The 115,343-nt window shown below is 41.5% G+C and carries 100 protein-coding genes, 4 tRNA genes, 1 rRNA gene and 1 pseudogene (1 of these 106 running past the window's edge); 75 read left to right on the forward strand and 31 right to left on the reverse strand.

Features of this window, described 5'->3' with window-relative positions; all coding sequences use genetic code 11:
* The 9 genes from ACIQYG_RS03405 to dnaA form a co-directional block, all read right to left on the reverse strand.
* A 16S ribosomal RNA gene (locus ACIQYG_RS03405) occupies nucleotides 1–170 on the reverse strand; the annotation flags it as partial.
* A gap of 488 nt (nucleotides 171–658) precedes the next feature.
* Nucleotides 659–1,468 (reverse strand): HD-GYP domain-containing protein, encoded by an 810-nt coding sequence (locus tag ACIQYG_RS03410; RefSeq protein WP_402836336.1) that lies wholly within the window; start codon nucleotides 1,466–1,468, stop codon nucleotides 659–661.
* 438 nt (nucleotides 1,469–1,906) lie between these two features.
* Nucleotides 1,907–4,459, reverse strand: coding sequence for a DNA gyrase subunit A (gene gyrA, locus ACIQYG_RS03415; RefSeq protein WP_402835497.1), 2,553 nt, complete (start codon nucleotides 4,457–4,459; stop codon nucleotides 1,907–1,909).
* 96 nt (nucleotides 4,460–4,555) lie between these two features.
* On the reverse strand, nucleotides 4,556–6,481 hold the full coding sequence (gyrB, locus tag ACIQYG_RS03420; protein ID WP_402836338.1) for a DNA topoisomerase (ATP-hydrolyzing) subunit B: 1,926 nt from the start codon (nucleotides 6,479–6,481) through the stop codon (nucleotides 4,556–4,558).
* Between the two features lie 75 nt (nucleotides 6,482–6,556).
* Nucleotides 6,557–6,820: an extracellular matrix regulator RemB gene (remB, locus tag ACIQYG_RS03425; RefSeq protein WP_101223983.1), complete on the reverse strand. Its 264-nt coding sequence runs from the start codon at nucleotides 6,818–6,820 to the stop codon at nucleotides 6,557–6,559.
* A gap of 12 nt (nucleotides 6,821–6,832) precedes the next feature.
* On the reverse strand, nucleotides 6,833–7,951 hold the full coding sequence (gene recF / locus ACIQYG_RS03430; RefSeq protein WP_048687943.1) for a DNA replication/repair protein RecF: 1,119 nt from the start codon (nucleotides 7,949–7,951) through the stop codon (nucleotides 6,833–6,835).
* A 21-nt stretch (nucleotides 7,952–7,972) separates the two neighbouring features.
* Nucleotides 7,973–8,185, reverse strand: coding sequence for a S4 domain-containing protein YaaA (gene yaaA, locus ACIQYG_RS03435; protein ID WP_402835498.1), 213 nt, complete (start codon nucleotides 8,183–8,185; stop codon nucleotides 7,973–7,975).
* Between the two features lie 219 nt (nucleotides 8,186–8,404).
* A complete protein-coding gene (dnaN, locus tag ACIQYG_RS03440) occupies nucleotides 8,405–9,541 on the reverse strand; it encodes a DNA polymerase III subunit beta (RefSeq protein ID WP_101223982.1) in 1,137 nt (378 codons plus the stop codon).
* A gap of 192 nt (nucleotides 9,542–9,733) precedes the next feature.
* Nucleotides 9,734–11,083, reverse strand: coding sequence for a chromosomal replication initiator protein DnaA (gene dnaA, locus ACIQYG_RS03445; RefSeq protein WP_034316187.1), 1,350 nt, complete (start codon nucleotides 11,081–11,083; stop codon nucleotides 9,734–9,736).
* 933 nt (nucleotides 11,084–12,016) lie between these two features.
* Here dnaA and rpmH point away from each other — a divergent pair.
* The 11 genes from rpmH to ACIQYG_RS03500 all read left to right on the forward strand — a co-directional run bounded on the left by rpmH (nucleotide 12,017) and on the right by ACIQYG_RS03500 (nucleotide 22,415).
* Nucleotides 12,017–12,151 carry a 50S ribosomal protein L34 gene (gene rpmH, locus ACIQYG_RS03450; RefSeq protein WP_034316183.1) on the forward strand — a complete coding sequence of 45 codons (135 nt, stop codon included), beginning with the start codon at nucleotides 12,017–12,019 and terminating at the stop codon, nucleotides 12,149–12,151.
* Nucleotides 12,152–12,231: 80 nt separating this feature from the next.
* Nucleotides 12,232–12,588, forward strand: coding sequence for a ribonuclease P protein component (gene rnpA, locus ACIQYG_RS03455; protein ID WP_063234313.1), 357 nt, complete (start codon nucleotides 12,232–12,234; stop codon nucleotides 12,586–12,588).
* 174 nt (nucleotides 12,589–12,762) lie between these two features.
* Entirely contained in the window at nucleotides 12,763–13,551 is a 789-nt protein-coding gene (gene spoIIIJ, locus ACIQYG_RS03460; RefSeq protein ID WP_133350693.1) for a YidC family membrane integrase SpoIIIJ, read from the forward strand.
* Complete coding sequence (gene jag, locus ACIQYG_RS03465; protein ID WP_402835499.1) at nucleotides 13,548–14,168, forward strand: RNA-binding cell elongation regulator Jag/EloR; 621 nt, start codon at nucleotides 13,548–13,550, stop codon at nucleotides 14,166–14,168. Before spoIIIJ ends, jag begins: the two co-directional genes overlap by 4 nt.
* A gap of 347 nt (nucleotides 14,169–14,515) precedes the next feature.
* A complete protein-coding gene (gene mnmE / locus ACIQYG_RS03470; RefSeq protein ID WP_402835500.1) occupies nucleotides 14,516–15,901 on the forward strand; it encodes a tRNA uridine-5-carboxymethylaminomethyl(34) synthesis GTPase MnmE in 1,386 nt (461 codons plus the stop codon).
* Between the two features lie 21 nt (nucleotides 15,902–15,922).
* The gene (gene mnmG / locus ACIQYG_RS03475) at nucleotides 15,923–17,809 is read left to right on the forward strand and encodes a tRNA uridine-5-carboxymethylaminomethyl(34) synthesis enzyme MnmG (protein ID WP_402835501.1); all 1,887 of its coding nucleotides are present in this window, start codon (nucleotides 15,923–15,925) and stop codon (nucleotides 17,807–17,809) included.
* Between the two features lie 29 nt (nucleotides 17,810–17,838).
* The gene (gene rsmG, locus ACIQYG_RS03480; RefSeq protein WP_402835502.1) at nucleotides 17,839–18,555 is read left to right on the forward strand and encodes a 16S rRNA (guanine(527)-N(7))-methyltransferase RsmG; all 717 of its coding nucleotides are present in this window, start codon (nucleotides 17,839–17,841) and stop codon (nucleotides 18,553–18,555) included.
* Between the two features lie 380 nt (nucleotides 18,556–18,935).
* Nucleotides 18,936–19,796, forward strand: a complete 861-nt coding sequence (gene noc / locus ACIQYG_RS03485) for a nucleoid occlusion protein (RefSeq protein ID WP_034316169.1) — start codon at nucleotides 18,936–18,938, stop codon at nucleotides 19,794–19,796.
* A gap of 250 nt (nucleotides 19,797–20,046) precedes the next feature.
* Nucleotides 20,047–20,808, forward strand: a complete 762-nt coding sequence (locus tag ACIQYG_RS03490; RefSeq protein ID WP_402835503.1) for a ParA family protein — start codon at nucleotides 20,047–20,049, stop codon at nucleotides 20,806–20,808.
* Entirely contained in the window at nucleotides 20,801–21,661 is an 861-nt protein-coding gene (locus ACIQYG_RS03495) for a ParB/RepB/Spo0J family partition protein (protein ID WP_402835504.1), read from the forward strand. Before ACIQYG_RS03490 ends, ACIQYG_RS03495 begins: the two co-directional genes overlap by 8 nt.
* Before the next feature lie 52 nt (nucleotides 21,662–21,713).
* On the forward strand, nucleotides 21,714–22,415 hold the full coding sequence (locus ACIQYG_RS03500) for a DUF554 domain-containing protein (protein WP_402835505.1): 702 nt from the start codon (nucleotides 21,714–21,716) through the stop codon (nucleotides 22,413–22,415).
* 55 nt (nucleotides 22,416–22,470) lie between these two features.
* Here the strand turns inward: ACIQYG_RS03500 and yyaC are convergent, their stop codons facing one another.
* Nucleotides 22,471–23,106 carry a spore protease YyaC gene (yyaC, locus tag ACIQYG_RS03505; RefSeq protein ID WP_402835506.1) on the reverse strand — a complete coding sequence of 212 codons (636 nt, stop codon included), beginning with the start codon at nucleotides 23,104–23,106 and terminating at the stop codon, nucleotides 22,471–22,473.
* A 367-nt stretch (nucleotides 23,107–23,473) separates the two neighbouring features.
* Between yyaC and ACIQYG_RS03510 the strand changes: the two genes are divergently transcribed.
* From ACIQYG_RS03510 to rlmN, 25 genes are all read left to right on the forward strand, one after another.
* Nucleotides 23,474–24,310, forward strand: a complete 837-nt coding sequence (locus ACIQYG_RS03510; RefSeq protein WP_402835507.1) for a mechanosensitive ion channel family protein — start codon at nucleotides 23,474–23,476, stop codon at nucleotides 24,308–24,310.
* A gap of 19 nt (nucleotides 24,311–24,329) precedes the next feature.
* Nucleotides 24,330–24,527 carry a DUF951 domain-containing protein gene (locus tag ACIQYG_RS03515; protein WP_402835508.1) on the forward strand — a complete coding sequence of 66 codons (198 nt, stop codon included), beginning with the start codon at nucleotides 24,330–24,332 and terminating at the stop codon, nucleotides 24,525–24,527.
* A 166-nt stretch (nucleotides 24,528–24,693) separates the two neighbouring features.
* Nucleotides 24,694–25,794 carry a redox-regulated ATPase YchF gene (gene ychF / locus ACIQYG_RS03520; RefSeq protein ID WP_076368500.1) on the forward strand — a complete coding sequence of 367 codons (1,101 nt, stop codon included), beginning with the start codon at nucleotides 24,694–24,696 and terminating at the stop codon, nucleotides 25,792–25,794.
* 262 nt (nucleotides 25,795–26,056) lie between these two features.
* Nucleotides 26,057–26,341 (forward strand): 30S ribosomal protein S6, encoded by a 285-nt coding sequence (gene rpsF / locus ACIQYG_RS03525; protein WP_034316153.1) that lies wholly within the window; start codon nucleotides 26,057–26,059, stop codon nucleotides 26,339–26,341.
* Nucleotides 26,342–26,409: 68 nt separating this feature from the next.
* Nucleotides 26,410–26,934, forward strand: a complete 525-nt coding sequence (gene ssb, locus ACIQYG_RS03530) for a single-stranded DNA-binding protein (RefSeq protein WP_057278276.1) — start codon at nucleotides 26,410–26,412, stop codon at nucleotides 26,932–26,934.
* A gap of 47 nt (nucleotides 26,935–26,981) precedes the next feature.
* Complete coding sequence (gene rpsR / locus ACIQYG_RS03535) at nucleotides 26,982–27,221, forward strand: 30S ribosomal protein S18 (RefSeq protein WP_034316147.1); 240 nt, start codon at nucleotides 26,982–26,984, stop codon at nucleotides 27,219–27,221.
* A 237-nt stretch (nucleotides 27,222–27,458) separates the two neighbouring features.
* A complete protein-coding gene (locus ACIQYG_RS03540; protein WP_402835509.1) occupies nucleotides 27,459–28,406 on the forward strand; it encodes a YybS family protein in 948 nt (315 codons plus the stop codon).
* 40 nt (nucleotides 28,407–28,446) lie between these two features.
* Nucleotides 28,447–30,417, forward strand: a complete 1,971-nt coding sequence (locus tag ACIQYG_RS03545) for a DHH family phosphoesterase (RefSeq protein ID WP_402835510.1) — start codon at nucleotides 28,447–28,449, stop codon at nucleotides 30,415–30,417.
* Nucleotides 30,414–30,863, forward strand: coding sequence for a 50S ribosomal protein L9 (gene rplI, locus ACIQYG_RS03550; RefSeq protein ID WP_034316140.1), 450 nt, complete (start codon nucleotides 30,414–30,416; stop codon nucleotides 30,861–30,863). The genes ACIQYG_RS03545 and rplI overlap by 4 nt, the downstream gene beginning before the upstream one ends.
* A gap of 140 nt (nucleotides 30,864–31,003) precedes the next feature.
* Nucleotides 31,004–32,368, forward strand: coding sequence for a replicative DNA helicase (dnaB, locus tag ACIQYG_RS03555; protein ID WP_098370315.1), 1,365 nt, complete (start codon nucleotides 31,004–31,006; stop codon nucleotides 32,366–32,368).
* Nucleotides 32,369–32,648: 280 nt separating this feature from the next.
* Nucleotides 32,649–33,941, forward strand: a complete 1,293-nt coding sequence (locus ACIQYG_RS03560; protein ID WP_034316136.1) for an adenylosuccinate synthase — start codon at nucleotides 32,649–32,651, stop codon at nucleotides 33,939–33,941.
* Nucleotides 33,942–34,201: 260 nt separating this feature from the next.
* A tRNA-Lys gene (locus ACIQYG_RS03565) sits at nucleotides 34,202–34,277 on the forward strand.
* Between the two features lie 8 nt (nucleotides 34,278–34,285).
* Nucleotides 34,286–34,357 (forward strand) — tRNA-Glu (locus tag ACIQYG_RS03570).
* 23 nt (nucleotides 34,358–34,380) lie between these two features.
* Nucleotides 34,381–34,456, forward strand: a tRNA-Asp gene (locus ACIQYG_RS03575).
* 29 nt (nucleotides 34,457–34,485) lie between these two features.
* A tRNA-Phe gene (locus ACIQYG_RS03580) sits at nucleotides 34,486–34,558 on the forward strand.
* 410 nt (nucleotides 34,559–34,968) lie between these two features.
* The gene (locus tag ACIQYG_RS03585; RefSeq protein WP_402835511.1) at nucleotides 34,969–36,387 is read left to right on the forward strand and encodes a peptidoglycan DD-metalloendopeptidase family protein; all 1,419 of its coding nucleotides are present in this window, start codon (nucleotides 34,969–34,971) and stop codon (nucleotides 36,385–36,387) included.
* A 279-nt stretch (nucleotides 36,388–36,666) separates the two neighbouring features.
* Complete coding sequence (gene yycF / locus ACIQYG_RS03590) at nucleotides 36,667–37,374, forward strand: response regulator YycF (RefSeq protein ID WP_034316131.1); 708 nt, start codon at nucleotides 36,667–36,669, stop codon at nucleotides 37,372–37,374.
* A gap of 5 nt (nucleotides 37,375–37,379) precedes the next feature.
* Nucleotides 37,380–39,212: a cell wall metabolism sensor histidine kinase WalK gene (gene walK / locus ACIQYG_RS03595; RefSeq protein WP_402835512.1), complete on the forward strand. Its 1,833-nt coding sequence runs from the start codon at nucleotides 37,380–37,382 to the stop codon at nucleotides 39,210–39,212.
* On the forward strand, nucleotides 39,209–40,546 hold the full coding sequence (locus ACIQYG_RS03600; protein WP_402835513.1) for a YycH family regulatory protein: 1,338 nt from the start codon (nucleotides 39,209–39,211) through the stop codon (nucleotides 40,544–40,546). The genes walK and ACIQYG_RS03600 overlap by 4 nt, the downstream gene beginning before the upstream one ends.
* Nucleotides 40,533–41,327 carry a two-component system regulatory protein YycI gene (locus ACIQYG_RS03605; RefSeq protein ID WP_402835514.1) on the forward strand — a complete coding sequence of 265 codons (795 nt, stop codon included), beginning with the start codon at nucleotides 40,533–40,535 and terminating at the stop codon, nucleotides 41,325–41,327. The genes ACIQYG_RS03600 and ACIQYG_RS03605 overlap by 14 nt, the downstream gene beginning before the upstream one ends.
* Nucleotides 41,328–41,333: 6 nt before the next feature.
* Complete coding sequence (locus ACIQYG_RS03610; RefSeq protein ID WP_402835515.1) at nucleotides 41,334–42,128, forward strand: MBL fold metallo-hydrolase; 795 nt, start codon at nucleotides 41,334–41,336, stop codon at nucleotides 42,126–42,128.
* Between the two features lie 270 nt (nucleotides 42,129–42,398).
* On the forward strand, nucleotides 42,399–43,619 hold the full coding sequence (locus ACIQYG_RS03615) for a S1C family serine protease (protein WP_402835516.1): 1,221 nt from the start codon (nucleotides 42,399–42,401) through the stop codon (nucleotides 43,617–43,619).
* 176 nt (nucleotides 43,620–43,795) lie between these two features.
* Complete coding sequence (locus ACIQYG_RS03620) at nucleotides 43,796–43,957, forward strand: CxxH/CxxC protein (RefSeq protein WP_065310847.1); 162 nt, start codon at nucleotides 43,796–43,798, stop codon at nucleotides 43,955–43,957.
* A 361-nt stretch (nucleotides 43,958–44,318) separates the two neighbouring features.
* A complete protein-coding gene (gene rlmH / locus ACIQYG_RS03625) occupies nucleotides 44,319–44,798 on the forward strand; it encodes a 23S rRNA (pseudouridine(1915)-N(3))-methyltransferase RlmH (RefSeq protein WP_034316119.1) in 480 nt (159 codons plus the stop codon).
* Between the two features lie 79 nt (nucleotides 44,799–44,877).
* Complete coding sequence (gene rlmN, locus ACIQYG_RS03630) at nucleotides 44,878–45,945, forward strand: dual-specificity RNA methyltransferase RlmN (RefSeq protein WP_402835517.1); 1,068 nt, start codon at nucleotides 44,878–44,880, stop codon at nucleotides 45,943–45,945.
* 60 nt (nucleotides 45,946–46,005) lie between these two features.
* Here rlmN and ACIQYG_RS03635 read toward each other — a convergent pair whose 3' ends face one another.
* Nucleotides 46,006–46,338 carry a heme oxygenase gene (locus ACIQYG_RS03635; RefSeq protein ID WP_402835518.1) on the reverse strand — a complete coding sequence of 111 codons (333 nt, stop codon included), beginning with the start codon at nucleotides 46,336–46,338 and terminating at the stop codon, nucleotides 46,006–46,008.
* Nucleotides 46,339–46,625: 287 nt separating this feature from the next.
* Between ACIQYG_RS03635 and ACIQYG_RS03640 the strand changes: the two genes are divergently transcribed.
* Nucleotides 46,626–48,074, forward strand: a complete 1,449-nt coding sequence (locus ACIQYG_RS03640) for a DEAD/DEAH box helicase (protein ID WP_402835519.1) — start codon at nucleotides 46,626–46,628, stop codon at nucleotides 48,072–48,074.
* 470 nt (nucleotides 48,075–48,544) lie between these two features.
* Nucleotides 48,545–50,617 (forward strand): catalase, encoded by a 2,073-nt coding sequence (locus ACIQYG_RS03645; protein ID WP_402835520.1) that lies wholly within the window; start codon nucleotides 48,545–48,547, stop codon nucleotides 50,615–50,617.
* A gap of 63 nt (nucleotides 50,618–50,680) precedes the next feature.
* On the opposite strand, the gene pepT is transcribed toward ACIQYG_RS03645, so the two are convergent.
* The 5 genes from pepT to ACIQYG_RS03670 form a co-directional block, all read right to left on the reverse strand.
* Nucleotides 50,681–51,916 (reverse strand): peptidase T, encoded by a 1,236-nt coding sequence (gene pepT / locus ACIQYG_RS03650; protein ID WP_402835521.1) that lies wholly within the window; start codon nucleotides 51,914–51,916, stop codon nucleotides 50,681–50,683.
* Nucleotides 51,917–52,057: 141 nt separating this feature from the next.
* Nucleotides 52,058–53,521 (reverse strand): alpha-amylase, encoded by a 1,464-nt coding sequence (locus ACIQYG_RS03655; protein WP_402835522.1) that lies wholly within the window; start codon nucleotides 53,519–53,521, stop codon nucleotides 52,058–52,060.
* A gap of 274 nt (nucleotides 53,522–53,795) precedes the next feature.
* Nucleotides 53,796–53,999 (reverse strand): hypothetical protein, encoded by a 204-nt coding sequence (locus ACIQYG_RS03660; RefSeq protein WP_402835523.1) that lies wholly within the window; start codon nucleotides 53,997–53,999, stop codon nucleotides 53,796–53,798.
* Nucleotides 54,000–54,218 carry a VTC domain-containing protein gene (locus tag ACIQYG_RS03665; protein WP_402835524.1) on the reverse strand — a complete coding sequence of 73 codons (219 nt, stop codon included), beginning with the start codon at nucleotides 54,216–54,218 and terminating at the stop codon, nucleotides 54,000–54,002.
* Nucleotides 54,191–54,595, reverse strand: coding sequence for a VTC domain-containing protein (locus ACIQYG_RS03670; RefSeq protein WP_402835525.1), 405 nt, complete (start codon nucleotides 54,593–54,595; stop codon nucleotides 54,191–54,193). The genes ACIQYG_RS03665 and ACIQYG_RS03670 overlap by 28 nt, the downstream gene beginning before the upstream one ends.
* Before the next feature lie 256 nt (nucleotides 54,596–54,851).
* Between ACIQYG_RS03670 and ACIQYG_RS03675 the strand changes: the two genes are divergently transcribed.
* From ACIQYG_RS03675 to rbsB, 12 genes are all read left to right on the forward strand, one after another.
* Nucleotides 54,852–56,204, forward strand: coding sequence for an aspartate aminotransferase family protein (locus tag ACIQYG_RS03675; RefSeq protein WP_402835526.1), 1,353 nt, complete (start codon nucleotides 54,852–54,854; stop codon nucleotides 56,202–56,204).
* Between the two features lie 7 nt (nucleotides 56,205–56,211).
* Complete coding sequence (locus ACIQYG_RS03680) at nucleotides 56,212–57,720, forward strand: pyridoxal phosphate-dependent decarboxylase family protein (RefSeq protein ID WP_402835527.1); 1,509 nt, start codon at nucleotides 56,212–56,214, stop codon at nucleotides 57,718–57,720.
* Nucleotides 57,721–57,722: 2 nt separating this feature from the next.
* Nucleotides 57,723–59,525: an IucA/IucC family protein gene (locus tag ACIQYG_RS03685; RefSeq protein WP_402835528.1), complete on the forward strand. Its 1,803-nt coding sequence runs from the start codon at nucleotides 57,723–57,725 to the stop codon at nucleotides 59,523–59,525.
* The gene (locus ACIQYG_RS03690; RefSeq protein ID WP_402835529.1) at nucleotides 59,515–60,099 is read left to right on the forward strand and encodes a GNAT family N-acetyltransferase; all 585 of its coding nucleotides are present in this window, start codon (nucleotides 59,515–59,517) and stop codon (nucleotides 60,097–60,099) included. Before ACIQYG_RS03685 ends, ACIQYG_RS03690 begins: the two co-directional genes overlap by 11 nt.
* Nucleotides 60,074–61,402 carry a lysine N(6)-hydroxylase/L-ornithine N(5)-oxygenase family protein gene (locus ACIQYG_RS03695; RefSeq protein WP_402835530.1) on the forward strand — a complete coding sequence of 443 codons (1,329 nt, stop codon included), beginning with the start codon at nucleotides 60,074–60,076 and terminating at the stop codon, nucleotides 61,400–61,402. The genes ACIQYG_RS03690 and ACIQYG_RS03695 overlap by 26 nt, the downstream gene beginning before the upstream one ends.
* A gap of 22 nt (nucleotides 61,403–61,424) precedes the next feature.
* Nucleotides 61,425–63,236: an IucA/IucC family protein gene (locus ACIQYG_RS03700; RefSeq protein WP_402835531.1), complete on the forward strand. Its 1,812-nt coding sequence runs from the start codon at nucleotides 61,425–61,427 to the stop codon at nucleotides 63,234–63,236.
* Nucleotides 63,237–63,650: 414 nt separating this feature from the next.
* Nucleotides 63,651–64,637: a LacI family DNA-binding transcriptional regulator gene (locus ACIQYG_RS03705; protein ID WP_402835532.1), complete on the forward strand. Its 987-nt coding sequence runs from the start codon at nucleotides 63,651–63,653 to the stop codon at nucleotides 64,635–64,637.
* Nucleotides 64,634–65,518: a ribokinase gene (rbsK, locus tag ACIQYG_RS03710; protein WP_402835533.1), complete on the forward strand. Its 885-nt coding sequence runs from the start codon at nucleotides 64,634–64,636 to the stop codon at nucleotides 65,516–65,518. Before ACIQYG_RS03705 ends, rbsK begins: the two co-directional genes overlap by 4 nt.
* Nucleotides 65,515–65,907: a D-ribose pyranase gene (rbsD, locus tag ACIQYG_RS03715; RefSeq protein WP_402835534.1), complete on the forward strand. Its 393-nt coding sequence runs from the start codon at nucleotides 65,515–65,517 to the stop codon at nucleotides 65,905–65,907. The genes rbsK and rbsD overlap by 4 nt, the downstream gene beginning before the upstream one ends.
* Before the next feature lie 18 nt (nucleotides 65,908–65,925).
* The gene (locus ACIQYG_RS03720; RefSeq protein WP_402835535.1) at nucleotides 65,926–67,407 is read left to right on the forward strand and encodes a sugar ABC transporter ATP-binding protein; all 1,482 of its coding nucleotides are present in this window, start codon (nucleotides 65,926–65,928) and stop codon (nucleotides 67,405–67,407) included.
* Between the two features lies 1 nt (nucleotide 67,408).
* Nucleotides 67,409–68,353, forward strand: a complete 945-nt coding sequence (locus ACIQYG_RS03725; RefSeq protein WP_402835536.1) for an ABC transporter permease — start codon at nucleotides 67,409–67,411, stop codon at nucleotides 68,351–68,353.
* A 15-nt stretch (nucleotides 68,354–68,368) separates the two neighbouring features.
* On the forward strand, nucleotides 68,369–69,289 hold the full coding sequence (rbsB, locus tag ACIQYG_RS03730) for a ribose ABC transporter substrate-binding protein RbsB (RefSeq protein ID WP_402835537.1): 921 nt from the start codon (nucleotides 68,369–68,371) through the stop codon (nucleotides 69,287–69,289).
* A 196-nt stretch (nucleotides 69,290–69,485) separates the two neighbouring features.
* On the opposite strand, the gene gdhA is transcribed toward rbsB, so the two are convergent.
* Nucleotides 69,486–70,868: an NADP-specific glutamate dehydrogenase gene (gdhA, locus tag ACIQYG_RS03735; protein WP_402835538.1), complete on the reverse strand. Its 1,383-nt coding sequence runs from the start codon at nucleotides 70,866–70,868 to the stop codon at nucleotides 69,486–69,488.
* Between the two features lie 155 nt (nucleotides 70,869–71,023).
* Between gdhA and gltC the strand changes: the two genes are divergently transcribed.
* The 3 genes from gltC (at nucleotide 71,024) to ACIQYG_RS03750 (ending at nucleotide 74,641) form a co-directional block, all read left to right on the forward strand.
* A complete protein-coding gene (gene gltC / locus ACIQYG_RS03740) occupies nucleotides 71,024–71,929 on the forward strand; it encodes a glutamate biosynthesis transcriptional regulator GltC (RefSeq protein ID WP_402835539.1) in 906 nt (301 codons plus the stop codon).
* A gap of 409 nt (nucleotides 71,930–72,338) precedes the next feature.
* Nucleotides 72,339–73,331, forward strand: a complete 993-nt coding sequence (locus ACIQYG_RS03745) for a PTS sugar transporter subunit IIC (RefSeq protein WP_402836340.1) — start codon at nucleotides 72,339–72,341, stop codon at nucleotides 73,329–73,331.
* A gap of 110 nt (nucleotides 73,332–73,441) precedes the next feature.
* On the forward strand, nucleotides 73,442–74,641 hold the full coding sequence (locus ACIQYG_RS03750; protein WP_402835540.1) for a class I SAM-dependent rRNA methyltransferase: 1,200 nt from the start codon (nucleotides 73,442–73,444) through the stop codon (nucleotides 74,639–74,641).
* A 1,144-nt stretch (nucleotides 74,642–75,785) separates the two neighbouring features.
* Here ACIQYG_RS03750 and ACIQYG_RS03755 read toward each other — a convergent pair.
* A complete protein-coding gene (locus ACIQYG_RS03755) occupies nucleotides 75,786–76,121 on the reverse strand; it encodes a hypothetical protein (protein ID WP_402835541.1) in 336 nt (111 codons plus the stop codon).
* A 448-nt stretch (nucleotides 76,122–76,569) separates the two neighbouring features.
* On the opposite strand from ACIQYG_RS03755, the gene ACIQYG_RS03760 reads away from it, so the two are divergent.
* Both ACIQYG_RS03760 and ACIQYG_RS03765 read left to right on the forward strand, forming a co-directional pair.
* Entirely contained in the window at nucleotides 76,570–78,636 is a 2,067-nt protein-coding gene (locus tag ACIQYG_RS03760; RefSeq protein WP_402835542.1) for an MFS transporter, read from the forward strand.
* A 10-nt stretch (nucleotides 78,637–78,646) separates the two neighbouring features.
* Nucleotides 78,647–79,501 carry an ABC transporter ATP-binding protein gene (locus ACIQYG_RS03765; RefSeq protein ID WP_318565062.1) on the forward strand — a complete coding sequence of 285 codons (855 nt, stop codon included), beginning with the start codon at nucleotides 78,647–78,649 and terminating at the stop codon, nucleotides 79,499–79,501.
* Between the two features lie 1,051 nt (nucleotides 79,502–80,552).
* Here ACIQYG_RS03765 and ACIQYG_RS03770 read toward each other — a convergent pair.
* A pseudogene (locus ACIQYG_RS03770) lies at nucleotides 80,553–80,719 on the reverse strand (IS3 family transposase); the annotation flags it as partial.
* 384 nt (nucleotides 80,720–81,103) lie between these two features.
* Complete coding sequence (locus ACIQYG_RS03775) at nucleotides 81,104–82,372, reverse strand: dicarboxylate/amino acid:cation symporter (protein ID WP_402835543.1); 1,269 nt, start codon at nucleotides 82,370–82,372, stop codon at nucleotides 81,104–81,106.
* 165 nt (nucleotides 82,373–82,537) lie between these two features.
* Here ACIQYG_RS03775 and ACIQYG_RS03780 point away from each other — a divergent pair, with 165 nt between their 5' ends.
* The 3 genes from ACIQYG_RS03780 (at nucleotide 82,538) to ACIQYG_RS03790 (ending at nucleotide 84,848) form a co-directional block, all read left to right on the forward strand.
* Nucleotides 82,538–83,344: an alpha/beta fold hydrolase gene (locus tag ACIQYG_RS03780; RefSeq protein ID WP_402835544.1), complete on the forward strand. Its 807-nt coding sequence runs from the start codon at nucleotides 82,538–82,540 to the stop codon at nucleotides 83,342–83,344.
* A 282-nt stretch (nucleotides 83,345–83,626) separates the two neighbouring features.
* Nucleotides 83,627–84,382, forward strand: coding sequence for a threonine/serine exporter family protein (locus ACIQYG_RS03785; protein ID WP_402835545.1), 756 nt, complete (start codon nucleotides 83,627–83,629; stop codon nucleotides 84,380–84,382).
* Nucleotides 84,383–84,398: 16 nt separating this feature from the next.
* On the forward strand, nucleotides 84,399–84,848 hold the full coding sequence (locus tag ACIQYG_RS03790) for a threonine/serine exporter family protein (RefSeq protein ID WP_402835546.1): 450 nt from the start codon (nucleotides 84,399–84,401) through the stop codon (nucleotides 84,846–84,848).
* Nucleotides 84,849–84,953: 105 nt separating this feature from the next.
* Here ACIQYG_RS03790 and ACIQYG_RS03795 read toward each other — a convergent pair whose 3' ends face one another.
* On the reverse strand, nucleotides 84,954–86,492 hold the full coding sequence (locus tag ACIQYG_RS03795; protein ID WP_402835547.1) for a solute symporter family protein: 1,539 nt from the start codon (nucleotides 86,490–86,492) through the stop codon (nucleotides 84,954–84,956).
* A gap of 13 nt (nucleotides 86,493–86,505) precedes the next feature.
* On the reverse strand, nucleotides 86,506–86,844 hold the full coding sequence (locus ACIQYG_RS03800; RefSeq protein ID WP_402835548.1) for a DUF485 domain-containing protein: 339 nt from the start codon (nucleotides 86,842–86,844) through the stop codon (nucleotides 86,506–86,508).
* 157 nt (nucleotides 86,845–87,001) lie between these two features.
* Between ACIQYG_RS03800 and ACIQYG_RS03805 the strand changes: the two genes are divergently transcribed.
* The 10 genes from ACIQYG_RS03805 (at nucleotide 87,002) to ACIQYG_RS03850 (ending at nucleotide 95,969) form a co-directional block, all read left to right on the forward strand.
* Entirely contained in the window at nucleotides 87,002–87,130 is a 129-nt protein-coding gene (locus ACIQYG_RS03805) for a hypothetical protein (protein ID WP_402835550.1), read from the forward strand.
* Nucleotides 87,130–88,104: an efflux RND transporter periplasmic adaptor subunit gene (locus tag ACIQYG_RS03810; protein ID WP_402835551.1), complete on the forward strand. Its 975-nt coding sequence runs from the start codon at nucleotides 87,130–87,132 to the stop codon at nucleotides 88,102–88,104. Before ACIQYG_RS03805 ends, ACIQYG_RS03810 begins: the two co-directional genes overlap by 1 nt.
* 1 nt (nucleotide 88,105) lies before the next feature.
* On the forward strand, nucleotides 88,106–88,846 hold the full coding sequence (locus ACIQYG_RS03815; protein WP_402835552.1) for an ABC transporter ATP-binding protein: 741 nt from the start codon (nucleotides 88,106–88,108) through the stop codon (nucleotides 88,844–88,846).
* Nucleotides 88,773–89,963 carry an ABC transporter permease gene (locus ACIQYG_RS03820; protein ID WP_402835553.1) on the forward strand — a complete coding sequence of 397 codons (1,191 nt, stop codon included), beginning with the start codon at nucleotides 88,773–88,775 and terminating at the stop codon, nucleotides 89,961–89,963. The genes ACIQYG_RS03815 and ACIQYG_RS03820 overlap by 74 nt, the downstream gene beginning before the upstream one ends.
* 110 nt (nucleotides 89,964–90,073) lie before the next feature.
* Nucleotides 90,074–90,745: a response regulator transcription factor gene (locus ACIQYG_RS03825; protein ID WP_402835554.1), complete on the forward strand. Its 672-nt coding sequence runs from the start codon at nucleotides 90,074–90,076 to the stop codon at nucleotides 90,743–90,745.
* 10 nt (nucleotides 90,746–90,755) lie between these two features.
* A complete protein-coding gene (locus ACIQYG_RS03830) occupies nucleotides 90,756–91,994 on the forward strand; it encodes a sensor histidine kinase (RefSeq protein ID WP_402835555.1) in 1,239 nt (412 codons plus the stop codon).
* A gap of 109 nt (nucleotides 91,995–92,103) precedes the next feature.
* Nucleotides 92,104–92,538: a hypothetical protein gene (locus ACIQYG_RS03835; RefSeq protein ID WP_402835556.1), complete on the forward strand. Its 435-nt coding sequence runs from the start codon at nucleotides 92,104–92,106 to the stop codon at nucleotides 92,536–92,538.
* Between the two features lie 256 nt (nucleotides 92,539–92,794).
* Nucleotides 92,795–93,979, forward strand: a complete 1,185-nt coding sequence (locus ACIQYG_RS03840; RefSeq protein ID WP_402835557.1) for a NupC/NupG family nucleoside CNT transporter — start codon at nucleotides 92,795–92,797, stop codon at nucleotides 93,977–93,979.
* A gap of 150 nt (nucleotides 93,980–94,129) precedes the next feature.
* Nucleotides 94,130–95,089 (forward strand): peptide-methionine (R)-S-oxide reductase MsrB, encoded by a 960-nt coding sequence (gene msrB / locus ACIQYG_RS03845; RefSeq protein WP_402835558.1) that lies wholly within the window; start codon nucleotides 94,130–94,132, stop codon nucleotides 95,087–95,089.
* 22 nt (nucleotides 95,090–95,111) lie between these two features.
* Nucleotides 95,112–95,969 carry an STAS domain-containing protein gene (locus tag ACIQYG_RS03850; protein WP_402835560.1) on the forward strand — a complete coding sequence of 286 codons (858 nt, stop codon included), beginning with the start codon at nucleotides 95,112–95,114 and terminating at the stop codon, nucleotides 95,967–95,969.
* A gap of 58 nt (nucleotides 95,970–96,027) precedes the next feature.
* Here the strand turns inward: ACIQYG_RS03850 and ACIQYG_RS03855 are convergent, their stop codons facing one another.
* The 4 genes from ACIQYG_RS03855 to ACIQYG_RS03870 form a co-directional block, all read right to left on the reverse strand.
* Nucleotides 96,028–97,680, reverse strand: coding sequence for a glutamine--tRNA ligase/YqeY domain fusion protein (locus tag ACIQYG_RS03855; protein ID WP_402835562.1), 1,653 nt, complete (start codon nucleotides 97,678–97,680; stop codon nucleotides 96,028–96,030).
* Nucleotides 97,681–97,980: 300 nt separating this feature from the next.
* Entirely contained in the window at nucleotides 97,981–98,706 is a 726-nt protein-coding gene (locus ACIQYG_RS03860; protein WP_402836341.1) for an amino acid ABC transporter ATP-binding protein, read from the reverse strand.
* Nucleotides 98,707–98,732: 26 nt separating this feature from the next.
* Entirely contained in the window at nucleotides 98,733–99,398 is a 666-nt protein-coding gene (locus ACIQYG_RS03865; protein ID WP_402835564.1) for an amino acid ABC transporter permease, read from the reverse strand.
* A 26-nt stretch (nucleotides 99,399–99,424) separates the two neighbouring features.
* The gene (locus ACIQYG_RS03870; protein ID WP_402835566.1) at nucleotides 99,425–100,204 is read right to left on the reverse strand and encodes a transporter substrate-binding domain-containing protein; all 780 of its coding nucleotides are present in this window, start codon (nucleotides 100,202–100,204) and stop codon (nucleotides 99,425–99,427) included.
* Between the two features lie 492 nt (nucleotides 100,205–100,696).
* On the opposite strand from ACIQYG_RS03870, the gene purU reads away from it, so the two are divergent.
* On the forward strand, nucleotides 100,697–101,599 hold the full coding sequence (purU, locus tag ACIQYG_RS03875; RefSeq protein WP_402835568.1) for a formyltetrahydrofolate deformylase: 903 nt from the start codon (nucleotides 100,697–100,699) through the stop codon (nucleotides 101,597–101,599).
* Nucleotides 101,600–101,658: 59 nt separating this feature from the next.
* Here the strand turns inward: purU and ACIQYG_RS03880 are convergent, their stop codons facing one another.
* The 3 genes from ACIQYG_RS03880 to ACIQYG_RS03890 all read right to left on the reverse strand — a co-directional run bounded on the left by ACIQYG_RS03880 (nucleotide 101,659) and on the right by ACIQYG_RS03890 (nucleotide 104,284).
* Nucleotides 101,659–102,318, reverse strand: coding sequence for an SIMPL domain-containing protein (locus ACIQYG_RS03880; RefSeq protein ID WP_402835570.1), 660 nt, complete (start codon nucleotides 102,316–102,318; stop codon nucleotides 101,659–101,661).
* A 140-nt stretch (nucleotides 102,319–102,458) separates the two neighbouring features.
* Complete coding sequence (locus ACIQYG_RS03885) at nucleotides 102,459–102,653, reverse strand: YwbE family protein (protein ID WP_063234246.1); 195 nt, start codon at nucleotides 102,651–102,653, stop codon at nucleotides 102,459–102,461.
* Between the two features lie 110 nt (nucleotides 102,654–102,763).
* Nucleotides 102,764–104,284 carry an FAD-dependent oxidoreductase gene (locus ACIQYG_RS03890; protein ID WP_402835574.1) on the reverse strand — a complete coding sequence of 507 codons (1,521 nt, stop codon included), beginning with the start codon at nucleotides 104,282–104,284 and terminating at the stop codon, nucleotides 102,764–102,766.
* Nucleotides 104,285–104,649: 365 nt separating this feature from the next.
* Here ACIQYG_RS03890 and ACIQYG_RS03895 point away from each other — a divergent pair, with 365 nt between their 5' ends.
* Together ACIQYG_RS03895 and ACIQYG_RS03900 are read left to right on the forward strand one after the other, a co-directional pair.
* Nucleotides 104,650–105,843, forward strand: a complete 1,194-nt coding sequence (locus ACIQYG_RS03895; protein ID WP_402835576.1) for an Alp7A family actin-like protein — start codon at nucleotides 104,650–104,652, stop codon at nucleotides 105,841–105,843.
* Nucleotides 105,844–105,851: 8 nt separating this feature from the next.
* On the forward strand, nucleotides 105,852–106,394 hold the full coding sequence (locus ACIQYG_RS03900) for a hypothetical protein (protein ID WP_402835578.1): 543 nt from the start codon (nucleotides 105,852–105,854) through the stop codon (nucleotides 106,392–106,394).
* A 689-nt stretch (nucleotides 106,395–107,083) separates the two neighbouring features.
* On the opposite strand, the gene ACIQYG_RS03905 is transcribed toward ACIQYG_RS03900, so the two are convergent.
* On the reverse strand, nucleotides 107,084–108,376 hold the full coding sequence (locus ACIQYG_RS03905; protein ID WP_402835579.1) for an NCS2 family permease: 1,293 nt from the start codon (nucleotides 108,374–108,376) through the stop codon (nucleotides 107,084–107,086).
* A gap of 295 nt (nucleotides 108,377–108,671) precedes the next feature.
* Here ACIQYG_RS03905 and ACIQYG_RS03910 point away from each other — a divergent pair, with 295 nt between their 5' ends.
* The 3 genes from ACIQYG_RS03910 to ACIQYG_RS03920 are packed head-to-tail and all read left to right on the forward strand — an operon-like array spanning nucleotide 108,672 to nucleotide 112,466.
* Nucleotides 108,672–110,321 carry a DEAD/DEAH box helicase gene (locus ACIQYG_RS03910; RefSeq protein WP_402835580.1) on the forward strand — a complete coding sequence of 550 codons (1,650 nt, stop codon included), beginning with the start codon at nucleotides 108,672–108,674 and terminating at the stop codon, nucleotides 110,319–110,321.
* 15 nt (nucleotides 110,322–110,336) lie between these two features.
* The gene (locus ACIQYG_RS03915; RefSeq protein WP_402835582.1) at nucleotides 110,337–111,245 is read left to right on the forward strand and encodes a phosphotransferase; all 909 of its coding nucleotides are present in this window, start codon (nucleotides 110,337–110,339) and stop codon (nucleotides 111,243–111,245) included.
* Between the two features lie 33 nt (nucleotides 111,246–111,278).
* Nucleotides 111,279–112,466, forward strand: a complete 1,188-nt coding sequence (locus tag ACIQYG_RS03920; protein ID WP_402835584.1) for a class I SAM-dependent methyltransferase — start codon at nucleotides 111,279–111,281, stop codon at nucleotides 112,464–112,466.
* Between the two features lie 104 nt (nucleotides 112,467–112,570).
* Here ACIQYG_RS03920 and ACIQYG_RS03925 read toward each other — a convergent pair whose 3' ends face one another.
* A complete protein-coding gene (locus ACIQYG_RS03925; protein ID WP_402835586.1) occupies nucleotides 112,571–114,121 on the reverse strand; it encodes an ABC-F family ATP-binding cassette domain-containing protein in 1,551 nt (516 codons plus the stop codon).
* Between the two features lie 211 nt (nucleotides 114,122–114,332).
* On the opposite strand from ACIQYG_RS03925, the gene ACIQYG_RS03930 reads away from it, so the two are divergent.
* Nucleotides 114,333–115,343, forward strand: the 5' end (the start) of a protein-coding gene (locus tag ACIQYG_RS03930) for a DNA topoisomerase III (protein WP_402835588.1). 1,182 nt of this gene lie beyond the right edge of the window; only the first 1,011 of its 2,193 coding nucleotides appear in the window; its start codon is at nucleotides 114,333–114,335; its stop codon lies beyond the right edge, outside the window.

Raw genomic sequence — 115,343 nt, forward strand, 5'->3', positions numbered from 1 at the left:
ATTAGCTCCGGTTTCCCGAAGTTATCCCAGTCTTATAGGCAGGTTGCCCACGTGTTACTCACCCGTCCGCCGCTAATCTCAGGGAGCAAGCTCCCGTCGATTCGCTCGACTTGCATGTATTAGGCACGCCGCCAGCGTTCGTCCTGAGCCAGGATCAAACTCTCCGAAGAAATGTTTGACTTGCTCATTTGCTTTTTTGATAGTGTGTGCTCACTTAAAATTTAACGTTGGCGCTTTGTTTTGTTCAGTTTTCAAAGAGCGATTTTTGTCGTCCGTTTGGAAACGACTTTAATAATATATCATCTATATTATTTTTCGTCAACAACTTTATTCTTTCGCTGTCGACTTAGTTATTATATCTAGTATCAGGAATAAAAGCAATAGTTATTTTAAAATAAATAATATACATCAATTCATAGATTTCAAATACTATGATTTTACCCCTGATCAAGAAGAAAAAGCTTACATTTCAAGAGTAAACTTTTTCTTTAAACATTATAGTATTTCTTCTATATATAATTCACGATTAATCCCCAAATTGATAATTTGCTCACTATCCATCACCTTTATGACCGGTCTTGTTTGCGAGCCGGTATCAATAAAAATGATTTCAGCGATGAATCCATTGTTCAGTTTGACCCTGCTTCCTATGGAAAAATCAGCGAAGCTTGATAACCAAGGTTTTAACTACCGCAATATCAAATTTACCAAAGTCGTCATGTAAGATCATTTCTAATACCTTAAACGGTGACTGTTTCTTTCTATATGTCCTTTCGGAAGTCATGGCGTGAAATACATCTGCAACAGCAATGATTTTTGAGAATAAGTTCATGGGCTTTGATTTCAATCTTTTCGGATAACCCGTTCCATCTAACCTTCCATGATGCTCTAGAACGGCTATCTTCACACTATCCTTAATGATGGAACTGTCCTTGATCATCTTGTAGCTGAAAATGGGATGAGCATGTATCTCCTCATAATCATCTGCCCTATTGCATTTCATTTTATATGCAATATATCCTCCTATCAATCCAATGGAAATAGCATGATGATATACATAGTCTTCCTTATTGCAATAGTTGTGCAGCATCAAAATGTTTCCTGGTTCCTCTAAAGCCTTGTCCATAAGGGGAATCATGATGAAACGAATCATGGTCACCTCGACTTTACTGCCTGCCTGCCAATTTTTAAATAATCGTTTATATTTTTGTACTGACTTAAGATACAAATCCGTAAAATCCGATGACTCTCCCATTTCACGCAATTCTGGATCTATTACTTCTTTCGGCAGAAATGTCTTTCCATCGATCAAAGTTTTTTCAACGCTCACCTCTGTTATTAAGAAAGCTTGCAATGCCTCAATTAACTGCGTGGTCAATATTGTTTTTTCATACATTATGGGGCGGTTCGAAAGACCTCTAATCTCTTTAGAGAGGATGCAGTCTTCGATTAAATAGCGAGTTTTCACTAGCAAAACGTTTCACCTCGGTAGTATTAATGAGTATCAATTCACTTGAAAAAGATGGTAAAAATCATCTTAATTATGATTAAATACCTAAAAAAATCAATTCATTAGCAAAGTTTCCTAAAATACGCGAGTCTTTTTACCTACATCCAACCATTCTTGAGATCATTTTGAAATCCAGCTAATGCAAAAAAAAGACCCAGCTTAATTGCTGGATCTACAGTTTTTTACGGTTTATACAATTTGAGCGTTGCCTAAAGGTACTCGCTTTCCGCACACCCGCTCCAATCACCTTTGTTTTAACCTTTTATAGAACCCTTTGCCTAAAGTCTCATTGTTTTAAAAATAGAATTAATAAAACTTTAACTTCAGACTAAAATTCAAAGGGAATTTCAAAAGGAGTTCGGAATTTTAATACCGAACTCCTTTTTTATGAAAAGATTATTCTTCCGTATCTTTTTCAGTATCTTCATTTTCTTCAATTACAGTAGGTTCGGGATCAGAATCCGGATCTAGAGTTGTTACCGTCTCTATATCCATGTCTTTTTCTTCTTCTTCTTCCCTTCCTACGATGGCCACCGTAGAAACATATTCATTATCTGCGGATTCGAGTCGGATGAGCTTAACACCCTGTGTATTACGGCCCGTTTTAGAAATGCCTTCGACTTCCATTCGGATCAATACACCAGCTGCTGTAATCAGCATCAAATCTTCATCTTCACCCGTAACTGTTTTCACGGCTATAAGTTCACCATTTTTCTCAGTGACATTACATGTTTTTATTCCTTTGCCTCCACGGCTTTGAATGCGGTACTCTTCCGCAGAGGTCCTTTTTCCATAACCGTTTTTCGTAACGATCAGGACTTCTTCATCATCTTCAAGAATTTCCATTCCGACAACTTCATCATTCGTCCCTAAGGAAATCCCTTTCACTCCCGCTGCAGTACGTCCCATTGTCCGTACATCCGTCTCAGGGAAACGAATCATCATTCCGGACTTCGTTCCAATTATGATCTGTTTCTCCCCATTCGTAAGTCGGACAGAGATCAATTCATCATCTTCACGTAAACCTAAGGCAATTAAACCGTTATTACGGATATTTGCAAAAGACGACAAAGGTGTACGCTTTGATATCCCATGTCTGGTCGTGAAGAATAAATACCAATCGTCCGCAAATTCCTTCACCGGTATGATTGCGTTGACCCACTCGCCTTTATCGACTTCCAACAAGTTGATAAGCGGCAATCCTTTTGCCGTCCTTCCAAATTCAGGTATTTCATATCCTTTTGAACGATAGACTTTACCTTTGTTGGTGAAGAATAATAGAGTGTCATGAGTCGAAGTGGTTAACAAGTGACCGACAAAGTCATCTGTATTCGTTCCCATACCCTGTATTCCGCGTCCCCCGCGTTTTTGACTGCGGTATGTGGTTGCAGGCAAGCGTTTAATATAACCGTTATGCGTAAGTGTCACGATTATATTTTCCTCTGGGATTAAATCTTCATCTTCCAGGCTTTCAAAGCCGGCTAATGTGATTTCAGTTCTCCGTTTATCATCAAAACGTTCTTTAATTTCAAGAAGCTCTTCACGGATAATTTCAAGAACTTTTTCCTCATCAGCAAGAATCGCTTTATATTCTGCAATTATAGCCATTAATGCCTGATATTCATCTTCGATTTTTTCACGTTCCAGACCTGTCAAGCGCTGTAATCGCATATCCAGGATAGCTTGCGCCTGTTTTTCGGAAAGTGAGAATTGTGTCATTAAGCCTTCACGGGCAATATCTGTCGTTTGGGAATTACGGATCAACGAAATGACTGCATCCAAATTATCAAGGGCAATGCGCAAACCTTCTAAAATATGGGCACGGGCCTCCGCTTTCCGCAGTTCGAATTCAGTCCTGCGCCGTATGACTACCTGCTGATGCTCCAAGTAGTAGCGCAGGCATTGTTTTAAATTCAGCACCTTTGGCTGACCGTCCACCAAAGCAAGCAGATTGATTCCGAAGGTGGTCTGCATCGCGGTATGCTTATACAGGTTGTTTAAAAGGACATTCGCATTAACATCCTTTCGAAGCTCCATGACAATACGCATACCATTGCGATCCGATTCATCCCGTAAGTCGGTGATGCCTTCGATTTTCTTATCTCGGGCAAGTTCTGCGATTTTTTCAATCAATCTTGCTTTATTCACTTGATAAGGGATTTCCTTAACAAGGATTACCTGTTTACCATTCGGTTTCTCTTCAATCTCGACTTTCGCCCGTTGAATGATTGACCCTTTACCGGTTTCATAGGCCTTTCTGATTCCGCTTCTCCCTAAAATCAAACCGGCTGTCGGAAAGTCCGGACCAGGAATATATTCCATCAACTCTGGAATTGTAATCTCAGGATTCTTGCTTAAAGCCAATACGCCGTCAATTACCTCACCTAATTGATGGGGCGGAATATTGGTTGCCATTCCTACCGCTATTCCTGATGAACCATTCACCAACAAGTTCGGGAAACGGGCAGGCATGACGGCTGGTTCTCTTTCTGAACCATCGTAGTTATCCTGGAAATTGACCGTATCTTTATTTAAGTCACGGAGTAACTCCATCGAGATTTTCGACATTCTCGCTTCGGTGTACCTCATTGCGGCAGCTTGGTCACCATCGACCGAACCGAAATTCCCATGACCATCTACAAGCATATAGCGATAGTTAAAAGGTTGCGCCATCCGTACCATCGTTTCATATACTGCCGAATCACCATGCGGGTGATATTTACCGATTACTTCCCCGACAATACGGGCTGATTTCTTAAATGGTTTATCCGAAGTCATTCCAAGATCGTTCATTGCATAAAGAATTCTTCGGTGTACCGGTTTCAAACCGTCCCTTACATCAGGCAAAGCCCGCGACACGATAACGCTCATCGCATAATCCAAAAACGATGTCCGCATCTCGGTACTTATATTTATTTCTTTAACACCTGATCTTTCATTTTCTGACATGGAGCCAACCTCCTATTAAAAGCTTATACTCTCATTTAAGTTTATCTGTTCGTGAACTATTTAAAGAACAGGATGTAAAAAGCATCCTGTCAAAAATCAGATATCAAGATTTTTTACATAAATTGCATTTTCTTCAATGAAGTTACGTCGCGGTTCCACCTTATCGCCCATCAGCATCTCGAAAGTTTCATCAGCCTCGGCAGCATCTTTCAAACTGACTTGAAGCAGCGTTCTCGTTTCAGGGTTCATCGTCGTCTCCCACAATTGCTCCGGATTCATTTCCCCCAGCCCTTTATAACGCTGCAGGTTAGGCTTTGGAGTACTTGGCAAACTTGCCATGATTTCTTCAAGCTCGCGGTCATTATAAGCATAATCCACTTTTTTTCCTTGCTGGATCTTGAAAAGTGGCGGCTGAGCAATATATATATAACCATACTCGATGATTTTTCGCATGTACCGGTAGAAGAATGTCAACATCAGTGTTCTGATATGGGCACCATCCACATCCGCATCGGTCATGATAACAATTTTATGGTATCTAGCCTTTTCAATATTGAATTCATCACCAATGCCTGTTCCAAGCGCTGTGATGATCGTACCTATTTCCTCATTGTGCAGGATTCTATCCAATCGCGCCTTTTCAACATTCAGGATTTTACCCCTTAGCGGCAATATGGCTTGGAAATGGCGGTCCCGTCCTTGTTTTGCCGAGCCTCCCGCAGAGTTTCCTTCAACGATGTACAATTCGCTGATACCCGGGTCCTTAGAAGAGCAATCCGCCAATTTCCCCGGTAGATTGGATACTTCCAAAGCACTTTTCCTCCGGGTCAATTCACGTGCTTTCTTCGCTGCCAAACGGGCTCTCGCTGCCATTTGCCCTTTATCTACAATTTTTCGGGCCACTGCAGGATTTTCATATAAGAAGGCATCAAGCCTTTCCGAAAGAATGGAATCAGTAACCGTCCTCACTTCAGAGTTTCCGAGTTTGGTTTTCGTCTGACCTTCAAATTGCGGATCGGGATGCTTAATCGAAATGATTGCCGTTAAACCTTCCCGGACATCTTCACCCGAGAAATTGGAATCCGCTTCTTTTAAAAGACTATTTTTCCGTGCATAATCATTGATGACACGGGTTAAAGCAGTCTTGAATCCTGATTCATGTGTACCGCCTTCATAGGTATGGATATTATTAGCAAAAGAAAAGACATTACTGATATAGCTGTCATTATATTGCAGAGCCAATTCAACAGAGATGCCATCTTTTTCGCCTTCCATGAAAATCGGTTCCTCATGCAAAACCTCTTTTGAACGGTTCAAATGCTCGACATAGGATTTGATGCCGCCCTCATAGTGAAACTCCCTGATTTTCTCTTCTTCTTCACGTTTATCTTCAATGATCAGTTTCAAGCCTTTATTCAGGAATGCAAGCTCACGGATTCGTGTGGCTAATGTATCGAAATCATATTCCAAGGTTTCCGTGAAGATTTCACCATCAGGAATGAAGTGTACAGTCGTTCCGGTATGATCGGTTTCCCCGATGATTTTCAAATCCTCTTTTGGGATACCGCGGTTAAATTGCTGATAATGGATTTTCCCTTCACGATGAACGTACACTTCCAATACCGTGGATAAGGCATTAACCACTGATGCCCCCACACCATGCAGACCGCCGGAGACCTTATAACCCCCGCCGCCAAATTTACCGCCCGCATGAAGGACCGTCATGATTACTTCCACAGCCGGGCGTCCCATTTTTTCATGGATGCCCACTGGAATTCCCCGACCATTATCGACTACGGTTATGCTATTGTCTTCTTCGATCGTCACTTTGATTTCCGTACAGAAACCAGCTAGTGCCTCATCAATACTGTTATCGACAATTTCCCAAACAAGATGGTGAAGTCCTTTTGCAGCGGTGGAGCCGATATACATCCCCGGACGTTTACGAACTGCTTCTAAGCCTTCTAAAACCTGTATCTGATTCTCATCGTATGCCTGAGCTTGTACTTCTTTTTGTTCCATTGTCATACGTATCACCTACACTTTTCTTTTGGCATTTATCAATTTTCAGGAGTAATTATAACGTTTAGCTACAATTCAAAGAATATCTATATCATCGATTAAGAGCGATGGCTGCAGTGAACGCTTTTTCAAAGTGGACGACGCAAGCGGTGAATAATATACCTGTTTGTCCGTCACTACAATCGATTTAACCGAGTTTTTTGCTAAATGGTAAGTTACATCGGACTTTTTCTCCAAAAATTCACTCATGATCGGAGAGGCCTGAAGCAGCTTCTTATCTAAAATGGCTATGACATCGTCCGTTTTCACAAGAATGTCTTCACCAATGTGGAGATACATACATTCACCTCATCATTTAACCTTTTTTATACTTCCTTGACTAACATAAAAGGTGGACGCTTCTCTTAGGGTTTGATGATCGATTCCATCAACGGAGGGTGTCGTCACAAATGTTTGCACTTTCCCTTGTATCGTATTCAGTAAATGGGATTGACGGAAATCGTCGAGTTCCGATAACACATCATCCAATAATAAAATGGGATACTCGCCGATTTCTTCATGGATCAGCTCAATTTCGGCAAGTTTCAAAGACAGGGCAGTCGTACGCTGTTGTCCTTGTGAACCATATGTCTGGACATCACGGTCATTCACAAAAAAAACCAGGTCGTCACGATGAGGACCTACCAGTGTAACACCCCGTTCAATTTCCCTTGTTTTTATTTTATCAAATTTTTCTGTGTATACTTCTATCATTTTCGTCAAATCCATAGATTCTGATACATCAAGCGACGGTTTATATTGGATTTTCAATACTTCTAGATTTCTGGAGATCCCCGAATGAATCGGCTCTGCCCATTGCTGGAGCTTTAAAAGAAACTCGTACCTTCTTTCGACAATTTTCGCTGCATACTGAATAAATTGATCTGTCAGCACGTCAAGCATCGTCGTATCCGTTTGTTTCCGGGTCTGCAGAAGCTTTAAGTAATGATTTCTTTGTTGAAGTATTTTATGATATTGGCTCATATCATGAAGGTATACGGGAGAAACCTGGCCAATTTCCATATCTATAAAACGGCGTCTGACTAGAGGACTTCCCTTTACAAGGTTAAGATCCTCAGGCGCAAACATGACCACATTCATATTTCCGACATATTGACTCAACTTTCTTTGTTCAATATGGTTGCACTTCGCCTTTTTCCCTTTTTTTGAAATGGTCAGCTCAAGTGGTATTGAGGTATTTCTCTTTCTAACTCTTCCTTCTATTTTAGCATACTCTTCATCCCAGCGAATAAGTTCTTTATCATTTGAGGTCCGATGGGATTTTGCCATTGCTAAAACGAAAATGGATTCCATGACATTTGTTTTCCCTTGAGCATTTTCGCCAAGGATTACATTGACTTTATTCTCAAAAGTCAGATTCAATTCGGTATAGTTGCGGTAATTTTTCAAACTTATATTTTCAATATACATATTCCGCTCTTCCCTTATGTTTTAGCTTGTAATTGTGTAGGTGCCAAATCCAGGAATCTCTATTTTATCACCTGATCTTAATTTTCTGCCTCTTCTCACGTCTAATTCGCCATTAATGTAAACCTCGTATTCACTTAAGAACCATTTCGCCATTCCGCCGCTTTGGATCAAATCGGCCACTTTCAGGAATTGTCCAAGGGTAATATATTCAGTATTGATTTTTATGGAGTCCATTCATGCCTCACTCATTTCTAAGTAGTCTTTAATATTTCATTTTACTAAATTAATCCCATTAAGACAAAGTATAGCTTTTTGAGTTCCTGTTTTTAGCGATTCAGAGTCCCGTACAGAATTGAAAAAGCGCCAAAAAGCCTTTGGAAACCTATGTTTAAAAACAAAAAAATTAAAGACTTGCTATACAAGCCTTTAATTTTTTTGAAATATTATTTTAGCTTAATAAGTCCTTACCGGGAGAATTAATTGCAGCATGGAATCATCATGTAGCGGACGAATGACAAACGGACGCATTGCACCTGTGAAATTAATTTTTATATCGGAACCTTCCAATGCCTTTAGAGCATCCATTACAAATTTGGCACTGAATGAGATCTTCAGGTCTTCACCTTCAATGGCTTCTGCCTGAACCTCCTCAATTACTTTACCAATTTCAGGAGTATTGGAAGAGACTTCGATTATACGGCCTTCCAAGGTTGTCAATTTGACGACATTATTTCTTCCTTCTCTCGCCAATAAAGAAGCCCTGTCGATCGCTTGAAGGAAATCCTTGGTGTGAACAGTCACATCGGTTTTGCTATCCGATGGAATCAAGCGTGATGTATCAGGATAATTCCCTTCAAGCAGTCTTGAGAAGAATAATAAATTTTCAGCTTTGAAAAGTACTTGGTTTTCGGTAATGACGATTTCAATGAGTTCGTTCGTATCATCTAGGATTTTACTTAACTCATTCAGACTTTTACCTGGGATTACAACGCTATAGGTCCCGTTAATTTTATTTTCTATTTTGGCTGTTCTCATTGCAAGCCTATGACTATCTGTTGCAATACAGGTCAATTCGTCATCTTGAACCTTTAAGTTTACACCTGTTAAGATGGGGCGTGTTTCTGACGTGGACACTGCAAACCCAGTTTGGCGGATAAGGGTCTTTAAAAGGTCCGTTGGAAGCTTGAAAATATTTTCTTCTTCAATGATCGGAAGATGTGGATATTCCTCAGGATCCAGTCCATTTAGATTAAATTCAGCTTTTCCCGAGCGAATAATCGTTTGAAAGTTATTCTCCACTTCAATTTCTACAGTATCCATCGGCAGCTTTTTGACAATTTCACTGAAAAAACGGGCATTCAGGACAATACCGCCGCTGCTTTTAACTTCAACAATCTCATCTCCATCAACCTCAGCGGGAATGAATGATTGGATGGAGATATCAGAATCACTACCTGTTAGGGTGACCCCCTCACTAGTAACGCTTATCTTTATCCCCGTTAGAATCGGAATCGTCGTCCTTGATGTGACTGCTTTCATTACTTCTTGGACACTATGAACTAATCGATCTCTTTGGATTATAAATCTCATGTTTCATCCTCCAATTTTTTATTGCCGAATAGGCATATTTATTAATAATTTTTATTAAAAAAGATAGTAGTAATAGTAGTAGGTCCTGTTGATATGTGGATAAGTCCACTCAACCTAAGGAAAAACAGTCTATCCACATGTGGACAGACTGTGTGTAAGTAGTCGTCAGTTATTCACATTATCCAGAATCTATTATACCCTCAGCTGGTCCTGGATTTCTTTAACCTGACGTTGAAGCTGGGTGTCCGTTTGCATGAGTTTGGAGATTTTTTCATGCGCATGGATAACGGTCGTATGATCACGGCCCCCAAATTCATCACCTATCTTGGGCAGGGATGAGTCCGTTAACTCCCTGGAAAGATACATGGCAATCTGTCTTGGAAAGGCAACTGATTTAGTCCGTTTTTTCGCCTTGAAATCCTCAAGTTTGACACTATAATGTTCACCGACCGTCTTCTGGATTTCCAAGATGGTGATTATTTTAGGTTTTGAGCTAGGGATGATGTCTTTTAATGCTTCAGCTGCCAAATCCGCATTTATATCTTTATTAATCAATGAAGAATAAGCGACGACACGAATAAGTGCACCTTCAAGCTCACGAATATTGGAATCGATTTGGTTGGCAATATAGAGCATGACTTCATTCGGGATATCAAGACCCTCAGCTTTTGCTTTTTTACGCAATATGGCAATCCGCGTTTCCAGATCAGGAGGTGTGATATCCGTGATCAAGCCCCACTCAAACCTTGAACGGAGGCGATCCTCGAGTGTAGGTATCTCTTTTGGCGGGCGGTCACTCGAGATGACGATCTGTTTGCTTTCTTCATGCAGCGCATTGAATGTATGGAAAAACTCTTCTTGAGTTTGTTCTTTTCCCGCAAGAAATTGAATATCATCAATTAATAAAACATCAACACTTCGGTATCTATCACGGAATTCCCCAGCTTTATTGTCCCGGATTGAGTTGATGAATTCATTCGTGAACTTTTCAGACGATAAATAAACGACCTTTGCATTCGGATTATGCTCAAGAACATAATGCCCGATGGCATGCATTAAATGAGTTTTTCCAAGACCTACGCCCCCGTAAATGAATAAGGGATTATAGGCTTTGGCCGGAGCTTCTGCGACAGCGAGAGACGCGGCATGGGCAAAACGATTGCCGGAGCCGATGACAAATGTATCGAAGGTATTTTTCGCATTCAGCATATGCTGTGGAAATGCAGCATGCTCTTTATCCTGTTTTTTTATCTTTTTAGGCTGAACAGGAACGGCAAAATCATCATCTTCTTGATTGGGGGGAATGATGAATTTCGCTTCCAATTCCTCACCGGTAAGTTCAAACAATACATCGGAAATAAGATGGGAATAGCGTTCTTCAAGCCAATCCCTGGCAAATTCATTGGGAGCGGTGACTGTTAATGTATCACCTTGCAGTAAATAAGCCTTGGTTGATTTAAGCCAAGTTTCAAAGCTTGGTTTACTGATTTTCTTTTCGATTTTTCCGAGCGCCTGGTTCCAGAGGCTATCGATGTTATCCAAACTTATCCCTCCTTTGCAAAAAATTTTTAATAATTGTATCTAAATGTATAGGCACAAATAAACTCATCGATTGCCGTCTTTATATTAATTTTGACAGCAAAGGTTCGGTGAGCTGTATAAGGGATTTTTGTGTTGTGTAATATGGAGTGCCCAAAACTATATCTTGCGCTGTACAACCTTTGTACAGACTACATCTGGTGAGCCAGTGTAGATTTGAATGTTTATTCATCAACAGGTATTTTAAGAAATATATAATAATAAAGAAGAAAAAAGGGTTTTCGACAATATCCACCATCTGTGGACAGATTGATATACACAGGTCGGATAAACTATCCACAAGTTATACACAGTCTGTGGATAAACGTTACCTGTTGATAAAGTTATTCAGAGTGAAAACACAAATATAATATCAGAAATTCAGGCGTCTTGCAATGGGTTAGAAAACTTTATCCACAACTTACCGAGCTTGTGGGAAAAACTTTTCCACAGGCTATTGTTATGTGCAAAAGTCTATAAAATGGGATGTGGATAGAAAAAAACATGTCGAATTTTATCCACAGACCGTGATTATAGGCTCGAATTAATTCGATTTGAACCAAGTTGTTCAAGCTGATGACCTGCATGGAGAAAGATCGAAAATGATTCAGGTTCATTCTTATTATTTGTCGAATGGTGTGTCGCAAGGGAGGATTCCTTGCGATTTCTATTTGTGCTCATGGATAAAATGATGGAAATTTTCCTTTCCCCAAAAATTTCTATATCAGTTCGGAGCAAAATCATTTACAATAGGCTAGGTAGTAAAAAAAGGCCTACTGGACATTGAGCATTAAAAAAAGAAATATTTTTTATGGATGAGGTTGACAAGTAGAAACCTCCATCTATATAATTGTAAAGACTGTCTTTAACTGTTATTCCTCAGGGAGGTGTCATATAATGAAAAGAACTTATCAACCGAATAACCGCAAACATAGTAAAGTTCACGGTTTCCGTGCACGTATGAGCACGAAAAACGGACGTAGAGTAATCGCTGCACGTCGCCGTAAGGGCAGAAAAGTATTATCTGCATAGACCACTGAAAAGTCTCAGTGGTCTTTTTTCGCAAAATAAGGGATTTACTGAGACTCAATTCATGTAATGAAGGTGTAAAAATGAAAAAAAAGTTAAGGATTAAGAAAGAGGATGAATTTCAGCTTGTGTTTAAAAAAGGTGAATCTTCTGCTAATCGGCAATTCGTTGTCTATGTCCTTGAAAAGCCTGGTCAGGATTATTTCAGGATCGGCCTTTCTGTCAGTAAAAAAATCGGGAACGCCGTTGTAAGGAACCAAATCAAAAGATACATACGGCAAGCGTTTTTGGAATTGAAAGAAGATATAGAAGAGGGTAAGGATTATATTGTGATTGCTCGAAAACCAGCGGCGGAGATGGACTTTTTCCAGGTGAAAAGCAGCTTGATACATGTCCTGAAACGTTCTAAATCACTAAACTTTAAAATGAAAAAACAATAAAGTCCCCTCAATATCGAATAAGCACTCCTCGGATCATGTGGTTACTTTGTAAGATGACATAGAAAATTCCGATTGTAACTGTGGAAAAAGTGGATTACTTTTCCTTGAAATCTGCTAATAAACAGTTCACAATTGTTTCAAAAAAGATTGATTGCAGTTAGGAGGAAATTACGGTTGAAAAAACGAATATTACTCATTATTGGACTAGCCTCGATAATGATGCTGTTGGCAGGGTGTACGGAAATTAAAGAACCTATTACTGCGGATAGTGAAGGTTTTTGGAATTCATACATTGTCTATCCATTATCAGCCCTGATCATCTGGCTTTCCGAAGCATTTGGCGAAAACTATGGTTTGGGAATCATCGGCGTTACACTAATCATTCGCTTGGCATTACTTCCATTAATGATCAAACAGGTGAAAAGCTCGAAAGCAATGCAGGCCATTCAGCCTGAAATGAAAGAACTTCAAGCTAAATACAGCTCAAAAGATGCTGCCACACAACAAAAACTACAGCAAGAAACAATGGCTCTATTTTCGAAATATAATGTGAATCCATTGGCGGGATGTTTGCCGATATTGGTGCAAATGCCGATTTTGATCGGATTTTACCATGCAATCAGCCGTACGGAAGAAATTGCTTTACATAGTTTTCTTTGGTTTGATTTAGGTTCCCCGGATCCGGTTTATGTTTTACCGGTCGTTGCCGGTATCACCACTTTTATCCAGCAAAAGATGTCCATGGTTGGAATGAACTCCAATCCACAAATGGCTGCACAAATGACGATGATGCTTTACATCATGCCAATCATGATTGTTGTATTTGCTATTAATTTCCCCGCTGCTCTTTCTCTTTACTGGGTAGTTGGTAACCTTTTTGGTATCGTTCAAACATATTTCATCAAAGGTCCGGATCTTAGAAAAGCAGCTGCGGAAAACGCGGGAGGGGCAAAGAAAAAGTGAAAAAAGTGACTGCTACAGGACAATCTGTCGAAGAAGCAGTAAATTTAGCTTTAGCTCAACTGAACAGCACTAAGGATCGCGTAGAGATTGAAATAGAAGATGAAGGCAAAAAAGGATTTTTTGGTTTATTTGGTGCAAGGAAGGCTATCGTCCATGTGACATTGCCTCCAGATCCCATTGAAGAGACACTTGGATTTTTGAAGAATGTCTGCGTGGAAATGGGAGTCAATGCACAAATTGATGTCACCCGTAAAGGTAAGAACGTAACATTTCATTTATCAGGTGATAAAATTGCATTATTGATTGGAAAAAGGGGTCAAACGCTAAATTCACTTCAGTATTTAGCACAGCTGGTAGCAAATCGATATTCGAAGCAGTTTTTGAATATTACCGTAGATGCAGAAGATTATCGAAATCGCCGCAATGACACTTTAATCCAATTGGCTGAAAGAATGGCAAATAAAGCCATGAAAACAGGTAAAGCTGTTTCACTCGAGCCGATGCCATCCTATGAACGGAAGGTCATCCATAATGCCCTCTTGGATTATCCAAAAATAAAAACAACCTCAAGTGGGACTGAGCCGTATCGTCACTTGGTCATTACTCCACTTAAATGAACCTTCTGCTTTTAAGCAGGGGTTCTTTTTTTAGGCCGTGATATCGTTGTATGTCGAATATTTTTTTTACAAAGTTTCAATTCAACAATAAGTGACATATTTCTTTTTATATTCTCTTGAGTCGAAAAGGGAATGGAAGAAAGTGAAGCGGGGGATATTTGTTATTCACATGTGGATAAGTTAAAATAGGTGGTACAGAATATGGATTAACTGCATGTGGATAACTCTTGGAAGGAAGGAGTATCTACTTTTTTTCATGATTATACTGTGGTATTGTAGTAATTTAGGGATTCGACGATTTTATTATCAGAAAAAAATAGAACCATCAATATATAAGAGGTGAAAGCATGGAATTCGATACAATCACCGCTATCTCAACTCCCTTAGGGGAAGGGGCAATCGCCATCGTTAGAATCAGCGGTGATGAGGCCATAGAAATAGCCGACAGGATCTTTAAAGGACCAGGTGGAAAAGGATTGCTTGAAGTGAAATCACATACGATTCATTATGGCCACCTTATCCAGCCTAAAACAGGTGAAATCATAGAGGAAGTCATGGTTTCGGTCATGATGGGTCCAAAGACATTTACAAGGGAAGATGTAGTTGAAATAAATTGTCACGGTGGAATCGTTTCGGTCAATCGGGTACTGCAGCTTATTCTCTCACAAGGTGCTCGTTTAGCGGAACCTGGTGAATTTACGAAACGGGCTTTTTTGAACGGCAGGATCGATCTTTCTCAAGCTGAGGCCGTTATGGATTTAATCCGTGCTAAAACGGATAAAGCCATGAATGTTGCATTAGGTCAAATGGAAGGCCGGCTTTCGAAATTAATCCAAAATCTGCGTCAAGAAATTTTACAGACCCTCGCTCAAGTCGAGGTAAATATAGATTATCCGGAATATGATGATGTCGAAGAAATGACGCATCGTTTATTTTTGGAAAAGGGCAGGTTTGTGAAGAATGAAATCGAGAAACTGCTTCACACGGCCCAACAGGGGAAAATACTTCGGGATGGGCTTGCGACCGTAATCATAGGTCGCCCTAATGTCGGAAAATCTTCTTTGCTTAACAGCTTAGTTCATGAAAATAAAGCGATCGTCACTGATATTCCAGGTACAACACGTGACGTTATTGAAGAGTATGTCAATGTTCGCGGTGTACCGCTTAAACTTGTCGATACAGCAGGAATTCGTGAAACGGAAGACATAGTTGAACGAATTGGAGTTGAACGGTCTCGTGCAGTATTAAAAGAAGCTGATTTAATATTGCTTGTTTTGAACTATTCCGATGATTTCACTACTGAAGATGAGAAACTATTTCAAGCGGTTGAGGGAATGGATGTTATCGTCATCATCAATAAAACAGACCTTCCGCAAAAAATCGATATGGAAAAGGTTAAGGAAAAGGCGGCATCCCATAAAATTGTTACGACTTCATTACTGGAAGATCGAGGGGTCGATGAATTGGAAGAAGCCATCGCTTCTTTATTTTTCGAAGGTTCTTTAGAAACGGGAGACCTGACCTATGTTTCAAATGCAAGGCATATAGCTTTGCTGGGACAGGCATTACAGTCTATCGAAGATGCAATCGATGCTATTGAAATGGGTACGCCGGTTGATTTGGTTCAAATCGATTTCACAAAAGCCTGGGAGCTGCTTGGAGAAATCATTGGCGAAAGCGTTCAGGATAATTTGATCAACCAATTGTTCTCTCAATTTTGTTTAGGAAAATAAGCGTAAAAGGAGGAAAAGGATATGCAATACGAAGCAGGTAGCTATGATGTCATTGTTATTGGTGCCGGTCATGCTGGCAGTGAAGCAGGTCTTGCAGCTGCAAGAGTCGGAGCTAAAACATTGATGATCACCATTAACTTGGATATGGTCGCCTTTATGCCATGCAATCCCTCCGTTGGCGGGCCGGCAAAAGGGATAGTCGTTAGGGAAATTGACGCTTTAGGCGGAGAAATGGGAAGGAATATCGACAAGACCCATATTCAAATGAGGATGCTCAATACGGCAAAAGGTCCGGCTGTTCGTGCGCTGCGGGCACAGGCAGATAAATTTCTCTATCAGCAAGAAATGAAAAAGACGATAGAAGACCAAGAAAATTTGACATTGATTCAAGGAATGGTAGAGGAATTAATTGTTGAAAACGACGTATGTACGGGTGTCATCACTAAAACAGGCGCGGTATACCGTGCGAAAACTGTCGTAATCACGACGGGAACATATTTACGCGGTGAAATCATTTTAGGGGAACTGAAATATTCAAGCGGCCCTAATAATCAGCAGCCTTCCATCAGGCTTTCTGAACACTTGGAGCAGTTAGGATTTGATTTGGTCCGTTTTAAAACAGGAACGCCGCCACGTGTGAATAGTTCTTCCATAGATTACAGCAAAACGGAAATTCAGCCTGGCGATGAAGTGCCGCGTGCATTTTCTTATGAAACAACAAAGTTCATAACGGATCAATTGCCATGCTGGTTAACCTATACGAATGAGGGTACACATCAGCTCATTGATGAGAATCTACACCGTTCACCAATGTATTCCGGAATGATTAAAGGGACCGGACCGCGTTATTGTCCATCGATAGAAGATAAAGTCGTTCGTTTTAATGATAAACCACGGCATCAAATCTTCCTGGAACCTGAAGGTCGCAATACAAAGGAAGTTTATGTGCAAGGTTTATCCACCAGTCTGCCTGAAGATGTACAAGTGAAAATCCTGCAAACAATTCCGGGACTTGAAAAGGCGGAAATGATGCGTGCTGGATATGCAATTGAATATGATGCTATCGTTCCTACGCAGCTATGGCCTACACTTGAAACGAAGAAAATCAAAAATCTTTATACTGCTGGCCAAATTAATGGGACATCCGGCTACGAGGAAGCAGCAGGACAAGGTTTGATGGCGGGTATTAATGCAGGATTGAATGCAATGGGGAAAGAAGAACTGATTTTAAGCCGTTCGGATGCCTATATTGGTGTTCTCATAGATGACCTTGTAACGAAAGGCACGAATGAACCATACCGATTGCTGACTTCACGTGCAGAATATCGTTTATTATTGCGTCATGATAATGCCGATCTACGCTTAACGGAAATTGGATTCAATATCGGAATGATCAAAGAAGAACGCTACAATCGTTTCCTTATGAAAAAAGAAGCGGTTGAAATCGAAAAGGAACGACTGAAATCAAACTTCATCAAACCGACCAAAGAGGTACAAGAAGTCATTACTGCAAGTGGCGGCAGTGAGTTAAAGGATGGAATCCGTGCCTCCGATTTATTGAAAAGGCCTGAAATGGATTATTCCCATATTCAGAAGTTGGCGCCAAGTGATGTCGAACTGAGTGAAGAAGTGACGGAACAGGTCGAAATCCAGATCAAGTATGAAGGATACATCGAAAAATCCTTGCAGCAGGTCGATCGCCTGAAAAAAATGGAGAATAAAAAGATTCCAGAGAATATCGATTATGATGCAATTTCTGGTCTTGCAACGGAAGCACGTCAAAAATTAAAGCAGGTCCACCCGCTATCAGTAGCTCAGGCTTCAAGAATTTCCGGTGTGAATCCCGCTGATGTTTCCATTTTGCTTGTTTATTTGGAACAAGGTAAAATTGCCAGAGTATCTCAGTAACGGAAATACCCGAAAAGGATTGAAAAAACATGAATATTGAACAGTTCCAACAAGCACTGCTGGAGAAAGGAATCGAGCTTTCTCCTCAACAGCTTGATCAGTTTGACACGTATTATCGATTATTGGTGGAATGGAACGAAAAGATGAACTTAACAGCCATCACTGATAAAGAAGAAGTTTATCTTAAGCATTTTTATGATTCAATCAGTGCAGCCTTCTATTTTGACTTTAACGAATCATATCGAATTTGCGATGTCGGGGCTGGAGCTGGATTTCCGAGTATTCCATTGAAGATTTGTTTCCCTGATATCCACGTCTCGATTGTGGATTCCTTGAACAAGCGAATTTCCTTTTTGAATCACCTTGCGGATTCCTTACAATTAAAGGGAGTTTCCTTTTATCATGACCGGGCGGAAACCTTCGCCCAAAAACAGGAGCATCGCGAATCCTATGATATTGTCATGGCGAGGGCTGTAGCCAGGATGTCGGTTTTAAGTGAACTATGTTTGCCGCTTGTTAAACTGGATGGGACGTTCATTGCCATGAAAGCGGCTAGTGCACAAGATGAAATGGACAATGGGAAGAAGGCCATTTTTACGTTAGGCGGAGAAATCGAAGAAATTCATCCTTTCACATTGCCAGAGGAAAATAGTGAAAGAAACATCATTACTGTGAAAAAAGTGAAGAAGACTCCTAAAAAATACCCAAGAAAACCAGGGACACCGAATAAGCAGCCTATTGAATAACCTCTGTACGATGCGCATGTTTTCATAGTAAGCGCAGAAGATTCAGATATATATGGCTGGTACTTGCCCTTATTTTCTTTTACTATAAAAGTATGACCTTATTATTTTCACTTAATACTGCATTGGCCAACGAGGGGCATTTTCGGTACAGGTTAAAACGTGTGCCCTTAGCTTGCTGATTCAGGGAAATAATTTTGGGAAAGCCAGCCGATATTTATAATAACTGGCCGTCCATTCCTCATAATTGCCTTGATGGCGCCAGTCGACATGTTTTTTACAGCGAAGGGCCATATGTATAACCATGTCGGGAAATGTATGCAGGACTTGTCCTTTAAATAGAGAATATGTTATTTGGGAGTTTTAAAAGGTGGTGTAGGAAGATGAAGCATCCTTTTTCGCGGTTCTTTGGGTTTGGCGAAAAAGAAGAAGAGCAACTAGAGATGGAGACACCTAGCAATAATAATGAAGAGATAAGAAAAATTTCCATTTCTGATATTGTGCCTAATCGATTTCAACCAAGGACCGTTTTTAATGACGATAAAATTGCCGAATTGGCTCAAACGATCCATACACATGGGATCATTCAACCAATTGTAGTAAGGGCTTATGGTCAGGGGAAATATGAAATCATTGCAGGTGAGCGTCGTTTCCGGGCCATGCAAAAGCTTGGCTGGGAATTGGCACCTGCCATAATCAAAGATTTCACCGATACAGAAACGGCTTCCGTTGCGCTGATAGAAAACCTTCAGCGTGAAGAACTGACACCGATTGAAGAAGCTTTGGCTTACGGAAAACTATTGGAGCTGCATAGTTTAACCCAAGAAGCTCTGGCACAAAGACTGGGAATAGGTCAATCTACCGTGGCAAATAAGCTTCGGCTGCTTAAGCTGCCACAAGAGGTTCAGGATGCACTTCTTCAAAAGCAAATTACGGAACGCCATGCCCGCTCGTTGATACCGTTAAAGAGTCCTGAAAAGCAGTTGAAACTGCTTTTGGAAATCATCGAAAAAGGGTTAAACGTCAAGCAGACCGAAGAGCAGGTCGTCAAGCTCTTAACGGGTACTGTGCAGAAGCCGAAACCTAAGCGAAAAGCGTTTAGCAAAGACATGAGGATTGCCGTTAATACCATACGCCAATCACTCAGTATGGTTACAGACAATGGAATAAATTTGGATGCAGAGGAAGAAGAATTCGAGGAGTATTATCAGTTCACGATTAAAATACCCAAGAAAAAAACTTGATTCCCTATCCTTAGCCCGCTTGGTAGTCTCCGATTACCAAGCTTTTTTTATTTTCTCTCCAAAACTGGCTTTTTCCACTTATAAAAACCCCGGAATTTTAATGTTTTTAGATATATTTCAAATTTTAAGAGGAATTTCAGAAAACGATTTCTTCCAGTAACATTCATGATAAAATAGAAAGAAATAAATGGATTTACGGTAAAAATCAATAGATATAGCGTCAGGAAGATAGTCGAAAGCAGGTGAATTCGTGGGTAAGATTCTCGCCATTGCCAATCAAAAGGGCGGTGTTGGAAAAACGACAACTTCTGTCAGTCTAAGTGCTTGTCTTGCATACATAGGACAGAAAGTCTTATTGGTCGATATTGATCCGCAGGGAAATGCGACAAGCGGTGCAGGTATTGACAAAGCGGATGTGGAACAATGTATTTATGATGTATTGGTTGATGATGTTGAGGCCAGTACCGTTATCATGGAAACAAAGGTAGAAAACCTATATGCTATACCTGCGACAATTCAACTTGCAGGTGCAGAAATTGAACTTGTGCCAACCATATCAAGGGAAGTCCGATTAAAAAGGGCGTTAGAAGAGGTGCAAAGCCAATACGATTACATTGTGATTGACTGCCCTCCATCATTGGGTTTGCTTACGCTTAATGCCCTAACGGCTGCCGATGCTGTTTTGATTCCGGTACAATGTGAATATTATGCATTGGAGGGTTTGAGTCAACTATTGAATACAGTCCGACTCGTCCAAAAGCATTTGAACCATGATTTAAAAATCGAGGGTGTGCTATTGACGATGTTGGATGCAAGAACAAATTTAGGTCTCCAGGTCATAGAAGAAGTCAAAAAATACTTTCAGGATAAAGTCTATCAAACCATCATTCCCCGCAATGTCCGGTTGAGTGAGGCACCGAGCCATGGAGAACCTATAATTATATATGATCCAAAGTCACGAGGAGCGGAGGTCTATCTAGAATTGGCAAAGGAAGTGGTATCAAATGGCTAAAGGGCTTGGCAAAGGACTTAACGCACTTTTCAACAGTGGGGAGATCAGTAAAGATGAAATCGTGCGCGAAATCAAATTAAGGGAATTAAGGCCAAATCCTTATCAGCCCCGAAAGAGCTTTCGGCTTGAAGCTATAGAGGAATTAAAGCAATCCATCATGGAGCATGGGATATTACAGCCGATTATTGCCCGGAAAAGTATTAAGGGATATGAAATCGTGGCTGGTGAAAGGCGTTATCGTGCTGCCAAGGAGGCTGGTTTAAAGACAGTTCCGGTCGTTGTGAGGGAATTGAGTGAACAGCAGATGATGGAACTGGCCATTTTGGAAAACCTGCAACGGGAGGATTTGAATCCGATCGAGGAGGCTGCAGCTTATCAAACGCTCCTTGAAAAATTGGAATTTACCCAGGAGCAGCTGGCCAACCGGCTGGGTAAAAGCCGACCCCATATAGCAAACCATGTTAGATTACTATCTTTGCCTGAAGGGATTAGGAGATATATCTCCGACGGGGAAATTTCCATGGGGCATGGCCGGGCATTGCTAGGTTTAAAGAAAAAAGAGATGCTTAAGCCGGTAGTGGATAAAATCCTCAAGGAAGGTATGAATGTCAGACAGCTAGAGCAATATATACATCAATTGAATGATACCGTTTCACGTGAAACCAAACCTAAGAAACAAGAGAAAAAAGATATCTTCATAAAGCAACGGGAGACAAGTCTGCGTGAAAGACTAGGAACGAGCGTAACGATCAAACAAAGCAAGAAAAAAGGTAAGATAGAAATAGAATTCTTTTCAAAAGAAGATTTAGAGAGAATTTTGAACTTGATCGATCAAGAGAACCTTTCCTCTTAGATCCCCTTATGAAAAGATCATGAAGACATATGCAGAAAATTAGGTGGATGAGATGGTATTATTAGGGGCTTTGGTGAATGGTGCCTGCATTTTAATCGGTTCGATTTTAGGAAGGTTTTTACAACATATACCTGAAAAGATAAAAGAAACGGTCATGAGCGGTATCGGTTTGGCCGTGATGGTCTTAGGGTTACAGATGGGGTTTAAAAGCGATAATTTCCTTGTTGTCATTTTAAGTATTGTCGGCGGGGCTGTCCTGGGTGAATGGATGAATCTTGAGGGCAGGCTCAATTCTTTAGGCAATTGGATTGAACGCAGGATGAAAGCAAAGGAAGGAACCTCGATATCTCAGGGGTTTGTAACGGCTACTCTCATATTTGGGATTGGGGCGATGGCCATTATCGGTGCCCTGGATAGCGGTATCAGGAATGATCATGACGTCTTGATAACAAAAGCGATAATCGATGGATTCACAGCACTGGTCCTCGCCAGCACGCTAGGCATAGGTGTACTTTTTTCAGCATTTCCGATCATTATTTATGAGGGATTCCTGGCGGTTTTTTCAAGGCAGATCAATACGATGATCCCAACTGCTTTAATGGATTCCTTCATATTGGAAATGACGGCAACTGGGGGAGTCATGATTTTGGCAATTGGTTTGAATATTATCGGTGTCACCAAAATCAGGGTCGCGAATCTGCTTCCGGGCATAATGATCACTGCCATTTTGGTTACTTTCATGTATTATGTATAAAAAAAAGAAGGAAGGGGATGGCCCCTTCCTTCTTTTTTATGATAGCAAACACCGATCAAAGGGTTTTTTCTTGCTTGAATGCCCATGTGAAAGGAGTGATGGAAGGTTTTATTGGATAATGTTTTTGTGCTTCATAAATCCCCTCGGCAATGGTTTTGGCCATTTTTAGCACAAGATTAAGACGCGTGTTCTGCAAGACCATGAACTCCATGAATCCACTTACATTCACAATTCCTGTAATATGGGCATTTCCGACGGAAGGAAGATCTTTATTGACCCCGGCACCTGGCTTAACTGGTCCCTGGCCGATCTGAACGATGCCGACGCTTTTCATTTTTCCCAAGCAAGCATCGATTCCGACTATAAAGGCATTGGCATGAATCTTTTTAATTTCATTTAATTTTTCCTGTAAATTCATCGCATGTATAGGGTCATCCAGAGTACCATAAACATGGAATGAAGAAGAACTGTTTTCAGCCTTTTCACTAAGCAGAGTGCCGACAAGTGGTCCGAGTGAATCGCCTGTGGAACGGTCTGTGCCTATGCAGACGATGACGATTGGTTGAAGCTTTCCTGTTGGTAGGAGGTTGATTAATTCCTGGGAAATTTGTTTGGATGCATCCGTATCTTCATGCAGGATGCGACTCAATCTATTTTTATTATTATTAAATAGACTAGAATTCAGATTCATCGGCTCAACTCCTTTACTTTATTTGGTATTACAGTATACGGATAAAAAGGGGAAAATATACGGTATTTAACATGATGGATGAGGGAATTTTTTGTATAACATTCAAACAGGTGAAGGGGATATGAATTGACGTTATCCTCTACCAATTGCTTTCATCTATACTTTCTAGTAAATAATCTTTAATATTTGGTAAAAAATTTCTAATTGTATTAACTATATACCCATAATTTTTTTGTCCAGAAACCATTATTTATTGATAAAATAGAGAAAATCTCTCTAATTCATGGTTACCTCCACGCACGGGGGGAGAGGAATACGTCGAAGAAATAAAAGTTTTGCTGTTATTTACATTAGGCAGGAGGAAAATATGGACCGCATTTATGATAACGTTACAAAAGAGATATTGGATGAAAGGATATGGCTGCTGATGGGCGAGGGCATTATTAAAATCTTCCTTGTTCTGCTGTTATCGCGTATTATTATTAGAATAGGAAAGACTATTCTGAATAAATTTTTCAAAGCACGTTTAAGAAGTCCCATTCGGGTATCGGAACGCAGGGAAGCGACACTCATTAAATTGCTGGAAAATATCATTACCTATGTCATCAATTTCATTGCCTTGTTGATGATCCTGGAGATTCTTGGACTTCATGTAATGCCATTACTAGCTGGTGCTGGTGTTCTCGGTTTGGCCATTGGGTTTGGTGCACAAAGTTTGGTCAAGGATATAATTACCGGGTTTTTCGTTATTTTTGAAGATCATTTCTCGGTTGGGGATTATATTAAAATCAATAATTTTGAAGGGGAAGTCATTGAAATCGGGCTTCGTACGACGAAAATTAAAAGCGGTGCAGGTGAATTGCACTTCATACCCAACGGCAGCATCATCCAGGTTACGAATTATTCGATTTTAAATAGTATGGCTATTATTGATGTGACTATACCTAACGATGGATCGACCGAGCGCGCTGAGAAGGTGCTGATTGATCTTTTAAACAGTATGGAAGGCAAATACGATGCCTTGATCAAAGCACCTGAATTTTTGGGAATTGAAAAAATCAGTCCTGAAGAAATCGTCTTTCGGATTAAAGCGGAAACAAAGCCGATGCATCACATTGAAATCAGTAGGATATTAAGAAAAGAAATAAGTGCTGCGCTTGATTCAAGTGGGATTAAATCTACGTACAATGGCAGCGAGTCATAGAATTGGGGGGCTCATGGTTATGGAAGAAAAGGAATTTGCACTTAAGGATATTGTGGAAATGAAGAAACCACATCCCTGTGGAGTGAATAAGTGGAGAATTATACGGATCGGAATGGATATCCGGATAAAATGTGAAGGATGCGGTCATAGCGTGATGCTGCCTCGACGTGAATTCGCGAAGAAAATGAAAAAAATTCTGCAAAAGCATGAGGAGTGATCATGCTTTTTTTTTGAGTGAAAGTAGTCTGGCGTTTCTCATGATTTACTTGTCTTTTTAGGAAGCGAAATCTATAATTGGGAAAGGTTTAGGTAATTGGATGGTCTTTATAGAAGATCAGTTCTTTTCCCATATGTACGAATCATCTTGAAGGAGTGAAATATAAATGGCTTTAACAGCTGGTATAGTCGGTTTGCCTAACGTAGGTAAATCCACTTTATTTAATGCAATTACTCAGGCAGGTGCGGAATCTGCCAACTATCCTTTCTGTACGATCGATCCGAATGTCGGGATTGTGGAAGTGCCAGATCACCGTCTGCAAAAATTGACTGAATTGGTAAAACCGAAAAAAACGGTTCCGACAGCATTTGAATTCACGGATATCGCCGGGATTGTAAAAGGAGCAAGTAAAGGAGAAGGATTAGGTAATAAATTCCTTTCCCATATCCGTCAAGTGGATGCAATTTGTCAAGTCGTCCGTTGTTTTGCAGACGATAACATTACCCATGTTTCCGGAAAAGTAAATCCAATCGATGATATCGAAGTCATTAACCTTGAATTGATCCTTGCCGATTTGGAATCTGTTGTCAAACGCATCGACCGTGTCGGAAAAATGGCCAAGCAAAAAGATAAAGCCGCTGTGGCAGAACATGAAATCCTTGTGGCTTTAAAAGAAGCATTGGAAGATGAAAAGCCTGCACGTACCGTCGAGTTTACTGAAGAGCAGCAAAAAATCGTGAAGGGCATGCATTTACTTACAGCGAAGCCGACGCTTTACGTGGCGAACGTGAGCGAAGATGAAGTGGCGAATGCAGACGATAATGAATATGTACAGCAAGTTCGTGAATATGCCGCTAAGGAAAATGCCGAAGTAATCGTGATTTGTGCCAAAATCGAAGAAGAGATTGCAGAGCTTGAAGGTGAAGAAAAGGAAATGTTCCTATCTGAACTTGGTATCGAGGAGTCAGGTCTTGATCAGTTGATCCGTGCTTCTTATAATCTGCTTGGATTGGCAACATACTTTACAGCTGGTGTACAGGAAGTGCGTGCTTGGACATTCCGAAAAGGAATGAAAGCCCCTCAATGTGCCGGCGTCATTCACACGGACTTCGAACGCGGTTTCATCCGTGCCGAAACGGTTTCTTATACCGATTTACTTGAAGCGGGCAGTCATGGTGCCGCAAAAGAGGCGGGTAAAGTTCGTTTGGAAGGAAAAGAATACATCGTTAACGATGGCGATGTCATCCATTTCCGTTTTAACGTTTAAGAACCAAAGACCCTACCATTCCATATGTAGGGTCTTTCAGTTTGTCGACAAAAGAAGTTGATTGGAACGGAAGGTAAGAGTCTCCGGAAAAAGCGGGTGCCTGAAGTGGAAATCAACGGTCATTAGATTACAATTAATTGTAATAAGTCGAACCGTTCGTTGCAAAGCCTCTTTAACTATGCTATAATTTTATCTTGTGAGTAATTATAAATAATTGCTCCTTGCCCAATTGGGCCGCTTAGACCAAAAGGAGGTGACAGTGATGAGAAAATACGAAATTATGTATATCATCCGTCCAAACATTGAGGAAGAAGCTAAAAAAGCTTTAGTTGAACGTTTCAACACAATCCTTTCTGATAATGGTGCGGAAGTAGAAGCAAAAGAATGGGGTAAACGCCGTCTTGCATATGAAATCAATGATTTCCGTGATGGTTACTACATGCTTCTTAAAGTTAACGCTGAAAGTGCTGCGATTCAAGAATTCGATCGTCTTGCTAAAATCAGTGAAGACATTATTCGCCACATGGCTACTAGAGAAGAAGTTTAATTCGATATTAATATAAATTCTAATCTTGTTTCACATGAAACAAGCTTGAAACCTAGGGGTTGATTCTGATGATGAATCGCGTAGTTTTGGTAGGACGCTTAACTAAAGATCCTGAATTACGATATACACCTAATGGAGTTCCTGTAGCTACCTTTACTTTAGCTGTGAACCGTAGTTTTACGAATCAGCAGGGTGAACGTGAAGCGGATTTCATTAACTGTGTAGTTTGGCGTAAACCGGCAGAAAATGTAGCTAACTTCTTGAAAAAGGGCAGTTTAGCTGGCGTGGATGGACGTGTCCAAACACGTAATTATGAAGGACAAGACGGCAAACGCGTATATGTGACGGAGATTCTGGCTGAGAGCGTTCAATTCCTTGAACCACGAAGCAGTTCAGCGGGTGAAAGAAATGAAGGCGGTTCTTACGGTGGAGGTCAAAGAAGTTATGGAAATAACGGAAATGACAACAATTCGTATGGACAAAATCCAAATCAGAATCAACGGAGCAATAACAACTACACTCGTGTAGATGATGATCCGTTTGCAAATGACGGTAAGACAATCGACATTTCAGATGACGATCTTCCGTTTTAAACATCCGTTTAAAATGAAAATTCAAAAAGCAGGGAGGGAAATTTATTATGGCAATGGGTGGACGTAAAGGACGCGGTAAGCGTAAAAAGGTTTGTTATTTCACATCTAACGGAATCACTAAAATTGATTACAAAGATGTAGATCTTCTTAAAAAATTCGTCTCAGAACGCGGTAAAATTTTACCACGTCGTGTAACTGGCACAAGCGCTAAATATCAACGTAAATTAACGATTGCTATTAAACGCTCACGTACTATGGCATTACTACCATATGTATCTGGTGAATAATAAATTGGCACATTGAGGAGTTATCCTTAATGTGCCTTTTTCATAAGTTGTCACTTATGCCTGAAAACCGCTGAATTGCGGTTTTTTTTATTTCAGAAGGAAGTTATCCGGTTGTTTTCCTCAGAAAAAATATTCATATCCTAAAAAAGACTGTGATGTTTGAAATATCCTGGCCGTAACGGATACAATATAAAGATGGAGATAAGACATCAATAATAACAGGGGGGTGAAATAAAGATGAATAGCGGGAGACGAATTGCCGAGGGCGGAGCACTTCTGGCACTATATTGCATTTTATTGTTCATCACCATTCAAATCCCACTATTGGGTATTTTCACTACTTTCTTTTTACCCATTCCATTCATACTGGTCACAATCAAACAAAAGTTATCATGGAGCCTTGGTTACTTATTTGTAGCCTCGTTATTGTCGATCCTCATCGGGACGATATTGTCTGTTCCGCTGACCTTGCTCATGGGGGCAACGGGAATCGCTATCGGCTATTTTTTGAAAAAGGACAAACCGATGGCACCTATGTTCATAAGCGCAGTCCTTGTCTTCCTGGGAGGCATTTTATTAATATATGCAGCTTCAGTGTTGATAACGGATGTTAATTACATAGAAGAATCGATGAACATGGCTGAGGGGTCCATTGAAAATACAATCGGCATCATGGATTCTTTTGGACAGGCACCGACGGAGCAAGTCAAAAAGCGGATGTATGAATCGATCGATATGATGAACACGCTGATGCCAAGTTTGTTCGTCTTGATGTCCGTCATCATGGTTTTATTGATTTTCTTTGCGGCGCATCCCGTTGTGAAGAGATTCAGTGATAAGGCGTTAAAATGGCCCCATTTTCGAGATCTGCGACTCCCGAAAAGTCTTTTATGGTATTATTTAATTACGATGCTTCTTGCTCTTTTTGTGAATACGGACAAGAACAGTTTTGTATATATGGCCATAACGAACCTATTTTTCATACTGCAGTTCTTCATTTTATTACAAGGATATTCCCTGATATTCTATATCGCTCATGTTAAGTCATGGGTTAAGGCGATACCTGTTTTAATCGTGGTTTTTTCTTTGCTTCTGCCGATCCCGATTATAACGACGGCCGTCCGATTTTTAGGTATAATAGATTTAGGCTTTCCTTTTAGGGAGACAATCAAGAAAAAGGAATAGAGACTTTTTTGTAAAACAGATGCTTTTAGGAGCTGAAACTATGCCATCTTATTTGAAAGAATACTCGATTAAGTCCCCATTATATGGGGTGCTGGCCGCAGTCGTTTTACTTTTGGGCGTACTGGCTTATTATAATTGGGTTATTGCACTTGTTGGACTATTGATTCTTGCTGGTTTATTTTATTTAACATTAAGAATGGTAGAAAAAAAGCAACGGAAGACAGAAGAGTATATAACGACTTTATCCTACCGTTTAAAGAAGGTGGGCGAGGAAGCGTTATTGGAAATGCCGATTGGGATCATGCTCTTTAATGAGGATTATTATATTGAATGGACCAATCCATTCCTGGCTTCTTGTTTTAGTGAAGACTCCTTGGCAGGAAGATCGCTATACGATGTTGCGGACTCGATAGTACCGTTAATCAAGCAAGAGATCGAGACAGAGACACTTACGCTCCACGATCGGAAATTCAAGGTGGTCCATAAGCGTGATGAACGGCTTCTTTACTTTTTTGATGTAACGGAGCAAGTGGAAATTGAGAAATTATATGAAGATGAGCGAACGGCAATTGCGATCATTCTTCTTGATAACTATGATGACTTGACACAGGGTATGGATGATCAGCGTAAAAGCAGCATTAATAGCTTGGTTACCTCACTTCTTGATAAGTGGGCAAGGGATAATGGCGTTTTCTTTAAACGGGTTTCCTCGGAACGATTCATCGCTGTATTTAATGAGCATATCCTTCAGCAGCTTGAAAAGGGGAAATTCTCGATTTTGGATGAAATCAGGGAAACGACGGCCAAGCAAAATGTACCATTGACCTTGAGCATCGGGGTCGGCTCGGCCGTTTCATCCCTGCCGGAACTAGGTACGCTTGCACAGTCCAGCTTGGATCTCGCTTTAGGGCGGGGCGGTGACCAGGTAGCCATAAAGCAAGCGAATGGAAAAGTGAAATTCTATGGCGGCAAAACCAATCCGATGGAAAAACGCACGAGGGTCCGTGCCCGTGTGATTTCCCATGCATTGAAGGATATAGTCCTTGATAGCGATAAAGTCATTGTCATGGGCCATAAAAACCCGGATATGGACGCAATCGGTTCAGCGATCGGGATCTTGAAAGTTGCCCAAATGAATGAACGTGAAGGCTATATTGTCATAAACACCCAGCAGCTCGATAGCAGTGTCCTTCGTTTAATGGAAGAGATCAAAAATAAAGAAGAGCTGTATTCCCGGTTCATAACACCTGATGATGCATTTGAAATGATTACGGATGAGACCTTGCTGGTTGTGGTCGATACACATAAACCTTCCATGGTGATTGAAGAGCGGTTATTGAATAGGATCGATAAGGTTGTGGTCATCGACCATCATCGCCGGGGTGAGGAGTTCATCAAGAACTCATTGCTCGTCTATATGGAGCCATATGCATCTTCAACAGCAGAACTTGTGACCGAACTGCTTGAATATCAGCCAAAACGCTCAAAGATTGATATGTTGGAGTCTACGGCACTTCTTGCAGGTATCATCGTCGATACGAAAAGCTTCACCTTAAGAACGGGATCACGTACTTTCGATGCAGCCTCCTATCTAAGGGCGCATGGAGCTGATACGGTACTTGTCCAGAAATTCTTAAAAGAAGACGTGGACACCTATATCAAACGTTCGAAGCTCATTGAAGAAGTCATTTTTTATAAAAAGGGGATTGCCATTGCCGCGGCAAAAACCGACCAGGTTCATAATCAGGTGCTCATTGCTCAGGCTGCGGACACCCTATTGACCATGGATGGCGTTGTCGCTTCCTTTGTAATGGCTAAGCGATCTGATGATACAGTTGGCATAAGTGCGCGTTCTCTTGGTGATATCAATGTACAGGTGATCATGGAAATGTTGAATGGAGGCGGACATTTAACGAATGCCGCCACCCAACAGGTATGCTCCATTGATGAAGCCGAAAGCCGATTGAAAGCAGCAATTGATGAATATTTAGAAGGGGGACAAAAAGAATGAAAGTAATATTTCTTAAAGACGTTAAAGGTAAAGGGAAAAAAGGGGAAGTTAAAAATGTTGCAGATGGTTATGCACATAATTTCCTGCTTAAACAAGGATTGGCCGTTGAAGCAAATAATTCAAATGTAAAAACTTTGGAAGCCCAGAAAAATAAAGAAGAATCACTTGCAGCGGAAGAGCTGCAGCAAGCTGAGGAATTGAAAGTCCAGCTGGAGAAATTAACGGTTGAACTTTCTGCCAAAGCTGGTGAGGGCGGGCGTTTATTCGGTTCCATCACGACTAAACAAATTGCATCGGAGCTTCAGAAAAAACACGGTATCAAGGTTGATAAACGTAAAATGGAGCTTGCTGAAGGCATCCGCACTTTAGGGCATACAAAGCTTCCAGTCAAGCTTCATCCTGAAGTCACTGCGACACTCACTGTGCATGTGAAAGAAATTAACTAATTTTAGCTGTTTCATATCTGTGAAAAATTGATAAAATAGAGATAGACGAAAAATGTGATTGGGCACGTTGTCCTTTCACTTTTTTCTTTTTTACTAGAAACATATAAAAGGTATCCTCTTAGAATGGGAGGTTTTAAGATATGATAGAACAATTTCAGGATAGGATTCCCCCACAAAATATAGAAGCCGAACAGGCTGTGCTAGGAGCCATTTTTCTTGAGCCCTCTTCATTGACCGTTACATCGGAAGTTTTGATTCCGGAGGATTTTTACAGAAGCTCTCATCAAAAGATCTTTAATGTGATGCTTAAATTGAATGACGAAGGAAAAGCTGTCGATTTGATTACGGTGACAGAGGAATTGGCTGCGACAAAAAACCTTGAGGAAGTTGGCGGGGTTTCTTATTTAAGTGAATTGGCCGGATCGGTGCCTACCGCGGCCAATATTGAATATTATGCCCGCATCGTCGAGGAGAAGTCATTGCTGCGCCGTTTGATCAGGACAGCGACTAACATCGCTCAGGAAGGCTACAGTCGCGAGGACGAGGTCGAGGAGCTGCTCGGGGAAGCAGAAAAAACGATCATGGAAGTGGCCCAGCGTAAAAATTCCGGGTCTTTTCAAAATATTAAGGATGTATTGGTTGCGACGTACGATAACATAGAAGTTTTGACTAACCGTAAAGGGGATGTCACGGGAATACCGACAGGGTTTGCTGAACTGGATCGAATGACAGCAGGGTTCCAACGTAATGACCTAATCATAGTTGGTGCCCGTCCTTCGGTTGGTAAAACCGCTTTTGCATTGAATATCGCTCAAAACGTTGCGACCAAAACGGAGGAGAATGTAGCGATTTTCAGTCTTGAGATGGGTGCAGAGCAGCTCGTTATGCGTATGCTCTGTGCTGAAGGAAATATCAACGCCCAGAATTTACGGACAGGTTCCTTAACTGATGAGGATTGGCGTAAACTGACGATGGCGATGGGAAGCTTGTCGAATGCCGGCATTTATATCGATGATACGCCAGGTGTGAGGATTGGTGAAATCCGTTCCAAATGCCGTCGTTTGAAGCAGGAACATGGTCTTGGCATGATATTGATCGATTACCTGCAGTTAATCCAAGGCGATGGTCGTTCAGGCGACAACCGTCAGCAAGAGGTATCCGAGATTTCACGTTCACTCAAAGCGCTCGCCCGTGAACTTAAAGTGCCCGTCATTGCCCTTTCCCAGCTATCGCGGGGAGTGGAGCAGCGTCAGGATAAGCGCCCGATGATGTCTGATATCCGGGAATCCGGGAGTATCGAGCAAGATGCCGATATCGTCGCATTCTTATACCGTGATGATTATTATGATAAAGAATCCGAGAATAAAAATATCATCGAAATCATTATAGCGAAACAGCGTAATGGTCCGGTAGGCACGGTTTCGCTTGCATTCGTAAAAGAATATAATAAATTCGTTAACCTCGAACGCCGCTTCGATGATGATTCGATGTCTCCCGGCGCATAGGGGACTGCCTGCCATTCATGTAATGGCGGGCTTTCTCTGTTTCGGGAAAAAGAAAGGCCCTTATGATAATAGAAAAAGAAATCAGAGGGTACAATAATGTATGACAATCCAAAAAGATCGGGAAGAAATTTCTCATATTTACGAACAAAGAATTTTTTAAAAAGTGTATTGTTCGGATTTTGTATTGACTTCCAGTTTGGATTATTGATAAAATAGGTTTGTTTGATAAGAACCGGTTAATGATCGGTATTACGTGAACCTTTGGAGGTGCTTTATTCAGATGTCATCAGTTGTAGTAGTCGGTACACAATGGGGAGACGAAGGTAAAGGTAAAATAACAGATTTTCTATCCCAGAATGCGGAAGCCATCGCTCGTTATCAAGGTGGGAATAATGCAGGGCATACAATTAAATTTAACGGCGTTACCTATAAACTGCATTTAATTCCGTCAGGGATTTTTTATAGTGATAAGATTTGTGTCATTGGAAATGGTATGGTAGTTGATCCAAAAGCTCTTGTAGAGGAGCTTGCTTATTTACATAGCCATGGGGTGAGTACGGATAATCTTCGTATCTCGAACCGTGCACATGTCATTCTTCCTTACCATATCAAATTGGATGAAGTCGAAGAAGACCGTAAAGGCGCCAACAAAATTGGAACGACTAAAAAGGGAATCGGCCCTGCATATATGGACAAAGCTGCTCGTAACGGAATCCGTATGGCAGACCTTTTGGACCGTGAAATTTTCGAGGAAAAATTGTCTCAAAATCTTGTCGAAAAAAACCGTATGTTCGAACGTTTCTATGAAACGGAAGGTTTCAAAATCGAAGATATCTTGGAAGAGTACTATGAGTACGGACAACAAGTGCAGAAATATGTTTGTGATACATCCGTTGTATTGAATGACGCACTTGATGAAGGAAAACGGGTATTATTCGAAGGTGCACAAGGTGTCATGCTTGATATCGATCAAGGAACATACCCATTCGTCACTTCATCTAACCCGGTTGCAGGTGGAGTTACGATCGGTTCTGGTGTAGGTCCTACGAAAATCAACCATGTGGTTGGAGTATGTAAAGCATACACAAGCCGTGTGGGCGATGGTCCTTTCCCTACAGAATTGCATGATGAAGTCGGCAACCAAATCCGGGAAATTGGCCGTGAATATGGTACAACTACAGGCAGACCGCGCCGTGTAGGCTGGTTTGACGCTGTTGTCGTTCGCCATGCTCGCCGTGTCAGCGGGATTACCGATTTATCATTGAACTCGATTGACGTATTATCAGGTCTTGATACGGTTAAAATTTGTGTGGCCTATGAATACAAAGGCGAAATCATTCATGAGGTTCCAGCGACTTTGAAAGCGATTGGCGAATGTAAACCAGTCTATGAAGAACTACCAGGCTGGTCAGAAGACATCACTGGTTGTAAATCATTGGATGAGCTTCCAGAGAACGCTCGCCACTATGTAGAGCGCGTATCTCAATTGGTAGGCATTCCTTTGACCACTTTCTCTGTCGGTCCTGACCGTAACCAAACAAATGTCGTGAGAAGCCCTTGGCGTCTAGCGTAATTCATGAAAAAGGAGCTGGCTTTTTTTGCCGGCTCTTCTTTCATTATTATTATCGATACTGGAGGTCCGGGATACCGAATGAAAGGAACAAAAATGTAGGGAAAATGAAAAAGATAAGAAAAAAATAATTTTATTTCAAAAAACTATTGCCTAAACTATATTATCCATGATATTATCAAAAGCGTCGTCACAATAGAACAAGCCATTAACAATCTGCAGATGTTAAGTTACCATCCTGCAAAGAAACATTTCAATAGAACGAGCCATTAGCTCAGTTGGTAGAGCATCTGACTTTTAATCAGAGGGTCGAAGGTTCGAATCCTTCATGGCTCACCATTTTTTCCGGCCCATTGGTCAAGCGGTTAAGACACCGCCCTTTCACGGCGGTAACACGGGTTCGAATCCCGTATGGGTCACTTCTTTATATAAATGCTTTACTGGTCCCGTGGTGTAGCGGTTAACATGCCTGCCTGTCACGCAGGAGATCGCGGGTTCGATTCCCGTCGGGACCGCCATTTTATTTTTATTCTAAAATAGAATATTTGGCTCAGTAGCTCAGTCGGTAGAGCAAAGGACTGAAAATCCTTGTGTCGGCGGTTCGATTCCGTCCTGAGCCATCCTTGTATAAACGCCTTTCCTTTAGGGCGTTTTTTTGTTTTGCGTCCAGAGTATTCTGAATGAAATCTTGTTAATAGATTGTTAACAATTTGTAACATACCATTTTCGGCCAATTCGGACTAAAACTCGCTTTTAACCTTACTGGGCTTAGGCCCATTCCTTTTTCCTCAGTTTATTGAACTTTCCCCATTACCATATCTATTGGTACAAGTTGTCACCATTTATACAGTTCTATTACATTATGAAGTCTGTTTCTTGTTTTTTTTCTTAATATGGTAGAGTTATGAGTGATAAAAATCATTATAGAAATCAGTCATAAGCATCTGGATATTTAAATTGGACTAATAAATCTCAAAATAAATTTGATTAGTTTCTTAATTGGTGACTGAGCCGTTAAGGAGGACAATATATGTTTAGCTCAAAAGGCAAGGGGATCATCCTGTTGATGGTTTCCGTCATTTTAGTGCTTGCAGGTAATCGGGTAACTGCTGCGGGGATATCGGAAACTACAACCATTCAGCATGTTTATCTTAACGATGAGTTCGTCGGCAGTGTGACGGATGAAACGGAAATCGAAAACATCGTAGCCGATAAGGTAGAAGAAGCACAGGAGGATTATCCTGACTTTACATTCGATAAGGAGACACAGCTGAAGTTCGTACCTGAAGAGGTATTCGATAAAGATATTAAAGAGGATCAGGCTGTTAAGGGAATTCAAGATCAGTGGCATGTGAAGGCAGAGGCGTATGAAATCGACATAGATAATCAGGCGGTCGCTTATGTTGCGTCAAAGGAAGATGCAGAGGACGTTCTGGAGAAAATCATTTTATTATATGTAAATGAAGAGGAATACGCTGAATACGAATCAGGTACAAAAGAAAGTGAAAAAGATGTGGATCCGTTAAAAGAGCCAGGAAGCAGAATTCTGGACATCGAATTTTCACTTCCCGTTACGTTTAAAGAGACAATGGTATATCCAGACGAAATCAAGAGTGTCGATAAAACCCTTTCCATGATAAAAGAAGGAAAGGAAGTAAAGACGATCTATGAGGCTAAGGAAAATGAGGACCTTGAAGCCATTGCCACTAGGCATGATATGGATCTGGATCAACTGCTGGAGCTGAATCCGGGACAGGATGAGGACAAAGGTATTAAAGAGGGCGAGCGTCTCTATGTGACCCAGCGTAACCCCTATGTGAACGTAATGGTAGAAAGAGAAGTATTTAAGGAAGAGAGGATTCCTTTTGAAAAGAAAGTGAAGGAGGATGACGAACTTCCAAAGGGCGAACTCATTACTGACCAAATAGGGAATGAGGGGATCCTTGGGTTCACCTATAATGTATCTGAAACAAATGGGAAGAAAATCAGTGAAACGATCGTAAAAAAAGAAGTCACGGAAAAAGCCAAAACAGAAATCACCAGAAAAGGCACCAAGGTCATTCCTTCACAGGGAAGCGGTACATATTCGTGGCCTGCAGATGGGGGCTATATTTCCAGTAAGCAGGGCCAGCGCTGGGGGAAGCTTCATAAAGGTATCGATATTGCACGGCCAACCACCAGGACCATAACGGCAGCGGATCATGGGATAATCGAAACTGCCGGGAACTCCGGAGGATATGGAAATAAGATAACGATCAATCATAATAATGGGTATAGGACTGTGTATGCCCATTTAGATTCAATTGATGTAAAAGCGGGACAAAAGATTGAAAAAGGCATGAAAATTGGCATGATGGGTTCAACAGGGCACTCGACCGGTGTCCACCTCCATTTTGAAATATATAAAAACGGGTCTCTCGTTAATCCGCTTAACTATATAAGTCAGTAATCGATGGAAGTCTTCGAAAAATATTCGAAGACTTCTTCTGTTTCATATAGATGAGAATAATAGGAAAAAGGTGATTTAATGCCTATAAAATGATAAAGTAGAATAGAGACAATTTGCTTTCATTCCGGTGTTCAGCCCCTTTATTGGGTATATATATGTAACTTTGCTAAAACCAGGTTGCTAAGCTTGGTGCAAGCAGAAGGAAAAGTGAATAAGGTCCCGGATAAGGACACGGTTTTTAATAGATTCAGTTCAGTTATTAAAAAAGGAGATAAGTACATGGATAAAAAGATTCTGGTAGTGGATGACGAAAAGCCAATTGCTGATATATTACAATTCAATCTAAAAAAAGAAGGTTACGAAGTTTTTTGTGCTTATGATGGCAATGAAGCCCTCAAAATGGTGGAAGAACGGCAACCTGATTTGATTTTACTTGATATCATGCTGCCGCAGCGCGATGGGATGGAAGTTTGCAGGGAAGTAAGGAAGAAGTATGAGACGCCGATCATCATGCTAACGGCAAAAGACTCAGAGATAGATAAGGTCTTAGGATTGGAGCTTGGTGCAGACGACTATGTGACAAAGCCATTTAGTACCCGGGAAATAATTGCCCGCGTTAAGGCGAACCTTAGACGTCAGCAAGCTGTTCCGGTTCCCGATCAAGAAAATGAACCGAAGGAAATCACGATAGGAACGCTCACCATCCATCCGGATGCGTATGTGGTATCCAAGCGGGGCGATACGATTGAATTGACGCATCGCGAATTTGAGTTGCTTCATTACTTAGCGAAGCACATCGGTCAGGTCATGACAAGGGAGCACTTATTACAAACCGTGTGGGGCTATGATTATTTCGGGGATGTGCGTACGGTCGATGTAACGGTCAGACGTCTTCGTGAGAAGATTGAAGACAATCCAAGCCATCCTGGCTGGATTGTAACTAGAAGAGGGGTCGGTTATTACCTGCGTAACCCTGAACAGGAGTAGTTTCTATGAAAAAGGTTGGTTTTTTTCGCTCAATTCATTTTAAATTTGTTCTGATTTATGTATTGCTCATTTTCGTGGCGATGCAAATAATCGGGGTATATTTTGTTGGGGAATTGGAAGAAAATCTTGTCGGGAACTTTACGAAATCAATAAAAGGTCACGTTAACCTGCTTACCTACAGTATAGGTGAAGAAATGGAAAAAGAGAGGGGAGAGGAAGATCCGACCCTCGAAGAAGCGATTGATGCGATATTGAAAGACCGGGATAATTCATCGAATGATATTTCGGAAGTACGTGTCATCGACACCCGCAGCAGACGCGTGATCGGAACTTCAGCCCGAGGTAACCAGGATATTGTAGGGAAGAAGACGACAGAGGTCCTCATTAAGAATACGCTCACTTTTGGAAAAGAAGATAGTGATATATTTCGGGATAAGAAAACAGGCATGCGGCTCTGGGTCCTGTCGACACCCGTTGAAGCAAATGGGGAGGTCATTGGTGCCGTCTATGTAATAGCTGAGATGGAAAATGTCTTTGAGCAGATGGATGAAATCAATAGCATCTTCATGACGGGTACGGCCATCGCCTTAGTCATTACGGCCATCTTGGGGATCCTGCTCGCACGAACGATCACTAGACCCATGTCTGATATGAGAAAACAGGCCCTTGTGATGGCAAAAGGGAATTTCTCCAGAAAAGTCAGGGTATATGGCGATGATGAAATTGGCCAGCTTGCCGTCACTTTCAATAATTTGACCAAAAAGCTTCAAGAGTCGCAATCAAGCACAGAGGGAGAGCGGCGTAAGCTATCATCTGTCCTTGCCAATATGACGGATGGCGTAATTTCAACGGACAGGCGCGGTCGGGTGAACTTGATTAATGAACCGGCGGCACAATTATTGAATGTCTCGAGTGAAACCGTCATGAACCAACCGATCATTGAGGTTTTGGGTCTTGAAGAAGAATATAAATTTGAGGATTTACTGGAAGAGCGAGAGTCCATCATCCTTGATTACAGCAAAAAAAATCATCCTTTCGTTTTGAGGGGGAACTTTTCGGTCATTCAAAAGGAAACGGGATTCGTTAATGGTTTGATCACTGTTTTGCATGATATAACAGAGCAGGAAAAAATCGAGAGTGAACGCAGGGAATTCGTTGCGAATGTATCACATGAACTGCGAACTCCGTTAACGACGATGAGAAGTTACCTGGAGGCATTGGCTGAAGGTGCATGGAAGGACGAGGAAATCGCTCCATCCTTTTTAAGTGTGACCCAAAATGAAACGGAGCGAATGATCAGGCTTGTTAATGATCTGTTGCAGCTTTCGAAAATGGACAGTAAAGATTACAGGCTTAAAACCGGCTGGGTGAATTTCAATAAATTCTATGACCACATCATCGATCGTTTTGAAATGACGAAAAATGATGACATCACGTTTAAGCGTGATTTGCCGAAGGAAGCTTATTTTGTGGATATTGATGAAGATAAAATCACCCAGGTTCTCTATAATGTAATCTCCAACTCATTAAAGTATTCACCTGAAGGGGGTCAAGTGACTTTCCGCGTCAGGGCATCTGATGGCTTTATCATTGTGAGCATTACAGATCAAGGAGTGGGTATCCCGAAAAACGTCATTGATAAAATATTCGACCGCTTCTACCGTGTGGATAAAGCAAGGGCCCGTAACTTAGGCGGGACAGGGCTTGGTTTAGCGATTGCAAAAGAAATGGTCGTGGCGCATGGCGGGAAAATATGGGCGGAAAGTGTGGATGGAAAAGGAACTACCGTGTTCTTTACACTTCCTTACGAACAGGAAGAAGAGGATGATTGGTCATGAATTTTGAACGTGCAAAAAGTATAATACTGATTATTTTGGTTGGGACAAGCATTTTTTTGACATGGAGCATTTGGACGTACGAGCCTGAATATGATCTATTTGAACAATCGTCGGAATTTATAAAGATTAAAAGCGATGTCCAGATTGTCAGTGATGTCATTAAACCAGTCAGTATTCTTTTCCATGGCAATGGACAGCATTTCCAGACTTCCAGCCCGGCAGAAATCAATGAAATGGAAAATGAATTTTTACAATGGCGTTTCAGCGGCATAAAAGAGGTATCCGTAAAAAGGCTGCAAAGGAAATTTGACGATTTTGTCCATGAAGATGGATCAATCGAAATCGAATTTTCCGATGAGATCCCCATCTCTCTTTATAAAACGGTATTGAATATAGCGGATACGGAAGTGCCTAAATTTTCGTTTGATCGAATCATCATTAAGCAAAAGGATATCAGTGGTAATGTATCTGCTGTTTATTTTGTTTCCTATGATCAAGGGGAGATTTATCAAGGCATGGTTGACTCTAAAAAACTAAGGAATTTCATGGATTCATTTTATCAGGGTTCTTACGATAAGCACCCTGAATACACGGCCGAAACGATAAACAGCAAAAGGACGCTGTTCGTCCCGGAAAACCCAGTGGAGATCAATAGACTTGAATATTATATAGACTATTTGGATATTGGAGACCTTAAAAGCGCTCTATTTATTAATCCGAAGTATGTACGACAGGAACCCGTTTCGGTCGGTGAGGAATACACGGATGGAACAAGACTTATGACGGTCAATAAAGACAATTACTTAATTTCTTATATCAATCCGGCACAAAAGAGAAAGTTATTTGGCAGTCCCAGTGCCCTTCTCCAAAAAGGCATTGAGTTCATCAATGATCATGCTGGTTGGGAAGATAACAATTACCGCTTTGCCTATATGTCGGAGAATGAGCAACGAGTGGTATTCCGCTTATTCGTAAATGGTTATCCGACCTTCAATGAATCCGGAATGACAGAAATCGAGCAAATTTGGGGGAAAGAAGAAATTTATAGCTATGACCGTCCATATTTTAAACTGGACTCAGTCCTCCCGTCAGTAGGATCGCCAGAGATTTTACAAAGCGGTAAAGAAGTAGTGAATCAGCTGAAATCGAAAGATAATATCGATTTCAAAAGTGTGGAGGACATCTCGATAGGCTATAAACTGGATAAATCCCTGGATTCCAAACTTGTAACTCTAGTTACACTTGAGCCCACTTGGTATTATCGTATCGGCGATAAATGGTTTATTGTGCCTTTTGATGAAGATACGGGAGGCGATCAAAGTGGATTGGAATAATACAAAGTCGATTTTCATCATGGTTTTCTTCGTTTTGAATATTTTTCTTCTTTATCAATTCCTGGAAAAGATTAATGACTCCCAATTAGAAAGCTTAACGGAGCCTCTTACGGATGAACTTTTGAAAGAAGAGGAGATTTCAATAGAAACCCCACTTCCGAAACAAAAGTCGGATCAATTCCTGACTGCCCAAAGCAAGACCTTTGAGAAGAAAGATATACAGCACCTAAAGAATCAAAAAGCAAAAATCATCGATGATAAGAAGCTTGTGGGTACATTTAAGATACCGGTTGGCATGAAAGAGGAAATTCAGGCTGCAGACGTTGATATATTCCTGAAGGAGTATATATTAAATGGAAGTGAGTATCATTTTTGGAGCTATGATGAAATCAGCCAGACCATCATCTGCTATCAAGTGGCAGATAAAAAGATGTTTTTTAATAATAGTAAAGGGAAGGTCACTCTATATCTGAACAAGAAGGGTGAAATCGTTTCCTATGAACAGATGTATTTAGAGGGGATCAAAAAATTCAATAAACCTAAAGAATTGAAGTCTGCTTTAACGGCTATTGGAGCATTGTATCAGAATGGTGATATTGATCCCAAAAGCAAAGTCACGAATGTAAAATTGGGTTTTTATAATTCGCTGCAGACGACATCTGTGTCACATTTACTTGTGCCAACTTGGTGGGTGGTCATTGATGGCGAAACGGATCTCTTCGTGAATGCTTTTGATGGAGAGGTCATTGAATTGAATACAGAAGAAAAAATATTGGAGTGAGTATAGATGACAATGCATTTTAGTGTTCTCGCAAGCGGGAGTACAGGAAATGCCTTTTTCGTGGAAACGGAGGATCAATCATTCCTTGTCGATGCCGGCTTAAGCGGTAAAGCCCTGGAAGCATTGTTTCAGGATATAGGCCGTGATATGTCGAAGCTGTCCGGTATCCTTGTTACCCATGAACACAGCGACCATATTAAAGGTCTTGGCGTGGTTGCCAGAAAACATAAACTCCCGATATATGCGAATGCAAAAACATGGGATGCCATGGAGCGATCGATCGGTGAAATTGCAACCGAGCAAAAATTCACATTTGAAATGGAACAGATCAAAACGTTCGGCAGTCTTGATATAGAATCTTTTGGCGTTTCACATGATGCGGCAGAGCCGATGTTTTACGTCTTTCATCATGAAGATAAGAAACTTGTGGTCATTACCGATACAGGGTACGTAAGTGATCGGATGAAAGGAATCATCTCGAATGCCGATGCTTATGTATTCGAAAGTAACCATGATGTGTCCATGCTGAGGATGGGAAAATATCCATGGAGCATCAAGCGCCGGATTTTAAGTGATGTCGGACATGTTTGTAATGAAGACGCTGCCCTTGCAATGAGTGAAGTGGCCGGTGATAAGACCAAGCGGATTTACTTGGCCCATTTAAGCCTCGATAACAATATGAAGGACCTAGCTAGAATGTCGGTGGAACAGACGTTAAAGACAAAGGGGATCATTGTTGGTGAACAATTTTCCTTATATGATACTGACCCGAAAAGACCAACTGAACTTGTTACATTATAAATGAAAGGAATGGATGAGGGATACCTTGTTCATTCCTTTTTATTTTTAAAAATTTCGATTCGTAAGTTACGAATCGGATTAAAAGGGGTATTGTTTGGTTAGAACTGTATAGGTAAAAGGAAAATGGCTGATACTAGTCAATTTTATGTTGCCCCTTAAATTAAGCATGCATTTTTTTAGAAAAATTTCGGTAATTGAGTATAATTGAGGGAGGATACCAAACAATAGAATTGCTATAATACATTCCTAAAATGAGAGGATGGGGCGGTCTTGGGTTATTATGATCAGAATGATGAAAACCAAAATAAACGGAAAAAAAGCCATACGAGCTATTTTCTAGCAGGCTTGGGGGGCGCCATCATCGGGGCTTTACTTATTTTATTAGCCTTTCCGGGAAGTGGACTGTTAAATGACGATGAAAACGAAATGACAACGGAAAAATCAACGGAGAGAGAGACCACGGAGCAGTCCCAGCAAAACCTTACTCTTGATGTAACAAGTGCCGTCACCAATGCCGTTGATAAAGCCAGCGACGCAGTGGTCGGCATCACTAACATTCAGGAAACGAACTTCTGGGGTCAAGGGAGCAACGCCGAGGACAGTTCGGCAGAAGCCGGCACTGGTTCTGGAGTCGTCTACAAGAAAGATGGCGGCAAGGCCTATATCGTCACGAATAATCACGTCATTGAAGGAGCTAATGAACTTGAAGTGACATTAAGTGATGGCACTAAATTGCCAGCTGAACTACAAGGCAGTGACCCATGGACAGATTTAGCCGTCATTGTCGTTAAGGGTGAAAAAATCAAAACCATTGCTGAATTCGGAAAATCGGGCAAATTGAAACCTGGTGAGCCCGTCATTGCCATTGGTAATCCATTAGGCCTTCAATTCTCTGGGTCGATCACACAGGGGATCATCTCCGGTTTGGAGCGCACGATAGAAGTGGATATCAATGAGGACGGACAAGTGGACTGGAATGCGGAGGTAATCCAGACCGATGCGGCGATTAATCCGGGTAACAGCGGAGGGGCACTCGTTAATATGTCAGGGCAGGTCATCGGAATAAATTCGATGAAGATTGCAGAAAATGCAGTGGAAGGAATCGGTCTTTCCATTCCAATCGATTCAGTTATCCCGATTATTAATGATATAGAGGAATTTGGTGAAGTGAAACGTGCTTTCTTAGGTGTGAACCTGGCATCTGTAGAAGAAATTTCCCAATATCATCAACAAAATACATTAAAGCTGCCAAGGAAAGTCACTTCTGGCGTTGCAATAACAGGCGTTCAAAGCAACTCTCCAGCATCCAAAGCAGGATTGAAGGAATTTGACGTCGTAGTTGGAATGGATAATGAAAAAATCCATGATGTCGTGGAATTAAGAAAATACCTTTACAATGAAAAACAAGTCGGTGATAAAGTTAAAATCATTTATTACCGTGAGGGAAAGAAAGAAACGACGGAAGTCACGCTTTCAAGCAGCGAAATTTAAAGCAAAAAAGGACAGGGGGCGGAAAATGCCTCCTGTCCTTTCTATTTCCTTGCGCTTTTCTTATTTTTTGTTACGATTACCTGTGGATATATACTGATATTAAAAATCTCAAGTAACTTGTGGATAATTGGGAATGGAAGTACTGGGAATAATGAATGGGAAAGGAGATATGAAAGATGAAATTATATTGCTGTCAGGAACACGTGGACATGGCGCTGGATGAAGTGGTATACGAATGTGAAACCTATCCTGTTTTAACGCTGGTTCCCGAGGAAAATCAGTTATCAACAACCTGTGAATATTGTCGAAACGTGGCAATATATCTAGTAGGGAACTAATATTCCCATACAAGATGTGGATAGATTTTGTGGATATGTGGATAACTTTTGTGGATAACATGTTTGTAACCTGTTCTTAACATTTTCCAAAGAGTAAAGCGGCGGGTGGAATGGTTTAGATTCAAGCGTTTGTTTGTACGAATAATCAAGATATTTGTTCGGATTGGATCTAAGTCCAGCCGAATTTCTTCAATAATGAAAGTTACCGTTGCCGCTTTCAGGGGCAGCGGTTTTTTTTTTAAAAGCATTAAAAATTGGAAAGGATATGCTTGTTTTGCTTATAGGTCACTGTAAGGTATGATAATAGGTAGGCAAATCCAACAATTGATAGTAAAAACATAATGAAAGCTAGAGGATGTATATGAAAATAACGATTATTACTGTTGGCAAGCTAAAGGAAAAATACTTAAAGCAAGGAATTGCTGAATATACAAAAAGGTTAAGCGCCTATGCTAATATAGAACTTGTCGAAGTACCGGATGAAAAGGCTCCGGAGAACCTGAGTACAGCGGACATGGACATTGTAAAGCAAAAGGAGGGTGAACGAATCCTGGCCAAAGTCAGCCCGGACACCTACGTAATAACGCTTGAAATCAATGGAAAACAGCTTACTTCAGAACAGCTGGCCACTCATATGGATCAGCTGGCCACCTATGGAAAGAGTAAAATTGCCTTTATTATTGGCGGGTCGCTTGGGCTAGGCACCGAGGTGTTATCAAGAAGCGATTATGCCCTTTCCTTCTCGAAAATGACCTTTCCGCATCAATTAATGAAATTGGTTCTAGTCGAGCAAATATATCGGGCTTTTCGAATAAATAGAAATGAACCATATCATAAATGATAGAACTGATTCCGGTGGAATTCCCGTAAGGTAATGGGTTAAAGTATTAAATCTTAATGTAATGAAAAGAGGGTAACGAATGAATAAAGAGTCCATTTATGGTTTAACATTCGAACAATTGACAGCGTGGCTTTCGGGCCATGGCCATAAAAAATTCAGAGCTTCCCAAGTTTGGGAGTGGCTTTATAGAACACGCGTGACGAGTTTCTCTGAAATGACGGATGTTAATAAAGAGTGCATAAAATTACTTGAAGAGCACTTTGTCATCCAGACTTTGACTGAGCATGTCAAGCAAGAAGCAGCGGATGGTACGATAAAGTTTCTGTTTAAATTACAGGATGGCAACCTTATCGAAACGGTTATGATGAGACATAAATACGGAATTTCGGTTTGTGTCACCACCCAAGTGGGCTGCAATATTGGCTGCAGTTTCTGTGCCAGTGGTTTATTGGCCAAAAGCCGTGATTTATCCAGCGGGGAAATAGTGGAACAAATCATGAACGTTCAACTGCATCTGGATAAATTGGAACAAGGTGATGTTGTAAGTCATGTTGTTGTAATGGGCATTGGCGAACCGTTCGATAACTTTGAAAATATGTTAGACTTTTTGAAGGTGCTCATGGACCATAAGGGTCTTGCCATCGCGGGCAGGCGCATTACTGTTTCGACAAGCGGTCTTGCCAATAAAATTTATGAATTCACCGATACTAAATTACAGGTGAATCTGGCCATCTCATTGCATGCACCGAATAATGAGCTCAGGACAAGAATCATGAAAATAAACCGAGGTATTCCGATAGAAAAATTGATGAAGTCTCTTGATTATTATTTAGAGAAAACGAATAGAAGAATTACGATCGAATATATCCTATTGAAAGATGTCAATGACCATCAAGAAGAAGCCGAGCAACTTGCCGATCTCCTTGATGACAAAAAACATCGCCTCTATGTCAACCTGATCCCATATAATCCTGTAGATGAGCATAGCCAATACCAAAGAAGTGAAAAAGAGTCCGTTCTCTCGTTTTATGATACGCTGAAAAAGAGAGGCATCAATTGTAAAATTCGCCAAGAACATGGAACGGATATTGATGCGGCTTGCGGTCAGCTTAGAAGTAAACAAATCAAGAAAGCTGAAGCTAAGTAAATTCATTAAGAAAGAACAAAAAGAGGACGTATATTTCGCGGCCTCTTTTTTATGATTTCATTATTTAGCTATTTCCTTTACCGAGGCGACTTCATACGTTGTAAGCTCGCTGCCTAGAATTGGAGATTCTTTTTTTGCTTCACCGGAACCTGGTTCAGGACGTTTATGTGCAGCTTTGAATGCATCGCTATTTCTCCAAGCAGTAAAGTTATCGAGGTTTTTCCAGTACATATTAACGCTCAGTCCATCGTGATCCGTCAAATTCTGCGTTAATAATACTTCAACTTTCACGAAGCCTTCCATAGTATCAAGTGGACCAGGTGCAGTAAATCCTGGGGCCATGACTGCACCCATCCCTTTTTTGACTCTGATTCTATTCGTTACGATTATCATAAATGAGTCCTCCTTTTGGCCATCGGTTTGGAATATACACCCTTTTTTTTCGCAATTTCATACATATTTTAGCATATTGAAAGAAGCAGGGTCCATTTTGATTAACTCGAATCATGGGAAGACACTGTTTCAATGAAGACGGACGTTTCATTATATTGAAATAGGACAATTGAATTTGGATATTACAAGGTTTATCGATGCATATCGCGTATAATAGAACTCTGTATAAGGAAATTACGATTATGGAAACAATAAAACAACATACTAAACAAAAAAGAGGCTGTTATATGAATGAATTGAGTTTTACTGATTATACATTAAGCGATGAAATTGTAAGGGCATTAGAAAGCTTGGGATATCAACGTCCAACCGAAGTGCAGCGTGAGGTTATTCCAGTGGCGCTGAAAAAGAGGGATCTTGTCGTTAAATCGCAAACGGGAAGCGGCAAGACCGCTTCATTCGGCATACCGATCTGCGAAATGGTCGAGTGGGAGGAGAATAAGCCTCAGGCGCTTATTTTAACACCGACACGTGAGCTTGCCGTGCAGGTAAAAGAGGATATTACGAATATAGGCAGGTTTAAAAGGATAAAGGCTACTGCAGTTTATGGAAAACATCCATTCGCACTGCAAAAAGCGGAATTGAAACAAAAAAGCCATGTAGTCGTCGGAACGCCGGGGCGTGTTCTTGATCATATCGAGAAAGGGACATTCGCCTTGGAACGCTTAACTCATTTAGTTATTGATGAAGCGGATGAAATGCTGAATATGGGCTTCATCGAACAAGTGGAAGCCATTATTAAGGAGCTTCCGAAAGAAAGAGTAACCATGCTGTTCTCTGCTACATTACCGGAGAGTATAAAAAAGCTATGCAAGCAATATATGAAGGATCCTTTGGATATTGAAATCAAAGCAAAGGGTTTAACGACGGAGAAAATTGACCATGCCCTTATTGAAGTGAAAGAAGATGATAAGTTTTCCCTGCTTAGAGACGTCACCATCACGGAAAACCCCGATAGCTGCATCATTTTCTGCCGGACAAAAGATAGGGTGGACCAAGTATGTGAACAGCTGCTGGAACTGGAATATCCGTGTGACATGATTCACGGCGGCATGCTTCAGGAAGATCGCCTTGCAGTGATGAATGAATTCAGAAGAGGCGAATTCCGCTATTTGGTTGCGACAGATGTTGCTGCCCGTGGAATTGACATCGACAATATAACCCATGTAATTAACTATGACCTGCCATTGGAAAAGGAAAGTTACGTACATCGAACTGGAAGAACGGGCCGTGCCGGTAAAAAAGGAAAAGCCATTACTTTTGTGACGCCGTACGAAGACAAATTCCTTACGGAGATTCAAGGATATATCGGTTTTGAAATCCCTAAGATGGCTGTTCCTTCAAAAGAGGAAGTTTCCAATAAAAAAATGGAATTCGAAGCCAAACTGGAAGCCCGTCCAAAGATCAAAAAAGATAAAAGTGAACAATTGAATAAACAAATCATGAAGCTGTATTTTAATGGCGGCAAGAAAAAGAAGCTCAGGGCTGTGGATTTTGTCGGGACCATCGCAAAGATTGATGGAGTGAATGCAGAGGACATCGGGATCATTACGATCCAGGACAATGTATCTTATGTGGAAATATTGAATGAAAAGGGACCGCTTGTCTTGAAAGTGATGAAAAATACGAAAGTAAAAGGCAAACTTTTGAAGGTTTCAGAGGCCTTTAAGAACTAAAAGGTGTTGAATGAAAAGAAGCGGGAAGACCGAAAATCGGTCTTCCCGCTTCTTTTTTATATGTTTTTCTTCCCATCCTCATTTTTTCAAAACTGGAACGGGAATTTTTCGACCCATACACAGATGATTCGACCTATCTGGAAAAAATTCGACCTCCCCGGAATAATCCGCCCTCACTGAAATAGTAGTTTTTTTGTTTATGAGGAGGTTAAGATTCTTTCTCTAAATTCTGTTTAACCGCCAAAACTGAGTGGTATATGAGGAAGGATAACGCAATTATTTCGAAACAATAAATACATCTGTTTGTAGAAAAAAGGAATTCTATCTAATTTTAAAACAAAGTTGATTGGAACGTAAGGCGCGAGACTCCTGCGGGAAAAGTGAGTGCCTGGAGTGGAAGTCAACGATCCTGTAGGCAATAAACAACATGAATTAATCTGAATTCTTAGAGAGGGAGGGGAATGAGTGGGATGACGAAAGCAAATGAAAGCGGCGAAAGAATTGATGAGCAAAGTAAGCAGCGGCAGTTGGATCAATATCGAGTGGATGATAATGGGAAAAAGATGACGACTAACCAAGGTTTGCGTGTTTCTGAGGATGAGCATTCTTTGAAAGTGGGAACCCGTGGTCCAACTTTGATGGAGGATTTTCATTTCCGGGAAAAAATGACTCATTTTGACCATGAGCGTATTCCTGAGAGGATTGTCCATGCGCGTGGATCAGGTGCTCATGGATATTTTCAGGTATATGAATCGATGGCCGAATATACAAAAGCCAAGTTCCTGCAAGACCCTTCAGTCAAGACACCAGTATTCGTTCGTTACTCCACGGTGGCAGGTTCCCGCGGATCGGCAGACTCGGTCCGTGATGTAAGGGGATTTTCTACAAAGTTTTATACGGAGGAAGGAAACTATGATTTGGTCGGAAATAATATTCCGGTGTTTTTTATCCAGGATGCCATTAAGTTCCCGGATTTAATCCATGCGGTTAAACCGGAGCCTCATAACGAAATTCCTCAGGCCGCATCTGCGCATGATACTTTTTGGGATTTCGTCGCCAACAATGAAGAAACCGCACATATGATCATGTGGCATCTATCTGATAGGGCCATACCGAGAAGTTTCCGGATGATGGAAGGGTTTGGTGTCCACACTTTCCGTTTTGTAAATGAACAAGGCGTGGCCCATTTCGTTAAATTCCATTGGAAGCCTGTACTGGGAGTTAAATCCCTGGTTTGGGATGAGGCACAGAAAATTGCAGGGAAGAATCCTGATTTTCACCGCCAAGATTTATGGGAAGCGATAGATACCGGAAACTATCCTGAATTTGAATTTGGCGTCCAAATGATTAAGGAAGAAGATGAATTTAAATTCGAGTTTGATATCCTTGATCCTACTAAACTATGGCCGGAAGAACAAATTCCGGTTAAAATAATCGGAAAAATGGTTTTGAACCAAAATACTGATAACTTTTTTGCAGAGACGGAACAGATAGCTTTCCATCCGGGGCATGTTGTACCGGGAATTGATTTTTCAAATGATCCGCTGCTCCAGGGACGTTTATTCTCATACACCGATACCCAGCTATCCAGATTGTTAGGACCGAACTTCCATGAGCTTCCGATTAATAGGACGCTTGCCCCTATTCATAATAATCAGCGCGACGGCATGCACCGAATGTCAATAAATCCAGGGCCGGTCAGCTACCACAAAAATTCCCTTGCAGGCAACTCTCCTGAACCTGCTTCCGAAGGGGAAGGCGGCTATGCTCATTACCAGGAAAAGGTCGATGGCAGGAAGGTCCGGCAGCGCAGTGAAAGCTTCAAGAATCATTACAGCCAGGCTAAACTATTTTGGAATAGCATGACGGAAGTGGAGAAGGAACATATTATTCAGGCTTTCCACTTTGAAGTGGGAAAAGTGAAAAGTAAGGACGTTCAGCAGCAAATTGTCGAGATGTTCAGCAATGTGGATGTTGAACTGGCCAAAACGATCGCCATTGGAGTGGGCGTGAATCCCCCAGCCAACAATAGTGAGGTTGAAATGGACTTGGCTTCTCCGGCTTTAAGCCAGGAGCAAATGAAAGTGAACACTGCCGCAACAAGAAAAGTGGCAATCTTGGCTGCGGATGGTTTCAACGGTTCAGAGGTTAATTCAGTCTTGGAGTCATTTAAATCAGCAGGTATAACGGCTGAATTCATCAGTCATAATCGTGGAGTGGTTACAAGTTCTGAAGGAGAGCAGGTCGAGGTGAATCAGACATTCCTGACAGCCGATTCGGTACTTTTCGATGCTGTATATGTGGCAGGAGGCCAGGAGAGTGTCGATGCTCTAAAGGCATCCAAGGAACCCATCTACTTTGTTGATGAAGCCTACAATCATTTCAAAACAATTAGTGCGGGAAAAGAAGGAGCCGAGATCTTATCGAGGGCAGGCATCGTTTCCGATGATCCAGCTTCAGGCATTGTAGCTGTTACGGATAAAAATAGCGGTTCTGCCTTTATCGAGGCAATTGCCAAGCACCGTCACTGGAAACGCGTTTAATATCTATTGAAAAACCCCCAGACTTGAAGTCAGGGGGTTTTTCAATAGATATTTCGTATCAAGCTACTTTGCCTTTTCTTCAAAAAGTGATGCAATGCCAACGATCACCTTAGTGGCCAGTATCATATTATCGACGGAAATAAATTCATATTTGCCGTGAAAGTTCTCCCCGCCCGTAAAGATGTTGGGTGTCGGCAGGCCCATATACGATAATTGAGAACCGTCCGTACCACCGCGTATTGGTGAGATTTGCGGTTTTATATCGAGTTTCTCCATTGCTTCATGGGCAATATCCACGATTTCCTTCACGGGCTCAATTTTTTCCTTCATGTTGAAGTATTGGTCGTGTAATTCGAGCTGGATACGGTTTTGCCCATATTTTTCTTTTAAATCTTCGATTACTTTTATTATATATTCCTTGCGTTCATTGAATTTTTGGCGGTCGAAATCCCTGATGATGTAAGAAAGCTTGGTCTCTTCCACATCACCGTGAAATGAAAGCAGATGATAAAATCCTTCGTAACCTTCCGTATATTCCGGTGCTTCTGCCACTGGGAGCTTATTATGGAATTCCATGGCGATTTTTGCCGAATTCACCATTTTTCCTTTAGCCGTACCAGGGTGAATGTTCGTCCCTTTGATCAGGATTTTGGCCGATGCTGCATTGAAGCTCTCATATTCAAGCTCTCCAAGCGGGCCACCGTCCACGGTGTAAGCAAATTGGGCATCAAAGGCATTTACATCAAACTTATGGGGTCCCCTGCCGATTTCCTCATCGGGAGTAAAAGCAACACGGATTTTTCCGTGCTTGATTTCCGGATGCTGGATCAAATAATCCATGGCAGTCATGATTTCGGCAATTCCTGCCTTATTATCTGCTCCTAACAGGGTTGTCCCATCCGTTGTAATCAAGGTATGCCCTTTATAGTTCTTAAGCGAAGGAAAATCATCAGGTGAAAGAATGACATCCAATTTTTCATGTAAAGTAAGATCTTTTCCATCATAGTTATCAACGATTTGCGGTTTTACATCTTTTCCGGTAAAATCCGTTGCTGTATCGACATGGGCCAAGAAACCGATTGTCGGGACATCCTTACTTGAATTGGCTGGCAAGGTTGCCATGACATAGCCGTTCGGATCAATAGTCACTTCCTTCATCCCAATGGATTGAAGTTCCTTGACCAATGCATTTGCCAAGGTCAGCTGTCCGGGTGTAGAGGGACATGAGGGATTTTCCTCATTCGATTGGGTATCCACTTTCACATAAGAAGTGAATCTTTCAATGATTTCATTTTTCATTTTTCCTTCAACTCCTTTTTCCCTAATCTTACCATGATTGACCGCAATGGAAAAATTATCTTTTTTAAATATCTCCTAGGGTGGTGTCATCGCAAAGAACGGCATATCTGCAAGCGACATGCCGTTCATTGCTACCCCTTTTTAGAGTGGATTGTTCAAGGCCCATACGGATACGCTTTTCCCATGAACGGGGAAGGTAGCGAAACCATCTTCTTCAATGGTAATGTGGTCATCTTTATGACAAGTTAAATCAATCCAGATTTCACCTGCACGATGTTCACCGACGAACATCCTTTTTTCACTGTTGTGATCTCCATTGGAGATAATGACGGCACACCCCGAGCCTTCTAGCTCTTCAACTCCGTGCCGGACCCAGCCTATCGTATTTGGATCATCAAAGTAGTCAGTCTGTTCTCCGTAAGCTTTTTCATACCTAGCATATAGTAGGCGATCCAGGATATCCTTTTTCCCAGGCACGGGAGAAGGTCCGCCGATTCCATAATAGTCCCCGTAAAAGACACACGGATAACCGCAAAGTCTAAGCAGGGTAAGTGCATATGCCGATGGTTTGAACCAGTCCTTTACCCAGGACTCCAGTGATTCATGAGGCTGGGAGTCATGGTTGTCGACAAAAGTGACGGCCTGTGCCGGATTGGTTTGGACGAGGGTATCATCAAAGATGGTTGAGAGGTCGAAGTCTGTTCCTGCTTTTGAGGCCTCATGAAATTTATAATGCAGGGAAACATCGAACAAGTTGAGGTCATGATTGGTTTGCTCTAAGTAAGTTTGACAAGCTTTAACATCCGCCTTCCAAAATTCGCCGACCATGAAGAAATGTTCCTTTGTATAAGGAATGAGTTCTTGAAGAAATTCATTGATGAATTCATAATCGATATGTTTAACGGCGTCCAAACGAAAACCATCACACTTTAACGTATCAACCATCCATTTTCCCCAGCTAATCATTTCCTGACGAACTTCCGGCAGGCTGTAATCGATGTTGGCAAACATTAAATAATCATAGTTTCCGAATTCATCGATGACATGCGGATTCCAGTGCTTATTTTCGCCTGTGATTCGAAATACACCCATTTTGTCGTGTTCGGCATCATAGTCTGTACCATTAAAATGAGTATGGTTCCACTTAAAGTCAGAGTATTTATTTTTACGGCCCGGAAAATCGAATTTTGTCCAGCCTTCCATTTCAAATGGTTCTGAGATATCTTCCATCCGGTTGTCTGGATTGACTTCAATCACTTCAAATTTTTCGGTTCCATCAGCTCCTGCTTTATGGTTCATGACTAAATCGATATAAACGCAAAGTCCGTAGTTATGGCAAGTGGCTATTGCTTGCAGCAATTCATCTTTGGTCCCGTATTTGGTACGAACAGTTCCTTTTTGGTCAAATTCCCCCAAATCGTAACCGTCATATATTCCATATCCATTATCCCCAACGGATTGCCCTTTGGTAACTGGCGGAAGCCAAACACAGTCAATTCCTATATCCTTCAACTTGGAGGCTGCATATTTCAATCTTTCCCAATGAGAACCATCTGCCTCAAGATGCCACTCAAAAAATTGCATCATCGTATGATTTCTTTTCATCCGTTTCCCCCCTGACACCGATCCGATTTTTACAAAAGTGAAACTAATGCAATCGGATAAAGTAATAATGGAAATCTTTACCCACTAAAATCAAATGATAAACAAGTTAACAACCCTCTTGATTGAGGTTCATTTACCTCTCTATTTTACTATTTTATACCAGATAAGGGTATTTTATATTGATTGGCAGCTAAAAATTAATCAAATGTGGAGGAATAACCCGGAAAAGGCTATACGCCAATTCAAAAAAAGCATCCCGGATTTTAGGGATACCTCAGTTTTTCGTAAGTCTATTATCGTTTTTTGATGCATCTGAATATTTAACGATTAATAAAAATGGATTTTCAACAGTGATCCGGTTGGCAAATATGAGCATTACAATACCTATTAAAATGGCACCGATGATAACCATTAAAAGTGGTGCTAGTTGTTGTCGTATCCATTTGCTATTCCTCCAAATATTATATGTTTGCTGCAATCAGCCGTATCTTCTGCTTAGTTGATATTTTGAAAAAGCTGTTTTTCTAATATCGATGATGGATAACAATTGTTTGATGATATCCGGAAGAAATTCGTCGAATTTTATTTCCAGGATTATACAATCTGGGTCTGAAGCATCAACCACGATTAATTCGGGATTCAGGAAGTCCGTATCCCGATAGCTCGTTTTCACATTACTGTCAAAGGTGACCCGCACATTTCCGTACTCATAGATGAATACCTCCCTTTCAAGTCAACGACGTTTGTCGGCTTGATTTGGAAAAGGGTCATTTGCACATATAAGTCCCTAAGGATATTCCTTGAATCACCGGACATCCAATCTATATCCCCTGAACGAATCCGTTCGTATTCTCTAGCAGAAAGCCTGCACTTATCCCTGTGATAAAATCCCGCTGTTTTTTGCCGCAGGATTTTATTGTCAAAGTTATCGAAATAGACACTTCGAATTAAATATTTCCCATCCAGCCCATGGGGATCAAGCCTCATGAAGTTTTTCAGGTTTTTTCTTAATAAATGACAATCCGCTTTGGTGATTGCATGTTTGAGTTCCCGCCTTCCCTTTAAACCATTCATTGTTGTTCCTCCTTTTCCTTGATTTTTGGATGCATTCACCTTATTAACAGAATCTTAATAAAATTTTAAGAACATTTTTATATTCAATAGATAAATAGAGATCAGGCCCCAGTTTTAACCTTTTCTTAATTTTATTGGAATTTAATAGAAGAAAAATGAGTTAATTTACTCATTGAGAATAATTATCATTATCATTAGAATAGGTTACACGATAATGATAATTATTCTCAATCAATTCAATACATGGAGGTTAACTATGATAACGAACATGCTTACAAAAAATGACCAACTACTGGAACAACAAAATACAAGGGAATCAAATGCCCGATCTTATCCTAGAAGATTACCCATGGCGATCGATCAAGCAGAGGGAATTTACCTGACAGACATGGATGGAAAACGATATATTGATTTTCTTGCCGGGGCTGGAACATTAGCGCTCGGACACAATCATCCGGCAGTGCTTGAAGCAATGGAAAAAGTTCTTAAGGATAAACGTCCTTTACATACATTGGACTTTACGACACCGATCAAAGAGCAGTTCGTCGATGAAATTTTTGAATGCCTGCCAGAGGAATTCAGGAAAAATGCAAAAATCCAATTCTGCGGTCCTACTGGCGGAGATGCCATCGAGGCAGCACTTAAACTGGTCAAAACAGCGACAGGCAACAGGAGCATTTTATCTTTCCAAGGAGCTTATCACGGGGCAACGCATGCAACCATGTCAATCAGCGGCAATACAAAACCAAAGGAAAAAATACAAGGGTTAATGCCAGATGTGCAATTCCTGCCGTATCCCTATCAATATCGCTGTCCCTTCGGAATAGGCGGAGAAGAAAGCCATAAAATCAGCAGCCAGTATATCGAAAATCTATTGAATGATCCCGAATCAGGATTATTGGCACCCGCAGGGATGATTTTGGAGGCAGTGCAAGGCGAGGGAGGTTCCATTCCAGCTCCAATTCCATGGCTTAAGGAAATCAGAAGAATAACGAAAGAGAAGGGCATTCCGCTAATTATCGACGAAGTTCAATCAGGTATCGGCCGTACAGGGAAGATGTTTGCCTTTGAACATGCAGGTATCGTTCCGGATGTTCTTGTACTATCCAAAGCAATAGGCGGAAGTCTTCCATTATCGGTGGTGATTTATAACAAAGAGCTGGACCTATGGTCACCAGGTGCACATATCGGTACGTTCCGCGGAAATCAAATGGCAATGGCAGCAGGAACAGCTACTTTAAAATACATGAAAGAGACGAATCTTGTGGAGCATGCCGCTAAAATGGGGGAAATCTTAAAGGATATTCTTAAAGATTTGCAAAAAGATATTAAGCAGATCGGCGATGTCAGGGGCCGTGGATTAATGGTCGGTGTAGAAATGATCGATCATGAAGAACCGCAAAATGCTAATGGAAGCCATCCCGCTGATTCGCAACTTGCCAGTGCCATTCAACAGGAATGTTTTCAAAGAGGGCTGATTCTGGAAGTTGGCGGCAGACATGGAAGTGTAGTGAGGTTCTTGCCTCCATTGATCGTAACGGAATCCCAGCTTCGCGAGGCCACTGCAATTTTTGAACAAGCTGTTCGTGCAGCTGTTGCAAGAGGGTGAATGATCAATGATCGAAATGATAAATAAAACGGACTTTGCTTATTCTCAGATGTTCTTGAATAACGAAGAAGGTTTCAATAACTACAGCCAGTCATTAAAAATCATTGAAAAAAAGCTGACCAACTTTTTAAAAGGGAATAATTCACCATACTCTGGGAAAAAACCGTATGAAATCGAAGCAAGGTTAAGCGGGCTGCTCCCCGCTTCCCTAAAAGGGGAGTCAATGGAAGCAGTGGCGGATGAGCTGGCAGAGTTTGTAATTAATGACAGCATCAATGTACAAAGCCCTGCTTGTATCGGACATTTGCATTGCCCGACATTAATACCTGCCGTTGCTGCCGAAATGGTTATTGGTACGTTGAATCAATCCATGGATTCATGGGACCAAAGCTCGTCGGCAACCTTCGTTGAAGAACGTTTAATAGATTGGCTGTGCAGCCAGGTAGGGTTACCGGAACAAGCGGATGGGATTTTCACAAGCGGTGGAACCCAATCTAATTATATGGGCCTGCTACTGGCAAGGGACGCTTATTGTAAGCGTTTCTGGGGTGTTGACGTTCAAAAGCAGGGCTTGCCGGCCGAGGCGAATAAATTGCGGATTTTATGCTCTGAGGCTGCCCACTTTACGGTTCGGAAGTCGGCGGCACAGTTGGGGCTTGGTGAACAGGCTGTAATCACGATTAAAACGGATGTAAATCACCGTTTGTCCATGGACGAATTAAATCATCAATTGCTGCTTTTGGAGAAACAGGGTTTACTGCCATTTGCCATCGTTGCAACTTGTGGGACAACGGATTTTGGTTCAATCGATCCATTACACGAATTGTCCGAAGCTGCAAGGAAGAATGGGATATGGCTGCATGTGGACGCCGCATATGGAGGCGCGATGATTCTAAGTAAGGATTACAAAGACTTAATCAGCGGAATTGAACGGGCCGACTCGATTACGGTTGATTTTCACAAATTATTCTATCAACCCATCAGTTGTGGTGCTTTTCTTGTCTCTGACAGCAACTCATTTCAATATATCCAGCATCACGCAGATTACTTGAATCCACAGGAAGATGAAGCGGAGGGCATGGTTCACTTAGTCAATAAATCGGTTCAAACGACGAGAAGGTTCGATGCACTGAAGCTTTGGATGTCCTTGAAGGTCGTTGGACTGGATACCTTTGCCGAAATGATCGATTATACTTGTCACCTTGCACGTGAGGTGGCAGTGAAGATCGATAAAGAGGAAGGATTCACAGTATTGAATAAAGATCCTGAATTGAATGCGGTTGTATTCCGTTATAATCCCGAAGGAGAAAGTGATCAGTTAGTAAATCTATTAAATAAACAGATTCAGCAAGAATTACTGAAAAGCGGACGGGCATTTTTAGCAAAAACACGTTTTGAAGGACAGGTATATTTAAAAATGACACTATTGAATCCAATGACAAGGCTTGAACACATAGAGGACATTTTAGACGAAATTCGAGTATTAGGTGAAATGTTCAAGATGATGGAGGAATGAAGATGAATGGTAAGCAAATAGCTGAAAGGGCGACGATGCAAAGCTTTCTGAATTGCTATTTCCGGGAAACCGGAAATTGCAGTTTAGATGAAACGAAGAACTGGCCGAATTTGGGAGGGTCCATTCCGGATTCATTGATGGTCAGTAAGCTCATATCCCAAGATATTGCATTGCTTGTTCCGCTTAAATACTGGTCGGAAACGGGGCGTCATATTTTCCACTTCCCGGTTTACTATCAAACGGGATCCAAACAAGTACATGAATTAGATTACGTGACAATGGTCTCGATTGTTTCTAAAGAATTATTGAATGAGCAGGGCCGGACGGATAGTGAAGATGAATTGATGCTGCGTGTCATCCTAAGCAGCCAAAATATTCAACGGTATGTTGAAGCCAGGACGGAAGACGTCGATGCCCTTCAAAGTCCCGATTTCACCTACATCGAAGCAGAGCAGTCACTTTTATTCGGGCACCTGTTCCACCCGACACCGAAAAGCAAGCAAGGCATTTCAGAAAAAGAAGAATGGATCTATTCCCCCGAATTAAAAGGTCAGTTTCAGCTGCACTACTTCCTGGCAGAACCTTCGATTGTCATCCAGGATTCCAGTGAAGTCCGATCGGCAAGTGAGATCATTAAACAGGAATTAGCCGGTGACTTGGAGATATCCAGTGAATTCCGACGGACGTATTGCCAAAAGGAAAGCCGGTATATCATCATCCCGGCACACCCGCTCCAGGCAAAAGTGCTTATCGAAAAAGAAGAGGTCAAGAGGCTAATCGAGCAAGGAACACTAGTTTATGCAGGACCGCTTGGGAAAAAATTCACTGCCACCTCTTCATTTAGAACGGTATATAGTGCCACATCGAGATATATGTACAAATTTTCAGTTCCGGTTAAAATCACGAATTCCTTACGTGCAAATCTGCAAAAGGAACTAGATCGTGGTGTCGAAATTGCAAAATTAATAGATTCTAAAGTGGGCGACGATCTAAAAGAACGGCATCCCTCCTTCCGTATCATCAAGGACCCTGCTTACTTAACGATTAAAACGACCGAGCAAGAATCGGGATTCGATGTTGATATCCGGGAAAATCCTTTTTTTGAAAACGATAAACAAGCAAGCCTGATTGCCGGCTTATGTCAGGATAATGCATATGGGGCACCATCAAGACTTGGAGCGATCATCCGCAAATTATCAGCTGATGAAGACCGCAGTACCGAAGAAGTTAGTAAGGACTGGTTCAAAACCTATCTGTCAATGACATTGAAACCGATGCTTTGGCTATTCGAAGAGTATGGAATCGTTTTGGAAGCCCATCAACAAAATTCCATCATTCAACTTCAAGATGGGTATCCAGCCGCTTTTTATTATCGTGATAATCAAGGGTATTACTATTGTGAGTCCAAAGTGGACAGGCTGCTGAAGATCCTGCCTGAACTAAGTGAAAAAAGCTTCACGATTTGTTCTGATGAAGTCGCAGAAGAAAGACTGCAATACTATTTCTTTTTTAATCACTTATTAGGCTTAATCAATAATTTTGGAACGGAAGGATTAGTATCAGAGAACAAACTGTTACAGCTCGTTCAGGAACAACTGGAAACATGCAGCAGGGATAGCGAAGATGAAGGGCTGAATCGAGTTGTTTCAAAGTTGCTTCATGACCGGGAATTAACTTGTAAGGCTAATTTACTGACACGATTCCATGATATGGATGAGCTTGTTGGTTCACTTGAGACACAATCCGTTTATACAACGATTGATAATCCGTTCGCGCAGGGGGTTATGGCCGTCCATGAAAAATAGTTATGAAGAAATGCTCAAGGACTGCAATAAACAGCTTTCATTTGTCAAAGTTGAATTTGAGAGGGATTTGAATACACTGCATAAATGGATGCATGAAGATCATGTGATACCCTACTGGAATTTGAATTTCACAAAAGAAAAATTCGCTGTTCATTTAAAAAAGGCATTGGCTGATACACACCAAACACTTTATTTAGGCTGTCTGGACTCCATTCCCATGAGCTATTGGGAATCGTATTGGGTAAAAGGCGATATCATCGAAGGTTATTATGAATCCGAAGAGGGAGATCAAGGCATTCATTTACTCATTGGTGATCCGGATTATCTAGGAAAAGGACTGGCTTTGCCGTTTTTACGTGCAATGGTGAAATTCCAACTACTGACTTCAACCACTAACAAAGTGATGGCTGAACCGGATATCAGGAATGCAAAGATGATCCATTTATTTGAAAAATGCGGGTTTACCCCAATTAAAGAGATTGAACTCCCTGACAAAACAGCATTGCTTATGTCATGCACACGGGGGAATTTCGAGAGGAAGTGGAACTATGGAGAAGCAACAATCTATCTATGACCTGGTAGGGATAGGGATTGGTCCCTTTAATCTGGGACTTGCGGCCCTTTTGGAGAAAACCCCGGAGTTGAATGCCGTCTTTTTTGAGAAAAAGCGGGAATTTAATTGGCATGAAGGGATGCTGTTGGAAGGGACGACTCTGCAAGTGCCATTCTTTGCCGATCTAGTTAGCATGGCAGATGTGACAAGCCCATATAGTTACCTGAATTATTTACAGCAGCATGATCGGCTTTATCATTTCTACTTCCTTGAAAAATTCTTGATTCCACGAAAAGAATATAACGACTATTGCCGCTGGGCTGCCAATCAACTTGATAGCTGCCGTTTTGGAAAAGCGGTGGAGGCGGTTGAATATATAGGGGATCAAGGTGAACCCTGCTATCAAATCAGTGTAAGGGATGTACAAACACAAAAGATCGAAGTCTATTATAGCCGTCATGTAGTCATGGGAATTGGCAGCTCCCCGACTGTTCCATCGGCCTTTCAGCCATATATGGGAGAGAGCATCCTGCATTCGGCCGATTATTTACGGAATAAAGAAAACGTCTTAAAGAAAAAATCCGTAACGGTTGTCGGATCTGGACAGAGTGCAGCCGAGGTCTTTCTGGATTTGCTTAATGAGCAGGAGGAATATGGCTACCAGCTAAATTGGTATACAAGATCCAAGGGATTTTTCCCTATGGAATATTCAAAACTCGGGTTGGAATACTTCACTCCAGATTACCTTGATTTCTTTTATCGGCTGCCGCAGGAAAAGAAGGATGAAATCCTGCCGAAACAGGATTTATTGTATAAAGGGATCAGTGCTACGACAATTGCAGCGATTTTTGACAAGATGTATGAAAAATCGATTGGAAATGCCGAACTATCCATTGAACTTCGGGCCATGACGGAAGTTGCGGCAGTTACCCCCGCTGAAAATGGCTGGGAATTGAAATGCCGACAGTGGGTAGAAGATAGCGAATTTGATGTTGACACAGAGGCAATTGTTTTTGGGACGGGCTATAAATCAACCCTTCCGGCATTCCTTGAAACCATGGAGGACCATTTAGTCCGCGATGACTTGGGGCGTCTTGCAATAACGAAAGACTATAAGGTAGGAACGGCCATCTCTACACCGAATCACCTTTTTATCCAAAATGGCGAGATACATACACATGGTGTGGGTGCTCCGGATCTAGGCTTGGGGGCATTCAGAAACTCGATTATCATCAATCAATTGGCAGGTAAAGAAGTTTATCCATCGAAGCCAAAGGGTGCATTTCAGTCATTCCGTGTAAAAACACCCGTGATGGCTTACTAAGAAAAGGGAAGGGGAGAATTATATGCAGTTCATAAATGAAGTGGAACAGGCAGTTTCAGAAAATAATTGGTCGATAGTAAACCAAAACCTGCTGGCCAAGATGATTTCTGAGTATATGTATGAAGATATGATCCATCCAGCAGTACTGAACGAAAACGCAGCAGGAAATCTATATGAGTTAATGGTGAATGAGGGAAAATCTTATCGGTTTTTAGCGTCGCCCCGTCTTTTTGACAGCTATGAAGTACATGCCGAATCGATCCAGGTATGTGAAGCGGCAGGTTTTACACAGGCCAAAGATGCTATTCAATTCATTTTGGACATCCAGCCGTTAATTGGGATGACTGCAGAAACAACAGGACATTTAATCAAAGAATTCCATCATACGCTGCTTGCGGATCTCCAATTGCTATCCAAACCTGAACAAGATGCGGATGATTTAGTCGAACTGGATTATGCATTACTTGAAGGAGAAATGAGCGGTCACCCTTGGATTGCTTATAACAAGGGAAGGATCGGTTTCGGTTATGATGATTATTTGAAGTTCGCTCCAGAAAACCAGAAGGAAGTTCAGTTATCCTGGATTGCCATCCATAAAACGAGGGGTGAGTTCAATTCAGTCGAAACGTTATCCTATAAGCAATTGATGGAGAATGAACTGGATGGGGGAACCCAAAAATCATTTGCAAAGATATTGACAGAAAAAGGGCTGAACGCAGAAAACTATTACTACCTCCCAGTTCATGAATGGCAGTGGAAGAATGTAATCATCCAGAACTTTACCGATGATTTGGCTAAAGGGCTGATCGTAGCTTTGGGAAATGGTCCTGATAAGTATTTGCCGCAACAATCCATCCGGACATTCGTTAATGTATCGAAAAAGGATAAACACCACGTCAAGCTGCCGATGAGCATTTTAAATACGCTAGTCTACCGTGGATTGCCGGCTGAACGCACGGTCATTGCCCCGAAAATCACAACGTATATAAAGAACATTTATGAAAATGATTCATTTTTGAAAGAACAATGCAAAGTAGTGCTTCCTGGTGAAGTGGCCAGTTTAAATGTTGATCACCCGTATTATTCCAAGCTAGAGAATGTACCGTATCAATATTTAGAGATGCTGGGGGGGATTTGGAGAGAAAGCATTTACAGTTATATGGAAGAAGGCGAGAAGCCCATTACGCTTGCGTCCCTTTTACATGTGGACAGCAAAGGTAAACCATATGTGGAAAGCCTTATAGAAAAATCGGGATTGACTGCAGAAGCCTGGACAGCTCAATTATTCGAAGTCATCCTATCACCATTATTGCATTTTATCTATCAATATGGATTGGTCTTCTCGCCGCATGGTCAAAATACCATTTTAGTTTTGAAGGATTACAAGCCTCACCGCTTGGCCATCAAGGATTTTGTAGATGATGTAAACGTCAGTGATCAGCCGCTTCCTGAATTAAGCAGCCTTCCTGATGATTTAAGGAAAGTATTAAGAAGTGAGACTCCAGAGGGGCTGGTTCAATTCATTTTCACGGGACTATTCATCTGTCATTTCCGATACTTGTCAACACTTTTGATGAAGAGGTCCCTTTTGGATGAGAATGCTTTTTGGGAAGGCGTCGCTCGAACAATCCTTACACATCAGAAAAAATTCCCTATGTTACAGGATCGTTTCGATACATTCAATTTCTTTGCGCCAAAATTAACGAAACTCTGCCTGAATAGAAATCGGATGCTTCAATATGGATATAGCGATGGTGAAGACCGTCCGCATGCATCTGAGTTTGGGCATGTGAATAATGCCCTTTATGAAAAGTTACCTGCAAAAACGCTTTAAAGTTGGCTCAGAATTTTGAGCCAGTTTCAGACAGTAGACAAACACGATGAAAATCGAGTTTGTCTACTGTTTTTTATGGCTTTTACAATTGACCGTTGATTTCCGCTCCAGGCACGCGCTTTTCCCGCAGGAGTCTTGTACGCCCCTCCAATCAATTTTGTTGTAACTGACAGATAGAACTCCTGTTGTTTGTATTAAATAGAAGTATCAAATCATGAGGTAATGAGGATGTAAAAACTATTGCCGAGATGATAGAGTGCGATAATCATTAACAAATATCACATTAAAAAGGATTGTGTTATCCTCCTTGGTTCAAATTCCCTAAAAATTATCTTTGGAATAGGGCTTGCCGTTCATTTAAATTGGTGCTAAGCTATGTGTAAACGGTTACACAAAAGCATTGAGGGTGATATATTGGCAACTATTCGGGATGTGGCAAAGGAAGCTGGAGTTTCTGTGGCAACGGTTTCCAGAGTTATGAATGGCAGTGGTTATGCACATGAGGACACGAAAAAGGTGGTCATGGCAGCTGTTGAAAAATTGAATTATAAACCGAATGAAGTGGCAAGATCTCTCTACAAACGTAAATCCAAATTGGTTGGTTTGATTTTGCCGGACATTACGAATCCTTTCTTCCCAGAAATGGCAAGAGGTGTCGAGGATTATCTGCAGCAGTTTGGTTATCGGTTGATTTTTGGAAACAGTGATGAAAAGAGAGATAAAGAAATAGAATATATTGACACTTTCCTGCAAAATAATGTAGTGGGCATGATTGCTTCAACTAGTGAAGAAGCCAATGAGAATTTCGATAATCTCGATATTCCAGTTGTCCTTCTCGACCGTACAGCAGAGAAATTACCGGCTGTTTATTCCGATCAAAAGACAGGCGGTAAGCTGGCAGCACGCGTATTGCTGGATAGAGGCAGTACGAATATCGTCCTCATTAGGGGGCCAGTCGAAATAAAGCCTGTATATGAACGGTACATGGCAGCATTGGAAGAATTGAATGAAGCAAAAGTGAACGTACAAGTCATGGATTCACCCCTAACTCTTCAGGGCGGCCAAACATGCGTGAAGCAGCTTTTCGAGCAATATCCGGAAACGGATGGAATCATTGCTTGCAATGATATTGTTGCAGCCGCAGCACTCCAGGAGATTTTAAAACGGGGAATACGGATACCGGACGACATACAATTGATCGGCTATGATGATATCTCCTTCACAGCGTTATTGCACCCGCCGTTATCGACAATTCGGCAGCCAGCCTATGAGATGGGGGCACAAGCGGCGGAAATGCTAATTAAAAGGATCAATCAAGAAAAAATGGAAGTAACACATAAAAAGCTCCCTGTTTCTTTTGTGGAGAGACAAACAACGAGAAGGAAGGCGGAGAAGACATGATTAGAATTACAGTGGTGGGAAGTGCTTCAATGGACTTAGTGGTGACATCAGCCAAGCGGCCAATGGCCGGGGAAACAATTTTAGGAGAGTCCTTTATCACGGTTCCTGGAGGAAAGGGAGCCAATCAGGCTGTTGCAGCGGCACGTCTTGGTGCAGAAGTGTCGATGGTCGGATGTGTAGGAGATGATGTCTATGGAGAGATCATCTTAGAAAATCTGAAAAAGAATCATGTAAACACGGATTATGTGGAACCGGTTACAGGTTCAGCTTCCGGAACAGCACATATTACCCTTTCGGAAGGTGATAACAGCATTATTTTCATAAAAGGTGCAAATGACTTCATTACTCCTGAATATGTACAAAAGGCGAAAAAGGTGATAGAGGGATCGGATATCGTGATGGTTCAGCAAGAAATACCTGAGGAAACTGTGGAGTATCTGGCTGACTTGTGCAACACGCTTCAAAAGAGATTACTATTGAACCCAGCTCCCGCCCGGAAGCTAAGCGAGGCTGTCATTCAACAGACATCATTCCTTACTCCGAATGAACATGAATTCGAGATACTCTTCAATGGGAGAGATAGAACGGAAGTCTTGACTGAATATCCCAATAAATTATTCATTACCGAAGGAAAAAAAGGCGTCCGTTATTTTGACGGACATGAAGAAAAGGTTGTTCCAAGCTTTGAAGTGGAAGCGGTGGATACAACAGGCGCAGGGGATACATTCAATGCTGCCTTTGCGGTGGCTGTTGCAGAAGGAAAAAGTTTTGACGAATGTTTGTTATTCGCGAACCGGGCAGCTTCCATTTCCGTGACGAAATTAGGCGCTCAAGGCGGCATGCCGCAAAGGTTAGAGGTCGAGAGGGGCTTTGAAGCATGAAACGTCAAGGAATCATCAATAGTTCAATAGCCAAGGTCCTGGTTGACCTAGGTCATACCGATTATATTGTCGTAGGTGATGCCGGGCTGCCGGTGCCACCCGGAGTATGCAAGATAGATTTAGCATTAACGCCTGGAACACCATCATTTCAGGATGTCGTCCGGGCGGTTCACGAAGATATGGTTGTTGAAAAAGTTATCGCTGCCACAGAAGTGAAGGATAAAAACCCGGAACAGCATCAATACATGGAGCAGCAATTCGGTTCAGCGATTGAATATGTTTCCCATGAGGATTTTAAAAGGCTGACAAGTAACGCGAAAGCAATTATCCGGACCGGGGAGACGACGCCATATTCAAATTGCATATTGCAGTCTGGAGTATTCTTTTAAAGAAATGAGATGATGAGCATGCAAATCGAAATGCACAATATTTATAAAGCATTTGGTCAAAACAAGGTATTGGAAGGTGTTCATTTTTCTTTAGAGGCTGGGGAAGTACATGCACTAATGGGGGAAAATGGAGCGGGAAAATCAACCTTGATGAACATTTTGACCGGGCTGCATAAACAAGATCAAGGAACGATTGAGATTAACGGTAAAGAAACCTCATTCAAGGATTCAAAGGAAGCGGAAGAGGCGGGAATGGCCTTTATCCGTCAGGAATTGAATATTTGGCCAGAAATGACCGTGCTGGAGAATCTATTTATCGGAAGGGAAATGGTGAATGCCTTCGGTGTCCTGAAGACGAAACAAATGAAAGCGCGTGCAAAAGAGATTTTTAAAACACTTAATATTTCCCTTCCTTTTGATAAGGAAGCCGGATTCTGTTCTGTCGGGGAACAGCAAATGATTGAAATTGCCAAGGCGCTCATGACGGATGCCGAAGTCATCATCATGGACGAGCCTACGGCCGCTTTAACTGATAGAGAAATAGAGAAGCTCTTTGAAGTGATGAAGGGACTTACCAAAAAGGGTGTATCACTTGTTTATATTTCTCACCGAATGGAAGAAATATTCGCCATTTGTGACAGGATCACCGTAATGCGTGACGGAAAAACAGTCGATACGAAAAGAATTGCAGATACAAATTTCGATGAAGTCGTCCAGAAAATGGTCGGGCGGGAGCTGGAGGATCGTTTTCCTCATCGTGAAGCGAATGCCGGCGACATAGTCCTTGATGTGAAAGGTTTAACTAGAAAGGGGCTTTTTGAAGATATCCATTTCGCGGTTCGGCAAGGTGAGATTGTCGGTGTAGCCGGATTAATGGGAGCAGGCAGAACAGAAATAATGCGCGCCCTTTTTGGTGTCGACCAAATAGACAGCGGTGAAATCACCATTGAAGGCAAAAAAGTTTCCATACGAAAACCAACGGATGCAGTTCGACACGGCCTGGCTTTCATTACGGAAAATCGTAAAGAAGAGGGATTGATCCTGGACTTTTCTGTAAGGGAAAATATCGGCTTGCCGAATCTCAAGAGTTTTGCTCCTAGCGGAATCGTAAAAACGGAAGATGAGATGAACTTTGCCGAAATGATGATTAAGCGACTTCACGTGAAGACATCTTCTGCTGAAACGGTCATTGGCAATCTATCCGGAGGAAATCAACAGAAGGTGGTAATAGCCAAATGGATCGGCACTTCCCCTAAAGTTTTAATTATGGATGAACCGACCCGGGGCATAGATGTTGGTGCCAAACGTGAAATTTACGAATTGATGAATGAATTGACGGAGCGTGGCATCGCCATCATCATGGTTTCATCAGAACTTCCGGAAATCATTGGAATGAGTGATAGAATCCTTGTAGTTCACGAAGGTGAGATTGCTGGGGAATTGTTAAAGCAGGAAGCGACGCAAGAAAAAATTATGGCATTGGCGACAGGAGGGAACTAGGATGAAACTTGAGGCTACAGGGAAAAGCGGGATTTGGCAAAAATTTGGTCCGTTACTCGCCCTGGTACTTTTATTTATCGTAATAACCGTTTTAAATCCATCATTCATGGAACCGAATAATATTTTGAATTTATTGCGTCAGACCTCCATTAATGCACTTATTGCATTTGGAATGACCTTTATCATATTGACAGGCGGCATCGACTTGTCCGTGGGTTCCATTTTAGCCCTATCCAGCGCTCTTATGGCTGGTATGATGGTCTCGGGAATAGATCCGATCTTAGCAATATTAGTAGGCGTTCTACTAGGTGCAATAATGGGTGTAATCAATGGGATTCTCGTTTCAAAGGGAAAAATGGCCCCTTTCATCGTGACACTGGCCACCATGACTATTTTCCGGGGATTAACGCTTGTTTATACGGATGGAAAGCCGATTACTGGAATTGGCGATTCTGAAATGTTCCAGATGCTTGGGAGAGGTTACTTCCTGGGACTTCCAGTACCGGCCGTTGTGATGGTCATCGCTTTCTTGATCCTATGGTTCCTGCTTCATAAAACATCCTTTGGCCGTAAAACATATGCCATTGGCGGAAATGAAAGGGCTTCCCGTATTTCGGGGATTAAAGTTGACCGAGTCAAAGTGGCCATATATGGTCTGGCCGGTACGATGGCGGCAATCGCTGGTGCCATCTTAACATCCCGTCTGAATTCGGCACAGCCGACGGCAGGACAATCCTATGAAATGGATGCCATCGCAGCCGTGGTGCTGGGTGGAACGAGCCTTTCAGGCGGTAAAGGGCGGTTGTTCGGTACGCTGGTAGGTGTCCTTATCATAGGTACCTTGAATAACGGCATGAATTTACTTGGTGTATCCTCTTTCTACCAGCAAGTGGTAAAAGGTGCAGTTATATTAATCGCGGTCTTGCTTGACCGTAAAAAATCATAAGAAGAGGTGTAATCAATGAAAAAAATAGTATCGATCATCATGGTTCTTTCTTTAATGGTCTTGGCTGCCTGTTCAATGGATTCTGGTCTTAAAGATGATAAAAAAGAAAAGAAAGACTCCATGAAAGACGTGAAAGTCGGAGTCAGCATCTCTACTTTAAACAACCCATTCTTCGTTTCCTTAAAAGATGGTATTGAAAAAGAAGCAAAAGAAAAGGGTATGAAAGTCACAGTTGTAGACGCCCAAGATGATACGGCAAAACAGATCAGCGGAATTGAAGATTTAATTCTTCAAAAGGTTGATGTCCTTCTTGTGAATCCAACTGACTCTGCGGCAATATCTTCAGCGGTTCAATCAGCAAATGAAGCGGGCATTCCCGTTATCACGATTGACCGTTCTTCAGACGAAGGTGACATTGAAACGTTCATCGCTTCCGACAATGTGGCTGGCGGGGAAATGGCTGCAGAATATCTAGTTAAAGAGCTTGGCGAAAAAGCGAAAGTAGTGGAACTTGAAGGGGTATCCGGAGCATCCGCAACTCGTGAACGCGGGAATGGTTTCCACAATATTGCGGACAAGCAGTTAGATGTCCTGACTAGCCAAACTGCGGAATTCGACCGGACAAAAGGGCTTAACGTAATGGAAAATATCCTGCAAGGAAATAAAGACATCCAAGCGGTGTTCGCCCATAACGATGAAATGGCACTAGGAGCCATTGAAGCAATCAAGGCGGCAGGTAAAGACATCATCGTCGTTGGTTTTGACGGAAATGATGATGCATTGAAAGCAGTCGAAAACGGTGAACTAAAAGCTACAATCGCCCAACAACCGGCACTTATCGGTGAAGAAGCGGTTAATGCGGCTGAAAAGATCTTAAAAGGCGACAAAGTGGATGACACAATATCCGTTCCATTGAAATTGGTCACCAAAGAGTGATTGTCTCCCAAAAAATGAGAGTGCCGGAAATTTTCCGGCACTCTTTTTGTAGTAAGAAAGAAATGTTTCGATCTCATTGATGTTATCTGAGTGTGGATATTCAGCTTGAATTGATATGAATAAGAGGGTATAGGTAAGTGAGTCCATTTTTTTAAGGCGGCCCCTTCTCGGAACCGCCCATTAAATCAACTGATTGCTAGAGTATACCTTGAGTCAGCATCGCATCCGCCACTTTAAGGAATCCGGCAATATTGGCCCCGACAACTAAGTTGCCAGGCGCACCATATGCTTCTGCAGCCTCTATACTGTTTTTATAGATGTTTTTCATGATCTCATGCAGCTTGGCATCGACTTCTTCGAAAGTCCAAGGCATTCTGGCACTGTTTTGGGCCATTTCAAGTGCAGACACGGCTACGCCGCCTGCATTGGCTGCTTTTGCTGGTCCAAAAAGGATGCCATTATTAAGGAATACTTCAATGGCCTCAAGGGTTGAAGGCATATTAGCACCCTCACCGACTGCCTTCACATTATTTTTGATCAGTAATTTTGCTGCTTCTTCATCGATTTCATTTTGTGTGGCACAAGGCAGTGCGATGTCGCATGGTACAGACCAAATGCCGTAGCTTCCTTCATGATATACAGCTTCCGGGTGCGCATCGACATACTCGCTTAAACGCTTTCGTTCCACTTCTTTTAGGCGTCGAACTGTATCAAGATTCAGGCCATTTTCATCATATATGTAGCCATTGGAGTCACTGCATGCAACAACTTTAGCGCCTAGCTGTGTAGCTTTTTCAATGGCATAAATGGATACATTACCAGATCCGGAAATAACGACAGTGCTGCCATGGAATTGTAACCCTTTGTCTTTTAGCATTTCTTCGACAAAGTAAACCGTTCCATATCCAGTCGCTTCTGTACGGGCCAAGCTTCCGCCGTAACTTATGCCTTTACCGGTTAAAACACCGGCATGGTAGCTGCCTTGCATCTTTTTATACTGACCGAACAAGTAACCGATCTCCCTTGCACCGACTCCGATATCACCAGCCGGTACGTCTGTATCAGGGCCGATATAGCGAGATAGTTCCGACATGAAGCTTTGGCAAAAACGCATGATTTCCGCGTCCGATTTTCCTTTTGGATCGAAGTCCGACCCGCCTTTACCCCCACCGATCGGCTGGCCAGTAAGCGAGTTTTTAAAGATTTGTTCGAAACCAAGAAACTTTATGATGCTGGAATTGACAGTGGGGTGGAATCGTAGTCCGCCTTTGAATGGTCCGATTGCACTGTTGAATTGCACACGAAAACCACGGTTGACTTGAACATTTCCCAGGTCATCAACCCAAGAGACACGGAAGGTGATCATTCTTTCGGGTTCAACAAGCCTTTCCAATATCCCGCTTTTCATATAATCGGGATGTTTTGCAAAAACCGGGACCAATGATAGGAATATCTCCTTTACGGCTTGGTGGAATTCACTTTCGTGGGGATTACGTTCCTTTACCTGTGCGTATACTTGACTTACGAACTCTCTGGCAACTTGCAATTCCTCATGCTCGACTTCCTGTGAAGTGGTCATTGTTCTCTCTCCTTAAGATAAAGTCATAAAATATTAAATAGGGTAAGTCTATCGGTTTTTATATGATACTTTCATGGTATAATTTAAAAATGAAATAAACAATCTGAATATTAGATAAATAACATGCTGTTTTGATATGAAAGAGGGAGCTTAGATTGGAATTAAGGCAAATCGAATATTTCATTGAAGTGGCAAAGCGTGAACATATGACGGAAGCGGCAGTGGATTTGCATGTTGCCCAGTCTGCTGTCAGTCGCCAAATTTACAATTTAGAAGAAGAGCTGGGTGTGCCCTTATTTATCAGGGAAGGCCGAAAGATTAGATTGACGCCTATAGGACATACATTTTTAACTCATATGGAACAAGCTATGGATATTATCGATCGTGCCAAGCGTGAGATGGCTGAAAGTCTGGATCCGGAAAAAGGGACAATCCGCATCGGCTTTCCCAGCAGTTTAGCTTCTTATATATTGCCAAGGGCCATTTCCGACTTCAGGGAAAGTTACCCGCAGGCGAAATTCACATTGAAACAAGGTTCATATCGCTACCTGATAGATTCTGTGATTAAAGGTAACATTAACATGGCCTTGATCGGTCCGCTGCCGGTGAATGAAAAGAAAATCAAAGGTGAAACGCTGTTTATTGAGAACTTAGTTGCCCTTTTACCAGAAAGCCATCCTTTGGCCCTGAAGAAATCACTATCCTTGAATGAGCTTCAAGGAAATCCGTTCATCTTATCTCCAAAGGGTTATGTTTTAAGGGATCTCGTTATGAAAGCTTGCAAATTGCATGGCTTTGAACCGGAAGTGGCATTTGAAGGGAAAGATACTGATGCCATAAAAGGCCTGGTGGCAGCAGGTCTGGGTATAACCTTGATACCTGAGATTTCCTTGATTGATAGCTTGCCGCGTTTTACGGTTAAATTGCCGCTGGAGGATCCAGCTGTAACCAGGGCTGTAGGGGTCATCGTTCCGGCGGATAGGGAACTGATGCCAACGGAGAAATTGTTTTACCAATATTTGAAGGACACTTTTGCAAAATTGGAAGGTTTTCAAAAATAGGATGGGTATCTATAAGAAAAGCATAAATCCAGCTAGTGAGAGAATCCTTAATCGGGTTCTTTTTTTTGTCGCAAATGTACCGAAATGTCTCCATGTAGACATCCTTAAAAGGGGATAACTTATTTTGGAATAATAAATTATTAACTTTTATTTGATAGTAATGTGTTAAACCTTTATTTTTTGAAAGCGCTTTTATTTTATTAGAATAAAAATATCATTTACATTATCAGAAAATTCATGTTATTATACGAACAGACATTAACAGACATTTAGGTAGTAGTACGATATACTTAATAGGCTTTTTAAAAGAAGACCTTTATTTTTTTTTTCGATTTTCCTAAATTGAATATTCTGATAATTAATAAGGAGTGGAGATAGAGTGAGCAGGAAAGAATACATCAGCGATCGAATGTACAAGGCATCAACAGGGATAGCCAACGCTGTTTTGGTTACATTAGGGATCGGGTTATTGTTTGAATCCATAGGGGGATATTTAGGTTGGGAGGTCTTCCTGGCAATTGGCGGGGCCGCGAAGGTCTTGCTAGCACCAGCTTTAGGAGCAGGAATCGCATATCAGCTTGGAGGAAATTCATTAATTATCTTTAGCGCCATGGCTTCAAGTGCTGTTGGAGGTGCTGCCATTCACAAAACGGCTGAAGGTGCCTTCACGATTGTTACGGGTCAGCCACTAAGTGCTGTCTTGGCAGCGGTAATTGCAACATATATAGGTAAGCGCCTAATCGGCAAAACGAAGTTGGACATCATGGCCATCCCTATGGGGGCAGTTCTTGTCGGTGGAGTTTCGGGATATGGCCTGGCTCTTGTCACGACTCCGCTCCTAACATGGATAAGCAGTCAAACCACGGCTGCGGTCGAGGGTTCTCCCTTAATCGGTTCCATGGTTATAGCCTTGGTATGGAGCATATTATTGATGACACCGGCGTCTTCCGCTGCACTGGCGATTGCCCTGCAATTGGATCCGGTTTCCAGTGCTGCAGCTCTAATCGGATGTACGGTTCAGTTTGTCGGGTTCACTGTCATGTCTTATAAAGATAATGATATGGGCGGGTTCCTGGCACAGATGGTCGTTACGCCAAAAGTTCAATTTCCTAACTTAATCAAAAAACCATTATATGTAGTTCCGCCTTTTGTGGCGGCAATCATCTGTGCACCTATCGCTACCTTGGCATTCAATTTTCAAGTGCCGTATGAACTTGGCGGCATGGGGTTAAGTTCAATGATTGCCCCGATTGCCATCATAACCGGTCAGGGGTTATACACGTTCTTGGTTTATGTGGCAGTGGGTATGGTATTGCCAGCTGTGATCACACTTGCCTTACATCGTGTATTGAAGATGATGGGTAAAGTTAAGCCAGGCGATCTCCATTTGGAAGTTTCATAATCAAAGTTTTCTTGGAAACCAGCCAGGTTAAGGAACCGGGCTGGTTTTTATTTATAAGGGGATTAGGGTAAAATGGGGAGGAAAGCATTTGCAAAGATAGGATGATATAGATGGGAAAAGAAATAGATATAAAAGTGAAAGCTAAGTTCGTAAGTAAAATCAGCAAGGGTTTTCCCTTGATTGTTAAAGAGTCGATAGCCAATCTTAATGACCTTCAGGAAGAGGGGGCCTTGGTGCGCTTGGTGGATGAGAACAACCGCTTTCTGGCAAAAGGATATTATGGTATACAGAATAAGGGCTATGGCTGGGTATTGACCCGAAGGGAGAATGAAAAGATCGATCAATCTTTCTTTAACGGCAAAATCCAGGCAGCATATGAATTCCGAAAGTCTTTTTTTGAAGATGGGGAGACTACAGCTTTCCGCTTGTTTAATGGGGAAGGTGATGGAATTGGCGGTTTAATCATTGATCATTATGATGGTCACTATGTCATTAGCTGGTATAGCAAAGGAATATATTCCTTTAAAGACTACATCATTAAAGCATTGCAGGAAACGGTCGAGGTCAAATCGATTTATCAGAAGAAACGCTTTGATACAAAAGGGCAGTACGTGGATGAAGACGATTTTGTCACGGGCGAACAGCCGGCATTTCCGCTTCTTGTAAAGGAAAATGGAGTCCATTTCGCTGTTTATCTGAATGATGGGGCAATGGTCGGTGTCTTCCTTGATCAACGCGATGTCAGAAGGAAAATCCGGGATGAATACGCAAAAGGGAAAACGGTGTTGAATATGTTCTCTTATACGGGGGCATTCTCCGTGTTTGCCGCTTTAGGCGGTGCTGCTAAAACAACGAGTGTCGACCTGGCGAATCGCAGTTTACCAAAGACGATCGAGCAGTTCAGTGTGAATGGCATAGATCCTGAAGCTCACAATATCGTGGTGATGGATGTTTTCAAGTATTTTAAATATGCGGTGAAGAAAGCTTTGAAATTTGAAATGGTCATCCTTGATCCGCCCAGCTTTGCCAAATCGAAGAAGTTTACTTTCAGTGCTGGAAAAGACTATACGAATTTATTGAAGGATACCATTTCCATTACGGAAGATAATGGGGTCATTATCGCCTCAACTAATTGCAGTACATTCGACATGAAAAAATTCAAGAATTTCATTGATGTTGCTTTCAAGGAAATGAATGGAAAGTATGAGATCGTGGAACAATTCTCATTGCCGGCTGATTTTAAAACAATTCCTGAGTATAAGGAAGGGAATTATTTAAAAGTAGTCTTCATCAAGAAGATTAAAGGATAAAAAAAGGCGTCCACAGTTCAAGCAGAACTGTGAATGCCTTTTTTATATTGAAAATGTTTCATGTGGAACGCTTGGCCATTGAATTCACTGGATAGTCCGTTCACTTTTCAAACCTTTCGATAAATGAAAGGAAGGTTTCCTGCGAATGCTGTAAGCGATGCAAAACTGGGCTGCATAGTAGGTAAGCATGATAAGTGGACCGGAATAGGTAACATCATCGATGAATTTGTTTCACGAACCCCTTTAAACTTAAGGGAAATCGAATTTTAAAGGAAAAAGCCGAGCTTGAAATGTCGAGGCTAAGGAACGAACAAATCACTGCACGAGAAAAAACGCTCCATGGCTACCAGGAAAAGCTTGGTTTCCATACGGGAAAAAGAGTTTCAATAAATGCAGTATCGACATCACTCCACATATCCAGGAATCCTGGAGAAAAATCAGAGGCACGTGGGAAAATCCATCAGGAATTGGGAAATCTGAAATCGACCATCACTATGCTTTTGTGTGTCAAGCTCTCACAAGCCTTATAGCTGTTTGGAAGCTTACGTAGCGCATTTCATTTCGCGCTGGATAGTAAGAAGGCCAATTAATAAAGAGAACGGAAATAAAGTGGTCCCTCTTGAAAAAATTCAGATAACGCTGAATAACCGTAAAGAAGAAATTAAAATGCTCCATTTTGAATTGGATAGTGTATATCAGCACCGATCACGGTTTGAAAAAATCGAGAACAATCCTTTCTTGAAAGGAAAAATGCTTGCTTCAGAATCGGCTAACAAGAGTATGAACAGGCCTATTTCTACACATGAAAACTACCAAGATTCGAAGTAAAATGAAGACGTTTCCAGAAGAATAGGTACGGTTACTTCCATCCCGTTAGTAAAACGTTTATTTTGTTTTCTATTTTTATTCTGATATATCTTTTTTTGTGGCTATTCTACCATGAATATAAATTTTGTACCGCGAAGTGAATTTTGTAGTATAATTTTTCGAAAAAATTCAACCCAAATACCAAGGTCAAGTTAATAAAAAAAATGAAAGCTACCTAGAATGGTAGCTTTCATTTTTTTAAATTAATTAAGTAAAAGAATAATACCTTTTAAAAAAATAAATAGAAATCATTATGTTAGAAAGTACTTTTTAGATATTATCTACTCCAAACAGAACTTACTCCACTTGCATAGTATGCTCCACTACCAGTTACTTTTGCTTTTACATAGTATTTTCCACTACCAGGAGAAGCATATCTAACAAAATCATCCCCAGCATACAGTGTAGCTGAGTTAATAGTAAGATCAAGTTGATAAGCTCTTACTTTCTTAGCGTATGAAACAAAAGTCACGTTTCCGAAATTTTCTCCAGTATGTCCTATGTTAGTAGCAGAAATCGTTTTTCCTGTTGGGGCTATATTACTGCCACCTACATTAACAGATGAAGTAGCAGCATAAGCAGTTGTAGTACTTATTGCACCTACTATAGCCAAAGAACATACCATTTTTGTTATTTTTTTTCATGTTTGTCACACCTCCGAATTATAATTTACATTAAATTAAACCAATTATAAACATTTTTAGAAGAAAAATACTCTTTTGTATTTTATGGGTTATTTTTTCTGTTGTTCTCAAAGTATACATCTAATTCACCCTTATTTAGTGTTTATAAACCGATTAAAAATTATTAATCTAAGCATATATCCCTTATAAAAAGAGAATAAAAAACAAGTCAAAATCCATTTCCGTAATTTTACAAAAAATAAAAATCCAAATAATATACAATTTATGTAGATGAACCATGATAATTAACCCGTAAATCATAATACCCCTAAAATCCTAAATTGTATAAATAATCCTTAATTTATTTACTTATTTTCCAATATATGTTTTAATTTTACATTGTCTCTTTGTTTAACTAGTTTGAAAGGGTGAAAGACATTGAAACTAATAAATTGTTATACATTTTATCTTAGAATATTAGCCCGTACATGGGTTGTTCCTATATTATTCATAGGTATTCTTATTTACGGATCATTTACATTTTTCGTTTATAGCTCATTAAATGATCCTTACATATTAAGTGCTAATCCTCTCGTTTTAGCTCTCATGGTTTGCTATTTATTTATTGGTATATATTTAGCTAAAATTGATGAAAAAGAAGAAATTTATGAAACTTTTAGCATTATAAAGAATGCAGTCTTATATAAGACACTTGCAAAATGGTTACTCATTCTTAGTTCAGTAGTGTTAATTACTGTATTGTTATTTGCTGTTTATCTGTACTTATTTTTCACAAAAGATTTTAACAATAAAACGTATTTCTTATCGGTATTAAAATATATTTGGTTATATTGGGGATTGTCCTCTTTCATAATGTTCTTGTTAGGAAATTTATTATCTCTTTGGATAAGAGGAAAGTTCGTTTATTTAATAGCACTTGTTATCTACGTCTTCACTATACCTATGAATTACGTCGTGTTTCGTACAGAAGGAAAAATACCTTCCCAATTTAGAATTGATAAAATTCTAAACTTGGGAGAACCTAACATGACCAGAGCTTATAACAGTTTATACGGTTTCTCATTAGATACCATTCATTGGGATAAGAAGCTGTTAATCATTTCATTGTTAACCATTCTATTCTTATTCACATGGAAGAAGAGAATGATAATATCTAAATCACAATTGAAATATTCTATAATACCTATGCTAGTTATCTTAGTAGGTTCCGTTGCGTATGTACTACAGCCACTTCAGGTTCTTTCCGATGATGACGATGCAACAAATCGATATTATAGAGAACATAAGATATCAGTAAATGATTCATTTGGGAATCCTATTAGTTTTAAAAAATACGATATTGAGTTAAGTACTAAAGCTAATCTCAATGTTTCAGTTAAAATACAAGCAATTAGCACAGCTACAAAAGATATTAAACAAATTAAACTTGGCTTATTCCATGAGTTACATATTCATCAAGTAAAGATGGATGGGAAAGAGGTTAAATTTAAACAAAAAAATGACTCGGTCACTTTATATTTTGAAGACAATACTTGGAAACCTAATGACAATAGAATACTAGAATTTAACTATGAAGGATTACAATCTAATCTCTACTTTGGAAATTCTCAAGCTGTTTATCTACCAAATTATATGCCTTGGCTACCAAGCGAAAATTCCCTTCCAGCCTTTGAGATTGTAACGAAATATCATTTCATACACCGAGTACCTCATCAACCTAACGATCAGAAAGAGTATCATCTTAAGGTAAACGGTGCAAAAGAATTATATACAAATTTAACAAAAACAGAGGAAGGAACTTGGGAAGGAACTTCCACCGATGGTATCTCTTTATTATCTGGGCAATTATCATCTAAGGTTGATAATAATGTGACATATATCTTCCCTAATACTTGGGAATCACAATTTAAGCATACAGATAGCATTTACAACTATCTAAACGATGTTACAAAGGTGATGAAAACTACATTAAAGGATAATCATCTCACTGTTCCTCGCACCATTTATTTTGTTCCAAATCAAAACATAAGTGATGGTATGCTGGGAGAAGGAACTTGGTGGAATAATGACTATTTAATTTGGGGATTCAGTCATATAGAATATCCTTTTGATCCATTCTTTACAGTTAATCATCTAGGAGACTTTACTCCTCAGTTAGTATTAGCAAAAACTAAAGTATCATCTCATAAAGAAGATTTTGAATTTAATATTTTATTCTCAAATGTATATGGGAGATCTCTAAATAATACCCTTCAACTTCCTAATGAGGGCGTAGAGTCTTATTTAGATCATATTAGTAATGCAATAGTAGAAAATCAAACTAAACAAAAAGTTAAAGAGCAAGTCAACGTATGGCTAAAAAACAAGGATTCATTAAATCCTGAAAGCTCAGTATATAAAGAATGGTATTCTTTAATTCAACATTCAACTTCTCAAAAATGGAATAAATTATATGACGTTCTAGAAGAAGAAAATTCAAAATGAGGAGAACATTATGGAACGCATTTGCTTAAAAGAAGTCAATAAATCTTATCAAAATAAACAGATTCTGAAAAACCTAACATTTGATATCCAAGGTTCTTTCGGACTATTAGGACCAAATGGTGCCGGCAAAACTACATTGATGAGAATTTTAACAACTTTAGTGCCAGCTGATAGTGGAGAAATTAAAATGAATGACGATCTTTCGTGGAATGATCAAAATGTAGTTCGTTCTTATATCGGTTATTTACCTCAACATTTCTCTTTATATAAAAATGTAACAGTAGTGGAGTGTTTACTCCACTTAGCTGTCCTAAAGGGTATCGAAAAATCGAAAGCAAAAAAAGAGATTGATTCACTCCTTCAGGAAGTGAATCTACAAGAGCATAAGAAAAAGAAAATTAAGCAACTCTCCGGAGGAATGCTTAGACGTGTCGGAATTGCTCAAGCTTTACTCGGAAACCCTCGCCTATTAATTGTTGATGAGCCTACTGTAGGACTAGACATCGAAGAACGTGTACGTTTTCGAAATTTATTAAGAAAATTAGGGAGAAATCGAACTATATTAATCTCTACTCATATAGTTGAAGATGTAGAAATGACATGTGACTATATCGGAATCTTAAAACAGGGAGAAATCATCTTTACAGGAAAAAAAGAAGACTTAAAGGCAACAGTTAAAGGGAAAATTAAGGAAGAGCTTCTAACTTTGGAAGAGGCAGATTCTATTCAGAATCAAGTAATTTCTCTTAAGCAACAAGAGGATAAGTGCCTTGTACGCTACTTTATAGAAGAACAGGAGGAACAAACGGAAGTTTCCCCTACTATTGAAGATGCTTACTTGTATCTCACTAGGAGAGGGGAATAACAGTGAACTCTGCTAAAAAGTTAGATTTGCAATTTGAAATTAAATCTATGGGTGTATCTTATTATGCACCCTTACTTGTTATCTTATTGGGAATTATCTATGTTAGTTTCTCTTCAAGTGTAGATGTGATTAGACATACGTCAAATTTAATTGAATTTGTTATTTGTCCTTTTGCAGCATGGTGGTCTATGTATTTATTCTTCGATTATTATGAAGATCGAGCATCTGAGGTGCTCTTTAGCTATCCACTATCATCGTTCTTTCACGGAATCATAAGAGTAACAAGCTTTTTTATTTTCTTTCTAATAGGGTTCTTTATACTTCTCGTTACTATTACATTAAAGTATCCAGATATTTCTATAATGGATATATCCATTATATATATACCCCAAACTATATTATATAGTTACTTAGGTTTCACTCTCATGGTGTTGTCTAGAAATATCATTTTCCCTTTACTATTGATAGTAGGATATATAGCAATGAAGTATTGGACAATGGAAAGTAATCTATTCCCAGTATATAATGTCATGTCTTTCTCCTTTGATATGAAAGTATCTTCCAAAATAACTAGCTTATCTATACAAAATATTGTGATAGGTATCATTCTAGCTACTATAGGACATGTTATCCTAACTAAACGTAAGATATAGGTTCTCATCTTAGAATATATGTAGAAAAAAAGAACGAACTCTTTAATACCACAAGGTTCGTTCTTTCTCTATAGGTTTGAACTTTGAATTTCTGTCTTAAAACGACGACCAACGAAAGTCCGTAAGAATTAAATAAGAAATATTCTACAAAAATCAAATCTTCCCCCATTAAAGAAGTATAATTATAACAATTTAAAAACCTACATCATAAACCATAAAAAACTAATATATATTTCCTGTCTATAAAATAGCCTCAAAGCTATAGACCAGTCTAATCCTGCTTTTCAAAACTTGTGGTTTTACCCCCTGTTCAGGTTCATTATGGAAAATACAGTGGTGATTTCCCGGAAATTTCCATTTACCCCTGAAAATTATACTAAAAATAAATTTAGCTTAGTAATGGAAAGAATTCTAGCCTTGCTCATTAAACGTTGAACACGCTTAGACTTGGGGGAAAACCTTTGGTTAATAAGCTTTCATGAATCTTTGGAGCCCCATACCGTCCCTTGCTTTCCAAGTAAATGAAATGAATTTCCTTCGTTAGTTCTTTATTTTCCTGTTCGCGGTTAAACAGAAAAATTGGGTTTTGCATTGAAGAATTGTAAACTTCAAAGAGTAAACACACGTGTAATAAGTGGGATAATTTGTTATATTATAAGTTTATAAAAATAATAAAAAGAGGAAGAAAAGGAAAAATACTCATAAAGCAGAACTTATTTTAAAAAGGAGTGGACTTTATGAAATCTAAAGATTTAGTGGAAACTATAAAATTATTGCTCTTCTAGTTAGCTAAACATATGCATTTCATTAACATTCCATTCCCTCCTTCAATCTTTAATTCTATGTAAGGGGAAGGAACCCCTTGTCAATTAAAGAACTGTTTGAAAGAAAGTCGTGGAAATGAAAAAACTGGCTCCTGTTTTAACCAGGAGCCAGTCAGTTATAAGAATCATACGGCTGATTTTTCTTTAATGAATGCTTGTTTTAACCAGTTTTTCCCCTCAACAAGCCTTGTGACAAGCATGGCACAAACCGTGTTTCCTGTTGAGTTAAGCAATGTAGCGGGAGCATCGATGATCGTGGATATAACGGCAATGATAGGCAGGACTTCAACAGGGAAGCCGAATACGCTAAGAATCAACATTTCCCCAATCATGCCGCCCCCAGGAATGGCACCCATAACGGCTCCAACCAAAAAGGCAACAGCAAGTATACTTAAAATGCTTGAAATGCTTGTCATATCCTTTCCAAATAAGCTGAATAGGAAAACGATTTTCAATACACCGCCGAATACCGAACCATCTTTATGAGTGTTGGCTCCGAGTGGGATGACAGTCTCCGCTATATCCTTAGGCACGCCCATTTTCTTGACTGATTCCAGATTGACTGGAATGGACGCGGCACTTGAACAAGTTGCGATGGCTGTAATGGATGGTGTCAGGGCATTTTTCCAAAAAAGTTTAACTCCATCTTTCCCGCCTGCGATGAAGGCATACAAAGTGAAGAAGCCGAAATAATAAATCAAGGCCAAGACTAGATATAGAATGAAAGTGCGGGCATAGCCTTCTAAAATCTGCGGTCCAAGCTGCCCGATAATCGCTGCAAAATAAGCACCAAGTCCTATTGGAGCATAGTACATGACGATTTTGACGACCTTCATCATGACAGCTGTACCCGCTGTCAAAAACTCGGTAATCGGTCTTGCTTTCTCACCGACCAGTGCAGTGGAAAGTCCGATTAATACTGAGAAAACGATTAGCTGAAGCATATTGCTTCTGGAGAACAGTTCTGGGAAATCGGAAACGGTTACAGTGTTGACCAGTTGACTGAAGAAAGAAACTTCTTCGATGGTCTCTTCAGGGGAACTGTTTTCCATCAGTTCTTTAATGGCTGTCGTATCTGTGCCTTCCAAAGGATTGACGATGGTTGTCCCAATAAATCCAATGACGGCAGCTAAAGCGGCTGTTGTCAGGAAAACGAGAACGATGCTTCCCATGATTTTTCCGAGTCGCTTCATTCCGCTCATATTGGCAATCGCTGAAGCAATGCTGAAAAATACCAATGGGACGATGATCGTGAACATCAGATTTAAGAATAAGTCCCCTAGCGGCTGTATGACCGAGGTTTTCTCCCCGAAAACCACGCCCGCTATCCCACCGATAATAATCGCAGTGAGCAGTATTAAAGAGGATCGATAGTTTTTGATAAAGCTCTTCATTTAAATTCCGTCCTTTCAGGATGAAGATATCAATAAAAATATACTTCATTATCAACTCTAAAATCAGGTTTGACAATATTTTTTTATAGGAAGGAATGTTAAAAGAAGAAATGCAATAAATAATAATGGAGAATGGATGGCGAAATATCGAGAAGGAGGGGTAGGATGGCATTTGTTGAGGTGGAAGAAGGCGTTCGATTGTTTTATGAAGAAAAGGGCCAGGGGAGACCGATTATTTTTATCCATGGTGTGTGGATGAGCAGCCGGTTCTTTAAAAGGCAGCTGCCGTACTTTTCAGAAAAATATAGAACGATCTTACTTGATTTAAGAAGTCATGGCCAGTCAAATCATGTTCATTACGGAAATACGGTCTCCTTTTATGCAAAAGATCTTCATGCGTTCATAGGTGAACTGGGATTAAAGGATGTCATACTTGTAGGCTGGTCGATGGGGGCATTTGTCGTTTGGGATTATCTTAAGCAATTCGGTGAGGGAAATATTCATTCAACTGTGATCGTCGATGAATTGGCCTCTGATTTCAAGTGGCCCGATTTTAATATCGGTGCATTTGATATGAACACGTTGATTGCCTTCATGACCGAAATTCAAACGAATCGTTCCCCATTTTTGCAAGGATTCCTTGCTTCCATGTTCAACAATGAATTATCTGCAGAGGATGCAAGCTGGATGCTTGGGGAAGTGACCAAAATGCCGGAATCCATTGCTAGCAGCATTCTATTTGACCAATCGATTGTGGACTATCGTGACTTCTTGCCAGCAATCAATGTTCCCACACTTCTCTGTTTTGGAAGGCATGAAAAAGTCATTCCTGTAGCAGCAGGGGAGCATTTGCATAAAAACATTCCGAATTCAGAACTAGTAATCTTTGAAGATAGTTGCCATTGTCCGTTCATGGAAGAAAGCGATTTGTTTAATGAAACCGTGGATTGCTTCATTCAAAAGGGATTATAGTCGTACAGATAGGAAAAAGGGGATGCAGGTTCCTGCCCACGTTCCTTTTAATTATGGTCATGAATGTATTTTTTCTGATAACTAAATGGTTTCGGCAGGAAATAAGGGGAATAATGGTATTAAGGAGATAGTAGTGAAGGTTAATGGAAATGTTAAATTAAATAGGTAATATTTTTATATCCTTTTCACAGGAATTGGGCTATTATGAGGTGGATTTAAATTGGTGTGATCGTTTATCTGTGATTGAGAGAAACTCATGCAGGAAGTAATGGAGAGGATAAAATGGATGATCGTTTACCATACAATGAAATTATAGATGTATGTTTACTTGCGGGGAAAATCATGCTTCAGAACGGAGCGGAAACATCAAGGGTGGAAGATACGATGGTTAGAATCGCTGCAGCGTTTGGGTGCGGTGAATCACACAGTTTTTCGACCCCTACTGGAATTATTTTTTCGCTGGATGGCATGCACCCAGCTTCAAAATTGATCCGAGTTTCCCAACGATCTACAGATTTACATAAGGTAACACTGGTTAACAGTATATCCCGAAGGATTTCCAGCAAGGAAATGACACCGGAGGAAGCATATTTACGGTTAAAACAAATCGAAAAGGCCGGGATGGGGTATCCCATGTGGGTACAGGTCTTTGCTGCATTCATAGCGAGCGGCTGCTTTTTAATCATGTTCCAAGGACAGTGGAGTGATTTCCTCTGGTCCTGTATAGCTGGAGCAATGGGATTCTCATGCCTGCTTTATTTGCACTGGTTACTGGAAGTTCGTTTTTTTGCTGAATTCATCGCCTCTTTAGTCGTAGGATTGGTAGCTATGTTCTTTGTCCAGATTGGAGTTGGGAGTAATTTGGACACGATAATCATCGGAGCGGTGATGCCGCTTGTGCCAGGGCTGTTAATTACGAATGCAGCCAGGGATTTAATTGCAGGGCATTTGGTTTCGGGTTTATCCAAGGGTGCGGATGCAGGGTTGACTGCTCTAGCCATTGGGGCAGGAATATCGGCCGCGTTTGTTTTCTTATGATTTTAGGGGAGGAAGAATGATGATTGCACAGCTTATTACAAGTTTCATTGCCTCAGCCGCCTTTGGACTCATCTTCAATGTACCAAAAAATTCATTGTTTCAATGTGGTTTCGTAGGGATGTTGGGGTGGATCTTATACTTTGCTCTGGTTGAAAATGAGATAAACAGCATCATTGCAACATTAGCGGCTGCATTTATCGTTGCGGTCATCAGCCAGTATTTTGCTAAAAGGTATAAAACGCCGATCACGATTTTCAATGTATCGGGAATCATTCCCCTCGTGCCTGGAGGTTTATCGTATGATGCGATGAAGCATTTTGTCGGAAATGATTTTTATGTCGCCGTTCAGCTGGCAGCCAAGGTCTTCATGCTGGCTGGTGCCATTGCGATGGGGCTGATCTTTGCAGAAGTCATGAACCAGTTAGTAACTAAGTACAATAGAAGGAAGTTAAGATTGAGAAGTTAGCGGGAATCTTCCTGATGAATATGTTCCGAATAAAGAGAAAGGAGAGCAGGCCGAAACCTGATCTCCTTTCTCTTTTTAATATTTTAAAATAATAATGAATTCAGCCTATATAGGATCTTTCATCCCAGTGTTGGCAGTAACCAAAATTTCGTCGAATTTTTTGGCATCAGCTTTCTTGCTTGACAGAAGTGTCCCAACGATGGCTGCGATAAATCCAACCGGGATGGAGATGATGCCTGGGTTGGCTAGTGGGAATAATGGCTCCCCAACGAATATTGCCGCTCCCTCCACCGGTGACCAGACATTGGGACTTAGGAATACGAGCAATAAAGAACTGACCAGTCCAACTAACATGCCCGTGACAGCCCCAGCCGTGTTAAAACGTTTCCAGAATACGGTGAAGACAATGATGGGCAGATTGGCACTGGCAGCGACGGCAAAGGCAAGTGAAACAAGGAAGGCGACATTCATGTTTTGGGCAAATAAGGCAAGGATGATGGAGAGGACGGATACTCCGATGGATGCCCAACGAGCAGCAACGACTTGTTCCTTGTCGGTGGCTTGACCTTTCCGGATGATGTGGCCATAGAAATCATGGGCAAAAGCAGATGCTGCCGATAGGACGAGACCTGCCACAACCGCTAAAATGGTAGCGAAAGCAACTGCAGAGACAAAGGCGAACAGGAAGTCACCCCCAATGGCTTCGGCAAGCAGCGGAGCAGCCATATTGCCGGCCGCATTAGCGGTAATGATTTTGTCGTATCCAACAAAGGCTGCCGCCCCAAAGCCGAGGAAAATGGTCATTATATAAAAGATGCCAATGATCCAAGTGGCATATACCACTGACTTTCTGGCTGTGATGGCGTCTTTCACCGTAAAGAAACGGATGAGAATGTGAGGTAGTCCAGCCGTCCCGAGTACAAGCGCTAAATTAAGGGATAAAGTATCCAAAGGATCCTTGAATTTGTTTCCGGGGTTAAGGAAATCCCCGCCCAAAGGAGTGGCTGTTTTCATCTGCCTGAACATCTCGATCACGCTAAGGTCGAATTTCGCCAACACGATGATGGAGATGATGAATGTACCTGCCATCAATAAAACAGCTTTAACGATTTGGACCCAACTTGTGGCCGTCATACCGCCAAATACGACGTATACGGTCATTAAAATACCTACAATGATGACGGAGTATAAATAATCAATTCCAAGTAAGAGTTTTATAAGGGCACCTGCACCGACTAATTGGGCGATCATATAAAAGGTTGAAATCGAAATGGTGTTAAGGGCAGCAACCCCGCGTACTTTCTTTTCATTGAAACGGGCAGCGATCATGTCCGCCAATGTATACTTGCCAAGGTTACGAAGCGGTTCGGCCACGATATAAAGAACGACCAGATACGCAACCAGGAAACCTATGCTATAGAAAAAACCATCAAATCCAGAGAGTGCGACCATGCCGGCTATTCCCAAAAATGAGGCGGCGGACATATAATCTCCCGCAATGGCCCAGCCATTCTGCCATCCAGTAAGGCTGCTGTCTGCCGTATAAAAGTCCGCGGTCGTTTTGGTGCGCCGTGAAGCAAAATAAGTAATGACCAATGTTAACCCGACAATCATTAGAAATAATATAAAAGCAAGTATATTCATGGTATATTCACCTTTATCCTTTCGCTTCTTTAACGATTTTTTCTACTAATTGGTCAAATGTCGCAGCTTTTCTGGAATAGAGGATACATAAGGTCCAGGTCATGATAAATTGAGCGAAGGCAAAAACCCAGGCCCAACTGATTGTCCCGAAAGCATAGGAGTTAAGAACTTTAGAATAGGAAGTTAGTATGGGTAAGGTGAAATAAAAGATCATAAAAAAGATGGATAGTGGGACGATGAAATTGCGTTTTTTCCTTAGGAGTTCTTGAAATGATTGTGATTGGACGATCTTGGTGTAGTCCGCGGAAGCGCTTACCTTGGTTTCCTTAGCGATTGAATCGTTTGATGCCAAGTTGGTTCCCCCTTCATTACTATTGGTTTGGTTTTCATTACCAATTTTTCTGATAACAGTATCAGTATATATTTTTCAGAATATATTGTAAATTTAAAAACCTAAAATAAAACTTTTTTCGTTCGACATAGTGTTAATTATTTAAAGAAGGAAATGGGTGAAAAGCAAAAGTAAAGGGAGACATCAACGAACGACTATGAAATCAAAACCGACGATCATTAAGGAAAAGTTAAGCTTCTTTCACGATACTGGTTTCAACGAAGGGAATCTGAAAGGAGAAAAGTGATGAAAAAGTTGATAATGATAGGTACGGTTTTAGTGCTGGCGATTGGGGGATGCGTTTGGTTTTTCATGAAGGACAATGCTGAGCCTGTAATTGCGAAATCGGTGACGGCTACAGTTGAAAAGGGAGATCTTGAAGTTCAAATAAGCGGTTCCGGATCGGTCGCCGCAATCAATAGTGAGGACATTACTTCTTCCGTAACGGGTGAAGTGGACGAAGTCCTTGTAGAGAAGAATGAATTGGTTGAGAAAGGTGATGAACTTATTACCTTCACGGATGGAAGTGACCCGATAACGGCCCCATTCGATGGTACCGTTACAACAATGGATGTTGAAGAAGGAGATCGTGTATCAAGCAGTGAAGTGTTGGCACATGTTACGGATTATAAAAAATTGAAAACCACGATCAGTGTTGATGAATTGGATGTTCCAAGTGTTAAAAAAGGACAAACGGTTGAAATTAAAGCCAGTGCTTTTGAAGATGAAACGTTTACGGGGGAAGTGACTAGTGTGGCAAAGGAAGGTACATATGAGAATGGAGTTTCTTCGTTCGATGTCACTATCAAAATTGACAAACCCGGCGATATGAAAATTGGGATGTCGACTGAGGTGAGCATTTTGACGAATAGTGTAAAAGATGCTTTATATGTTCCGATTGAAGCAGTCCAAATCGACGGTGAAGAGAAATATGTGAATATACAACAATCCGGTACAACTGAAGGAGCTGCCAGTACAAAGACAAAGACAGTGGTTGAGACTGGAATCAGCAACGATAGGTATATTGAAATAACTTCGGGTCTTGAAGAGGGACAGTTTGTTTCCTTGCCTATCACCATCAATGAAAGCTCCACTGGCAGCGGCGGCGAAGGAATGAGGGGAGGCCAAGGAGGCGAGATAAGAATTCAGGGCGGCAGCGGAATGCCAAGCGGTGGGATGCCAAGCGGTAGCAGAATGCCGAGTGGCAAGGGAGGTCAGTAAAATGGCGAAACCCATCATAAAAATCAAGAACATGTCTAAATCATATGAATTAGGCGGTGAAACGGTTAAGGCCCTTCAAGATGTCTGTCTTACAATCGATAAAGGCGATTTCATTTCGATCATCGGTCCTTCTGGGTCAGGGAAATCGACGTTCATGAATATGATTGGCTGCCTTGACAAGCCTGACATAGGTGAATATCTTCTTGATGGTAAAGAAGTGGAAAAGATGAAGGATAATGAGTTAGCTGCCATTCGTAATATTAAAATAGGATTTATCTTTCAAAATTTCAACCTGTTAGCAAAACTGACAGCGTTGGAGAATGTCGAACTTCCCCTGGTTTATAGAGGGGCAAGCGTGAAGGAAAGAAGAGAAGTGGCCAATGCGTGCCTTGATATGGTGGGCCTTGGTGACCGGAAGAATCATCTGCCGACCCAACTGTCGGGCGGTCAGCAGCAAAGAGTTGCGATTGCAAGGGCACTTGCCGGTAATCCTCCCGTTTTATTGGCGGATGAGCCGACGGGGGCGCTGGATAGTAAAACGAGTAAAGAAGTGCTGGGTATGCTGAAAGAATTGAACGGAAAGGGACAAACAATCATTCTTATCACCCATGACTTGGAAGTGGCTAAAGAAGCGACTCGTGTCGTCCGGATACAGGATGGTCAGCTATTTGAAAACGGAGGTGATTGGATTGAACCTGAGCGAATCCATGAAGATGGCTATACGCAGTATCAAAACCAATAAAGTCAGGGCATTTTTAACCATGCTTGGGATCATAATTGGAGTTGCCTCCGTAATCGTCCTGGTTGCGATCGGGCAGGGTTCCTCACAGTCCGTTCAGGATGAGATCAATAGCCTGGGAACGAACTTGATAACGGTAAGTGTCACGGATACCGACTCCGTGGAGCTGACGGAGGATACAATTGAACAGTTTAAAGAGCTGAGTGGGATATCGGAAGTGGCGCCTGTGGTCACCGGACGCGTTTATGCAAAAAATGGAGAAGCTACGGCACAGGTTTCAATGACCGGTGCAACTTCATCCTACTTATCAGTTAGGGATCTGGAGCTCAGTCAAGGCCGGTTTTTGACGGATATGGAAACGGAATTACGCTCCAAGGTCGTTGTCCTGGGGGCGGATACAGCCAACACGCTTTTTGAAAATCAAAAAGCCGTGGACCAGAACGTGCTTATCGGCGGTGTTTCCTATCGCGTGATCGGTGTGCTGAAATCGGTAGGCACTTCAATGGGATCGAGCGGGGATGATGTAATCATTGCCCCGATCACCACTGCCGAAAGGGCTACAGGCAGTACGATAATCGGAACCGTCTATTTAAAAGCGGAGAACGAGAATATCATGGATAGGGCGATGTACCAGGTACAAGGGACGATGACCACATCATTCCCGGAACAGAGTGATAACTATTCGGTGTCCAATCAAGAAGATCTGATGGATACAATGAGCTCCGTGTCGGATACGTTCACACTCATGCTTGGCGGGATTGCCAGTATTTCGTTACTGGTTGGCGGAATCGGGATCATGAATATCATGCTGGTTTCCGTCTCAGAGAGGACGAAGGAAATCGGGATCAGAAAAGCAATTGGGGCAAATCGGAAATCGATTCTTCTTCAGTTTTTAATTGAAGCGATGGTCCTGAGCTGCTTCGGGGGATTGATGGGAGTTGGAATTGGCTTGGGAATCGCAAAATTGATTTCAGTTTTTTCAAGTTTAACGATTAGTTATTCATGGTCGGTAACACTGTTTGCCTTCTTATTCTCCATTTTAATCGGGATAATGTTTGGCGTATTTCCTGCCAATAAGGCATCCAGGTTAAATCCAATCCAAGCACTGCGTCACGAATGAACATTCAATTTGAAGAAAGCAGGCGATTAAAAAGCCCGCTTTCTTTTGCATATGAAAAAGGATAAAATCAACATATATATCACAATTCAGGCGGTTGGGAGGTATCCTGCATGAAGGTTTTGGTGGTAGAAGATAATCTTTCATTATTAGAATCGATCCGACAGATTTTGACGGATGAATATGAAGTGGATACAGCGGATAATGGGGAAGATGGGCTATTCATGGCTCAGCAAAGTATATACGATATCATCATTTTGGATGTAATGCTTCCGGGAATCGATGGATTTGAAATCGTACGGAAAATCAGGGAAGCAAAAATAGATACAAGTGTCTTGTTTTTGACGGCAAAAGATGGACTTGAGGATCGTGTCAGGGGATTGGAAATGGGTGGCGATGATTATTTGGTCAAGCCGTTCCAGGCACCGGAACTTAAGGCGAGGATTCGTGCCCTGCTTCGAAGGAGTGGAATTATATCGCTTGCGCAGCATGTGAAATACCGTAATATTGAACTATTGGAAAAAGAAAAGGATATTTTGGTTGATGGAAAGGTCATTAAAATGACCTTGAAACAGTTTGAATTACTGGAATACCTAATTCAAAATAATGGGAAAATATTGACCCGTGAGCAGATTTTCGACCGCATTTGGGGGTTTGATTCAGATACGACGATTGCTATTGTGGAAGTGTTCATCCATCATCTTAGGAAAAAATTGGAACCTTTCAATTATCATAAAGATATTCAAACCGTTCGGGGTATTGGTTATATGCTAAAACAACCATAAGGGGATCATCATGTTCCAAAAAACACGGCTTCAACTAACATTATTGAATTCGATCGTCTTCATTGTCTTAATAGCCATATTAAGCAGAACGATTTATTTCTATACGGAAGACCAGATCTATAAGGATGTCAATGATTCACTTGAACAGGATTACAGGGATTTCAATAATGGCGGCATGCCAGGCGGACGTCCGCAAGGTGAGTTTCTCTTAGGACCGGGACCGAGTGTCATCGTTTGGGGACCGGATGATACGATCATTGAGCCAAGACTGAGTGTAGACCATTTTTTCAAGGTTAATGAACAACAATTTTACCCTGAAAAATTTGATGAGATTGAAGAAATATCGGTGAATGGGCCGACGTATCGTGCCCTTTCCACCAAGGTCGATACGGAGTATGGAGAGATGACCATACAATTCATCAGGAATGTGGATACAGAAAAAGAAATGCTCGATCGCTTGCTGCTCATATTGTTTGTTGGTGGAGGAATTGGAAGTCTAGTGGCGGTGGGTGCAGGCTATCTTCTGGCAGGACGGGCCCTGATCCCAATCAAGAAATCCTGGGATCAGCAGCAGCAGTTTGTCTCGGATGCTTCGCATGAAATTCGAACGCCGCTTGCTGTCATTCAATCGCGGGCTGATTTGCTATTTCAATCACCGAACGCGACCATCGAGGAAAAAGCCGTTGATATATCCATCATTTCGAAAGAGGTCCGGCGATTGAATAAGCTTGTTAACGGACTTTTGACCTTGACCAGAACGGATTCGAATCAAATGGAGGTCAAGAAATCGAACTTTTTCCTTGATGACTTACTAATCGATATTGTGGAACAGTATACGGATATAGCTTCGTTTCAAGAGAAATCAATCATTAGCCACGCCCCTGAACAGGTAGTGTTTCATGGGGATAAAGAGAGAATTCATCAGCTATTGGTGATCTTGGTCGATAATGCCATGAAATTTACCGAGGAAGGCGGGGAGATTACCCTATCCTGCATCAAGAATGCTTCATCCATCATTCTTACTGTAGAGGATAATGGAAAAGGCATTCCGCAGGAAGAACTCCCCTTGATTTTTAACCGTTTTTATCAAGTGGAGCAATCCCGTTCGGCAAATGAAGGCTCCGGCTTAGGTCTATCCATAGCCAAATGGATTGTAAACACACATCAAGGGAACATCAAGGTTACAAGTGAACAGAATGAACGGACCCGTTTTGAAATCACTTTTCCGAGAAATCAAAGAAAAAATTAGTACCATCCAATACGAAAAAGACCCTTAATTCTTCCTTGCTGCTTAAGGAAAAATTAAGGGTCTTTTTAGATAATCATCTTACATTAACTTTCGGAGGAGAAAACCATTGATGAAAAGACTTGGTAGGTTACACTTTTTGGTTGGGATATCGGCTTCGGTGCTCTTAATGGCCCAAGCAGTCATCGGGATCATGATGTATGTGGAGGGCAGCGGAAATGAACCCATGAATCGACAGGCGGCGATGGGCCAGCCTGCCGACCGCAGCACTACAGAATCGGCTAATGGCAGTACGGTGACAGATGATCCATCTTCGGAAACGGCAACTAATGATATGCAGGGAACTCCACAAGGGGGGCCTAATGGTTCCGGGACTCCAGGAGAAATGCCAAGCGGGGGCGGTTTCCAAGGCATAGACTCTTTTGCAGGGAAATTCATCGACTTTTATCAAGGTGCAGGTGGCTTGGCCGCATCCATCATCATCTTTGTAATTGGAGGCGCTGGATTAGCGACAACGGTGATATCCAGAAAAAAGCTGCCTGAATAGTCGATATTGGGAAGGAGAAGGTTCCTTTAGAAGGGGAGCCTTCTTTTTTTATTCACGAAACCCATTATTGTCACTAATTGTTATTTTAAAAAGTGAAATAATAATTGCACTTAAAAAAATATTAGTTTAATATAGACTTCTGGAGAGGTACGTACATGTATTTTGGATGAAAGAGAAAACGTTTGCATAAATTTTTTGAGGGTATCCTACTATTAATGCACGAACATTAAATTCACCCTTAGTGGAGGCAGAATATATGAAATTTCTGATTGCAATTATAGGACTGCTTATTGTTTTTGGACTAGCTATCTTAGTCAGCAGTGACCGGAAGAAAGTTAAAATTAAACCGATCATCCTCATGGTGGTCATTCAGCTTGTTTTAACTTATTTATTATTAAACACGAAGTTTGGCTTAGTGATCATCAATTCGATTGCCGATGGTTTCGGAAAACTTTTAGAATGGGCAAATGAAGGGATCACCTTCGTATTTGGCGGGATTGTAAACGAAGGAGCATCGCCCTTCTTTTTAAATGTCCTTCTTCCTATCGTCTTCATCTCAGCATTAATCGGGATTTTACAGCACTTCAAGATCCTTCCGTTCATCATGAAGTGGATTGGATTCGTTCTAAGTAAGGTGAATGGGATGGGTAAATTGGAATCTTACAATGCGGTTGCATCAGCAATAGTAGGCCAATCCGAGGTTTTCATAACCTTGAAAAAACAACTCGGCGCCATTCCGCCATCTCGCATGTATACGCTTTGTGCATCAGCCATGTCAACTGTATCGATGTCGATTGTCGGTGCATATATGACGATGATTGAACCAAAGTACGTTGTGACGGCAATCGTTATTAACATGTTCGGTGGATTTATCATCGCATCCATCATCAATCCTTATACCGTAACGGATGAAGAGGATATTCTCCCTGTTGAAGAAGGGGCAGAGAAGCAGTCTTTCTTCGAAATGCTTGGAGAATATATCATGGATGGGTTCAAGGTTGCTATCACTGTAGCAGCGATGTTAATTGGTTTCGTTGCTTTAATCGCAGGGATCAACAGCGTATTCGACATGATCTTCGGCATCAGCTTCCAAGACATCATGGGGTATATCTTTGCACCGTTTGCCTTTATCATGGGTATACCGATTTCAGAAACCGTGACTGCTGGCGGAATCATGGCGACGAAACTGGTAACCAATGAATTCGTTGCCATGCTAAGCTTAGGGGAAGCATCAGCAGCCTTGAGCGAAAGGACGATAGGGATCGTTTCGGTTTTCTTGGTTTCATTCGCTAATTTCTCATCAATTGGAATCATTGCCGGTGCAGTCAAAGGACTTCATGAAAAACAGGGAAATGTTGTAGCCCGTTTCGGCTTGAAGCTGCTATACGGTGCGACTCTTGTCAGCATCCTATCAGCGATCATTGTAAGTGTGATACTTTAAATAACGGATCTAACACAAAAATGCACTTGGGTTTACTCCTAAGTGCCTTTTTTATATTTGTTACGCAAAGATAGAATTTTTGAATTTGAAGGTGTTTGGCCTGCTGGTATATAATACATAAAATGACAGGCGTGAAAGGGGAGTTTTAGGATGACGATGGATGGAAAAGAAACAGCTATCTTTGCAGGAGGCTGCTTTTGGTGCATGGTTGCCCCCTTTGATGAAATGGATGGAATCATTTCAGTGACATCAGGTTATACAGGCGGTAAATTTGCCGCTCCTAGTTATAAACAAGTGATTACCGGTGCGACTGATCATGTTGAAGCGGTTCAAGTGGTATTCGATCCATCAATCATTTCCTATAAAACGTTATTAGATATATTCTGGCGCCAAATCGATCCTACGGATGACGATGGACAGTTCTCGGATAGGGGAGAGCAATACAATGCAGCCATTTTCTATCTTAATGAACGTCAGAAACAGGAGGCAGAACAATCGAAGGAAGATTTAATGATGAGCGGGCGGTTTAAGAAACCTATTGTTACGGGTATTCTACCCTCGGGGGAATTTTACGATGCTGAGGAATATCATCAAGCATTCTATCGGAAAAATCAATTTCGCTATGCATTGTATCGTAAAGGCTCAGGACGGGATGCTTTCATTAAAGAAAATTGGCCTAAGGATAATGCACACCTTAAAAAGACCTTAACGGAGAGCCAGTTTCATGTCACCCAGGAAAATGGCACGGAGCCGTCTTTCGATAATGCCTATTGGGACCATTTTGAAGAAGGCATTTATGTGGATGTCGTTTCCGGGGAGCCTCTATTCAGTTCGCGGGATAAGTATGATAGCGGTTGTGGGTGGCCAAGCTTCACGAAGCCCATCATGTCGGCAAGTGTCAATGAAAAAATGGATCTCAGCCACCGAATGACCCGGACCGAGGTGCGCAGCAGGGATGCCGATTCACACCTTGGACATGTTTTTCCTGATGGCCCAAGTCCTAAAGGCACGAGATATTGCATAAACTCTTCAGCCCTTCGATTCATTCCTAGAAATGAAATGGAAAAAGCGGGATATGGAGATTTATTAATTCTATTTAAAATGAAATAACTAGTGAGATAGGGGAACACAAATGGATACAATAGATGAAAGATTATATCGATATATCCTTGATAACTCATCCAAGATTACGGAAAACTGGCTGGCTTTAAGGGAGAAGCAGTCTGGCTCCATCTATTCAATGGATTCTGATGAAGAAATCGAAAAGCTGCTTAGGGAACAGAATACATTGACCATCAAGACAGTGACAAGTGCTTTACTTGAAGATAAAACTGCCTTTATTGAAACGATGGAGCAGTGGGCCGCACTTGTTGCGAAGAGCAGGGTTGAATCGGACACACCCATTTACGAAGTGTTGGAAGCGCTTAATAAGGTACGGGAAACATATTGGGGATTCATCACTGATTATATGCTCATGGATACGAAGATAACGAAAGAAATAATCATCCGGTGGAGCCGGCTTATTAATCGTGCCTTCGATCAATTGAACCGTGAGTTCACTGAGCAGTATTACCTTTTGACAAAAGAACGTTTGTCAGCTCAGCAGGAGCTGATTAATGAACTGGGCGCACCTGTCATTCCCATTGTTGATGCCATTGCGGTATTGCCGTTAATCGGTGAAATCGATACCTATCGGGCAAAGGAAATTTTGAATGGGACTCCAAGCAAATGCATTAGCAAAAATATCACACACTTATTCATCGATTTATCGGGAGTCTCCCTTTTGGATACGATGGTTGCCCAACAGATCTATCAATTGATAAGTACCCTGAACCTGTTAGGCATTCAATCGACCATTTCCGGGATTCGTCCTGAAGTGGCCCAGACATCGATTCAGTTAGGTCTAGATTTTAATCAGGTTTCGACACATAGTACTCTTAAACAGGCCCTTTCCAAGCAAGGGATCAAACTTTACAAAAAAATGATATAAGGGTGCAGAAAATGAAAAAGAACCAGATCCGCTAGGAATCTGGTTCTTTTTCGCGATTCTATAACTTGAATGAACTTTTCAACCCGACGATTTGGTTGAAGACCAAGTGATCGGCCGCAGTGAGTTTTGAATCAACATTATAATAGCCATGCCTGAAGAATTGGAATTTATCCTGAGGCTTAACATCTTTCATGTTAGGCTCGACAAACCCTTGTAAAATTTCTATAGAATCAGGGTTTACCCGGTCCAAGAATGATTTTTCTTCCTCTTCATCATTTTCCTCATCCAAGATTAGAGGCTGATAGTTGCGGAATTCTGCTGAAACGGCTTGTGAAGCTTCGACCCAGTGCAATGTACCTTTCACTTTACGGCCAGTGAAGCCCGATCCGCTTTTCGTTTCAATATCGTATGTGCAGCGAAGTTCAATGACATTACCGGCTTCGTCTTTTATCACTTCTTCACATTTAATGAAATAAGCATGTTTCAAACGGACTTCATTGCCCGGGAAAAGTCGGAAATACTTTTTCGGAGGGTTTTCCATGAAATCGTCCTGTTCGATATATATTTCACGTGAAAACGGGATTTGGCGTGTACCCATTTCCGGAACTTCCGGATTGACCTCAGCATCCAGCCACTCTATCTCGCCTTCCGGATAGTTGGTGATGACCACTTTAAGCGGGTTCAGGATAGCCATAGTCCTTGGAGCCTTCAGCTTTAAGTCTTCGCGTACGAAGTGATCAAGCATTTGAGAATCTACGACACCGCTTGTTTTCGCGACACCTATCTCTTGGCAGAATGCACGAATAGCTTCGGGTGTATACCCGCGTCTCCGCAAGCCTGAAACAGTAGGCATCCGCGGGTCGTCCCAGCCGTCCACGAAGCCCTCATCGACAAGTTGTTTCAGTTTTCGCTTGCTCATTACTGTATTGGTCAGGTTAAGACGGCCAAATTCATATTGTTTTGGTTTGCTTTCCATTTCACAATTCTCAACGATCCAGTCATAAAGAGGGCGTTGATCTTCGAACTCAAGCGTACAAATGGAGTGTGTGACTCCCTCGATGGCATCTTCAATTGGGTGGGCAAAGGCATACATTGGGTAGATGCACCATTTGTTGCCGGTATTATGGTGTTCAGTATGGGAAATACGGTATATGACGGGATCACGCAAATTAATGTTAGGTGAGCTCATATCGATTTTTGCACGCAATACTTTTGCGCCGTTTTCGAATTCACCGCTGCGCATCTTTTCAAATAGTTCAAGATTCTCCTCGACGGTTCTATTGCGGTAGGGGCTGTCTTTTCCCGGCTCTGTCAGCGTTCCGCGATATTCACGGATTTGGTCGGCATTAAGGTCGTCCACATATGCCAGTCCTTTATTGATGAGCAGCACAGCTCTTTTATACATTTCATCAAAATAGTCGGAAGCGAAGAAAAGGTTATCCCAGTCGTAACCGAGCCATTTTACATCTTCCTTAATGGAGTTGACAAACTCAATATCCTCTTTCAATGGATTCGTATCATCGAAACGAAGGTTGGTTTTCCCATTGAAATCATCAGCCACCCCAAAATTCAAAATGATTGATTTGGCATGCCCGATATGTAAATATCCGTTCGGCTCAGGAGGGAAGCGGGTGATGACATGATCATGTTTTCCGGACTCTAGGTCATCTTTTATAATATTTTTAATAAAATTCGAAGAGTTATTTTCCAACTGAATTCGACCTCTTTCATTTATATACTTCTTTTAATTTTACCTGTATATATACCATAAATACAGATATTTTTCCATGTTCGAGCCGGAATCAGGATTTATCTGAAACAATTCATCAAGTATTTAGTTTGTACAATCAGAGCGGGAAATATCCCTGGAACTTTGATCATGTAATTTAGGGAACTACCTAACTGGATAGTAAAGAAACCAATAAATCCTTTATCATTCAAAAAAAGCAATACAGGAATTCACGCCTGTATTGCTTATAATCTCGCTAGCAGACAGATTCTAGAATTAAAATCAAAAGACTGTCGTTTGCAAAAATTCTTTTGTACGCTCTTCTTTTGGATTGGTGAAGAATTCTTTTGGCGGTCCGCTTTCGACCACCCTCCCATTATGCATGAAGACAATCCAATCCCCGACTTCACGTGCAAAGCTCATTTCATGTGTAACGACTACCATTGTCATCCCTTCCAAGGCAAGTTCCTTCATCGTGGCAAGAACTTCCCCGACAAGTTCGGGATCCAGAGCCGAGGTAGGCTCATCAAAGAGCAGGATATCAGGCTTCATGGCTAGGGCGCGGGCGATGGCAACACGCTGTTTCTGGCCGCCTGAGAGCTTGCTTGGATAGACATCCGCTTTATCTGATAAACCGACTTTGGCAAGCAATGCCTTTGCTTCTTCAATTGCTTGGGCCTTAGGGACCTTTTTGACGTGTGTCGGTGCTTCGATGACATTTTCCAGTACGGTCATATGAGGAAACAGGTAGAAATGCTGAAATACCATTCCGACTTTCTCGCGGATTTTATTAATATCATGGGTACCCGGATTGACTTCCGTTCCTTCAATGAGGATTTGGCCGCTGTCTTTCTTCTCTAAATAATTCAAGCAGCGGAGCAGGGTGCTTTTTCCGGAGCCGCTTGGTCCGATCAGGCAGACAACATCGCTATCGAGTACCTTCATATCAATATCTTTAAGTACATGCAGGTTTCCATACGATTTATTTAAATTCCTTATCCGAATCATTTCTTTTTGTTCCACTTCAATTCCCCCTATCGATCACTAATGGACAGTTTCTTTTCGAATAAATTGACGATAATGGTCAGGAAAGCCACTAGAATCAAGTAGTAGACCGCTACAATCAATAAATAAGTCATTTCATCGAAATTATTCGAGCCTAACGTAGTCGCCACATTAAACAGCTCATTCATGGATATGAAGGCTGCCAGTGATGAATCCTTCAGTCCGATGATGAATTGGTTGCCAAGCGGCGGCAATGCGCGGCGGAAGGCTTGAGGCAAGATGATTCTCCTTAAGGTAAGCGAATTGCTCATGCCAAGGGAGCGTCCTGCCTCCATTTGGCCTTTGTCGATGGATTGAATCGTACCACGTAAAATCTCTGAGATATAAGCTCCATTATGGAAGGCCAGGGCAAGTGACGCCGCCCAGAAGTCCGGCAGTAAGAAGAGATTGCTGATACCGAAATAGAGTATGAATATCTGTACGATTAAAGGTGTTCCACGTACCAGGAATACATATGTATCTGAAATCCATGTAAGAATTTTTATATTGGATATTTTTAAAAGTGCGAATAGCAACCCGATGACGATACCTACCAATATGGAAACTACCGTCAGTTCCAAAGTGAGGAGCATGGCTCGGATGAATACGTCCGAGGAGCTAAATAATGTATCTAAAAAATGTGAAAAACTTGGCAATGTAATGACTCCCTTTCTATCAATCTTTATTCAGGCTTAGTTGTGATGTCCTCACCAAAGTATTTTTTGCTGATTTCCGCAAGAGTTCCATCTTCCCGGAGGTTTTCAAGTGCTTCGTTGATGCGTGCAAGCAGCTGAGGGTTGTCGTTAGGCAGTACGATGGCCTGCTCGCTTCGTTCGATCAATTGCCTTCCTTCGATGTCGAAACCTTCCTTGGTCGCTTCCTTGCCGGTTACGAAGTCGGTGATCACGGCATCATGACGTCCTCCGCTCAATGCCTTCAGGGCGGTGATATCACTGTCATAGGTTTTTACATTGGTTGTATATTTTTCTGCTGTGGTTGCGTACGTAGAGCCTTTAGAAGCTGCAACTTCCTTACCCTTTAAATCTTCAACCGTTTTAATATCACTATCCGAACGGACGAAAATTTGAGGACCTGAGTAGTAATAAGGGGTTGAGAAGGCGACATGTTTACTTCGTTGTTCATTGATTGTATGACTGGCAACCGCGGCATCTGCCCGGCCGGTCTTGACACCTTCCACGATACCTTTGAACTTTATCCGTTTAGGCACTGGTTCTAGGTCGAGTTCCTTTGCAATTGCATCGCCAACTTCAATATCGAACCCGGTTACGGTCATGTCATCATTGACATAACTGAATGGCTTGAATTCACCTGAGGCAGCGAAAACAAACTGGTCCTCATTGATCAGCTTACTCCCGTCCTCCAGCTGGTCCTTTTCAGCACAGCCGGACAGAAGTCCAAGAACAGCCAGAATGGATACAATGAATGTAAATGATGATTTCATGATAATTTCATTTCCCCCTTTGAAAAAAACTAATAGAATGGTCTATACCCTTATGAGGCAGTGAATAACCTTATTAACTAGGGAAAATAAAACTGAAATAAAAAAGGTTGTCCAGATCATGCCGACATTTCATTCAAGAATCCCCCTTCACTATGCATTTCATAAAGGTTCTCGGCCTTTGCCTTCATTTCCTTCCAAATTACCGGTAATTTCTAGAAATAATGACAATAATCATTTAAAAGAGTAAGAGATTTCGGCTAGATTCAACTCTAGAGACGAATGTAAAACAATTCAGGATGATGATTTAGACTCTATCGAAAGAGAAAAACAGATGAAAAACCGTATCTAGTGAATGGGATGGGGTAAAACTGTGGAGGATTTAAAAAAGGTCAATATTGGCCGCCAACAAAATCCCGAATTGTTTGACTGACTTTAATTTTGCCCATGGATTGAAGTATAATATAGCAAAATAGAAGAAGGGCAGTTGGGAAAATGGTAAGCAACTTTGTGCAAGAGCAGTTACAGGAATTTCGCGAAAGAAATCAAGATAGAGGACGTTTGATTATAAAATGTCCGGACCAGCCTGGAATTGTTTCAACAGTTACGGCTTTTCTTAAAGAATATGATGCAAATATTGTTGAATTGAGTCAGTATTCGATGAATCCTGAGGGCGGTACCTTTTTCACCAGGATCGAGTTCGATTGTCCAGGATTGAATGACAAGGCAGCGGATATGCAACTGGCATTCCAGGAAGTTTCGACAGCATTCTCGATGCAATGGACATTTAATCATGTGAGTGATCTGAAGAGGACGGCAATCTTCGTTTCGAAGGAACCGCATTGCCTTCTGGAATTGCTATGGGAGTGGCAAAGCGGGGATTTATTGGCTGACATTGCGCTGGTCATCAGCAATCATGAGGATACGAGGGAAATTGTCGAATCGATGGGCATCCCTTTTTATTACATTCCTGCAAATAAGGATATACGTAAGGAAGTGGAGACTAAACAGTTGGGACTTCTGGAAGAATTCAAAGTGGACCTTATTGTTTTAGCCAGGTATATGCAGATATTGACGCCGGACTTCGTAGCGGCCCATCCGAACAGAATCATCAATATCCATCATTCATTTTTACCTGCCTTCATTGGAGCACGGCCTTATGAACGAGCTTATGACAGAGGCGTTAAGCTGATTGGGGCGACTTCCCATTATGTGACGAATGATTTGGATGAAGGTCCAATCATCGAGCAGGATATTGAACGTGTGGACCATCGTGATTCTGCCGGGGATATGAAGAAAATCGGTCGTTCAGCTGAACGCAGGGTGCTGGCACGTGCCGTTAAATGGCATTTGGAGGACCGCGTCCTTGTTCATGAAAATAAAACGGTAGTCTTTTAAAGCGAAAAACCCCCCTTTGGGCTGCCAAGGGGGGTTTTTAGGATGGAATTTAGTGAGTGCTAGTACGTGTATTCCACCCTTACTGAGGCAGTGATGTTCAATTCACCAGGCTGAATCGGGGTAGTCGCCATTTTTGCAAAGGTACTTGTTTGGTATAGCATTGGAGTTGCTGTTTCAGATAACTCTTCAACCTTATTAGGGACTGGGTTCAATGAGATTCCTAGCGTTCGAGCCATGGAGAGTGCTTTTTCATATGCATTTTTTAAAGCGAGAGAAAGTGCCTGGTTATAGAATGCATCTGGATTGGATAAGGAGAAGCGGATGCTGGTGATTGAATTGGCGCCGCTTCTGACGGCCGTGTCGATTATGCTGCCTATTTTCTCGATGTCGGTCGTTTGGGCTTGTATGATGTGCTGGACTTTGTAGTTCTTGAACAATTCCTTCCCGTCAATATAATCATATTGTGGATCGATTCTGTAATCACTCGTTTTCAATTGCTCTTCGGGAATGCCTGTGGATTTAAGTGCTGCGATGACTTTTGCGATTGCTTGGGAATTGGCTTGCTGGGCCTTTTGCGGGTCCTCATCCTCTGTTATGACTCCAAGGGTGATCGTGGCTTGATCCGGAGCAGCAGATAGCGTCTCTGAGCCGGAAACTTTCAATATATGTTCATCGTTACGGTAATGAACACTATCGGGGGCATTGTATTCTTGTTTCATTTTGACACCAGCCTTTTTAAAGAGATAATCTCACCCCTATTGTACGAATTATGTTCGGGAAACATGATTGAAATATCCCCATCGCCATTAATTCGGTCGAATGATCACAAAAAAAACACTCGGCCTGGACCGAGTGCACATTACTTATGAATGACTTGAACCCTGCCAACCTGGCCATCAGTCAATCTTACTTTAATTCCATGAGGGTGAGTGCTTGAATTAGTTAAAATATCCTTTACAGTGCCGCTTGTCAGTTTTCCGCTGCGTTGATCTGCTTTAAGTACAATGTCCACAGATGTACCTGGGGTAATATCTTTCCGGTTTTTACCGTTCATGTTCAATTCAATCCTTTTCAGAGTTATTTGCAATCATTCAACCATGCAGTAACTTCAGTATAAGGAATACGGCGGGCCCAGTCGAATATTAGATAAAATCACGATGACCATCAGCGTATTTTTTTCAATGGTTCGACAGCAGGGCCATTTAACACTTCACCTGCGATGGAGTAGCGGGAGCCATGGCATGGGCAATCCCAAGTACGGTCGCCGCTATTCCAGGCAACTTCACACCCCATGTGTGTACATGTGGAATCAACGATATGAAGCTGGCCATCATGATCACGGTAACATCCAGCTTTGTCTCCATTCACCTTCACGATTGCTCCTTCATCAATTCCTATGTCTTCAGGCGTTTTATGATTGACAGCCAATTTTCCTTTGATCAGATGCTTCGCCACATCAGCATTATCTTGGAGAATATTCTTCACGCCTTTTAAACGGGCAGGATCATACAATTCCGCATACCGGTTATCTCTTTGCAAAATCCGGTCAGTTAAAATCGTGGCGGCAATCGATCCATTCGTCATTCCCCATTTCGCATAGCCGGTAGCTATCAGGACGTTTGGATGATTGGGTGTCACTGGACCGACGAAGGGGATATTATCTGGTGTCACAATATCCTGTGCCGACCAGCGGTAGGGAATGTCTTTCACATCGAAATACCGGGAGCTGAAGTCCTTCAGTGCTTCATAATGCTCGATCATCGGGACGCCCTGGCCTGTTTTATGACCGTCGCCGCTGACGAGTATAAGTTTTTCCCCATTGTCCAATTCCGTATAGCGAAGGGAGCGGGTAGGGCTGTCTGCACTGTAATACATCCCACCTGGATATTCCTGTTCAGTCTTGATACCGAGTACATAGGACCTATCTACATGAACACGGGCAAAGTATAAGCCCATTTCATCATTGAAAGGGAAGTGGGAGGCGACGATAACCTGATTGCTTTTGATGGAATGTCCCGTATCCGTCAGAACGGTTGGTGGATCGCCTTCTTCAATCTTCATTGCCGTTGTCCGTTCATAAATTGTGCCTCCTGCATCGAGAATAGTCGAAATGAGGGACGTTAAGTATTTTAATGGGTGAAACTGTGCTTGATCTTTCATTATCACAGCAGCCTTACAAGGAATGGAGAAAGGGATATTCTCGGCATAATCCCCGCGAATGCCAAGTTTTTGATAGGCTTTCAATTCATTTTGAATTTTGATTTTATATTCATCAGTATTTGCGTAGACATAGGCATCCTGTGCAGTCAAATTACAATCGATGGAATGTTCTTCTACCAAGTCTTTGATTAGCTTCATACCATCTGAATTGGCTTCATAATAAAGTTTGGCCTTCTCTTCGCCATGGTCAGTGATCAATTGGTCGTATATCAAGCCATGCTGGGCCGTGATTTTTGCTGTAGTGTGTCCTGTCGTTCCATTAAGGATTACACCAGCATCAATCAGTGTGACTTTAACACCTTGTTTAGCCAGTAGATAAGCAGAAGTGATTCCAGTGATTCCGCCGCCTACTATTAAGACATCAGTGGTTAAATCTGTATCTAGTTTAGAGAAAGAAGGGAAAGTCAACGCACTGCGCCAATAAGGTTCTGGAAATCGGGGAAGGTCTGTATTTTTTTCAGTCATTTGAATACCTCCTTACAGTTCATTAGTGAATCGTCCATTTATTACCATACCCAAATCCGCTATTTATACGCTTATTTTTTATAAGAAGAAAGATAAAAAAATACATTATTTGGTTTGTTTACAATTAAGTATACATGTAAACAAAAGGAGATAGTTTGTACACAAATATGTGTACATGTTTACAAACACGTACACATGGCTATATATAAGGTGTATACACATTTGTTCCTATTGTAAACAATTTGAAAACAATTCGACAAATATAGCTACAACTTATGAAGGATTGACTATCGTGGCAACTTTTCCTATTCTTAAAGGGAAAGCTTCACTTAAATTTTTTTCTATTAAAAAGGGGATGTTTTTAGATGAGTTCTAGAATCGCAGCAGTAGACGTAGGAAATGATGCTATCAAGGCTATTTTTGGAAAGCTAGAGTCTGAACTTTATATACCGAACGTCATTGCAAAAGACATAGAGGATCGTCCGGTCATCGGGATTGAGGAACTTAATGAAAAAAACCCATTGGAAGGGATTCATATCAGAGTTCATTCACCAGCCCTTCAAGATAATAATGCTATTTATCGTGTTGGAAACTTGGCGACAAAAAGCGATAATCCTTCAGAACTGGATATGGGGAGCAGTAAATCAGAAGAAGATCAAACATTGGTCATGCTTTTTGCGGCCCTGGCATTAGACGCGGCCAAACAGGGGAACAATGATAAATTCAAAAAAGTGAATAATGTTGTGGAAGCCAATTATACGCTTGGAACAGGCTTGCCTCTTCGTGAGGTTAAAGAGGGAAAAGACGTCGGGTATCGTTCGAAATTACTCGGATCTGTCCATCAGGTCGAATTTTTAATTACCCCTAAATACCAAGGCATGAAGGTTAATATCAAATTCGATGAAGTGAAAGTCTATCCAGAGGGCTTCGCAGCATACATAAATTTGGTCATGGATAATGATTTGAATATCATTAACCGTGAATTGATCGATAGAAGAATCCTCATTCAGGATATCGGTGGACTATCGACAGATATCGCGGTCATTAAAAATCGTAAAGTGGACGATGATAAAGCACAAGGATTCAATTTGGGAGTAGCCGAAGCCCTTGAATCGATCCGTGAGGAAATCAGGAAGAAACATGGTGTCGAGCTGGATAGTAGGCGCGATGTCGTCGAAATCATCACGAAGAAAAATGATCGCAATCATATTATGGTTCGCGGAAGCCGGACAAGCGTCCATGATATCGTTGATCGCATTTTGGGAGAACTGGCCAAAAAGCAATATCGCCACCTGCGTAACGTATGGCAAAAAAATTCACAAACGGAAATCTGCTATTTTGTAGGCGGGGGATCGATTGTCCTGAAAGACTACTTGAAAACATTGAATCAAAATTTCGATGGCTACAATATAGACTTTTTCGAAGATGAGCGGGAAAGCGTTTGGATGATGGCAAACGCCTATTATAAATTGATTTCGGATTTTAATCGCCGGAATGCAAAGGAACAGAACCAGTCACAGCAAAAGAAGAAAGAGCAAAGAACGGGTTCCGCTAAATAGGTGAGAGAATGAAAAAAACAGCTTCTTCTGAAATTAAAAGAGGACAAGCCATCACTTTTCGTATCCCTTCGGATGTATCAGACTATACGTTAAGACAGCTGCAGAAATTGAAGGAAACGGAAAGAAGGAATTTTTCCAGTAAAATTGCAGAGTATGTTCTCGATGGAGTCGGGCAATCCACCCATCAGGATCGGGAAATGATTGCCCTGCCCCTGCCGAACAAGCTAAGCAAATCTCAGCGTGATTGGCTCAAGCATTCCCACTCAGAAGCTATGCTTGGAACGATTATGTACCACCTTTTATCCGATCCTTTACGCGCTACGGCCTTGCTAGCCTCTTTGAACAATAATGTACTGGATGAGGAATTTTATGTGCAGGCCGAGCCTGAAGAAAAGGAAGCCGAGCAGGTTCAAAAAGAACTGCCTAAGAAAGACCTGGATGACTTTGATTGGAGTTTGGATGTACCCGAACAACAAGAGGAAGAACCCGAACCGGAAGAGGAAAATCTCGACGATCTCCTGGGTGATTTTCTTGATCAAATGAACCAGTGAATGAACATATAGGAGGATATCCGGCGACAAGTTGGATATCCTCCTTTTTCTTTGCGGGGTATAAGGAATGACACAAAAAAAAGAGTATATCAAGCTGCAGCCTTTTCCCGGCCAACTTCGGGGAAGTTCTTTCGAGTGAGAGATTACCCCCCTTGTAATCGCCGGACACATTCCTTCTCTTTTCAATAATGGCGCAGGAAGGTTTGTTTTTCCTCAATAACAATCCGGTTTACCCATGATCGATTGAAGGTTTTTTATATGGAAAAATTGTCGAATTAATCGTACATTTGCAAATCTCACTCCCCTTGTAAAATTAGATCTCCTTTCAGTCAACTGCCACTGGGGCAAGCGAGGTCTGCAGTCCCACAACAGGCACCGCGATTCAGTTATTGGCCAATAAAGGGAAGTTAAAACAAACGCTGCTCCTGAGGTTTATGATTATGCATATATTGACGTGGGCGCTAAAATATTGGGCGGCATCGAATTGGCAAGAATTCGAAAGTGGGGGCAAATGCAGTTGTTTTGACATCCGTTCCCGATAATTGCACGGCAGTTAGAGTCCAAGTGTGATTAAAGGTATGCAGAAAGAAAACGTTATAAAATAATTGCACGTAAACAAATAAAGGAGTGTTCAATTAACGTAATTGAACACTCCTTTTTATTACCCCATGGTGCCCTTCATGAGATGATCAAGCTAGGAAAATCAGTTGATAAAGAAATAGAGCAGCAAACATGTACACGAACGGATGCACTTCACTGAATTTGCCTCTTGCCATTTTTAAAATGGGGTAGGCGATGAATCCGAGTGCGATCCCGTTGGCGATGCTTGATGTTAAAGGCATGGCGACAATGACCAAAAAGGCTGGGAATGATTCATCAAAGTGTGTCCAGTCAATTTCATTAATGCTCTTAATCATCATGCTTCCCACGATGATCAAGCTAGGTGCCGTGATTGCCGCTACATTTGAGACAGCTCCTATCAGCGGGCTGAAGAAGGCGGTTATTAAGAATAGGATGGCCACTACCAATGCTGTTAAACCGGTCTTGCCCCCCGCTCCTACACCAGCTGATGATTCAACCGAGGCAGCTGTCGGGCTTGTACCGAACATGGCGCCGACAGTAGTGCCGACGGAATCTGCAAAGAAGGCACTGCCGGATTTTTCAAGCTTATTGTCCTTCAGCAATCCAGCTTGACGGACAATGCCTAATAAAGCACCGGTCGTATCGAATAGCATGACAAGCAAAATGGAGAAGACGACGCCATAAAGCCCGTAGTTAATAACATCGGCGATAGATGTTATCGGATTGGCGACTATTATTCCTTCAGGTAAGGAAGGGGTGGAGACCAGGCCGTCAATTTCCAATTGGCCTGTAAAAAAAGCGATTATGGCTGTCACGATCATTCCGATGAATATCGCTCCCTGTACATTACGGACGATCAGCACGATCGTTATGACCAGACCAACCAATGTAAGTGCCACACTGGGATCCCTGAAGCTTCCAAGGGTAACCAGGTTGGATTCATGCTGTGTTACGACACCTGACAAACGAAGTCCGATGAAGGTAATGAAAAGCCCGATTCCGGCACTGATTGCATGCTTCAAGTTACTTGGTATGGCCTCGATCAATTTTGAGCGGAAAGAGGTTAGGGATAAAAGGATAAAGATGATGCCCGTAACAAAGACTGCAGAGAAGGCAACTGTGTATGAGATATCATGGGTTCCCAATACCGAGTATGCAAAATAAGCATTCAATCCCATTGCCGGTGCTATGACAATTGGGTAATTGGCTAAAAGGGCCATGCATAGGGTGCCGACTATTATTGCGATTATGGTTGCTGTGAATGCCTGGTCGAATGGAACACCGGCATCAGAAAGGATCATTGGGTTTACAACGATAATATAGGCCAGTGTTAAAAAGGTTGTAAGCCCCGCAAGTATTTCCGTCTTAATATTTGAATTCCGTTCTTTTAATTTAAACATGCGGTCACTCCTTTTTTCTATACAAAAAATCCTTGCAAAAATCTACAAGGAGGAGATGCTTACCCTTTTTCAAGTAAGTAGCTCGATGATAATAAATCTTATAAATTATATTAGAAAAATAACTAAAGTACAATAGGATGAAAAATTTTAAGGTACAGGTTTTCTCGAAAATAGATAATGATATACTAACAAATAGCTTAGACTAAGGATAATGACATGAAGTGAACGAAGCTGTTACCATTAAAGTGGATTTATCAGTCAATTAAATGAAGAAATTCAGAAAGTAGGCCCATACATGACAGAATTCATCGACCTTGGCGTCAGCCCGGCGATTAATGAGATATTAAAGCAAGTCGGAATATCCGCCCCCACCCCGATTCAGGAGAAATCGATACCAGATATCCTTGCTGGAAGGGATGTCATCGCGAAGGCACAGACGGGAACGGGGAAGACTTTGGCATTTTTGCTGCCAATCCTGGAAAAAGTCGATCCCGCCGCATCCCACATACAATCACTGATCGTCACGCCAACCAGGGAATTGGCTTTGCAAATCACAGCTGAATTGAAAAAATTCGCTGATGAAATCGAAGGACTTCATGTACTTGCAGTTTATGGCGGACAGGATGTCGAGCAGCAAATGAAAAAGCTGACAAGAAACATCTCCGTGGTGGTCGCCACGCCCGGCAGGTTATTAGATCATTTACGAAGAGGCACCATCGATCTCTCACAAACTGGAACACTTGTGCTTGATGAAGCTGATCAAATGCTTCATATTGGTTTTTTACCAGAAGTGGAAGAGATCATGGGACAGCTTCCAGAGGAGCGCCAAACGCTGCTCTTTTCAGCGACGATGCCTGAACAGGTGCATCAATTGGCAAAACGCTACATGACTAAACCATTAACTGCCGCTGTGAAGGCTGAGCAAGTAACGGTCGAGAAAATCAGGCAGCTTGTCATCGAGACGACCGATCGTGCCAAACAGTCTTCACTAATCAACATGATCAAAGAAGAACAGCCATACCTTGCGATCATATTTTGCCGTACAAAACGTCGCGTTTCGGTTTTGAATGATGCACTGAAGGCAGCTGGATTCAATTCTGAAGAGCTTCATGGTGACCTTTCACAGGCAAAGCGGGAACGTGTCATGAAAAAATTCAGAGACGCAAAGCTTCAATATTTAGTGGCGACGGACGTTGCTGCACGAGGGCTTGATGTAGAAGGCGTGACCCATGTGTTTAATTATGATGTTCCCGAGGATGCAGAAAGTTACATCCACCGAATCGGCCGAACGGGCCGCGCGGGTGAGAATGGCTTGGCTGTAACCTTCATAGCAACGAAGGATCTTCAGCTTTTAAGCGATATTGAAAAAGGAATCTCCATGAAAATCGAAAGAAGGACGATTGAAGGAGTGAAAATGTTCCAACCCGATGAGGTGAGGCAAAAAAGGAAGCGTCATGAAGACTCTTCTGATGAGGGTACCCGCCGCCCGCGTTCGGGAGGGGGAAGGCGCCATCGGGAACGGATCGATACGAGAGGACCGAATCGAGGCAGTCACCGTTCTGTAAATCAAGCGGACAATCGTGAATTCGAGAGGGAGAAACCAAGGGGAGGCCGTTTGGAAAACAGCCGCGGACCCAAACGTGAGGATTCACGGGGAGGCCGTTTGGAAAACAGCCGCGGACCCAAACGTGAGGATTCACGTGGAGGCCGTTTGGAAAACAGCCGCGGACCCAAACGTGAGGATTCACGTGGAGGCCGTTCGGAAAACAGCCGCGGACCAAGGCGAGAGAATCCTCGGAGTGGCCGCTCGGAAGACAGCCGTGGACCAAAGCGTGACAATCCACGAAGAGATCAAAGAGACAGCCGTAGATCAACTAGTACACAAGGGGCGAGTAATCCTAGAGGTAGATCTGGAAGCAGCCCCAATAGAGGGAGAAACCGGTAAAAGGGGGATACGGGAGTGGAAAAGCCTTGGTTGGCAGAATATCCAGTTTCGCTGGAGCTGGCAGGGAAATTGATCATGCTGCAGTTTCCGGAAATTGAGTTGAAAGAGATCAAGCAACTTGGGGAGGGTTTCGATAACACGGTCATACAAATCAATGGGCAATTTGTATTCCGTTTCCCCCGCCGCCCTATTGCAGTTACGTTGATTCAGGTGGAAAATCAGCTTTTGCCCTCCATTGCAGGCACTTTTCCCCTTGCTATCCCTGAACCAATCTTTTTTGGGAAACCAAGTACTTTGTATCCTTATCCTTTTACCGGTTATAAAATGGTGAAGGGACACTTGCCTGTCGAAGGAACAAAAGCAAATAAGGTCGAATCGGCAAAAAGGTTTGCCCATTTTTTGAAGGTCCTTCACAGTTTCCCTGTCGAAAGGGCCATGCGTTTAGGTGTGCAGCCTGATGGAATGATGAGGCTTGATGTATCCTACCGAAAGATATCGCTAATGGAAAATGTCTCGAATCTTTTAAAGCTAGGATACTTTGAACAGGCGCATGCGGTTAAGGATTTTGTTGAAACCTTGGGCGAATTGGATGTTCAGCATCCGATTTCACTCGTTCACGGAGACATTCATATCCGGAATGTTTTACTTGATGACGAAGGGGTTCTCGCAGGTATCATTGATTGGGGAGATGTTCATGTCGGGAATCCAGCCATTGATTTCTCCTTTTTATACAGTTATTTCCCAAAAGAGGTGCGCAGGGCTTTTTTCGAAATCTATGGTGAAATCGAAAAGGAAACAGAGAGCTTAGCCCGGTTCAGGGCCATATATATGCTTGTTACATTACTCGTTTATGGCATAGACCGCCATGATGAACAGCTGATTGCCATTACGAGTACCGGTTTGAAATTTGCTATAGAAGAATAATTGTCATGCTCTTTTGATGTTAAGGAGGTACATATGAAGGCAAGTTATTATCATACAATCACATTAATGGCGACCATATTGGAACAAGCTAATATTCCCTACCAATATACAGGTCGATCTGCGCTATTCGTACAAGGAGTGAATATCGATGATTATAAGAAAATCGACATGGATGTACAATGGGATGTCTTTAATGAGGCTTTAGAGCTTTTTTCCGGGTACTCGCCAACAAAGCCTGAAAGAAGTCCTGAGACTGCGTTCTTTCTAATGGATGTTGAGGGGGTTTCCGTCACTGTTCGCTGCCGGTTTAACACGACCATTAAAACGGACCCTTATCGTTTGTCCATAAAGATGGGGGATTTGGAGGTTTGGTGCAGGTCGTTATACAGTTATTTATACGAAGAAGAAATGAGAAAGTTCAGTGCAGAGATTCATGCTTACTTATCAGCCGAGCAGAAGGGGTTCACAGCGGAAAATGAACAGGCGTGGAACCAGAATAATTATTTAGCGCTTGTCAATCGTTATGGAGATCCCGTTGAATTGGCATCAAAAATCAAACAAAACCCAAAATGGAGACTGCACCCTTTTTATAAATATATGGGGGAAATATCCGGTAAAAAAATCACTCATTTGATGGGATCGAATGGTGTTAAGGCAGTTGCACTGGCCATATTGGGAGCTGAAGTGAAAGTTGTTGATTTTTCCCAGGAAAACGCAATGTTTGCAAATGAGCTGGCAAGTGGGGCCAATGTCTCCATCGAGTATATAGTTTCGGATGTCCTTTCCCTATCATCCGAGCATGAATCAGGGAATCAGGATTTGGTTTTAATGGAGCTCGGTGTGCTTCATTACTTAATAGATCTGCAGCCGTTATTTAAAAAAATTAAAAAGATGCTGAAACCTGGAGGCCGATTCGTACTGCATGAATTTCATCCGATTTCAACAAAGCTCATTACTTCAAATGGTAAAAAACATAAAATCACAGGCAACTATTTCGCTCCGGCAATCGAAAACAATGAGGTGGCTTTTTCGAAGCATATGCCGGATGAGGAAAAAGGGAGCCTTTCAAAAGTTATACAGCGTAAATGGACAATCGGGGAACTTATAACGTCAATAGGTCAATCAGGGTTCGTTATTAAAGTGCTCGAGGAAGAACCGAATCATAAAATCCATGATATTGGGCTTCCGAAAACATATACCTTGGTAGCGGAACGAGTTTAAGGCTGCATGTTGAGGAAAAGAAAGCTGACTGAAGTAGCCTTTTCAGTCAGCTTTTTATTTATTTCATAATAAAGGGGATGCCGCTTCTGCGACATCCCCGAAAATTAATTTTGGGCCGACCATTCCTCTACATCCCATACTTTTGTAACCCAATCTTCATAGAAATCAGGTTCATGGCATACGAGGACAATCGTTCCTTTATACTCTTTCAATGCACGTTTCAGTTCTTCTTTTGCAACTACATCCAAATGGTTGGTCGGTTCATCGAATAACAGCCAATTGCTTTCGGTAAGCATGAGTTTACAAAGGCGCACTTTTGCTTGTTCCCCACCGCTTAAATGGCTCATCGGACGTGTAATGTGCTCGTTTTTCAAACCGACACGGGCAAGAATCGCACGTACCTGCGGTTGGTCCAGATGCGGAAATGCATTCCATACTTCATCGATCGGCGTCGTATCGCCTGCTTTTACTTCCTGCTCAAAATAAGAAGAAAAAAGGAAGTCCCCAAGTGATCTTTTACCGCCTAGAGGATCGATTTTACCCAAAATCGTTTTTAATAGAGTGGATTTACCAACTCCATTACAGCCGACCACGGCAATTTTTTCTCCCCGTTCGATGGTCATGGATAACTTCGGAAGCAATGGGCGGTCATATCCGATTTCCAGATCTTCACCTTCAAAGACATAACGGCTGCTCGCACGTGACTCTTTAAAGTCAAAGGTAGGTTTCATTGCAGTTTCCGGACGATCAATACGTTCCATGCGATTCAATTGCTTTTGACGGCTCTTCGCCCGGCCGGTCGTTGAATAGCGGGCTTTATTTTTTGCAATGAAGTCTTCCTGCTTTTTAATGAATTCGCGCTGTTTTTCATATGCGTTAATATGTTGGTTTTTATTCAATTCAGCCAGCTCAAGGAATTTTTCATAAGTTGCCGTGTAACGGGTCAGCTTAGAAAATTCAAGATGGAAGATGACGTCGACGACGCCGTTCATGAACTCGGTATCATGCGAAATCAATAGAAATGCATGCGGGTATTCCTTTAAGTAGCTGCTCAGCCAGCGGATATGCTCCACATCCAAGTAGTTGGTAGGCTCGTCGAGCAGCAGGACTTGCGGTTGTTCCAATAGTAGCTTCGCCAATAAAACCTTTGTCCGTTGTCCGCCGCTCAGGGCAGAGACATCACGGTCCAAGCCGATTGCATCCAACCCTAAACCGCGTGCTGCTTCTTCAATTTTAATATCCAGGTTGTAAAAACCGCCGGCTTCCAGCTTGTCCTGGATTTCACCCATTTGTTCCAAGAGTTCTTCCAGTTCTTCCGGAGTGGCCGTACCCATTTTCTCCGTAACTTCATTCAGTGCCTTTTCCTGCTCGAATAAAGGCAAGTATGCATCCCTTAAGACGTCGCGGATCGATTTACCTTTTGAAAGTATCGTATGTTGATCAAGATAGCCATATTCGACACCAGGTGTCCATTCGACCCGGCCTTCATCATGGATGAGTTGTCCTGTAATGATATTCATCATCGTTGACTTCCCGACACCATTCGCCCCGACCAGGCCAACATGTTCACCGGCCATCAGGCGGAAGGATACATCCTTGAATAAGGTACGGTCGCCAAAGCTATGTGCTAATTTATCTATAGAAAGTAAGCTCATTTTATATTGAACCTCCCAATTAATTTGAAAAAATCCCTACGTTTCATCATACTAAAATCTGCACGGGATTGCTATCTAATCTATTAATTTACATATATGTGGGTACTGGAATTCCTTAATAGTGAACCAATGGCTCCTTGGAGCATTATCGCCCTGTCATAAATTATGTGAGATAATAGAGGAACCAGTTTAAAAGCGAAAGGATGTTATTATGAGTAAAACAGTCGTACTGGCCGAGAAACCTTCGGTCGGCAGAGATATAGCAAAAGTGCTGAATTGCGGGAAAAAGGGGAATGGCTTTTTTGAAGGCGATCAGTATATCGTCACTTGGGCACTGGGTCATTTGGTCACCCATGCAGATCCGGAATCTTATGATGAAAAATATAAAACTTGGCGCCTTGAGGACCTGCCCATGTTGCCGCCTACTTTGAAATTGGTCGTGATCAAGCAATCGGGAAAACAATTTCAATCGGTTAAAACACAATTGAATCGCAAGGATGTCAAGGATGTCATCATTGCAACGGATGCAGGCCGTGAAGGGGAACTTGTTGCACGCTGGATTCTCGAAAAAGCGAATGTGAAGAAGCCGGTCAAGCGGCTTTGGATTTCCTCTGTAACGGATAAAGCGATCAAAGATGGATTTAAAAATCTGAAGGATGGCAAGGAGTATGAAAACCTATTTGCCTCAGCTGTAGCAAGGGCGGAAGCGGACTGGATCGTTGGGATGAACGCGACACGTGCCCTGACGACCAAGCACAATGCCCAGTTATCTTGCGGGAGGGTCCAAACGCCGACACTTGCGATGATTGCCAAAAAAGAAGAGGAAATAAAACAATTCCAGCCTAAAAAATATTATGGCGTTTCAGTAATTGCAGAACCCAATTTGCGCCTCGTCTGGCAAGATGCCCAATCAAAGGATATCCGCACATTTGATAAAAACAAGGCAGAAAAGGTCCTTGCAGCCGTTAAGGGGAAAAGTGCAGAAGTGGTTGAAGTGAACAAGTCCCATAAGAAAAGTTTTGCCCCTTCTTTATATGATTTAACAGAACTTCAACGGGACGCCAATAAGAAATTCGGCTATTCGGCGAAAGAGACGTTATCGATCATGCAGCGATTATATGAAAGCCATAAGGTCTTGACTTATCCAAGGACGGATTCACGTTTTTTATCAACGGATTTGGTTGATACGCTAAAAGAAAGATTACAGGCTGTAAGCATTAAA

The organism is Peribacillus sp. NPDC096622 (genome assembly GCF_044762665.1).
In the GTDB taxonomy this organism is placed as follows: domain Bacteria; phylum Bacillota; class Bacilli; order Bacillales; family DSM-1321; genus Peribacillus; species Peribacillus frigoritolerans_B.

Bases quoted from the DNA above. Each gene is read 5' to 3' on its own strand.
- ACIQYG_RS03670 (WP_402835525.1), bottom strand. From the start codon at position 54,595: ATGAATGGTTTAAAGGGAAGGCGGGAACTCAAACATGCAATCACCAAA.
- ACIQYG_RS03610 (WP_402835515.1), top strand. From the start codon at position 41,334: ATGACAATGCATTTTAGTGTTCTCGCAAGCGGGAGTACAGGAAATGCC.
- gdhA (WP_402835538.1), bottom strand. From the start codon at position 70,868: ATGACCACTTCACAGGAAGTCGAGCATGAGGAATTGCAAGTTGCCAGA.
- ACIQYG_RS03685 (WP_402835528.1), top strand. From the start codon at position 57,723: ATGAATGGTAAGCAAATAGCTGAAAGGGCGACGATGCAAAGCTTTCTG.
- ACIQYG_RS03600 (WP_402835513.1), top strand. From the start codon at position 39,209: ATGAATTTTGAACGTGCAAAAAGTATAATACTGATTATTTTGGTTGGG.
- ACIQYG_RS03885 (WP_063234246.1), bottom strand. From the start codon at position 102,653: ATGAACGGTAAAAACCGGAAAGATATTACCCCAGGTACATCTGTGGAC.
- ACIQYG_RS03905 (WP_402835579.1), bottom strand. From the start codon at position 108,376: ATGTTTAAATTAAAAGAACGGAATTCAAATATTAAGACGGAAATACTT.
- rsmG (WP_402835502.1), top strand. From the start codon at position 17,839: ATGAATATTGAACAGTTCCAACAAGCACTGCTGGAGAAAGGAATCGAG.
- rbsD (WP_402835534.1), top strand. From the start codon at position 65,515: ATGAAACGTCAAGGAATCATCAATAGTTCAATAGCCAAGGTCCTGGTT.
- ACIQYG_RS03725 (WP_402835536.1), top strand. From the start codon at position 67,409: ATGAAACTTGAGGCTACAGGGAAAAGCGGGATTTGGCAAAAATTTGGT.
- ACIQYG_RS03700 (WP_402835531.1), top strand. From the start codon at position 61,425: ATGCAGTTCATAAATGAAGTGGAACAGGCAGTTTCAGAAAATAATTGG.
- ACIQYG_RS03750 (WP_402835540.1), top strand. From the start codon at position 73,442: ATGGGAAAAGAAATAGATATAAAAGTGAAAGCTAAGTTCGTAAGTAAA.
- ACIQYG_RS03850 (WP_402835560.1), top strand. From the start codon at position 95,112: ATGGATACAATAGATGAAAGATTATATCGATATATCCTTGATAACTCA.
- ACIQYG_RS03645 (WP_402835520.1), top strand. From the start codon at position 48,545: ATGACGAAAGCAAATGAAAGCGGCGAAAGAATTGATGAGCAAAGTAAG.
- recF (WP_048687943.1), bottom strand. From the start codon at position 7,951: ATGTATATTGAAAATATAAGTTTGAAAAATTACCGCAACTATACCGAA.
- msrB (WP_402835558.1), top strand. From the start codon at position 94,130: ATGACGATGGATGGAAAAGAAACAGCTATCTTTGCAGGAGGCTGCTTT.
- rnpA (WP_063234313.1), top strand. From the start codon at position 12,232: ATGAAAAAAAAGTTAAGGATTAAGAAAGAGGATGAATTTCAGCTTGTG.
- rbsB (WP_402835537.1), top strand. From the start codon at position 68,369: ATGAAAAAAATAGTATCGATCATCATGGTTCTTTCTTTAATGGTCTTG.
- ACIQYG_RS03775 (WP_402835543.1), bottom strand. From the start codon at position 82,372: ATGAAGAGCTTTATCAAAAACTATCGATCCTCTTTAATACTGCTCACT.
- ACIQYG_RS03895 (WP_402835576.1), top strand. From the start codon at position 104,650: ATGAGTTCTAGAATCGCAGCAGTAGACGTAGGAAATGATGCTATCAAG.
- ACIQYG_RS03695 (WP_402835530.1), top strand. From the start codon at position 60,074: ATGGAGAAGCAACAATCTATCTATGACCTGGTAGGGATAGGGATTGGT.
- yaaA (WP_402835498.1), bottom strand. From the start codon at position 8,185: ATGGACTCCATAAAAATCAATACTGAATATATTACCCTTGGACAATTC.
- gyrA (WP_402835497.1), bottom strand. From the start codon at position 4,459: ATGTCAGAAAATGAAAGATCAGGTGTTAAAGAAATAAATATAAGTACC.
- rbsK (WP_402835533.1), top strand. From the start codon at position 64,634: ATGATTAGAATTACAGTGGTGGGAAGTGCTTCAATGGACTTAGTGGTG.
- dnaB (WP_098370315.1), top strand. From the start codon at position 31,004: ATGATAGAACAATTTCAGGATAGGATTCCCCCACAAAATATAGAAGCC.
- ACIQYG_RS03830 (WP_402835555.1), top strand. From the start codon at position 90,756: ATGTTCCAAAAAACACGGCTTCAACTAACATTATTGAATTCGATCGTC.
- ACIQYG_RS03765 (WP_318565062.1), top strand. From the start codon at position 78,647: ATGGAACGCATTTGCTTAAAAGAAGTCAATAAATCTTATCAAAATAAA.
- ACIQYG_RS03720 (WP_402835535.1), top strand. From the start codon at position 65,926: ATGCAAATCGAAATGCACAATATTTATAAAGCATTTGGTCAAAACAAG.
- dnaN (WP_101223982.1), bottom strand. From the start codon at position 9,541: ATGAGATTTATAATCCAAAGAGATCGATTAGTTCATAGTGTCCAAGAA.
- ACIQYG_RS03835 (WP_402835556.1), top strand. From the start codon at position 92,104: ATGAAAAGACTTGGTAGGTTACACTTTTTGGTTGGGATATCGGCTTCG.
- ychF (WP_076368500.1), top strand. From the start codon at position 24,694: ATGGCTTTAACAGCTGGTATAGTCGGTTTGCCTAACGTAGGTAAATCC.
- ACIQYG_RS03840 (WP_402835557.1), top strand. From the start codon at position 92,795: ATGAAATTTCTGATTGCAATTATAGGACTGCTTATTGTTTTTGGACTA.
- ACIQYG_RS03545 (WP_402835510.1), top strand. From the start codon at position 28,447: ATGCCATCTTATTTGAAAGAATACTCGATTAAGTCCCCATTATATGGG.
- noc (WP_034316169.1), top strand. From the start codon at position 18,936: ATGAAGCATCCTTTTTCGCGGTTCTTTGGGTTTGGCGAAAAAGAAGAA.
- ACIQYG_RS03690 (WP_402835529.1), top strand. From the start codon at position 59,515: ATGAAAAATAGTTATGAAGAAATGCTCAAGGACTGCAATAAACAGCTT.
- ACIQYG_RS03785 (WP_402835545.1), top strand. From the start codon at position 83,627: ATGGATGATCGTTTACCATACAATGAAATTATAGATGTATGTTTACTT.
- ssb (WP_057278276.1), top strand. From the start codon at position 26,410: ATGATGAATCGCGTAGTTTTGGTAGGACGCTTAACTAAAGATCCTGAA.
- ACIQYG_RS03515 (WP_402835508.1), top strand. From the start codon at position 24,330: ATGGAAGAAAAGGAATTTGCACTTAAGGATATTGTGGAAATGAAGAAA.
- ACIQYG_RS03825 (WP_402835554.1), top strand. From the start codon at position 90,074: ATGAAGGTTTTGGTGGTAGAAGATAATCTTTCATTATTAGAATCGATC.
- ACIQYG_RS03870 (WP_402835566.1), bottom strand. From the start codon at position 100,204: ATGAAATCATCATTTACATTCATTGTATCCATTCTGGCTGTTCTTGGA.
- ACIQYG_RS03585 (WP_402835511.1), top strand. From the start codon at position 34,969: ATGTTTAGCTCAAAAGGCAAGGGGATCATCCTGTTGATGGTTTCCGTC.
- rpsF (WP_034316153.1), top strand. From the start codon at position 26,057: ATGAGAAAATACGAAATTATGTATATCATCCGTCCAAACATTGAGGAA.
- mnmE (WP_402835500.1), top strand. From the start codon at position 14,516: ATGGAATTCGATACAATCACCGCTATCTCAACTCCCTTAGGGGAAGGG.
- ACIQYG_RS03500 (WP_402835505.1), top strand. From the start codon at position 21,714: ATGGTATTATTAGGGGCTTTGGTGAATGGTGCCTGCATTTTAATCGGT.
- ACIQYG_RS03620 (WP_065310847.1), top strand. From the start codon at position 43,796: ATGAAATTATATTGCTGTCAGGAACACGTGGACATGGCGCTGGATGAA.
- ACIQYG_RS03640 (WP_402835519.1), top strand. From the start codon at position 46,626: ATGAATGAATTGAGTTTTACTGATTATACATTAAGCGATGAAATTGTA.
- yyaC (WP_402835506.1), bottom strand. From the start codon at position 23,106: ATGAATCTGAATTCTAGTCTATTTAATAATAATAAAAATAGATTGAGT.
- ACIQYG_RS03860 (WP_402836341.1), bottom strand. From the start codon at position 98,706: ATGATTCGGATAAGGAATTTAAATAAATCGTATGGAAACCTGCATGTA.
- ACIQYG_RS03890 (WP_402835574.1), bottom strand. From the start codon at position 104,284: ATGACTGAAAAAAATACAGACCTTCCCCGATTTCCAGAACCTTATTGG.
- ACIQYG_RS03510 (WP_402835507.1), top strand. From the start codon at position 23,474: ATGGACCGCATTTATGATAACGTTACAAAAGAGATATTGGATGAAAGG.
- ACIQYG_RS03680 (WP_402835527.1), top strand. From the start codon at position 56,212: ATGATCGAAATGATAAATAAAACGGACTTTGCTTATTCTCAGATGTTC.
- gyrB (WP_402836338.1), bottom strand. From the start codon at position 6,481: ATGGAACAAAAAGAAGTACAAGCTCAGGCATACGATGAGAATCAGATA.
- ACIQYG_RS03815 (WP_402835552.1), top strand. From the start codon at position 88,106: ATGGCGAAACCCATCATAAAAATCAAGAACATGTCTAAATCATATGAA.
- yycF (WP_034316131.1), top strand. From the start codon at position 36,667: ATGGATAAAAAGATTCTGGTAGTGGATGACGAAAAGCCAATTGCTGAT.
- ACIQYG_RS03495 (WP_402835504.1), top strand. From the start codon at position 20,801: ATGGCTAAAGGGCTTGGCAAAGGACTTAACGCACTTTTCAACAGTGGG.
- walK (WP_402835512.1), top strand. From the start codon at position 37,380: ATGAAAAAGGTTGGTTTTTTTCGCTCAATTCATTTTAAATTTGTTCTG.
- ACIQYG_RS03745 (WP_402836340.1), top strand. From the start codon at position 72,339: ATGTACAAGGCATCAACAGGGATAGCCAACGCTGTTTTGGTTACATTA.
- ACIQYG_RS03880 (WP_402835570.1), bottom strand. From the start codon at position 102,318: ATGAAACAAGAATACAATGCCCCCGATAGTGTTCATTACCGTAACGAT.
- ACIQYG_RS03790 (WP_402835546.1), top strand. From the start codon at position 84,399: ATGATGATTGCACAGCTTATTACAAGTTTCATTGCCTCAGCCGCCTTT.
- ACIQYG_RS03780 (WP_402835544.1), top strand. From the start codon at position 82,538: ATGGCATTTGTTGAGGTGGAAGAAGGCGTTCGATTGTTTTATGAAGAA.
- rlmH (WP_034316119.1), top strand. From the start codon at position 44,319: ATGAAAATAACGATTATTACTGTTGGCAAGCTAAAGGAAAAATACTTA.
- rplI (WP_034316140.1), top strand. From the start codon at position 30,414: ATGAAAGTAATATTTCTTAAAGACGTTAAAGGTAAAGGGAAAAAAGGG.
- ACIQYG_RS03900 (WP_402835578.1), top strand. From the start codon at position 105,852: ATGAAAAAAACAGCTTCTTCTGAAATTAAAAGAGGACAAGCCATCACT.
- ACIQYG_RS03540 (WP_402835509.1), top strand. From the start codon at position 27,459: ATGAATAGCGGGAGACGAATTGCCGAGGGCGGAGCACTTCTGGCACTA.
- ACIQYG_RS03675 (WP_402835526.1), top strand. From the start codon at position 54,852: ATGATAACGAACATGCTTACAAAAAATGACCAACTACTGGAACAACAA.
- rlmN (WP_402835517.1), top strand. From the start codon at position 44,878: ATGAATAAAGAGTCCATTTATGGTTTAACATTCGAACAATTGACAGCG.
- ACIQYG_RS03925 (WP_402835586.1), bottom strand. From the start codon at position 114,121: ATGAGCTTACTTTCTATAGATAAATTAGCACATAGCTTTGGCGACCGT.
- ACIQYG_RS03635 (WP_402835518.1), bottom strand. From the start codon at position 46,338: ATGATAATCGTAACGAATAGAATCAGAGTCAAAAAAGGGATGGGTGCA.
- ACIQYG_RS03920 (WP_402835584.1), top strand. From the start codon at position 111,279: ATGAAGGCAAGTTATTATCATACAATCACATTAATGGCGACCATATTG.
- remB (WP_101223983.1), bottom strand. From the start codon at position 6,820: ATGTATCTCCACATTGGTGAAGACATTCTTGTGAAAACGGACGATGTC.
- ACIQYG_RS03810 (WP_402835551.1), top strand. From the start codon at position 87,130: ATGAAAAAGTTGATAATGATAGGTACGGTTTTAGTGCTGGCGATTGGG.
- ACIQYG_RS03560 (WP_034316136.1), top strand. From the start codon at position 32,649: ATGTCATCAGTTGTAGTAGTCGGTACACAATGGGGAGACGAAGGTAAA.
- ACIQYG_RS03910 (WP_402835580.1), top strand. From the start codon at position 108,672: ATGACAGAATTCATCGACCTTGGCGTCAGCCCGGCGATTAATGAGATA.
- purU (WP_402835568.1), top strand. From the start codon at position 100,697: ATGGTAAGCAACTTTGTGCAAGAGCAGTTACAGGAATTTCGCGAAAGA.
- pepT (WP_402835521.1), bottom strand. From the start codon at position 51,916: ATGAAAAATGAAATCATTGAAAGATTCACTTCTTATGTGAAAGTGGAT.
- ACIQYG_RS03795 (WP_402835547.1), bottom strand. From the start codon at position 86,492: ATGAATATACTTGCTTTTATATTATTTCTAATGATTGTCGGGTTAACA.
- rpsR (WP_034316147.1), top strand. From the start codon at position 26,982: ATGGCAATGGGTGGACGTAAAGGACGCGGTAAGCGTAAAAAGGTTTGT.
- mnmG (WP_402835501.1), top strand. From the start codon at position 15,923: ATGCAATACGAAGCAGGTAGCTATGATGTCATTGTTATTGGTGCCGGT.
- rpmH (WP_034316183.1), top strand. From the start codon at position 12,017: ATGAAAAGAACTTATCAACCGAATAACCGCAAACATAGTAAAGTTCAC.
- ACIQYG_RS03655 (WP_402835522.1), bottom strand. From the start codon at position 53,521: ATGAAAAGAAATCATACGATGATGCAATTTTTTGAGTGGCATCTTGAG.